Genomic DNA, 115,343 nt, shown 5'->3' with positions numbered 1-115,343 from the left:
CAATGGCTTTATTTTGTTTGAGTAGGCAAAAGGTATTTTTAAGATCGGAACCCAATGCCAAAATATTTTTTTCAGTTTGGGTATTTAGGACGATTTCATCGGGTACATATCCTCTTGCTCTACGTAAGGTTTCCACACCGTCAAAGGCTACACGAACTAAACTATCATCTGCGCGTTGCAAAATATCACGATTATGGCAAAGATAGAAATCAGCCAAATGACTTAATTTTTTTACCGCACTTTGGTTATCTAGTACGGGCGGTTCTCCACTCGGATTGGCAGACGTCATCACAAGTGGTTGATTTATCTCTCGTAAAAGTAAATGTTGTAATGGATTACTTGGTAACATAATGCCGATTTCATTTAGATTGGGTGCAATATTTTCTGCTAAATTCGGCACTTTATATTTATTTAATAAGACTATTGGTGCAGCTGTGCTAGTGAGTAATTTAATTTCAGCTGGCGTTAGGTTTTGTAGAAAATCTAAACTAGGAACCATTACAGCAAGTGGCTTGCTAGGTCGATGTTTGCGTTCACGTAATAATTGAACGGTATGAAAAGCTTGTGCATTACAGGCTAAATGGAAACCACCAATGCCTTTTATCGCAATAATTTTACCTTTTTTGAGTAAATCAGCAGTTTGTTTTAGCGCATTTTCATGTATTGAAAGTTGTTGATATTGATCTTGTAACCAAATGTGTGGCCCACAAACGTTACAAGCGTTAGGTTGGGCATGAAAACGACGATCTGCGGGATTTTTGTATTCATGTTCACAATCAGGGCAAAATGGAAAATCAGACATAGAAGTATTTTTACGATCGTAAGGGATTTTTTTTATGATCGTAAAACGTGGGCCACAGTGAGTACAATTTGTAAAAGGGTAGTGATAGCGGCGATTTTGAGTGTCAAACAAATCAGCGATACAAGCAGAACAGGTTGCCGCATCAGGTACAATTTGTGTATCCATGTCATTATTTTCACTTTCACGGATAACAAATTCTGAAAAGTGCGGTAAATCCTCCCAATATTTTTCTTGCTGTTGGATATCCGTAATTAATGCTAAAGGAGGAAGTTTTGTCTGTAAGTCCTGTAGAAACGCAGTAAGACTCTTTTCCTCTGGTTCGATAAAACGGATGAGTACGCCTTGGCCATCATTATTGACATCGCCTTTTAATCCATATTCATTGGCTATAAGCCATACAAACGGGCGAAATCCCACGCCTTGTACTTTTCCTTTTATACGTAATTCGATTCCTTTCATCATTTTTCCTGATGTGATATTGAGTGTATTTATAGTAACTTGAAATAGAAAAGTGAAATCTGATCTTTGTCAAAATTTGTTATTTTTAAATCCACCACACTGGCAATGCCACCAAATCTTCTGCAAGCCATAATTTTTGCGGATATTGATTAATAATCACGCCGTTCCCTATTTGGATTTCATCGGGCGGGAGATTATCTTTCAAAATACCAAAGGCTTTTGTCATTTTCTTGTTGGGGCTGGCAGTAGTCTTAATTTCGATGGGGTAGAGTGTGCGATTATGTTCAATCAAAAGATCGATTTCTTTTTGATTGGTATCGCGATAAAAATAAATAGGTGGCTCAATGCCGTTATTGTAGAAAGATTTAATGACTTCACTTACTACAAAAGTCTCAAAAAATTGACCGCTCTTTGCCCCTTGTTGAATAGTTTCCGGTGTCAACCATTTAGTTAACCAAGCCATTAAACCAGTATCCATCATATAAACTTTCGGAGTTTTGATTGCACGTTTTAGATGATTGTTGTGATACGGCTGAAGCAGATAAATGATGCCTGATGTTTCGAGAATCGTCGTCCAGCGTTTAATGGTATCAACGGAAACACCAACTTCTTGCGCAACATTGCTGTAATTTAGTAATTCACCACTTCGTGCGGCGATAGCAATCATAAATCGCGTGAAATCAGTGATGTTGGTGATATTGGTGAGTGTGCGTACGTCTCGTTCAATATAGGTAGAAACATAGGATGCATAATAAATATCCCAGCTGGTTTCTTGTTGATATAGGCGTGGCATATAGCCTTGGTGGATAATTTGCCAAATATTTTCTACAGGTTTAATAAGTCTTTCGCGCGTGTTGAGATAATCCATATTAGGCAGAAAAGGCGAATAAAACACTACTTCTTGAATTTCACGCAGAGAAAATCCTTGTAATTTTAATACTGCAATACGACCCGCTAAGGTTTCGGTAACATTTTGCATCAGTTGAAAAGCTTGTGAGCCGGAGAGCAAAAAGAGCCCATTGATTTTTTGTTTATCAATGGCAAGTTTTAAACTGGAAAATAATTCAGGCGCATATTGTACTTCATCAAGGATTAATTTTCCTTGATGATTGAGCATAAATAAGGTGGATTCGTTACGTGCTTGATCGAGCAAGATAGGATCATCAAAGGTAATATATTGATGTTCTTTGCTGATATGCTGTAACAACGTGGACTTTCCTACTTGGCGTGGGCCAGTAATGAGAATTGCTGGAAATTGTTTTATCAAAGTTTGCAATAAAGGTTGTATTTGACGTGAATAAAAGTCTGACATGATAAAAATTAAGTTTAATTTAAGATTACATAGTAAATTAAACTAAAAAATAGATAAGAAGTAAAGATAAAATGAGTTTAATTTAAGATTATGTCGCAAATTAAACTTAAAATTGCTGCACTTTCATATTTAAGTATCGACTTAAATGAAACATTATCAACAGCATTTTAACATTCCATTAATAATTATAACGCTAATTAATTCAATTGCTTACAATCATAACCTATGGAAATAAGAGTCAATCTCAATAATTATTTTACGCATTAAAAAATCGAAAAAATTTATGATCTCAGTCAATAAAACAATTGTTTTACTCTAGTCTGGGTAACTCCGAAGGAGTATCCTTATTTCCAGAGTGGTTATTGGACGTTTGGGTGTAATGCCCTCCACTTACTTTCTGTTTCTATCTATTATAATTTGGGGGAAAATATGAACCGTTTTGTTATAGGTGATCCGAAAGATTGCATTGGATGCAATACCTGTATGGCTGCTTGCAGCGAAGTACACAAAGCTTTTGGATTACAATCCTTTCCGCGGTTACAAGTAATGCGCAACGACGATATTACTGTGCCGATCTTATGTCGTCATTGTGATGATTCACCTTGTGCTACAGTATGTCCTGTGCACGCGATAAAGCATGATAATGACACCATTCAACTCAATGAAAGTTTATGCATTGGCTGTAAACTTTGTGCTATCGCTTGTCCATTTGGGGCGATTACACAGCATGGTAGCGCACCATTAGATGCACCAAACCATTATGACAGTTTTTCTTTCACTGATGCGGTAAAACGTGATATTCGCACTGCACCGAATAATACCGATGTTCACAATATGCTTGCATGGGAACCAGGTGTAAAAGCCATTGCGGTGAAATGCGACCTTTGCTATTTCCGTGAAGAAGGTCCTGCTTGTATGCAAACTTGCCCAACAAAAACTTTATTCTTAATTAGTGATGAGAGTATCGAACAAGCAAATCGCAAAAAACGCGAAATGGCAATGATGGGTTCTCCTGTCGTGCCAAGATAAAAATTTATTGTTTGTTTACTCGTTAATCAATGGAGTGAAATTATGAGTTCTTCAATCAGTTTACTCATCACGTCCTTGTTGATTTATGTCATTGGTGCGTTTATTTCTCTCGCTGTGCGAAAAAATGAACAACTTTCAATCAATATATCCGGCGTGACCGGTGTACTTGGTGGCTTGTTAGGCATTGTTGCCTGCATTCCCGTGCTTATCAGCAACGATACGGTCGTTGATGTGTTTTCAACCCCTTTCGACTTCGCCCAATTTTCAATCCGCATTGACGGATTAGCTGCGTTTATGGTGTGTGTAATTTCTTTAATGGTTATTATCACCGCACTTTATTCCTTTTCCTATGTGAAAGAATACATTGGCAAAGGCGCTGGCACGATGGGCTTCTTTATGAATTTGTTCATCGCCTCAATGGTTGCCTTAGTCACCAGCGATAACGCTTTCTACTTTTTAGTATTCTTTGAAATGATGTCTTTGGCATCTTACTTCTTAGTACTAACCGAACAAGATGACAACGCAACCAATGCAGGTTTATTGTATTTCTTCATTGCTCACGCTGGTTCTGTGTTGATTATGATCGCTTTCTTTATTTTCTATTGCTACGCAGGTAGCTTTGAATTTGAAGACTTCCGCCACACCGAGCTTTCAATGCCTTTAGCCTTTACGGTATTTATCTTGGCATTTCTTGGTTTTGGTGCAAAAGCAGGGATGATTCCATTACATAGCTGGTTACCAAAAGCTCACCCAGCTGCCCCTTCTCATGCTTCTGCAATGATGTCTGGTGTGATGGTTAAAATCGGTATCTTTGGGATTATCAAAGTTGGTATTGATCTACTTGGCGCACACAATATGTGGTTTGGTGTGATTGTACTTGCTTTTGGCGCAGTTTCTTCTGTGCTTGGCGTACTTTATGCCTTAGCAGAACATGACATCAAAAAACTTTTGGCGTATCACACCGTAGAAAACATCGGCATTATTATGATGGGTGTAGGTGTCGGTATGATTGGTATGGCAATCCATAATCCTATACTTGCTATTGTCGGTTTACTTGGTGGTTTATATCACTTACTTAACCATGCGGTATTCAAAGGCTTATTGTTCTTGGGTGCTGGTTCTGTGATGTACCGTTTACATTCAAAAGATATGGATTTAATGGGCGGACTTGGTAAATTAATGCCATTTACTGCTTTCTGTTTCTTGATTGGTACCATGGCAATTTCTGCATTACCACCGTTTAACGGTTTTGTGAGTGAATGGTTTACTTATCAATCTTTATTCAGCCTAAGCCAACACAATGATGTGGTATTACGTATTGCTGGCCCTGTTGCAATCATTATGCTTGCCTTAACAGGTGCGCTTGCCGCACTTTGTTTCGTGAAAGTGCATGGTATTAGCTTTGGTGGTGCACCACGCAGTGAAAAAGCAGCACATGCACGCGAAGTGCCAAAACCAATGGTGATTGCAATGGCAATTTTGGCATTATTCTGTGTACTTTTGGGTGTTGGCGCATCTGTCGTAACACCAATTATTGCCAATATTGCAACCGCACTTTCTCATAATGACATGCTTAATTTAGCTGAAAATGGCGTAGTGGTAGCAAGCAATACACCGAATACGGCGCTTTCTACACCAATGGTGAGCATTATGTTGATTGCATTCTTTGTGTTGCCGTTTATGTATTACGCTTATACCAAAGGCAATCGTATGGCAGATCGTGCAAAAGGCAATCCTTGGGCTTGTGGTTATGCTTACGAAATGGATATGGCAGCCTCTGCGGGTAGTTTTACTCGTCCGCTTCGTATTATCTTCAAACCACTTTATACCTTGCGTCAAGTGCTTGATCCTGCGCCTGCTGGTGCAAAAGGTATCAATGCATTAATTTCAGGTGCGACCAAAACAGAACCATTCTGGGAAGAAAAAGTAACAATGCCGATTGCGCATTTTATTCCATGGTTAGGTCGTAAAATTCAATGGCTACAACAAGGCGACTTCCGCGTTTATTGCGTGTACTTCGTGATTGCCTTGGTTGTGTTATTACTTTCCATTGCGTTGATGTAGGAGGAAATTATGATTTCATTACCTTCAGAAATTTCCACTTCCGCTGGAATGTTCCTTTTAGCCATTGTGCAAGCGTTAATTCTTCTCGCTTTAGCACCGCTCTTTTCAGGCATTTCACGGATGATTCGGGCTCGTATTCAATCTCGTCGTGGCCCGGGCTTGTTACAAGATTATCGCGACATTGCTAAATTAATGATGCGTCAAAATATTTGGCCAGATAATGCGGGTTGGGTATCTCGTGTTATGCCTTATGTGTTAATTAGTACAGTCATGGTGGTTGCAATGAGTTTACCCATGTTTACTCATCACTCACCGTTTGGGGCAGGCAGTGATTTAATCACCGTTATTTATTTGTTCGCGTTGTTCCGCTTTTTCTTCTCAATTGCGGGTTTGGATTCCAACAGTACTTTCTCAAGTTTAGGTGCAAGCCGTGAAGTGACATTAGGCGTACTTGTTGAACCAATCTTAATGTTGGCATTCATTGTGATTGCTTTAATTGCAGGTTCTACAAATTTTGCAGTGATTAGCACCGCACTTTCTAGCCAACCTTGGCAATATCCCGTTGCAACAGTAATTGCCTTAGTTGCCGCTGCTTTTGCGATCTTTATTGAAATGGGCAAAATTCCATTTGACTTGGCTGAAGCGGAACAAGAACTTCAAGAAGGCCCCCTTACTGAATATTCAGGCCCTTCTTTCGCCTTATTGAAAGTTGGTTTGAGTTTAAAATCAATGGTGGTTGCCTCTATCTTTGTGAGCGTGCTTTTCCCATTTGGTGCAGCACAAGAGTTCACTGTAAGTGCGGTCATTTTAGGCATCGTTTCTTTCTTTGTGAAATTACTCGTGGTATTTATCGCCGCATGTGTGTTTGAAAACACATTGGCACGTACCCGCTTTATGCTAACAGGACGTTTAACTGTGGTCGGTTTCGGCATTTCAGTGTTGGCGTTTGTGTTTTACTTCACAGGATTGTAAGGAGGAAATATGGAACGTTTAGCACTAATTACAATCATTTTGCCGTTTGTCGGTGCGTTTATTGTGGGGTTGAACAAACAATCTTTCCCAAAAATCGCCACAATTTTTGCCGCACTTGCTACCCTTGGCACACTTGCTGTGGCAGGGCAGTGGTATGCAAATGGCGCACAATCTGTCACATATGATTTAGTTAAATTTGGTGATACCGCAATCTTCGGCGTGACCTTAGATGCAGTAAGTACGTTAATTGCCTTTGCCGTTGTGGGTTTAGGTTTCTTAATTTGCTTATATTCTTGTGGTTATTTAACCGATAAAAACCGCGAACATCCGCATAACGGATTACCTCGTTTTTATGCTTTCTTATTGATTTTCATTGGTGCAATGGCAGGCTTGGTGTATTCATCAACTTTAGCTGGTCAGTTGCTTTTCTTTGAAATCACTGGGGGATGTTCTTGGGCATTAATCAGCTATTATCAAAGCCAAAAAGCAATGGCGGCTGCGATGAAAGCGTTGATTATCACTCACGTAGGTTCATTAGGTTTATATCTTGCTGCGGCTTATTTATTTAGCCAATCTGGCACATTTTCTATCACAGCGTTAGAACATCTTGCGCCAGAAGCGAAAACTATCGTGTTATTTGGCGTGATGTTTGCTGCATGGGGTAAATCAGCGCAACTTCCAATGCAAATTTGGTTACCAAATGCGATGGAAGCGCCAACACCAGTCAGTGCATATTTGCACGCAGCATCAATGGTCAAAGTGGGCGTCTATATTTTCGCTCGTTCCGTGATGTCAGCTGGTGAAATTCCGCACATTGTGGGTGAAGTGGGAATTGTGATGGCAATGATTACATTGATTTATGGTTTCTTAATGTACTTGCCACAAGCGGATTTAAAACGCTTACTTGCGTATTCAACTATTACTCAACTTTCTTATATTTTCATCGGGCTTTCTCTTGCTGCATTAGGATCTAAATTAGCCTTTGTTGCGGCGATTGCTTATATCTTTAACCACGCCTTTGCGAAAAGCTTATTCTTCTTGGTTGCAGGTTCATTGAGTTATGCCACTGGTACACGTTCAATGCCTCGCTTACAAGGGATTATGCGCACCATGCCTGTTGTTGGTACTGGATTTGGTATTGCCGCATTAGCTATTGCTGGTGTGCCACCGTTTAACGGTTTCTTCAGCAAATTCCCATTATTTGCCGCTGGTTTCGACCTTGGACAAGAATATTCATGGGTAACTTGGTTAATGGTGATTGCGTTGATTGAATCTACTGCAACATTTGTTTGGTTGCTTTATAAATTTGGTCAATGCGTTATCGGTAAACCATCTGAAGACGTGCAAAATGTACAACCATTGCCATTCTCTATGACATTTGTTTTAGTGATTTTAATGGTGATGTCTGTGTGTTCTAGCTTTATCGCTGCCTATTGGTTAGGCCTTGCGGGTTAAGGAGAGAATTATGTTAATGATCAATGTATTAGCGAGTTTGCTCATCATTACATCGCTTTGTGTCATTATGGCAAAAACCGCAAAAAAATCCGCGTTGTGCTATGGCTTACAATCGCTTGTATTGGTGGTGTTATTCGTTTATTTGGCATTTGAAATGCAAGCTCACGAACTTTATATGTGGTCCATTAGTGCATTCATCACGAAAGTATTATTAGTGCCAGGAATTTTAATCTTTTCTTTACGAAAAATTGACGAAAGTCAAACTCCTGCAGGAATGAATGTCGCTTGGTTGATCCCGATCACATCTATCATCGTTTGCTTATGTTACTTTGTTGTCATTCCAGTGAACTTACCGTTAGTTGAACATTTAAAACCAGCGTTGTCAGTATCACTTAGCCACTTCCTTTTAGGTTTAGTGTGTATTGTGAGCCAACGCAATATTGTGAAACAAGTTTTCGGTTATTGTTTAATGGAAAACGGTGCGCATTTAACGTTGGCTTTACTTGCCAACAATGCGCCAGAACTAGTTGAAATCGGCATTGCCACCGATGCGATTTTTGCGGTCATCATTATGGTGGTGTTGGTGAATAAAATTTACCGCACTTTCAACACTGTTGATGCTAAACAACTTATGAGTTTGAAGGGGTAACGCTATGTATGAACAATGGATAATTGCGTTATTAGTCGCACCTTTAGTCATCGCTTTTGAAAGCTTTGCACTACGCGGAACAAAAAATCGGACAGTTTGTACCGCATTTCATATTACCGGGTTAATTTTGATGTTGTTCTTTTCTGTACAGGTCATTTCTGGCGTGTTGGAAAAAGGCAGTATCAGTGCATTTAACAACTGGGTGTATGTTGATAGTCTTTCTGCCATTTTCTTAGGCTTAATTGCTGTCGTGGGTTCACTTGCTGGGGTGTATTCTATCGGTTATATGAACACAGAATTGGAAGAAGGGCATATTGATTTTAAAACCTATGCTCATTACCACGGTTTCTTACACTTGTTCTTCTTTACGATGATTGTGTCAGTTATCACCAATAACTTAATTTTAATGTGGGTTGCCATTGAAGCGACAACATTAAGTTCTGCGTTTTTGGTCGGTACTTACAAACAAAAAACATCCCTTGAAGCCGCGTGGAAATACATCATCATCTGTTCTGTGGGCGTTGCCTTCGGTTTATACGGCACACTTTTAACCTTTGCTAATGCAAATGGCGTGCTTGCTGATCCAAGCCAAGCGATTTTCTGGTCAGCCGTGAATCAACAAGCCACTGGTTTAAACCCAATGTTGATGTATATCGCATTCGCTTTCGTATTGATTGGTTTCGGCACGAAGTGCGGTCTATTTCCAATGCATACTTGGTTATCAGACGCACACAGTGAAGCACCAAGCCCAGTGAGTGCAATTTTATCAGCGGTGTTATTAAACTGTGCAATGCTTGTGGTGTTGCGTTACTACACATTGGTTTCAAAAGCAGTTGGCGCAGAATTTCCACAAACTTTAATGTTGATCTTTGGTTTACTTTCAGTGCTTGTGGCGGCGTTATTTATCATCGTGCAATTTGATATTAAACGTATGCTTGCTTACTCCAGTATCGAAAATATGGGCTTAATCAGCTTCGCTTTCGGTCTTGGTGGCCCAATTGGGGTATTTGCAGGTTTACTTCACACCATCAACCACAGTCTTGCGAAAACCTTATTATTCTGTGCATCGGGTAATATTCTATTGAAATATAAAACCCGTGATATGAATCAAGTGCGTGGATTATGGCGTGTTGCACCAGTAAGTGCGGTGCTTTTCGCTGGTGGTGCGTTGGCATTGGGCGGAATCCCTCCATTTAACGTATTTGTGAGTGAATTTAGTGTTGTGGTCGCAGGGATTACAGCGGGTAAAACTTGGTTAGTTATTTTATGCTTAATTTTACTCACTATCGTGCTTGCAGGACTTGCCTTAATGCTATTAAAAACAGTGCTTGGCAAACAACCTGATAATGTGGAAGCAGGCGAAGTCAGTAAAGTCTCTTTGGCGGCAATGGCCATACTATTGTTGTTAATGTTTGTAATGGGTATCCATATTGCAGAGCCAATCTTGCAGTTACTAAAAAGTGCGGTAGGAATTGTGCTTGGATCTGAACATGTGTCCTTTGGCGATATGCTAGTTTTACCTTGGCAAAGTTTAGCGAAATGATCGACAACTGGGGGAAAAAATGGAATTAACTAAAAATACATCGGTCGATCCGGTAAAAATGCTCGGCAAAAATTATATTGAAGCCGTTAATGCAAAATTTCCGAATACAATTTTAGATGAGGAGTGGTCTACACCGAATCAAGTAACTTTAACCGTGAAAACGAATATGTTACCTGATGTGGTGGAATATCTTTACTACCAACATGAAGGCTGGTTGCCATTAGTTTTTGGTAACGATGAACGTGCAATTCATGGTCATTATGCTGTTTATTACGTGCTTTCTATGGAAGGTGTCGTCAAAACTTTTGTGACGATTAAAGCACTCGTGGATCCTGTTACACTGGAATTTCCTTCCGTGACACCGAAAGTCAAAGCGGCGGTATGGGGCGAACGTGAATTATTTGATATGTACGGTTTAAAAGCCGTCGGTCTTCCCGATCAACGCCGTTTAGTGTTACCAGATGACTGGCCAGATGATCTTTACCCATTACGTAAAGATTCGATGGATTACCGTTTGCGTCCAGATCCGACTACGGCAACGGAAACCTATGAGTTTATTAATGAAAAAGGCGAAGCGCGTATTGTGCCTATCGGCCCTCTCCATATTACCTCAGATGAACCAGGACACTTCCGTTTATTTGTCGATGGGGAAGATATTATTGATGCGGACTACCGTTTATTCTATGTACACCGTGGTATGGAAAAATTGGCAGAAACCCGAATGGATTACGATCAAGTCAATTTCTTGGCTGACCGTGTGTGCGGTATTTGCGGTTTTACCCATAGTGTTGCTTATGCTAACTCTGTCGAAAATGCATTAGGTATTCAAATTCCTGAACGTGCACAATGGATTCGTGCAATTTTGTTGGAAGTTGAACGCTTGCACAGTCATTTATTGAACTTAGGTTTATCTAGCCACTTTACTGGTTTTGATACAGGCTTTATGCAATTCTTCCGTGTTCGTGAAAAATCGATGACACTTGCGGAAGTACTTACTGGTGCACGTAAAACCTATGGTATCAACTTAATCGGTGGTGTACGCCGTGATATGTTGAAACACCAACGTGAACAATGCATTAAGCTTATTGCAGAAATGCGTGAAGAGCTTAAAACTTTGGTAGATATTTTACTCAATACGCCAAATATGGAACAACGTACTGTGGGCGTAGGAGTGCTTGATCGTCAAGTTGCGCGTGATTTCAGCCCGGTCGGACCGATGATTCGAGGTTCCGGCTTCGCACGTGATGTGCGTAAAATTCACCCCTTCTCTGGCTATGGCGATGTGCCATTCAATATGTTCACTGAACAAGGTGGCGATGTCATTTCTCGTGTGAAAGTGCGGGTAAATGAAGTGTTTGAATCCATGAATATCATTGATTATATGGTGGATAACTTACCTACTGGTGCGATTATCACGGAAGGTTTCAATTACACTCCAGGACGTTTTGCCTTAGGTATCACGGAAGCACCGCGTGGTGAAGACATTCACTGGTCAATGCTTGGCGATAACCAAAAATTATATCGCTGGCGTTGTCGTGCAGCAACTTATGCAAACTGGCCAACTTTACGTTATATGTTGCGTGGCAATACAGTATCAGATGCGCCACTTATCATTGGTAGCCTTGACCCTTGCTATTCTTGTACTGACCGTGTGACTGTGGTGGATGTACGTAAACGCAAAGCACAAACGGTTTCTTACAAAGAAATCGAACGCTACGGCATTGAACGTAAAAATTCACCATTAAAATAGGGGGCGCACAATGTTTAAATTACTTAAAACCGTATTAAATGCGGGGGATGTTACCACTAAATATCCGTTTAAACCCTATGAAGTTGATCCTGATTTCCGTGGTAAACCAGAACTGAACTCTGATCAATGTATTGTTTGTGCAGCCTGTACAATGGCATGTCCAGCTAATGCGCTTACCATGCGTACCGATCCAGAAACAGGCGAACGTACTTGGTCATTATTTTTAGGCCGCTGCATTTTCTGTGGCCGTTGTGAAGAAGTTTGCCCAACAAAAGCCATTCGTTTAAGCCAAGATTTTGAATTATCAGTCAGCAATAAACAGGATCTTTATCAAGAAACAACCTTCACTACAACGATTTGTCATCAATGTGGTCAACCTTTTGTTTCTCATAAAGAACTCAATTATGCCGTGGATTTATTCAAACAAACGTTGGATAACGATGAACTGGTAAAACATAAATTAGCGGTGCTCAACACTTGCCCAACCTGTAAACGCCAAAACAGTTTGGAAAAAACCGCCGATATGGAATCCAATATGCGCGTGAAATTGGCGTTATTTGATCACGTTAGGGAGATTGCAAGATGAACACACAAATCCCAATGCCCGTGAATGGTATTTCAACGCCATTTAGTGTGGATGAAAACATTGCGAAAATGAAACAAACTTTGTTGAAAAAGATTCAACGTTCCGCTTATGTTTACCGTGTTGACTGTGGTGGTTGTAATGGTTGTGAAATTGAAATTTTTAGTACCATTACACCAACCTTTGACGCTGAACGTTTCGGGATTAAGGTTGTTGCATCACCTCGCCATGCGGATATTTTATTATTTACTGGCGCGGTAACTCGTGCAATGCGTACACCTGCAATGCGTGCTTATCAAGCTGCACCCGATCCAAAAATCTGTATTTCTTATGGAGCGTGCGGTTGTGGTGGCGGTATTTTCCATGACTTGTACTGCGTGTGGGGCGGTAGCGATCAAATTGTGCCAATTGATGTGTATATTCCTGGATGTCCTCCAACTCCAGCTGCGACTATTTATGGTTTTGCAATGGCACTAGGTTTACTTGATCAAAAACTCAAAGGTAAACAAGAAATTGCCGATCCTAATGCTGAGGCTAAATTACGTTTCCCAAATATTCCATTAGATTTACGTGTGGAATTAGAACGTGAAGCGCGTCGTTTGGCGGGCTATCGACAAGGTGGAGACATTGCTAATCAATTTATGAGTATGATGTCTGAAAAAGATCAGGTTCCATTTGGTGTTCGTCTTGGCGAATTTTTGGAACGTGAAGCGGATCCTCGTTTGAGTGAAATCGTAAACCGATTACATGCAATTAGTATGCCGTTTTCGGGATAGTCTAACGATTGCTAAATAAACTAATAGCTCCGTTTTGATTTCTGCCAAATCTCCCCTTCCCCCTCTTTGCTAAAGAGGGGAATAAGAGCGGTCAATTTCAATTTAGTTTTCTGCATTAACAACAGAAAATTAAAGTGAGAGAAAAGATATTTTCTTGCTAAAAAAGAAGAATCCCTGCTTTAGCAAAGAGAGGAATAAGAGCGGTCAATTTCAATCTAGTTTTCGGCACTAACAACAGAAAACTAAAATGAGAGAGACGATACTTTATCGCTAAAGAAGAATCCCTTCTTTAGTAAAGAGAGGAATAAGAGCGGTCAATTTCAATCTAGTTTTCTGCATTAACAACGGAAAATTAAAATGAGAGAGAAAATACTTTATTGCTAAAGAAGAATCTTCTCTTTAGCAAAGAGAGGAATAAGAGCCTCAACCTCAATCTAGTTTTCTGCATTAACATCAGAAAACTAAAATGAGAGAGAAGTACTTTATTGCTAAAGAGAAATTCCCCTCTTTAGCAAAGAGGGGGAAGGGGAGATTTGGCAGTATTGATTAGCGAAGAAATTACTTTACAAGTTTTATAGGACGTACCATGACAACCCAAGTTTTTTTCTATTTACTCAATGAGCGTTTTGTTGAAAACGATGAGCAAGTTCCAGAGCAAGCCAAGCAAGTAATGTATTATTCCCTTGCGATTGGTCACCATGTTGGTGTGATTGACTGCTTTAAAAAATTGCTAATTTGTGATTATGCAGATTACCAACGTTTTGTAGATACCTTCCCTGAAGGGGATGCAAAGCGTAAGTTTGCGGGCTTAATGAAATTTGGTGAAATAGTGATTGATTCAAGTCATGTGAATTTATTGGCTAAGGCACTTGATGAAAATAGAGCCAATTTTTCGCCTGAACATCAAAAATGGGTCGATATTTTAATGGACACGCTTGCTTCCATCCAGCGTGAACCTGTGATGTATATTATGGTGAAACGTCGTGATGAATGAAAATGTAATCCTAGCTGTTGGTAACACAATGATGGGCGATGACGGTGCTGGTCCTTATCTTGCTCAGCTTTGTAGTGAAAATCCGTTGCCAAATTGGACCGCACTTGATGGCGGTTCAGCACCAGAAAATCTTGTGCATCAGATCCGTGCCATGAAACCAAAGCGTTTAATTATCTTTGATGCAACAGAAATGGAACTGCCCGTTGGCAAAATTCGTATTATCGACAAAGAACTCATTGCAGAAATGTTCTTCGTCAGCACACATAATTTGCCACTTAATTTTTTAATTGAGCAATTAGAGGAAGATATTCCTGAGGTTATTTTTATTGGTATTCAACCCGATCTTGTTTCTTTTGGTTTTCCGATGAGTGAAGCTGTAAAAAGTGCGGTGGAGTTTTTCTATGGATTTCTAAAAGAGGATGGTTCGTTAAACGAAATTGCAAGATTATAAAGTACATCTCAACAAAAGTGGGAATTTCACAAATATTGTTAAAATTCCCACAATTCTTAAAGATCATTGTCTAGCATTTTAATTTAATTAAACATAGCTGAAATTGACTCTTCATTACTAATACGACGGATAGCTTCAGCAAGCATTGCTGATAGAGTAAGTACTCGTACGCGACCTAATGCTTTGATTTCATCAGAAAGTGGGATTGTATCTGTTACAACAATTTCATCAATAGCGCCACTAGCTAAATTTTTCGCTGCAGCACCAGAGAATACAGCATGAGTCGCATAAGCAAATACTCGTTTTGCACCACGTTCTTTTAATGCTTCAGCTGCTTTGCAAAGCGTACCGCCTGTATCGATCATATCATCGACAAGAATACAATCGCGACCTGCTACATCACCGATAATATGCATTACTTGTGCTACGTTTGCACGAGGGCGACGTTTGTCAATAATAGCCATATCAGTATCGTTTAATAATTTGGCTACTGCACGAGCGCGAACAACACCACCAATATCTGGAGAAACAACAATTGGATTTTCAAGATCAGATTTTTTCAAAATATCGTGAATTAAAACTGGAGAACCAAACACATTGTCTACTGGTACATCAAAGAAGCCTTGGATTTGTTCTGCGTGTAGGTCGCAGGTTAACACGCGGTCAATACCAACAGTTGAAAGTAAATCTGCCACAACTTTAGCGGTAATAGGTACACGTGCTGATCGTACGCGACGATCTTGACGAGCATAACCAAAGTAAGGAACAACAGCAGTGATACGACCTGCAGATGCACGACGTAATGCATCCACCATCACAATCAATTCCATTAGGTTATCATTGGTTGGCGCACAAGTTGATTGTATAATGAATACATCTGCACCACGCACATTTTCATTGATTTGAACTTGGATTTCACCATCACTGAAACGGCCAACAGTGGCATCGCCTAGTGAAATATATAAACGTTCAGAAATATGTTTTGCAAGTTCTGGTGTTGCATTACCCGCGAAGAGTTTAATGTCAGGCATTTTATAAAACCTCAGGTTTAGATTGTCGATGAGTATGAATTGGTGATAGCTGCTTCAACATTGCGAGCAAGGGAGAAACATTGAGTCCTTTAGAGATAAAGCCAAAAAATTCTTCTGGTTTTTGTCTAAATACCGCTTGTGCTTCTGCTTCATGATCAAATTCAGCAAAAACACATGCTCCCGTTCCTGTTAATCTTGCCGGCGCATATTGTAGCAACCAGTTTAGCGCTTTTTCAACGTTTGAATAATGATTTATCACAACTTTTTCGCAATCGTTTACATAAGGTTCGCTCAAAAGTTGTTCTAGGGATTTTTTAGGTGTATTACGTGGTAAATTTGGATCTTGAAATATGACAGCCGTCGATATTGAATCATCGGGTTTTAATACAACAAACCATTTTTCGGTTGGTTCACAATAAGTGATTTTTTCTCCGACACCTTCAGCAAAAGCAGCGTGTCCATGTACAAATATTGGGACATCCGCGCCTAGTGTTAATCCTAATTTTGCCAGTTCATCAATGGATAAATTGGCTTGCCATAAATAATTTAAAGCGACCAATGCGGTTGCTGCATTGGATGAACCACCACCAATACCGCCTCCCATTGGAAGAATTTTATCTAAATGAATATTTGCACCCAATTGAATATTGGCTTTTTCTTGTAAAAGTTTTGCAGCTCGATAAATTAGATTATCTTCCGTTCTTAGATTTGGAATTTCTGGCGTTAAAATAATTTGATTATCTTCTTCACGGACAATAATTTCTAACCAATCGCCGAAATCTAAAAATTGGAAAAGTGTTTGTAATTCATGATAGCCGTTCGGCAATTTTCCGTTGATATAAAGAAATAAATTCAGTTTGGCTGGGCTAGGGAAGCGCAATGGCTTCCCATTTGATTGTGTTGTATTTTGAGAAAGTGCGGTAGAAAATTGATGTGATTTCATTAATGTATTCATTAGTAAATCCACTCATCTACACGAATTTTTAGAGTTTGTTTCGTGCTGTCATTTTTTAGCAGAATGTTTTCAGGCATCGAATTATTTGAATGATAAGTGAGATAATCTGCTGTCCATTGAGAACCATCCACATGATAAGTAAATGCGCCAAGTAAATGGTTAGTACCGACTTGATAATCCGCATTCATTGCCGGTTGGCCTTTCAGCCAATAAGCTAAATGTTCTAATGGCACATCCATTCCAATGATCTCTTGTAATAATAATTTAGCATCGGCTGCAGATTGTTGATTGCCGTTGTTATCGGAAATTGTCATCCCACTTTGATGCATTTGAATCCAAAGAGTAGATTTACTGATTAAAGAATAGAGTTTAAGCGTATAAGATTTTGGATTTTGGTATTGCCATTCAAAGCGGCTAGAAAAACGTTCTGTAGGACTGATATAACCAATTTGTCCTTTAGCTTGATAGGATTGAATTTTTTGAATCTTTTGTAAATGTTGTTGCCATGTGGCGTCGGTTTTATCGATATATTGCACGTTAACTGGACGGTCAGCATCCATTGTACAGGCTGTAAGTATGCTGGTTACAAAAAGTGCGGTGAGAAATTTAAACGTTTTCATGTTATTCATCAAATTAATAAGCTCGCGTATTTTAAGGATTTAGTTTAATTGAGTAAAGTTACTTTTATTTGTTAGTTTTTTGGTAATTAGCTTTTGTTTGTTTAACCGCCAAGATTCTTCGTTTCGTCAATTCATTTCTGATTTCTTGTTTCTCAAATCCATCTGCAATAACTTGCTGTACATCTACTTCATTTGCCGAGTGTAATAATTGATTAATGTAATCTATTTGTGGATAGTCTTTATTTTCAAAACCGGTTCTACCTCGAGTATCAGCTAGACATACTTGTAGAAATTCTTGAAAGCGTTGTGGTTTTCTCCACACATCAAAACGATTAAACAGCGTTATGACGGTTTCAGCCCGAAGCTCAAAGGCCTTGTGAATATGCGTATGAAATTCACAAGTCAGTTCTGTAAGTTCTTGAAAATAACTTGGCACTTTCAAGCGTTTGCACAATGATCTAGTCGGTTTTATGCCAGCTTGTTCATGTCCATAATGATGAGGAAGAATATTTTGAGGTGTAAGAGCCTTGCCAAGATCATGACAAATTGCGGCAAAACGGACCGCACTTTTATTTAGGATTGGGTTATTTTCAGTCAAATTAACCGCTTGTTTTAATACCAACATGGTATGAATAAAACTATCCACTTCTGGATGATGTTTTACTGGATTTGGCACACCATAAAGGGCATCGATTTCAGGAAATAAAACTCTTAATGCACCTGTCTTATGTAAGGTTTCAAAATAAATTTCAGGATTTTTTTCGTTTAAGGCTTTTTCTGTTTCTAGCCAAATGCGTTCCGCAGTGAGATGTTGTAATTCTCCCGATTGGGCAAGTTCAGCCATTAGGGATAGCGTTTCTGATGCGATTTTAAAACCGAGAGAATAATAACGGGCTGCAAAGCGTGCCACGCGCAATACTCGTAAAGGATCTTCTGAAAAAGCAGGAGAAATATGGCGTAAAATTCGATTTTCTAAATCTTGTTTCCCGCCATAAGGATCGATAATTTCACCGTCTTCGCTTTGAGCCATGGCGTTAATAGTGAGATCTCGTCGAATTAAATCTTGTTCTAATGTAATTGTTGGGGAGAAATCACAAATAAAGCCTGTGTAACCTGCGCCAGCTTTGCGTTCTGTTCGGGCAAGCGCATATTCTTCTTTTGTTTTAGGATTGAGAAAAACCGGAAAATCTTTGCCTACTTGTTGATAACCGAGAGAGAGTAGCGTAGCGGGAGTTGCGCCTACCACAATCCAATCACGATCTTTTACCGGTAAACCCAATAATTGATCGCGAACAGCCCCACCAACCAAATAAACTTTCATTCGTGATTATGCCCAGCCATCACGACGGCGACGTTTTGGTAATACATAAGGAATAAGCAAGCCGAAGAGTAAGCCTACGCCCAACACTGAACCGCCATAAATAAACCATTGGATCGCAATTTCTCGTTTACCTGCATCAAGCATCGCTTCTAAATCACGATTTTTATTTTTGGTCATTTCAAGTTCACGTTTCAATTGTGAATTTTGTTCTAAAAGATCCGCACTTTGTTGCTCAGCTTGTTTGGTTCGACGTTGCATTTCGACGGTACGTTGTTGCCAATCACCATCTAAACGACTAAGTTTTAAGGTTAATTCTTGGACTTGAGCTTTTAATTTTGGATTTTCTTCTTTACTACTTGGTGTGCTGCTTAAGTCTGAATTTAAAATCCAAGCTTCACGATTTTTATTGTCGCGAATGAGTGTGTATTTGCCTTGGCGATCTAACACATTTACTGCTTCGCCCGCTTGAATTGAACCTGCAATTTTAAATTGTTCACCGGCACCGCGGCGTAAGAACGTACTGAGATTTTCAGTAACATATTGCGTTTCTGCATGAGCAGTTGCAATACCTGTACCAAGTAAGGCACAAGACAGAAGCGTATTGTAGATTTTTTTCATGCTTTCTCCTTAAAAAATAAAAACAATAAAAGTGCGGCTGAATAAACCGCACTTTTTATTGCAATAAATTAATGAAATACCGTACGCAGTAAATAGAAGATAATAATTGCGAAGAATGCGCCGGCTGGTAACGTGATTATCCAAGAACTAATGATATTTCGGATAACTGTTAAATTGAGTGCTGCGATACCGCGAGCAAAACCGATACCTAAAATTGCTCCAACAAGTGTTTGTGTTGTTGAGATCGGCAAGCCTGTACCAGATGCAACTACAACCGTCATCGCAGTGGCAAATTGAGCGGCAAAGCCACGGCTTGGAGTTAAATCGGTGATCCCAGATCCAACAGTCGCCATCACTTTTTGTCCCATAGTAATTAAGCCAACAGCAATACCTAATGCACCTAATGGTAAAATCCACCAAGTTAAGGTTCCACCTGAAACAATTTTACCGCCTTGTTCAACGATAGACACAACCGCTGAAAGTGGGCCAATTGCATTGGCTACATCATTCGATCCGTGAGCGAAAGCCATCGCACAGGCTGTTAATAACATTAAAATGCTGAAGACTTTTTCTACCGCACCAAAAGTCCCTTTGCTTGCAGATTGAGTGAATGTTTTGCTTTTAAAATAGAAGTGGAAAAACAGCATACCTACAAGGCTAATGACAAGTGAAATGACCAAAGTTTCTTTATTGGAAAGATTTAAACCAACATGTTTTAAACCTTTTGTCATGGTTACGATACACAACACAAATACGGTTATCCCCATGTAATAAGGACCATATTTTTGTGCATTTTTTAGAGGATGTTCGGTATCAAAAATAAGTTTTTGCGTACTTGCAAAGATTGCATAGGCGAGAATACCTGCAATAACAGGCGTGATGAACCAGCTACCAACAATGCTCCCAATATTTGACCAATCTACTGCGCCAGGGCCAATCGTAATGCACGCAAATCCAATAATTGCACCGATGATAGTGTGAGTACCAGAAACCGGCCACCCCATTTTCGTTGCGATAAATAACCAAGCACCAGAGGCAAATAAAGCAGAAAGCATACCCAGTGCTAAAATATCGGGCGTATCAACAAATTGCATTGGATCGATTACGCCACTTTTAATCGTTTCTGTTACTTCACCACCAGCTAGATATGCGCCAGCGGATTCAAAAATTAACGCGATAATAATTGCTTGTTTGGCTGTTACAGTACCAGATCCTACGGATGTACCCATTGAGTTTGAAACATCATTGGCTCCGATACCGAAAGCCATAAAAAAGCCGAAGGCTGCTGTAATCCACACCAGCCATGAACCATATTGACTAATAACTTCCATAGTTAATTTCCTATGTTTTGTTGATTATGAACGCGCCAGCATTAATTCGATGCGTGAGCCAACACGTTGTGCTTGGTCAGCTAGCACGCCAACCCATTCAATAATTTTATATAAGAACATCACATCAATTGGGTTATAACGGCTTTCGATGGTGTAAAGCATTTTACGCAATTTGATCTGCATTTGGTCGGTATCGTCTTCAATGGCATCGAGTTCTTGAATCATATCGTTAACCAATTTTAGTTCACGGCCTTTAAAACCGGTTTCTAAAAGTTGATCCATTTCTTCGATTACTCGATGTGCTTGGTGAATCGCATCTAAACTACGTTTTACGTAATGTAAGAATTCTTCCTGCATTTCTTCAGGAATACCAAATTGACGACCAATCATACGGCCTGCAATATCTTTAGCAAAATTTGCTAATTTATCTTGTTGCGTGACTAATTCTAAGAGATCAGTACGATCGATAGGTAAGAATAAACCACGTGGCAATTTCAAACGAATCTCACGTTTCAAGCTATCTGCTTCACGTTCACGCTGAGAGATTTCTAAGCGTTTTTCTTCCGCTTTTTCCCAATCCTTTGAGAAGGTGGTTTCAAAAAAAGGAATTAAAAGATCGCTACATTCAGTGACTTTTTCCGAATGCTTTTGCAATGGTTTTAAAGGCGAATGGGCAAATAATCCGAGAATATTATTCATTGCCATAAGTGATTTACTCCATAAGGGGTTAAAAATTCGTGCGCATATTACCCGATTTTTGTTGATATTTAAAATTTTTCAAAAAAATTTGTAAGAAAAAAGGTTTGTCTTCGACTAACTAAATAACTGGGTAATATTTCCCAGTGTGGTAGGATAAGTAACTCAATACACTTTTCGCTTTAAAAGCGAGAAAATTTGAAAGGTAAAAAATGAAGGATTGTAAGATGCAAGGTATCAGCAGCGGCGTGAGTTTATTGATTTTACGCATTTTTCTTGCGTGGGAATTTTTAGAGGCCGGGTTAGAAAAATGGAATGGTCAAAATTGGTTTACTGAAATACAAGATCGTTTTCCTTTTCCGTTTAATCTTATTCCTGCTGATATTAATTGGCACGTTGCAATGGGGGCGGAATTAATTCTCCCTTTCTTGCTAATATTCGGAGTACTAACTCGTTTTAGTGCATTAGGTTTAACGATTTTAATCTCTGTTGCATGGTATAGTATTCATGCTGATTCAGGTTATAACGTTTGTGATAATGGTTATAAATTACCATTAATTTATGTGGTAACTTTATTAATCTTAATTACGCAGGGAGCTGGGAAACTCTCTTTAGACACGCTTATTAAGAAGGTTTATCCAACTAAAAGCTGGTTGAAATTCCTCTAACTATATATTCAAGATCAAACTTTAGGAGACTTAAATGAAAAAATTATCCACTTTAGCCGCATTAGCTGGAGCATTAACGATGACAGTAGCTACTGCTACGCACGCTGAATCAAAATCAAGCAGTACGGATAAAGTTGCAACACCTTGTGTAGGTGATAAATGTGTGAAAACAAAAGCTGCAGAAGGTAAATGCGGAGAAGGCAAATGTGGTGCAAACGAAACAAAAGCCGCAGAAGGTAAATGTGGTGAAGGTAAATGCGGTGCGAGCAAACCAAAAGCTGCAGAAGGTAAATGTGGTGAAGGTAAATGCGGTTCTAAATAATCGTATTTAAATCTAGATGCCATACATAACACTGGTGTAAATTTACACCAGTGTTGTATTAAAAGGAGTAAATAATTATGTTACAAGGTGCAGGATTAGGGTATCGCCGAGATTTAGCAGATGATTTTTTGAATTTATCATCAAATAATGCGATTCAGTTTATGGAAGTTGCTCCAGAAAATTGGGTAAAAATGGGGGGGCTGCTCGTTATAAATTTGATCAAGCCGCTGAAAGATATCCACTTGCAGTACACGGACTATCACTTTCACTAGGCGGGCAAGCACCACTTGATCGCGAGTTATTAAAAAATACTAAAGCATTAATGACTCAATATAATTCGACATTTTTTCTGAACATTTGAGTTATTGTGAATGTGAAGGGCATTTATATGATTTATTACCTATGCCATTTACAGAAGAAGCTGTAAAACACGTAGCACAGAGAATCCGCTATGTGCAAGATTTTTTAGGATTACAAATTTCATTAGAAAACACCTCCTATTATTTACACTCTCCCACCAGCACAATGAATGAAGTAGAATTTTTAAATGCTATTGCACAAGAAGCGGATTGTGGTATTCATTTAGATGTGAATAATATTTATGTAAATGGCGTCAATCACGGTTTACTTGATCCTTATGTTTTTTTAGATCAAGTAGATATGAAACGTGTCAATTACATTCATATAGCAGGACACGACGAAGAACATTCTGCCGCACAAGTTGTAGAGGATTTAAAAGGAGAATCATTTAATAAAATAAAAGGGGCATATCGCTATTTACCAGAGTTATTAATTGATACACACGGTGAGGCAGTAAAAGGTACTGTGTGGGATTTATTAGAATATGCCTATCAACGACTACCTGTCATTCCGCCAACATTATTAGAGCGTGATTTCAATTTCCCTCCATTTGCAGAACTTTATGCTGAAGTTGAACATATTGCACAACTACAGCAAAAATATGCTCAAAAAGAGGTAATATCCTATGCAGCCTAAACCTTCGCTTATTGAAACACAAAAAGCACTTGCCACAGCAGTTCGATTGGCTAATGCTCAACCTCTAAATGGTTATGCTCCGAATCGCCTTGCTGTTTATGCTCGTTTAGTTCGAAATAACATCTTTGGTTTTATTGACCGTTGTTTTGTTGAAGCGCCTAAACACGTTTCTGCTGAGAGTTGGTCTCAGACAAAAGAAGCGTTTGTATTAACAGGAAAATCACATTCTCCTTATTTTCAAGATATTGCTGGAGAATTTCTCTTATTTTGTCAAGAAAAAGAGAGTTTTGATGCCAATATACTGGCATTGATGGATTTTGAAAATACACAATTACTTGCAGAAGTTTCTTTAGCAAAAGTACCTGAAAAATTTGAGTGGAATAAGTATAGCGTAATGCAGTTATCTGATGCAGCTTATTTAAAAAGCTATGAAGTCGATTTTTTATCAAGCGATTTTAAACAATTTGATGAAAACCCTATGCAAGCTGTTATATGGCGGAATAGCGATTTTAATATTCTACAACAACGCTTATCTGAACTTGACTTTTGGCTATTAAGTTATATACAAGAACAACCTTCGTCTTTAGAAGAGGTATTATCTGCCTTAAATACAGTTGTTGAAGATAGCACCCCCTTAATTCCATTATTGGAAAACACCTGGGTGAATTGGATTAATGCTGAAGTGCTTTATCCTAAAGAGGGATAAATTTTGTATAGAAAAACATCACAAAATGTTAGATAGGTGAAAAAGATGACTTTTTCACCTGATTTTTTCTTGGTTAGTATTTTCCATATATTATCTAAATCTTTTTAATATAGATTTGAGAACAATTCGAATCATATTCTCCGCTTAAATGAAACCTTTCAGTTATAAATCTAAATATTTGATTTCCAATTTATTCAATTTCATATAATGAAAATTTGTCACATAATTTTTGAATAACCTTTAATTTATAATTTCCTATATTTTAATTATAGAAAAATACTGCACAATAAATAAAAATTCATTTATAGCTGTTTAATATGTAAAGTAAAACACCATAAAAATCTTGATTTATTTTTATTGTATTGTATATTCAAACAGTTAATTTGAGTAAGGAATATTATGCTACAAGAAATTGAATTAAAATTGGCGATCTCGCCACAAATCAGTATTGAATTGCCACAATATCTTGCAAAATTTACGATTTTAGATCATCAAGATTTATTTTTGGGTAATACTTATTATGATTATCCGGATCATTTTCTTGCTAAACAAAAGATGGGATTACGTATTCGTCAAGAAGATCAAGAAGTTACATTAACGCTTAAAACTAACGGCGAAGTTGTTGGTGGATTGCATAGTCGCCCAGAATATAATTTACCATTAACCGAAAAAGAAACGCCAACCAATGCCCAATTAAGAGAACTTTATCCTTTTGAACAATTACCTCGTTCTACACTACAACCTATTTTCTCTACAGATTTTAACCGCACTTTTTGGTTAGTTGAATTTCAACAATCCAAAATTGAAGTGGCGTTCGATCAAGGCAAAATTATTGCAGGTGAATCTGAGCAACCTATTTGTGAAATTGAGTTTGAATTGAAATCTGGCAATGTGCAGGATCTTTTTGATTTTGTGGAAACTTTGCCTTTCGAAAGAGATATTTATTTTAGTAGCGCAAGTAAAGCAAAGCGTGGTTATTTGCTGGGATCGAAACAATTTTTAACAGATTGGTTAAATAAATGGCGTGATTTCTTAAAAGAAGAACGAGAAGAAAGTGCGGTAGATTTTGGTGCAAAATTTAATGCGGTGCTTAAAATGGAACAGAAACTTTTGGAAGAAACCTTATCATTTTCTCCTGCACTTTTTAGCCAAGATTTTATGAAAACAGTGGAGCGAGTTGGGGCATTTTTTAATCTTTATCATTATTATGATGAAAATGGAAAAATCCTAGAAGCGGTGGCAACAGAAAAACAAAAAGAAACGCTCTTACCAGCTTTGTTAGAAAGCAATCAGAAAATTTTTGCTGAAATTCGTGATTTGATTCGTTTTCATAGTGAAACGAAAGACAATGAAAAAACTATTGAAAAATTGACCGCACTTTTGAAAAGTCGAGTTTATTTTGAGCGAATGATCAGATTAATGAGATTCTCGGCATAATGCGAATCAACCGTGCAAATGGGTAAGCTATACTTCTAGACATTATGTCAGCTTGCCCTGAATAATATAATGATATTTAGCCGTAGGTATATGAATACTTGGTTAAAGAATGAGAAGGATGAAAAATGGCTAAAGCCCCGAAAACAGCTTATGTATGTAACGATTGTGGTGCGGAGTTTTCTCGTTGGCAAGGACAATGCTCTGCTTGTAAAGCGTGGAATACAATCACGGAAGTGCGGTTAATTTCCACGGCAAAATCAAAAAATGATCGTTTTAGTGGCTACGCGGGTGAAACTCAGGCAAAAATTCAAACGCTCTCTGAAATTAGTTTGCAAGAAACACCACGTTTTTCCAGTGGCTTTAATGAATTAGATCGCGTACTGGGTGGCGGGATCGTGCCGGGTAGTGCGATTTTAATTGGCGGGCATCCTGGTGCAGGGAAAAGTACCTTGTTATTACAAGTCATGTGTGGTTTAGCGAAAAATATGACCGCACTTTATGTGACGGGAGAGGAATCGTTACAACAGGTTGCGATGCGTGCTAGTCGATTGGGATTGCCAAACGATCAATTAAAAATGTTGTCAGAAACCTCTGTGGAACAGATTTGTAATTTGGCGGATCAGTTAAAACCGCAAATTATAGTGGTGGACTCGATCCAAGTAATGCATTTGGCAGATATTCAATCATCGCCAGGAAGTGTAGCGCAAGTGCGTGAATGTGCATCTTTCCTCACTCGTTATGCGAAAACCCGACAAGTCGCCATTATTATGGTGGGGCATGTAACGAAAGACGGAACCCTTGCAGGGCCGAAAGTGTTAGAGCACGCTATTGACTGTTCATTACTATTAGAAGGCGAAGCCGATTCTCGCTATCGTACTTTGCGTAGCCATAAAAACCGTTTTGGTGCGGTGAATGAATTAGGCGTATTTGGTATGACCGAGCAAGGTTTGCGAGAAGTAAAAAATCCATCTGCGATCTTTTTAAGTCGAGGTGATGAGATTACATCAGGCAGTTCCGTTATGGTACTTTGGGAGGGCACGCGTCCTCTTTTAGTTGAAATTCAAGCCTTAGTGGATCATTCAATGCTAGCGAATCCACGCCGTGTTGCAGTGGGATTAGAGCAAAATCGCTTAGCACTATTATTGGCGGTGTTACATCGGCATGGTGGCTTACAAATGGCTGATCAAGATGTCTTTGTAAATGTCGTTGGTGGTGTAAAAGTCAGTGAGACAAGTGCGGATTTGGCTTTGTTGTTGGCGTTAATTTCAAGTTTCCGTAATCGCCCCTTGCCACAAGATTTAGTGATTTTTGGTGAAGTTGGATTAGCGGGAGAAATTCGCCCTGTGCCAAGTGGGCAAGAGCGTATTAGTGAAGCGGCAAAGCATGGCTTTAAACGTGCGATTGTTCCTTTTGGTAACAAGCCGAAAAGTGCGGTCGAAAATATGCAAGTTTTTACTGTGAAGAAACTTTCCGATGCGTTAGCCCTGTTGGATAATTTCTAAATAATTCCATTAGAGACAATTAATCGCCTCAATGGAAATGAATTATCTAATTCCGTTGTACTGAAAACGTTAGCAAAATTTGTTAAAATAAACATACTTTTATTCAAAGAAAAATAAGAAAATGGAAAAAAAACTGAATAAAGCGCTGGATGCGATTGATATAAAAATTCTTAATGAATTACAACGCAACGGTAAAATTTCTAATATTGATTTGTCGAAAAAAGTAGGGCTTTCACCCACACCTTGTTTAGAACGTGTGAAACGTTTAGAAAAACAAGGTGTCATTATGGGATACCGAGCCCTACTCAATCCAGAATTATTAGATGCGCCGTTACTCGTCATTGTTGAAATCACTTTAGTACGTGGTAAGCCAGATGTATTTGAAGAATTTAATGCGGCAATTCAAGAGTTAGATGAAATTCAAGAATGCCACTTAGTATCGGGTGATTTTGATTATCTTCTAAAAACTCGTGTTGCAGACATGGCTGAATACCGAAAATTGCTAGGTACAACATTATTGCGTTTACCTGGTGTAAATGACACTCGAACTTATGTTGTGATGGAAGAAGTAAAACAAACCAATTTCCTTGTATTGAAATAATATGATTAAACAAATAACAGAACGGTTTACACCAAGACAGTATTTAGCTGAATTATTATTAGCATTAGCCGCACTTTTTGGACTTTATTTAATTATTGCTTGGTCTAGTTATACACCTTTAGATAATTCTTGGGCAACGGCTGCATCTCATGATGGAACAATTAACAAGGCTGGAGCATTCGGCGCTTGGGTAATCGATCTCCTTTTTGTCTTTTTCGGATATGTTGCACATATTTTTCCTTTTGCTACGTTTTTAGTACCAGTTTATCTATTAAAAACTAAAGCGGTTAAACAGCTTTCATGTACGAGAATTATTTTACGTAGTTTTGGTTTTTTTACTTTAATCATCGGTCTTTGTGTGATGAGTATGTTGCTTTTATCAAGTAATTCTTTTTATTTGAGTGGCGGTGTGCTTGGTGGTTCACTTGTAGTGAATTGGATTTATCCTGTACTCGGTAAATTAGGTGCAATATTAATTGGGCTGGTCTTTGCTGTCATTGGATTCATTTTTTGTTCTGGTGCCTCATTTATTCGATTGCTTGTGACGTTTTATCATTGGCTTACTATGAAAAATGAACAAACTGAAGATGTTAAACAAGATGAATCTGGAGAGGAATTAGAGCAAATTTTGATTCAGAAACCAGATTTTATTCAAAATATGATATTGCCAGAAGTTGCGGAACAAAATGAACATAATCCAAAATTTGTGGAAGATAAGAATGATAGTGAGCTTGGAGAAAACGAAAAGTTATCTAATGAGCAAATGATAAATATTAGTGGATTAACACAAAATATCGCTATTCAAACAGATTATAACGAACTTAATTCACAAAATATTGATGAACAATTTATTTCTGATTTAGGTATGGAAAAATTGCCTAGTGTTCATATTTCAAATGAATTAAATCATCAAATGCCGAATGAAAATGATTTTGTCCCAGTGTGGATTAATAATAAAAAAGAAAAGGGACAGTTGAATAAATCAGAAAATGAAATAAGTGCGGATAATTTTTCAGAAGTTTCTTTACTACAAGATGATGAAATCCCAACGGTTTCCTTGCGTGAAGGTTTAGCGCATCAGAATGATGAAGAAAATAATTTTTCACATCTTGCTAAAGAATTTGCAGCTCGTGAAGCAGCACGTTTTGCTCAAGCTGATGAACAAGTTCGTTTAGCAGATAATAATTCAGAAATGATGGTTTCTTTACAGAATGAAGTGACTGAAGAACAAGTTAAAACTACAGAGAATACACCTCATTATCAAGGTTATAGTGGTTCACTAATTCATCCAGCATTCCAACAGCAAACAACTAAACGTGAAAAGCCTAGCACGCCATTGCCAAGTTTAGAATTATTATCGAAGCATCCGGCGGTAGAACAAAATATTACGCAGGAAGAAGTTTTGGAAACATCTCAACGTATAGAGCAACAATTACGTAATTTTAATGTGAAAGCGACTGTAAAAGATGTGCTTGTTGGCCCTGTTGTTACGCGTTATGAATTAGAATTACAACCTGGGGTGAAAGCGTCAAAAGTAACGAGTATTGATACCGATTTGGCGCGTGCATTAATGTTCCGTTCGATTCGTGTGGCAGAGGCTATTCCTGGCAAGCCTTATATTGGTATTGAAACACCTAATCTTCATCGTCAAATGGTGCCATTACGTGACGTGTTAGATAGCAGCGAATTCCGTGATACTCATGCCACTTTGCCAATGGCTTTAGGTAAAGATATTAGCGGAAAGGCAGTGATTGTTGATTTAGCGAAAATGCCACATTTGTTGGTAGCAGGTTCAACAGGATCAGGTAAGTCTGTTGGCGTGAATACGATGATCTTAAGTTTACTTTATCGTGTTCAACCAGAAGATGTGAAATTCATCATGATCGATCCTAAAGTCGTTGAACTTTCAGTTTATAATGATATTCCGCACTTGCTAACGCCTGTTGTAACAGATATGAAAAAAGCCGCTAATGCGTTGCGTTGGTGTGTAGATGAAATGGAACGCCGTTATCAGCTTCTTTCAGCTCTACGTGTACGCAATATTGAAGGCTTTAACGAAAAAATTGATGAATACGAAGCAATGGGAATGCCGATTCCAAATCCAATTTGGCGACCGGGCGATACAATGGACGCAATGCCACCGGCATTGAAAAAATTGAGTTATATTGTGGTTATTGTCGATGAGTTTGCTGATTTAATGATGGTAGCGGGTAAGCAAATTGAAGAACTTATTGCGCGATTGGCACAAAAAGCGAGAGCTATCGGTATCCATTTAATTTTAGCGACGCAACGTCCTTCTGTAGATGTGATTACTGGTTTAATTAAAGCGAATATCCCAAGTCGTATTGCCTTTACGGTTGCAAGTAAAATTGACTCACGTACTATTCTTGATCAAGGTGGGGCGGAGGCGCTTTTAGGTCGTGGTGATATGCTTTATTCGGGGCAAGGCTCATCGGATTTGGTGCGTGTTCATGGTGCCTTTATGAGTGATGATGAAGTTATTCGTATTGCGGATGATTGGCGCGCACGTGGTAAACCTGATTATATTGATGGTATTTTAGAAAGTGCTGACGATGAGGAAGGTACAGAAAAAGGGATATCAAGTGGTGGGGAATTAGATCCACTCTTTGATGAAGTAATGGATTTTGTTATTAATACCGGTACAACTTCAGTATCTTCTATTCAACGTAAATTCAGCGTAGGTTTTAACCGAGCTGCTCGTATTATGGATCAAATGGAAGAACAAGGGATTGTTAGCCCAATGCAAAATGGTAAGCGTGAGATTTTATCGCGTCGTCCGGACTACTAATTTAAAAGGAAAGTAAAATGAAAAAAACAACGTTAAAATTTGCCGCACTTGCCTTACTTGGTTTGAGTAATTTGGCATTGGCTGATGCGGCAAGTGAATTGCAAATGCGTTTAGCTAAAGTCGATGTGTTAAGCGCTGAATTTGTGCAAACAGTGACATCTGGAAGTGGCAAAAATGTTCAACAAGGAAGTGGAAAACTTCAAATTAAACGCCCAAATTTATTCCGTATGGATATTAAAACCCCTCAAGAAACCAGGATTATTTCTGATGGTAAAACTTTGTGGTTCTATGATCCATTTGTGCAACAAGTTACCGCGCAATGGGTGAAAGATGCGGTGAATAACACACCATTCGTATTGCTCACAAGTAACGATAAAAGCCATTGGGAACAATATTCGGTTATGCAACAAGTGGATACCTTTGTATTGAAACCTAAATCTTCAAAAAGTAATATCAAACAATTTGATATTCGCGTCGATGCTAATGGCGTATTAAGAAATTTCAGTACGACCGAGAAAGATGGGCAAACCAATCTTTATGTTTTACGTAACATTACGAATCAAACCTTGTCTGATAGCTTGTTCCAATTCAAGCCAGAAAAAGGCGTTGAAGTGGATGACCAACGTAAAAAATAACAAATGATTATTTTAAATAAGGGCGTAGAAATACGCCCTTCAATTTTGTGAGAAATAAAAATGTCTAACCTCAATTTTGATTTTTCCGAAAATGATTTTCGTCCACTGGCAGCTAAGATGCGTCCAACGAGTCTAGAGCAGTATTTTGGGCAAACTCATCTTATTGGTGAGGGTAAGCCACTGCGTAAAGCGATTCAAGCTGGGCATATTCATTCCATGATTTTTTGGGGGCCACCAGGTACAGGAAAAACAACGCTCGCAGAAATTATTGCGCAGCGTATTAATGCAGAAGTTGAGCGAATTTCTGCGGTAACTAGTGGTATCAAAGAGATTCGTGAAGCGATTGATCGTGCAAAACAAAATCGTCTTGCAGATCGTAAAACTATCTTATTTGTGGATGAAGTCCATCGTTTTAATAAAAGCCAGCAAGATGCATTTTTACCGCACATTGAAGATGGAACCGTTATTTTCATTGGGGCGACAACAGAAAATCCATCTTTTGAGCTAAATAATGCGTTGCTTTCCCGCGCCCGAGTGTATGTACTGAAATCACTCACAACGGCTGAAATTGAAAAAGTTTTGCAGCAAGCTGTAGAAGATCCTGAACGTGGATTGGGTAAAGAGCGGTTAATTTTAGAAGAGAATTTACTGCAAGTACTTGCCGAATATGTTAATGGGGATGCGCGATTAGCTTTGAATTGCCTCGAATTAATGGTGGATATGGCAGATGAAACCGAAAATAGAAAGAAAATTGACTGCACTTTATTAAAAGAAGTCTTAGGTGAACGTCAAGCGAGATTTGATAAACAAGGCGATCGTTTCTATGATTTAATTTCTGCGCTACATAAATCTGTTCGCGGTTCTGCACCAGATGCTGCATTGTATTGGTATGCGCGAATTTTAACAGCTGGTGGAGACCCTTTATATGTCGCGCGCCGATTACTTGCCATTGCTTCAGAAGATGTGGGAAATGCAGATCCTCGCGCTATGCAAGTCGCATTGGCAGCATGGGATTGCTTTACTCGCGTGGGGGCTTATGAAGGGGAGCGAGCCATTGCCCAAGCCATTATCTATCTTGCGGTAGCCCCCAAAAGTAATGCCGTTTATACCGCATTTAATACAGCAAAACAGCAAGCGAAAGATTTACCCGATTATGATGTTCCACCACATTTACGCAATGCACCAACTAATTTAATGAAAGAGCTTGGCTATGGTGCTGAATATCGTTATGCCCACGATGAACCTAATGCTTATGCAGCAGGTGAAAATTATTTCCCACCTGAATTAAAAGATACTCAATATTATTTTCCGACGAATAGAGGTATGGAAATTCAGATTAAGGAAAAACTAGAACGATTACGTGAGCAAGATAAAAGTGCGGTGAAAAAACGGTATAAATAATCTTTATTTAGGGGATATAAATGCAAAAAACAAATTCAAAAGCCTTTTTAGTGATTTTACTTGGTGTACTTTCTGCCTTTGGACCATTTGTTGTCGATCTTTACTTGCCATCATTGCCACAGCTTGCACAATTTTTTGATACAACGGCTTCCATGACGCAATTAACGCTCACAACGGCAATGATCGGTTTAGCCGTTGGGCAGCTATTACTTGGCCCGATGAGTGATAAATTTGGACGCAAAATGCCGCTGATTATTTCACTTTTAATTTATATCATCAGTACGATTTTACTGATTTTCTCACCTAATATTGAAACGATGATTGTATTAAGACCGGTACAAGGGCTTTCTTCTGCTGGAAGTGTAGTAATTTCTCGTGCGGTAGCGACGGATTTATATCGTGGTCGTGAAATGACACGTTTTTTTGGGTTATTAATGACGATTAATGGTATCGCACCGATCATTTCACCTATTCTAGGCAGCTTATTATTAGAATATATTGGTTGGAAAGGCGTATTTTTCTTTTTAGCAATTATTGGTATTGTTGTATTACTATTTTGTCTTCGTTTAAAAGAAAGCCTAATTATTGAAAAACGTTTGAAAGGTTCTGTACTTTCCACATTCTTTACATTTGGCAAGATTATAAAAAATAGACTGTTTATGAGCTATGTTGGTATTGAAAGCTTTTTGCTTGCCGCCATGTTTGCATATATTGCCGCTTCACCTTTTATTTTGCAAAGTTTTTACGGATTAAGTGCGTTTACCTTTAGCTTATGTTTTGGAGCAAATGGTGCAGCATTAGTTATTGGAGCAAATATAGGTGGTAAGTTGTCAAATCGTAAAGCACTTTCTTTTGGGGTATTGGGCTTTGGGGTTGTCGTTCTTTACACCATTTCGACACTTATTATTCAACCTAACTGGTTTTTAGTTGAAATTGGCTTCTTTCTTATGTTATTGATGGTGGGGCTTACCTTTCCCGCAATTTCTTCATTGGCAATGGAAAGTGAACGTCAATATGCAGGAAGTGCTTCTGCATTACTTGGTTTTACTCCCTTTTTTCTAGGGGGCATTGTTTCACCGTTAGTTGGTATTGGTAATATTTTCTATGCAACAGCCGTGGTGATTTTAGTTTGTGCTTTCATCAGTTTGATAATTTATTTTTTAATTCGTACTAATATTAAGGCATACACAGAATAAAATTTAAATGCGATTAATTTCAAAAATTAATCGCATTTTCTTTATTTTTTTAATGTAGGAACAAGTTCAGATAAGTTTTTTATATCCTCTTCACTTAATTGGCTTTTTATCCTATTGCCCGCTCCTTCAATTTTTCCACTTTTTCGCTCAGAAAGTGCGGTATAAATTTCTTGAGGAGTCAGGTTATTGATAATTCTTGATTCTCCCATAGCAGATTTCTCACCAGATTTTCCATGGCAGGTAGTGCAGCTTCGTTTGTAGAGTTTTTCGCCTTGGGCAAGATTAGTATCAGCAAAGGCCACTTTAGTTAAGCTAAGGCCGAAAATCATAATCAGAATTATTGGGTTAGTTTTTTTCATTGTTTATCCTTTAAACAATTTATCTAAATCATTAGATGGAATTACGCCTTCATATTTAGCTTGAATTTTCCCTTCGGGATTAATTACAAAAGATGTAGGGGTTCCCATAAGCTGATAACGTTCTGCGGTAATTTTCATTTGATCTTTAATTACAGGCAAGTGGAGTTCACGTTTAGCCACTACGGCTTTGGTGTCCATTTTATCGCCATCCACATTAATTGCAATGAGCGAAACTTTGCCAGGATTGTCTTCTGCGAGTTTTTCAAATTCTTTTAACTCTGCGATGCAATGTCCACAGGTTTCTGACCAAAAAACTAATAATCGTGTGCCTTTCCAATTCTCAAGGTTTGCCGGATTGCCTTGAAGATCATAGGCGGCAATATCAGGTGCTTTTTGCCCTACTGAGGCAACTTCATCTTTACAAGAAACAGCACCCAAAATAACCGCACTTATGGCAACTAATTTCAATAGTTTATTTGTTCGCATGATTTTCTTCCTTTACAAATTTTCCGTGATGTAAATAAATAACACGATCGGTGAGTTCACCTAACTCTGGATTATGCGTCACCATTACAATGGTACGCCCTTGTTGATTAAGTTTTGTGAGCAAATCTAGCACCAACGATTCGTTTTGCTCATCTAAATTTCCCGTTGGTTCATCAGCAAAGATCACGGGCGGTTGATTTACTAACGCACGTGCAATGCAAACACGTTGTTGCTCACCCCCTGAAAGTTGGCTAGGACGATGATCAATACGATGGCCTAAGCCTACTTGTTCCAATACCGCTTTGGCGGATGCTTCATCAATCACGCTGTGATAATGTTGTGCCAGCATCACGTTTTCAAGTGCGGTCAAATAAGGGATTAAATGGAATTGTTGAAACACTAAGCCGATTTTTTCTGCGCGGAAACGTTGACGACCGACTTCATCTAATTGAGCAGCATCCACGCCATCTAAAATGACTTTGCCTTCGCTAGCGGTATCTAAGCCTGTTAAAATATTCATCAACGTGGTTTTACCAGAGCCTGAAGCCCCCATAATCGCAACAAATTCTCCTTGTTTGATTTGAATATTAATGTCTTCCAGGGCGGTAACTTGCCCGAAGCGTTTGTATAAATGTTGGGTTTCTATTACAAAATTGGTCATGGTTTTTCTCTTTTATTATCTAATTTATAAGCGTTTCAGTTTTACTCACCCTTCAACACATTCGCAACATTAATACTCAATGCTCGACGTGTTGGAATAATAACAGCCACAAATGCTACTAATAACGAAAGCACAACCGTAATTGGTAACACTGGTAATCTCATATCAATATAAGATTTGAATACGGTTATTCCCCATATCCCCCCCTCTTTAGCAAAGAGGGGTAGGGGAGATTTGGCAGAAGTAAAAACGAAGAACAGGATTTATAAGCGTTTCAGTTTTACTCACCCTTCAACACATTCGCCACATTAATACTCAATGCTCGACGTGTTGGAATAATAACAGCCACAAATGCCACTAATAACGAAAGTACAACCGTAATTGGCAATACAGGAAGTCGCATATCAATATAAGATTTGAATACAGTTATTCCCAATACTTGAGCTAATAAATAACCCAAGCCAAGCCCGATAATAATCGCACAAAACGCGATAATTAAAATTTCGGTGCTGATTTGGCGAATGATGTCAAATTTTTTCGCGCCCAGTGATTTTTGTAAGGCAAATTCTTTGGCTCGTTCACCGACAATTGCAATTAATGTAGTGTTCACACATAAGGTTGCAAGCACCAAAATTACAAGGGAAATTAAGCCCATTAAGCCTTTAATTTTTTCTAAAATTTGTCCTTCTGAGGCGGAAACTTTACGGATCGGGCGAGCGGTTAAATCGGAATATTGTTGCATGATTTTTTCGGCAAATTGATCCACAGTATTGGCGCCTTGCTCATTTTGCACATTGAGTAATGCGTTATTTACTACGCCTTCTTTATCCAACCAATTTTGTGCAAATTCAACATTCACAATAAGCATATTGTCAGTTGCATCACCGGCTTCTACAATTCCTTTAATATTGAAACTGTGTTTTTCTACGGCATTTTTAGAAAGTTGTAGACTGTCTCCCACTTTCACATGTAATCGTTCAGCAAGGGTTTTCCCAATCATTGCATTGCGGTCGTCAAAGTTTACGTTGATTTCAGATCCCGTAATTTGCCAGTAAGGGGCGAGGATTCGCATGGCATCAAAATTTACGCCCATTAAGACAATTTTTTCTAAATCACTGCGTGCGACACCATAAAGGTAAGGACTGGCTGCAGTGATAAAACCATCAGGTGATTTTTGTAAAATTGCGTTTAATTCTGCTTGATTCATCATTCCACCATCGGCTGAACCAATGTAGAAATTTGCTCCGAAAGTACGGAGTTCTTGGCTCATTTTGGTGTTGATGTCAAAGTAAACCGCTGCCATTGCAGTGACGATACTTGCGCCCACTGTAAGTGCGGTGAAAATAATGAATACTCGTTGGAGGCGTAATCGCAATGCGCGGAAAATTAATCGCCAGAACATGCTTTGAGTATTTGCGCTTTTATGCTCTGCCATAAAGCACCTCGACAGGGTAAAGTTTAGCGATTTTATGTGCTGGGAACCAAGTGCCAATCACAGCAATAAGAATGGAGAGTACGAGAACACAAGGTACGACGATCCAAGCAAAATCAAGAGGCGCACCGAATAATGCGGCACCGATAAATTTGGCTAATCCCCATCCAGCTAAACAGCCAAATATTCCGCCTATTAATGCACTTAATACCGCTTCACAGTAGAACAGTAAGGTAATTTGCCATTGATAAGCGCCTAGTGCTTTCATTAAGCCAATTTCTTTTGAACGTTCGATAATTCCTGCGCTCATTAAGGAAGCAATACCCATTGCCGCAGCGATTAATGCCGCGAAGGTAACCACCGCAAGTAAGAGTTGGATTTTGCCAATGACTACACCTTCAGAAGCGGCGACTTGCCAAATTGGGCGAACCATTGCGCCAGAAATTGCTTCTTCTAATTGATGGGAAATTGATGAAACATAAGCGGTGCAATACCAACGGTCGTAGGCTTCCGCATCTAAGGCATCCGTATTGGCGCGCGCTTTACGGGAAAGATCATTTTCAGGCACGGTGAGGGCAGATACACGAACGGATTGCACTTTGCCTTCTAAACCCAGCAAATTTTGTACCGCACTTAGGGGCATCACAAGCTGATTATCTTCTGTTCCACCCGTACTTAAAATGCCTTTAATTTCTACCGCGCTTTGTTGGCTTTCGCCGTTATCGTTTGTGTAACTTAAGCTAAGTTTATCGCCAATTTTCCAACCATTACTTTTGGCTAGTTGTTCGCCAGCAAGTACAGGGACGATTTCGCCAAAGTCATGGTTTAAATCATCAACCCATTCCCCTTCCACTTTCCAATAAGGGCTAATGATTCGTTGTCCTGTGTGGTAATCCTCTTCATCGGGTACGGCAATATTATGATCGAAGAAGGTACCAAGCACATTAATCGTTTTCGGCGCTGAAAGTGCGGTGGAATTTTGTGAAGATTTTGTCACCTGTACATTTGCTGAAAGCAATGGTGCAAAACCCACGATATTATTTCGCCAGAAAATATCTTTGATATTGGGAAGCTCTTTCTCATCTAAAAAATCTTGGCTAGATAATGAAGCACTATGACTGAGTTCATCAGGCAATGCCGCATTGCTGGCTGGCTCCACCAAAATATTGGCACCGTAAGATTTCAGCTCTTTTGCCATTTTGTCACCAATATCAATGGAAACAGCAAGCAGCGCAGAGACTAGGCCAGCGGCTAAGAAAATAGTGATAATGGCGAGCAATTTACGTTTGATCCCAAATCGCCAAGATTGAAATAACATTCTAGCAAGCATTGTTATTCCCCTTTTGGATTTTCGTTTTTGTTAATACCGAGATAGTTATCGGGATTATCGCGGAATAAATCGAGATTTTTTTCGTTCTCAAAGAAATAAGTATGCCCTTCGTGGCTATATTTATATTCAGTTTTGGTGTTTTTGAGTTTGGCGCCACTAATCGGATCTTGCACTTCAATTTCCACAATCGTACTGAATAGATTTAAGCCATCTTCAAGGCTTTTACGAGAAATCACGATTTCATTTTCAGTTTGTTGCCAATTTTCAATCGGTACAGGGTTGCAACCGCCCGGTTTACCGATAGATGGAATAAAGAGATGCACGCCACAACCAACACAGACCACTTGATTGCCTTGCATGACATAGCCTTGATCGCCGCAGAGTAGGCAAGCATCGAATACTGCCGCCATACTGACTTTATTTGGTTGGCGATTGATAATGAAAAAGCGTACGGCTTTGCCATCATCTGCAATCCAAACAAAACGGTGAAGTTTACCGTCTTTAAGTGGCTCTAGTGCTAAATGCACTTCATTTTTGTCATTCAGTTGTACAGGAACCGCTTCGGAAAGTTGTGGCGGTTGAGAAGCAACTTTTTCCCAATAAAGTTGGCTTGCGGCAACAAATAAAATCCCCAATATTCCCCAATAAATGGTGCGTTTTGATGTTTGTACGAAAGCTAATTTTTTGCGTTTTTCAATCAGATCTTTTTCGGCTTTAGCTTCTCTTAAACGTTTTGAATGTGTTTGAATGGTAAAAATACATAAAACAACTAACATTAACACAACACAAATGATATTGAGCCAAGCAGAGATTTCCCCTGATTTTGCCACAAAACTTAACCGCACTTTGGTGAGTTCAATGAGTTGTAATTTCATCAAGGTAAGCAACAGTTCTGCTGCAAGCGGAAGAATTAAAGCGATAAAAAGTAAAAAGCTGAGTGCAAAAAGTGCGGTGGATTTTCCTTGTGTTTTTTGTTGCTGTTTAAGTAAGAAATAGAGCCATGCACTTGAGGCTAAACTAAAAATTACGCCAAAAATGACCGCACTTATATTTAAAATAAAGTCTGTGTTAATCACATCTGTGTTGGTGAGTGCAGTGATGTTTGGATCTTTCGCCCAAGTTGCCCCTGCGATAAGCATTAATGCAAATTGCCAGAATGCGGCAAGGTTTGATGATTTGCTCCATTGGCTGATTGCAAAAAGTAAGAAGATAATTAAGAAACCGATGGTTAGAATAAGATTGCTGGTTTGTCCATTAGGAATATTTAGTCGTAGGACAACACCCAAAGCCAAGCCAATAAGGCTTAACCAAATAAGCGTTTTAGGCGAAATATTGCCTTTTTTAATTGCCCAAGATGCACCGAGTAAAAGCGAAATTGGCAAAAGAGATTGCAAAACAAAAATGAAAAAATAAGTCATAGAAAGCGGATTTTTAAATGGTAGGGTGGGCTTTAGCCCACCGTTTTTTATGTCTGATTGTTAATTGGTGGGCTGAAGCCCACCCTACAGCACTATTATTTTAAACCAGTAAATTTAAATTCATAATTTACATCAAATGGTTTCCACCAACGACCTACGCCAGTTTCTTCATCAGTGTGGCGGTGCATACCTGCTTTTGGTGGCGGATCGATATGATAAGTTAATTTGTAGTTACCCACGCCCATCATTTTGATGTTTGCGCCATAGTGAGGGCCATCGCCAGCAACCATTGGCATGAAGGTACCTTCTTGTTTAGCACCGGTATCGGTATTGACTAAAGTATAGTTGATGGTTAAATAAGGCATCCATTCACCTTCACCAAAACCGTTTTTGTTACCTTTCACAGCGTGAATGTCTGCTTCTAAGTGAATATCAGATTTTGCTGCTGGTAAGCCCATACCGCGAGGTTCCATATCTACTGGTTTTAAGTAAACCGCAGCAATTTCCATGTCATTCATGGTAACCGCTTCACCGATTGGATATTCTTGGAATGCGTAAGCAGAAGTTGCTGCAAACATTCCTGCTAATAAACTTGCGCTAAGAAGTGCTTTTTTCATAGTTTCTCTCCTGAGATGAGTTTTGAGTTAATTTGAAACCGCTCTTTTGCTTTGATATTTCATAACAAACAAAGCAAAAATAGCAGCAAGAATTAAGATTGCTTGTGGCACAAGGGTTTCCACATAAGGATAAACACCTAACCACGAGATTTCCGGTACACCGTTAATTAATGTCGGTTCAAACAGTTTACCTTCAATAAGTTCAAGTACCGATTTGCCAGCGAATACAAATGCCATTAAATACATAAATGAACCAGTAAACATAAAGAATGGTTTTAATGGCAATTTAACCACGGTGTAACGCATTATAAAGTAGCAAATCGCGAGTAAAATTACCCCGCAAATAAAGCCAGCAAAAAGATAGGCTAAACTGACCGCACTTTTCGCATCGCCAACTAGGGCATAATAGAACAATACGGTTTCTGCGCCTTCACGATATACTGCGAGGAAACTGGTCAGCCATAAGCCGAATAGCGAGCCTGCCGTTAATGCTGTTGAAAGTTTGCCCTCGAGATAGCGTTTCCAGTTTTGTGCTTCGACTTTAGAAAGCAACCAGTAACTCATACTAAACAGCATGAAGACCGCGATAATCATTGTGAAACCTTCAAGCAATTCACGGTTTTGCCCAGAGTTTTCAAAAATAAGTTGGAAGATGAATGCGGTAACTACGCTTGCCCCTAACGCCACATAAACGGATTGGCGAATAACAGGCAATTTATCATGATGATTATTTTTCACCATATAAGCCACAATAGCGGCAACGATTAATAACGCTTCTAAGCCTTCACGTAAAATAATAAGCAAGCTATATAAGAACATGGACCAATCACTTTGTTCGCCACCTTGCAATATTTGAACGGCTTTCGTTAAGTTTTGGCTTAAACCTGCGGCTTGTTCTTGTAATTTGTCGCCATTTCCCGCTTTCATCAGACTGACTAAACGAGTGAAATAACCTTCTAATTCTGCTTTAAAATTGCTATCGCGCGAGCCTACTTTGTTTTCCATGCCAGAACTTTCAAATACATCAAAGTAAGTGTCTTGCACCGCAAGCATGGCTTTTTTCGCATCACCTTGTTCATAAAGGGCAATAGCTTGTTGAATACGTTGGTTGATTTCAGTCGTAATTTTTGCCCAATCTTGATCTGCAACCTTATCTGAAGTTTGCGCTTGTGATTGTGTCGCTTGAGCGTTTTGTTCATCGCGAGTGGTTGGCAAATTAGGAAGTTGTTCTTCAATATCTTGCAAGAGTTGTGTGCTTTGGTAAGCAATTTCTGTCATTTGATCAGGTTGTTCGCTCAAACGAATCAAATTATAGAATTGTTGATTGATTGCTGCTGAAATTTCAGAAGAGCGGTTAGTTCTAACCGACATTTCCATTTCAGAGTTTTTGTAGCCGTCGTATTGAGCTTGTTGGAATGCTTTTTTAGCATTGGCAAAATCGCCGCTTTCATAAGCGGTAATGGCTTGAGCAATAAAATCATCAATAGTTTTGAAACTTTGTTGCCAATAAGGTTTGATGGCTTGATTATCATAAACGCCGTGCTGACTATCAGCATTGAGTTGATGCCCTTCAACAAGAGAAGGTAAAACTTCTTGTAATTCCTTTTTTAAACCGTTGATTTTGGCTTGAACCTCATTCATTGGTTTACCTTCGCCAATCATTTTGCGAATTTCACCAAAAGTGGCTTCCATTTGGTAGCTTTTTTGCGCTGAAAAATTAATGCGAATCGGCCCTTCTAAATTTTCAAATATTTCAAAATAGGCCATTTGTACTTCGGTTTTAGCATCATCAATTTTGTTTTCTTTAAGAAGTTGTTCGGTGTGATTCAAGCGTTGAGTGATGTCATCTACCCATTTTTGATAGTTGTCTGCAAGAACAGATTGAGACAAAAGAAAGAGGAAGGGAATCATTACGTAACGAAAAACGCGAAACATAACAGTTAATCCTTTAAATGAAATTTATTCTTGTTTAGAGGTTATATTAAATAATAAAAAACCGCAATAATGAAATCGTATTTTTGTGATGGAAATCAATTTATGCTGAAATATTTAGGATTTTTATACAGTGTTTTTGTATAATTTGACCGTTTTTTTATTGATGTACGGAGATTTTTATGACTGCACAAACGGGTATTTTACTTGAATCTTGTAAAGCAGGTGTATTTTTAGAAGCAAATATTACGGATTATTCTGTTGTCTCTAAAGCTATTCATCAATTCCTTGACAGTCTTGAACAGTTACAACAAGCGTATCCTGATGCTCGTCTAGGTGCTGTGCTCGCTTTTGGTGATAGCGCATGGAAAAAGTTAGGTGGTCAAAGTGCGGTAGAGCTTAAACCTTTCGTAACCTTAGGCAAAGGTGATCTATCTGCTCCTAGTACACAAACTGATCTTTTAGTGCATATTCAATCGTTGCGCCCTGATGTTAATTTTTCTGTGGCACAAGCTGCAGTGAATGCTTTTGCTCAAGCTATTGACGTTCAGCAAGAAATTCATGGTTTCCGTTGGGTGGAGGAACGAGATCTCACCGGTTTTATTGACGGAACTGAAAACCCAAAAGATGCAAAGCGAGCAGAAGTTGCCTTAATTTCAAATGGCAATGATAAAGATGGGAGTTATGTATTTACCCAACGTTATGAACATAATCTCGCTAAATGGGAAAAATTAAATACAGCAAAACAAGAAAATGTGTTCGGACGCACCAAAACGGATAGCGTAGAAATGGAAGATAAGGCAGATACTTCTCATGTTGGTCGTACAGATTTAAAAGAAAATGGCAAGGGATTAAAAATCTTACGTCAAAGCTTACCTTATGGTACAGCCAGCGGTACACACGGATTATTCTTTATTGCTTACTGTGCAACGCTTTATAACATTGAACAACAGTTGCTTAATATGTTTGGTGAAAAAGACGGAAAAACTGACCGCATTTTAGGTTTCACTAAGGCTGTAACGGGCGCTTATTATTACGCACCATCTATTGAGCAGTTGAATAAACTTTAATTTATGAAAAACCTAAATTAAAAAAATTTAGGTTTTTTTATGTTTCTTAACTTTTTCTTAAGATTTATTTGTTTTAATACACAAATCCAAGCAATGGTGCTTGAAATTAACTGACTTAAAAAGGAAACATTATGAAAAAATTTGCATTAGCAACAATCTTCGCATTAGCAACCACTTCTGCATTTGCAGGTTTTAACGGCGGAAATACTCAAGGCGGTTTTCAACAAGCAACTCCTTCAGCAATTAGCGTAAAACAAGCTTTATCTGCAGCAGATAATTCAATGATCACTTTAGTGGGGAATATCACACAACAAATTGATGACGATGAATTCTGGTTTACCGATGGTACAGGTCAAATCAAAGTGGAAATTGAACGCCACGTTTGGAATGGTTTAAATGTAGATCCAAGTGATAAAGTGAAAGTTTACGGTAAATTAGATAACGAAGCATTCGAGAAAGCGGATCTTGAAGTATTACGTATCGAAAAAGTAAAATAATCATTCTTTGAAAATGGCGAGCATTAGCTCGCTGTTTTTGTTTATAAAGAGCGGTCAATTTTTTATGAGAATTTTATTGATAGAAGACGATAATCTAATCGGCAACGGGCTACAAATCGGTTTAACTAAACTTGGTTTTTCGGTGGATTGGTTTACGGATGGAAAAACAGGAATGGATGCTTTAACGTCTGCGCCTTATGATGCGGTTGTGTTAGATTTAACTTTGCCGAAGCTTGATGGATTAGATGTATTGCAACAATGGCGCTCCAAGCATCAAGATGTCCCAGTATTAATTTTGACTGCCCGTGATACCTTAGATGAACGTGTCAAAGGATTGCAAAGTGGAGCGGATGATTATCTTTGCAAGCCTTTTGCTTTGGCTGAAGTTGCAGCGCGCTTGCAAGCACTGATTCGTCGTCGTTATGGCCATCATCATTCGGTGATTGAGCACGCTGGCGTTAAACTCGATCCCAATCAACGTTCTGTTTGGCTGAATAATCAACCTATTTCTTTAACAGGTCGTGAATACAAATTACTTGAATTATTTATGCTGAATAAAGATCGCGTACTGTCTCGCTTATCTATTGAAGAAAAATTATCAAGCTGGGATGAAGAAATTAGCAGCGGAGCGTTAGACGTGCATATTTATAATTTGCGTCAGAAATTAGGTAAGCAATTTATTCGAACAGTACACGGCGTTGGATATGCGTTGGGAGTAACCCAATAAATGAAAAACAAACGTTTAAGTTTTCGTCTTATTTCTGTTCTTTCTTTCACCGCACTTTTTGTGTGGGGCGTATCTACTGCTGTCGCATGGTGGCAGGTGCGCAGTGAAGTGAATGATGTTTTCGATGCTCAACAAATCCTTTTTGCTGAACGTCTTGCCAATTCAGATCTTAGTCATATTCTGTTAGAGCATGTGGAAGATATTAATAAAATCCAGCCACATTCGTTCAAGAAAAACTATGATGATGACGCATTAGCTTTTGCTATTTTTTCTAAGGATGGAAAACGTTTATTAACAGATGGGCGTAATGGCGATAATTTTGTGTTTGATAATGAAATTGGATTTGCGAAAGGTTATATGCTGAATGATGACGATGAATGGCGTATTTTCTGGCAGCCTGTAGCGAATGGAAATTTGATTATTGCCGTTGGACAAGAGCTTGACTACCGTGAAGATCTAATTGAGGAAATGATCTTTGGGCAAATGTGGATTTGGTTTGCGAGTTTGCCTATTTTGATCATCGTTTTAGGATGGTTGATTCATAAAGAACTTCGACCGATTAAACGTTTAAGCCAAGAAGTTCAAACGAGAAAATCTGGTGATGTGTCATTGCTGAATACAGAGGGCTTACCTGCTGAGATTTTACCCTTAGTAAAAAATTTAAATCAATTTTTTGACCGCACTTCGGCTATGCTACAACGTGAACGCCGTTTTACCTCTGATGCAGCCCATGAATTGCGTAGTCCATTGGCGGCATTGCGTATTCAAACTGAAGTTGCCCAACTGGCGGGTGATGATGGGGAATTGCGAGAACAAGCACTTTTGCATTTAACACAAGGGATTGATCGTGCATCGCAGTTAATTGAGCAACTTTTGACCCTTTCAAAACTGGATAATTTACAAGAATTGGAAGAATTACAGCCTATTGATTGGGAAGGCATCATTCAGTTGCTGATTGCTGAGCGTTATTTTGTGGCTGAAAAGCGTAAAATTACCTTGGCTTTTGAGAAAGAATCTGAACCAAAGCAGAAACAAGGGCAACCAATTTTAGTTTCATTGATGCTTAGAAATTTACTCGATAATGCCATTAAATATTGCCCAGAAGACACAATTGTTTCAGTGAAAATCGCATCTTCTCAGATTATTATTGAAGATAATGGTGGAGGTGTTGAACCTGAAGATTTGAAAAAACTTGGTCAGCGTTTTTATCGTCCAGCTGGGCAAAATGAAAAAGGCAGCGGTTTAGGGCTTTCTATTGTCATGCGAATTGCGGAATTACACGGATTCAAAGTGCGGTTAGAAAATGTTATAAAAGAAGGGCAGCGAATTGGCTTAAAGGCACAAATATTTTTATAGACATTTTCTTTAAAAAAAAAGAAAACCGAGTAAAGACTCGGTTTTTCTTTTTTAGAATAGGTTGCTGATAAAGATGACTAAAATAATCACTGGCACAACGAATTTCACATAGTTAAACCAGATTTTAGTGAATGTTGAGTCAGGTGTTGGAGAAAGTTCTTTTTTCGCTTCATCTTTTAACACGAAACCAACGAAAATAGCACAACCAAGTGCGGTCAGCATAAAGAGAATATTTCCACTGACATAATCATAGAAATCAAAAATGCTTTTGCCGAAAATGGTGACATCTTTCCATACATTATCCCCTAAAATTGCTGGAATATTACCTAATATAAAAATCCCACCAAGGGTTAAGACAATCGCTTTGCCACGGCGCATTCTGAGCTTTTCCTGTAATGCGGTAATGATCACTTCATAAATTGTGATAGAAGTAGTTAGCGCAGCAATTAATAATAAGCCGAAGAAAATAATTGCAAAGAATTTACCCGCCCATAAGTGAGAAAATACGATTGGTAAACTTTGGAATACTAAAGTTGGACCTGCGTTTGGTTCAATCCCAAAGGTGAAAAGTGATGGGAAGATCATAAAGCCAGCAAGTACAGCAATAATTGTGTTGGTGAAACCTGTAATAACTGCAGTATGGATTAAGTTTTCTTCTTTATTTAAGTAGCTGGAAAGCGTAATTAACACGCCAAAACCAAGGCTTAATGCGAAGAATACCTGACCTAAAACGAAGATAAATAATTGTGGCGTAATTTTGCTGAAATCAGGTTTTAAATAGAATGTAATTCCTTCCATTGCGCCAGGTAATGTTACGTTACGAATAACCATTCCAATGAGGAAGATGAATAGCAATGGCATTAAATATTTTACAGAACGCTCGATTCCACCAATGATCCCTTTAGCTAAAATAATGTAATTCACCACAACAAATAAGAAGGTGTATAGAATAATTTCATAAGGGCTATTGCCAATATGAAGTTCATAGAAATCTTTGGCAACATCTTTAGTAATGGGGGTTGAGATATCTAAGGTACCGCTAATTAGGCTGATGATATAAGAAATAACCCAGCCACCAAGCACCATATAATACGCCATAATACCGAATGAACCGAGTAATCCCATGTAGCCAAGGATTTTCCAATATTTGGAAATGCCTTTTCCTTTATCCAGAATTTTATCGCCAAAAGCATCAATGGAGTTTACACGTAAGCGGCGGCCGATCACGTTTTCAACGAGAATCATCGGAATACCGATTACGATCATTGCGATACAGAAAAGTAGAACGTAGGCTCCGCCACCATTTTCGCCTACAAGGTAAGGGAAGCGCCAAGTAGCGCCGAAACCGACAGTTGCGCCTGCGACGGTCATGACATAAGTGAGTCGGCTCGACCAAGTTTGTCGCTGTTTATTATTTGTTGTCATTTTTTATCCTATTTTTAATAAAAGTGCGGTAAATAATTAGGGTGTTTTACCGCAAAAATTAAAACTCAATTTTTTCTTTATATTCACACAGATCTTCAATAATGCATGAGCCACAACGAGGTTTACGTGCGATACAAGTGTAGCGCCCGTGTAAAATTAACCAATGGTGAACATCCACTTTAAATTCATCAGGTACGACTTTAAGCAGTTTTTCTTCCACTTTTACAACGTCTTTACCCGGTGCAAAATTAGTTCGATTGCATACACGGAAAATATGAGTATCCACCGCAATGGTTGGATGGCCAAATGCCGTATTTAGTACAACATTGGCTGTTTTTCTACCCACACCCGCTAATGCCTCTAAGGCTTCGCGATTTTCGGGCACTTCACCGTTGTGCTTTTCAATTAAATCACGGCAGGTTTTGATAATATTTTCTGCTTTACTATTAAAAAGCCCGATAGTTTTAATATAGCTTTTTAAACCATCTAATCCTAAATCTAAAATCGCTTGTGGCGTGTTTGCAACAGGGAATAGTTTTTCTGTCGCTTTATTCACGCCTTTATCGGTTGCTTGTGCCGATAGAATTACCGCAATTAATAATTCGAAGGGCGAATTATACTGTAATTCAGTGGTCGGATGGGGATTTTGATCTCTTAATCGGGTTAATATTTCGATTCTTTTTAATTTATTCATCTTATTTATCAATTCGATTTTTTATTGCAAGGAGCAAGCCTAATCCTATAAATGCGCCTGGTGGCAGAATAAAAAGTAAAAAGCTACTGTCCGTATGGTAAATATTGAGCGTTAAAAATTTCGCTTGTTCGCCAAATAGATTTTCGATGCCATCAAAAACCGTACCTTGTCCAATGATTTCACGCAATGCGCCAAGTACTGTCAAGCTAAGCGCCATCCCTAATCCCATTGAAAACCCATCCCAAACGGAATGGAGTAAGCTGTTTTTTGAGGCGAATGCTTCTGCTCGACCAATCACAATACAGTTGGTAACGATGAGTGGAATAAAAATCCCAAGTGATTGATAAAGCGTATAAGTATAAGCATTCATTAAAAGTTGAACGACAGTTACTGTTGTCGCAATAATCATCACGTAGATTGGAATGCGGATTTCATTCGGAATATATTTACGGAAAAGTGAAATAACAGTATTTGTACAAGTGAGCACAAGCATTGTCGCTAAACCTAAACCCAGTGCATTGGTGGCCGTGCTAGACACCGCTAAAAGCGGACAAAGCCCGAGAAGTTGAACAACTGCTGGATTATTTTTCCAAATTCCTTGAGTAAAGATTTCTTTCCACATGGGCTTTTGTTGATTTTCAACCGCACTTTCTATTTTTTCTTCTTCAAGTGCGGTATTTTTTTCAGTTAAATCTGTCATATTATTTCACTTGTGTTGAAAGCTGTTGTAACAAGGCTTGGTTATTTAGCATGATTAATGCTGAACGTTTAGTTTGATTCACCACTGCGCGAGGTGTAATGGTTGCTCCAGAAAATTGATCAAATTTTCCGCCATCTTTTTTTACTGCCCATTCGCTCAAATTATGCTCATTAATCGATTGATGAGTGAAATTTAGAATCCAGTTGGAAATACGGAGCTCAATTTTATCGCCTAAACCTGGGGTTTCATGGTGTTCGATTACTCGTACACCTAATACTTCACCTTTCGGATCTAATCCCACAAGCAAACGAATATCACCAGAGTAACCATCCGGTGCAGTGGTTTCATAGGCATAGGCAGAAACATTTCCATCTTTTTTTGCAAAATAAATTTTCTGAATGCCCTCTAAATTTTTATCTTGAGGGATAACCGCACTTTCTAGCAAATTATTATTGAAATAATCTTGTGGAATGACTTCTAAAAGCAATTCTCGTTGTTGTGCCGCCATCACCGCGTCAATTTTATCTTTTGTTAGGAAAAAAATACCTGCAGAAATGGCTGTGCAGAGTAGGGCGACAAAGCCTAACAATATCCCGTAACGCGATGTGATTTTTACTGTGCCCATTATTTTTTTCCTTTTGTTGGATAACCAGATACTCGAGGACGCGTGTAATGATCGATAAGTGGAACGCAAATATTACTTAATAAAATTGCGAATGCTACACCATCTGGAAAGTTTCCGTGATAGCGAATGAGATAGACAAATAACCCCACTAATGCGCCAAAAATAATTTTTCCTCGTGGTGTAATGGAAGCTGTGACAGGATCTGTCGCAATAAAAAATGCGCCAAACATCATTGCGCCACTAACGAGTTGGCTAATCGCACTTAAATGCGTGAAGCCAGTAAAAGCGGTTGCAGTGGCTAAACAGAAAAAGGTGACGAGCATCGCCACTGGAATTTGCCAATGAATGACACGTTTTAAAATAAGGAAAATTCCGCCCACTAAGAAAGCCACGTTGACTTGCCACCAGCCTTGAGCAAAGTCGGTTCCATTACCCATAAAAATCGGCAGTTTAATTAATTCATAAAAATCATTTAATTGAGTGTGACTTTTATAGAAAATTTTTGCGCTATCCAAAGGAGTTGCTTGGGTGATGCCATCAATATTATGTGTAAGTTGTGAAAGCGTAAATCCATCAGTGGTTAAACCCGAAAATATTAATGAAAATGCATCTGAAAAAGTCGGTGGTTCCTGTAATAAATTAATTGGTGGCATCCAAGTTGTCATTTGTAATGGGAATGAAATTAAAAGAATTACATAGCCAATCATCGCAGGATTGAATGGGTTTTGTCCTAAGCCACCATAAACCTGTTTACCTAATAAAACTGCACAGAGTGTTCCAATGATGATGATCCAATAAGGCGCATAAGGTGGAATAGCCATCGCCAAAATTAAAGCAGTCAGGGATACGCTGAAATCTGAAAGATAATTTAACGGCTTTTTGCCGCGTAATTTTATTGCAATAAATTCCGCAATGATTGCTGTACCAATGGCTAATACAGATTGAATCACCACGCCAAATCCAAAATAATAAATTTGTGTGAAAAAAGCTGGCATCATTGCCAAGATTACCCAAAGCATAATACGAGCTGTGAGTTTCCCCGAATGAGTATGAGGAGAGCTAACCATTTTAAACATTATTTTATTCCTGATTATTTTCTAATGTTGCTTGTGTTTTTGCCAATTTCTTTGCTTTTGCCCGAGCAATAGCCGCAGCTACAGCCGCTTTTTTCGGATCTAGTGCGGTTGAATTTTCGTCTGTTTTTTCTACCGCACTTTCTACGGTTTGAGTATTTGAGACTGATTCAGAGGTTTCATTTGCTTGAGCAAGTTTTTTTGCTTTTGCACGAGAAATCGCTGCAGCTACCGCCGCTTTTTTCGGATCAAGTGCGGTTGAATTTTCGTCTGTTTTTTCTACCGCACTTTCTACGGTTTGAGTATTTGAGACTGATTCAGCGGTTTCATTTGCTTGTGCAAGTTTTTTTGCTTTTGCACGGGCAATTGCTGCAGCTACCGCCGCTTTTTTCGGATCAAGTGCGGCTGAATTTTCGTCTGTTTTTTCTACCGCACTTTCTATGGTTTGAGTATTTGAGACTGATTCAGAGGTTTCATTTGCTTGTGCAAGTTTTTTCGCTTTTGCTCGAGCAAGTGCGGCTGCAACCGCTGCTTTTTTCGCATCGGTTGATTGAGTTTGTTGTTCTTGGTTTTCGACTTGAGATTCCGCTTGCTGACGAGCCAGACGACGAGCTTTACGTTGTGCCATTAAATCAGTATTATCAGGTAAAACTTCCCCTTTTTCTGAGGTAATCGTTTTAACTTGTATTGATTCTGTTTCATTGGCTTTTTTCGCTTTTAAGCGTTCTAGCGCGGCTTTAACAGGATCTTCACCTTTGGTTTGTGCTAATTCTTCTCGACGTGCTTCTGCTGCACGTTGTGAACGTGCTTTACGCTCTTGTTCTTCGCGTTCCATTCGCGCTTGTTTCGCTTCAAAGCGAATTTTGGCTTCATCTGATTTTTTCTGTTTTTCTTTGATTTGCCAAATTTTTGCTTTTTCTTGGCGGAAATATTGAATCAGTGGAATATGGCTTGGGCATACGTAGGCGCAAATCCCGCACTCAATACAATCTTTGAGGGCGTATTCCTCCGATTTTTTGTGATCTTCACTACGAGCAAACCAGTAGAGTTGCTGTGGCATCAAGTTGACTGGGCAGGCATCAGAACAGCTAGAACAGCGAATACAAGCTTGTTCAGGCTCTGGTTCTGCATATTCAAAATAGTCTGGTGCAAGCAAGCAGTTGACAATTTTTGTCACCGGTGCATTGAGGTTGGAAAGTTCCAATCCCATCATCGGGCCACCCGCAAACACTGGATAACGTTCATCAAATTGATAGCCCGCATGCGTCAATACTTGAGAAATTGGTGTACCAAGTCGGACCCAATAATTACCTTTTTCAGGAATTTTATCACCTGTAAGGGTGACGACACGTTCAATTAAAGGTTCGTCATTTATCACTGCTCTTTTAATTGCAAAGGCTGTACCAACATTATGCATCAGTACGCCAATACTAGAAGAACGTGCACCACTAGGTACTTCCATTCCTGTAAGCAGATAAATAAGCTGTTTTGCGGCACCCGAAGGATATTTTGTTGGAGTCACTCGAATGCTAATGTCATTTGCTCCCTGTAGCGCTTTGCGGATTGCCTCTATTGCTTCAGGTTTGTTATCTTCAATGGCAATGACTACGTTTTCAGGTCGTAGGATATAACGCAAAATACGAATGCCTTCTATGATTTCATCGGCGCGTTCACGCATAAGACGATCATCACAAGTAATATAAGGCTCACATTCTGCACCATTGATAATTAAGAGTTTAACTTTTTTCTCTGCTGATTGAATTTTAGCTGCAGTCGGAAATACTGCACCGCCCAAGCCAGCTATGCCAGCTTGATAGATTTTGTTAATAAGTTGTTCTGGCGTTAGTGTTAAAAAATCATCAATAGGATTACGCTCTAGCCATTGATCTAATCCATCCGCTTGCAAATAAATTGTAGGTTCATCAAGACCAGACGGATGTGCAGCGACATAAGATTTAATCGATTTAATTGTGCCAGAAGTTGGCGCATGAACGGGTAGCATACGCAAGCCATCGCCTTGCGTTAAAGGTTGACCTTTTAATACGTAATCGCCTTCCTTTACTAAAAGGTGACCTGTTGTTCCTGCGTGCTGTTTAAGAGGAATATAAAAATCTGTGACTAAAGGGTGATGACGTAATGGTTGTGAATTAGATTGTGATTTCATTTCAGGCGGATGAATGCCACCTTTGAAATCCCATAATTTACCGGAGTTGAAACGAGATAATACGTCCGCCATTTATTCCCCCACAACCAATTTTTTTTCAGTGCCATTTACATTCATTACTGGAATGACTAATTTTGCATCAAACTTCCAATCCCAATTATCGATATTTTTTTTCACGGGAATCATTGATATACAATCTGTTGGGCAGGGTGCTACGCAAAGTTCACAACCTGTACAGAGATCTGGAATAATCGTATGCATGAATTTATTTGTACCAATAATGGCATCAACAGGACAAGCTTGGATGCATTTTGTGCAGCCAATACACATATTTTCATCAATAAAAGCGACTTTCTCGATAGGTTCTTCTACGCCGTCCATTGCTGGTACATCAACACCTAAAATCTCTGCAATTTTTACGATGGTAGGTTGACCACCGGGAATACATTTTGTTATGTCATCTCCATTGCAAATCGCTTCAGCGTATGGTTTGCAGCCAGGATAACCACATTGTCCACATTGGCTTTGTGGCAAAATAGAGTCAATTTTTTCTACAATAGGATCTGCTTCAACTTTGAGTTTAAGTGAAGCAAAGCCCAAAATTGCACCGAAAATTAAAGCGAGTAAAGTGATTACGATGAATAGAAGGGTCATTATTTCTTTCTTTTTCCTGAAAAATACTGAGAGAACCCAATAAATAAAATCAAAATGGTAATAGCCATTAAAAGATAGATCATTTTATTACTTCACTAGTCCTGTGAATCCCATAAAAGCAAGAGACATCAACCCAGCTGTAATAAGTGCGATAGATGAACCTTTGAAAGTTAAAGGTACATCGGCCGCTACAAGACGTTCACGAAGCGCAGCAAAAAGTACTAATACAAGTGCAAATCCAAGAGATGCACCAAAACCATAAACGACAGATTCCGTTAAATTATGAGCAAGATTTACATTTAATAATGCGACACCGAGAACTGCACAGTTTGTGGTTATCAAAGGCAAGAAAATTCCAAGTAAACGATATAGTGTTGGGCTAGTTTTATTTATCACCATTTCGGTAAATTGTACAACTACGGCAATAACCAAAATAAATACTAATGTACGCAAAAAAGTAGCATTCAAGGGAACAAGAATATAATGATCAACTAAATATGCGCAAAGGGAGGCGACGGTTAATACAAACATTGTTGCTAGTCCCATACCTACTGCGGTTTCAATTTTCTTTGATACCCCCATAAACGGGCATAGTCCTAAGAACTTTACAAGTACAAAGTTGTTAATTAATGCAGTACCGATAATCAATAAAATATAATTTGTCATTTTTATTTGCCCTTTTATGTAGGGAAGTATTATCGCTATTTATGAATTGAAGAACAATAGGTATTTTTAAATGCGATAACCCTACTATTTATCAGTATTCTTTGTGAAAATAACTATAAAAAGCGGGCAATAATTGTGTGATTAAATTTAGTTGCTGATAAGGCAAGCTAAATGCTGTGCGATCTTGTTCTGTCATTTCCTGTTTCTCTAACTCCTTTAGGTGGGTTTCAATGTTTTTTTGGAGTTTAGCAAATATACTTGGCGGTATTTTTTCGATATTTTCAAGAGAATAAATAATTTTTTTGGCAACAGGATAGAAACCAGATAAAAATTGTGTAGTTTGTTGTAGAGTATTCATTTTTTCACGATAGGAACCTAGCGCAGAAATATAACTTAATAAGGAATAATTCAGTTTAAGTAAATCAAACCCTTGTTGTAAAAATGCTTTGTATTTTTCAGGTTCATTATTCATGTTTGAAAGCGTTGTACTAAGTGCTGCTGCATATTGATGTGCATTACGACGAGCAATGCGATACTTTAGATCATCACTTTTACCAAATTGTAGTTGACTAATAATATGTAAAAGATAAGTTGCATCACTTTGAACCGCTTTATGGCTAACTTTATCTAATTGTAAATATTTCCAATCAGGCCATAAATAAGAAACAGCAAACCATGAGATAGCCGAACCTAGTAATGTATCAAGTAAACGAGGCATGAGTGCAGCTGAAGTATTAAAACCCATAACATCAAAGCTTAACAAGACCTGTAATGTGATAAAAAAGGTAGAGAAGCTGTAATTATTACTGCGAAAGAAGAAAAATAGTGTACTAGTAAGGACTACAAGACCCAGCTTAAGTTCTAAGGTTGGATTAAAATAGGGTAAAAGCGATCCTATCACCACGCCAAGAAAAGTGCCGATAATCCGCTGGCGTAAACGTGTTTTGGTGGCAGAATAGTTTGGTTGGCAGACAAAGACAGCGGTGAGTAAAATCCAATAACCAAGATTAAATTGGAAAAACTCTACGATGACACAGCATAAAAAAACCACTATCGATAAACGTATTGCATGGCGAAAGAGTTGAGATTCAAAGGTAAAGTGGCTAAAAATTGCAGTAGAGATATTTTTTAAGCCAGTAATTTGATCCGTATGAATTCTTGCTAAATGATCAGCATCATCTGTTTCTTGAGTAAGTTGTCGAAGTTGCCAGTTAATACTTTGCAAGTTGTCTAGTAGGGTCTGAATCTCAATAAGCTGATCTTTATCGTGGATGTGTTGTTCTCGATATAGCTGGAATGAGTGCAATGTCCCCGATAGTGCGCGCTCAACCCGTTCATTGAATTGATAGTTTTTATTTTGGCGTAAACTCGTTGTTACTTCTCGGCAAGATTGTGCTTGTAATTCTAGTAAGCGCTGAATACGAAAAATTAAGTCTGTATTTTTTAGTTTTTCAGTAATTTGCTGATAATCAAAATGAGTAGAATTTACACGTTCATGGATATCTTGCGCAGCAAAATAATAGCGGAGCATTCGTTGTGTGCGAGGATGTCGATGTTGACCACGAATACGATAGAATAGTGCTGTACGAACAATATTAAATGCAGAAACTACATTTGCATTTTTCATAGCGAAATTAAGATGTTTTTTTTCTATTTCATTTATTTCATCGGGATCAAAAAAATAAGATTTGGCATCTAAGTAATCACCTAGCGCACAGAAAGCTTTAGCAACACTTTCTTGTACGGGACGATTTGGAAAGAATAAATAGACAATGAGTGTTATTACACTATAAAGTAGCGTACCGCATAGAATCATGACAGGGTTGATAAACCATTCATGTATTTCAGGTGTATAGGTTAGTGTAGTATAAAGTGCCACAACTAGTGTACCAAATGCAATGGTACTATAGCGTTGCCCAACAGCACCTATCATAGTAAAAATAAATGTAAGCGCAGTCATCAAGGCAATATATTGTATTGGCTTGCCGATATTTAATTGGACAATAAAGGATGAAATAGAGAAAGCTATCAATGTATAAAAGACATTTTTTAAACGCCCAGTTAAACGATTGTCTAAATCAACTAATCCTCCTGCAATAATACCTAGAATTAAAGGCATAGACTGTTGAGATATATTAAATGCCCATACGCTAATTGCGGCAATATTTACAGCAATAAAAATAGGAATGGCAGCAATCACTTTAGCATTTAACCAGTTGTTCATTATTCATCCTTATTACAATAGAAAAAGTGAGCAGCAAGGCTCACTTTTATTATCTATATAAGCGTACTCAAACATCAAAGCTTTTTGAACGAGATAATGCGTTACTTGTGGGATTTTGCCCAGTTTAAGAAACGTATTTGAGTTTCCTTATCTGCTTGTTGGAACCAGTATTGAAGTTGCTGTTCTGCAACATTCTCACCTTGAACAACAACTTTCCCTTTGTTTATTTTAGCATTGCTTGCAGAAGCAACTGGCATTGTGGTTGGTATTGCTGCAGTCGAAAATGCTGCAACAGATGCGGTTGCACCTGAGGCATTATATGTAGAAAGATCGTTTACCACGTTTGCACTAGGGAATAAACCCTCTTGTTTTAAAACATCCACTTTCGCTGCAATAGTATTACCTGATTTGCTAGTAATATTAATTGTTGGTGTACTATTAAATTTTTCACCTTCGGAGCGGCTACGGATTGAAGGTGCAGAGATAGTAATATCTTCTGGGGAACCTTTGAATGTAACAATGATAGGACTAGATTCAAATAAAGATTGATTAGAACCTGAACCAATAATATCACCTAAACGAACAACCACTTGATGTGTTTCAGTATCATTGATGTTAAACGATTTTGTTTCTTTTAATAATGCTTTTGATGCTTTTTGTCCATCAATGGCTAAAAACTCAAGATTAGATGACGTTGAAACCATTCCAGCAAAGCTCGTTGAGCTAGCACATAATACTGCTAGGCTTAATGCAATAGTGCGTAATTTCATAATTGCTCCTTTTAATAGATGAAAATGATAACAACGTCTATGCTATGCTAAATTCACTAAAATGAAAATAAAAAAGTGTGGTTGGTTTTAAAAAAGTTTTTTTATGCTAGAATTCTCTACCAAATTAACGATAGCGATTTTTTAATAGGAAAAAATATGAAAGTTTTAGAAGGCTCAGTCGCAGCACCTAATGCAAAAGTTGCAGTAGCAATTGCTCGTTTTAACAGTTTTATTAATGAAAGTTTATTAGAAGGCGCAATTGATGCATTAAAACGTATCGGCCAAGTGAAAGATGAAAATATCACTATCGTGCGTGCTCCAGGTGCGTATGAGTTGCCATTAGTTGCTCGTCGTTTAGCTGAAAGTAAAAAATTTGATGCGATTGTGGCATTAGGTACAGTTATCCGTGGTGGTACTGCGCACTTTGAATATGTAGCAGGCGAAGCAAGCAGCGGTTTAGGAAAAGTTGCAATGGATGCTGAAATCCCCGTCGCTTTTGGTGTATTAACCACAGAAAATATTGAACAAGCAATTGAACGTGCTGGTACTAAAGCAGGAAATAAAGGTGCAGAAGCAGCCTTAACCGCACTTGAAATGGTTAATCTTATTCAACAAATTGATGCGGCATAAATCATGACAGAACAAAAACAAGTGAAAAAGCCTTCTGCTCGTCGTCGTGCGCGTGAATGTACTGTTCAAGCCTTGTATTCTTGGGCGGTATCTGGCAATACTGCAGAGCAAGTTGAATTAGCCTTTGAGTTAGATCAAGATATGGATGGGGTCGATAAACCTTACTTCCGTAAATTATTTCGTCAAACAGTAGAAAATATTGAAACCGTTGATTTTTCAATTTCGCCTTATATTGACCGCGCTTTTGATGAGCTTGATCCTATTGAAACTGCAATTTTGCGTTTGGCCGTTTATGAATTACGCTTTGAATTAGATGTGCCATATAAAGTGGTTATCAATGAAGCGATTGAAGTGGCAAAAGTATTCGGTGCAGATGAAAGCCATAAATATATCAATGGCGTACTTGATAAAATCGCACCCGCATTAGGGCGTAAATAATCCTTTTAAACTGAAAATGGCGCGCGTTTCTAACGCGTGCCTTTTCTTTTATAAGATAGGGGAAAAATGGCAATGAGTGAATTTGGTTTAATTAAACGATATTTTCAGCAACAAATATTAGTTGATGATTCCGTTCAATTATCTATTGGCGACGATTGTGCGCTGGTTTCCGTGCCAGAGAATTATCAGCTTGCCATTACGACTGATACAATGGTGGAAAATACACATTTTTTACCAAGTATTTCACCTGAAGATTTAGCTTATAAGACCGTTGCAACAAATTTAAGTGATCTTGCTGCAATGGGGGCACTGCCCAAATGGGTTTCACTGGCATTAACTTTGCCAAATGTAGATGAAAATTGGATTTCAGCATTTAGTCAAAGTTTATTGCACACGTTAAAACAATACAACGTCACATTAATTGGTGGTGATACCACAAAAGGCAACTTATCTATTACGATTACGGCACAAGGTTTTGTCGAAAAATGCAAAGGAATTTGTCGGCATAAAGCGCAAGTTGGTGATTTAATTTATGTTTCAGGCACATTAGGCGATAGTGCGGCGGGTTTAACGCAAATTTTATCGAGCAAAAGTGCGGTTGATTCTGATGATGTTTTTCTGCAACAACGTCATCTTAGACCCACACCTAGAATAGAACTTGGACAGGCGTTAATTGATATTGCTCATGCTGCCATTGATCTTTCCGATGGGTTAATCTCTGATTTAGGGCATATTCTTGAACGAAGTCAATGTGGCGCAGAAGTTGAACTTTCTGCTTTACCTCTTTCATCCGCGATTTTGCATAAATATGATCGCACTCAAGCGGAACAATTTGCCTTAAGTGGTGGAGAAGATTATGAACTTTGTTTTACCATACCGCCCGAATCTAAAGATGAATTAGAATTACGCTTGAAAAAATTGAACATACCTTGCACTTGCATTGGTAAAATCATTGAAAAGTACGGTGACTTTTCGACCCGTTTTTTATGGGATGGAAAACCTGTGAATATAACTTTTTCAAGTGGTTTCGATCATTTTAAGGAATCAAAATGACAGAAAATAATCCTCTTAAAAAAATCTCTCTTTTAAATCCTATTCATTTGCTTGCCGTTGGTTTTGGATCGGGCTTAATTCATCCTGCTCCCGGTACTTGGGGGAGTTTGGCTGGAACAATTTTAGGCGTGATTTTACTTTCTTTACTAGACGTAAAAACCTTTTTAATTTTTACCGCACTTTGTTTTCTGCTCGGCTGCTACCTTTGTCAAAAAACTACTGCAGATATGGGGGTTCACGATCATGGTTCTATCGTTTGGGATGAATTTGTCGGTGTATTTATTGTATTAGCGTCGATACCGTCATTATCTTGGCAATGGATTTTGACTGCTTTTGCGTTATTCCGCTTTTTCGATATTTTAAAACCGTTCCCAATTCGTTATTTTGACGAAAGACTAGAAAGTGGTTTTGGCATTATGGTCGATGATGTTTTAGCGGCAATTTATGCGGTGATTGTCGTATTTGCTATTCAGTATTGGATGTTGTGATGCTAAATTTAATCATTGTGCATTTATTTGGATTAATGACACCAGGGCCAGATTTCTTCTATGTAAGCCGAATGGCGGCAAGTAACTCTCGTCGTAATACAGTTTGTGGCATTTTAGGCATAACGCTTGGCATCGCCTTTTGGGGAATGCTTTCTATGTTGGGATTGGCGGTGTTATTCGTTACTATTCCTGCATTACATGGCGTTATTATGTTGCTAGGCGGTAGTTACTTAGCATATCTCGGTTTTTTAATGGCTCGCAGTAAAAAACACGCTCAATTTGAATCGCACTCTGATACTGAATTTAATCAGCAAACCACGATTAAAAAAGAAATTGTGAAAGGGCTTTTAGTGAATTTATCCAATGCAAAAGTCGTGGTGTATTTTAGTAGCGTGATGTCGCTTGTCTTAGTAAATATCACTGAAATGTGGCAAATTATCTTGGCTTTTATGGTAATTGTGGTTGAAACATTTTGTTATTTTTATGTGATTTCATTGATTTTTTCACGTAATATTGCCAAGCGTTTATACAGTCAATACAGTCGTTATATTGATAATATGGCAGGTATTGTATTTTTATTTTTTGGTTGTGTGCTTGTTTATAATGGCATCAACGAAATAATTCATTAATAAAAAAGGAAGTAAAATGACATTAAAAATTGCAATCGCCGGCGCTGGCGGAAGAATGGGGCGTCAATTAATTCAAGCGGTTCATTCTGCGGAGGGTGTAGAACTAGGTGCGGCGTTTGAACGCAAAGGATCATCTTTAGTCGGGACGGATGCGGGAGAATTGGCGGGAATTGGTCAACTTGGTGTAACAGTTTCAGACGATCTTGAAAGCCAAAAAGATAAATTCGATTTATTAATCGATTTTACTCGACCAGAAGGCACCCTTGAACATATTGCATTTTGCGTAGCGAATAATAAAAAAATGGTGATCGGTACAACTGGTTTTGATGAAAATGGTAAAGCGGCGATTAAAACCGCTTCAGATAAAATTGCTATTGTGTTTGCATCAAATTTCAGTGTTGGTGTGAATTTAGTCTTCAAGCTTTTAGAAAAAGCAGCAAAAGTGATGGGCGATTATTGCGATATTGAAGTGATCGAAGCACATCACCGTCATAAAGTTGATGCGCCATCTGGCACCGCACTTTCTATGGGCGAACATATCGCAAAAACCTTAGGTCGCGATTTAAAAACTCACGGAGTCTTCTGCCGAGAAGGAATCACAGGCGAACGTAAACGCGATGAAATTGGTTTTTCAACTATTCGCGCTTCGGATGTGGTGGGGGAACACACGGTGTGGTTTGCTGATATCGGCGAGCGTGTAGAGATTTCCCATAAAGCATCAAGTCGTATGACTTTCGCTAATGGTGCAGTGCGTGCTGGTAAATGGTTAGAAAATAAAGCGAATGGCTTATTTGATATGACCGATGTATTAGATTTAAATAATTTATAAATCAATTTCAATGTCACTTTCTACGTGACAGCAGCATAATAAAATCTCATCAGGTTGAATAAAGGCAAGGGGCGTATCTTTATATGATACCTTGCCTTTTTTGATCTTCACACGACAAGAACCACAATAGCCACTACGGCATTGATATTCATGATGAATATTATTTTTCTCGAGATGATCGAGTAAACTTGTTTCATTATTGAATTCTAATGTGGTTTTACTGTAGATTAGATGAATTTTCATAATAACAATGCAGTGAAATTTGCTGGGCATTATATAAGGAAAATCCATATGTTAAAAATACTGTGTTTTATAACCGCACTTTTTATTACGGCTTGTAGTTCTATTAGCAAAGAACCAGTGAAGACGGTGGATGTTTATATTAAACCTTATTATTCTGCTGAAAATGGAAAAGCAGAAAATGTATTTGTACATAAAGAAATCGATCCTATGCTACGTGAAAATACGATAAAAGGTTATGAAAGTGCGGTGAAATTTGTAGAAGAAAATCCGGCTCGCATTTCACCAATGACGATGTTCACGTTAGCCGCGCGGGCGTACGATTTTGGATTAAGAGATGAAGCTGTTACTTGGTTTTATCGTGGACAAAACCGTTTGATTACCGCACTTTATGTGTTGGATTTACCAAAACAAACGGTGCAGGATAATACAGGGTTCAGCCATGTTGTAGGGCAGTTTATTAATGCTTATGCGTTTTGCAATTTTGATAAACAAAGTCGTGCCGCCGAAAATGCGGTGAAATGGACAATTACGCATCCTTATGAAGTTATTTTCTTACCAACATTGTCCGCAAAATTTGCAGATCGTAGAAAAGCGTTAAAAGAAGCAGAAGAAAAATTAGTTCAACGTTTACAGGAACAAGCACATTTTTTTGCCAATCCAAACAATAAAGAAAAATGGCAAAAAGAGCGGTCAGAAAATTTTGTGAATGAACGATTTTGTTGGTAATAAGAAAAAATGGAATAGCGATAACGTTATTCCATTTTTAGTATGATAAACCATATATGGTTAGAATGTACTTGTTAAACCAAATTTAATGGTTCTTCCTGGCGCTGGCATAGATGAACGAGTCATTGGATCAAGATAATAACGATCAGTTAAGTTTGTCGCAGACAATGACAGCGCAAGATTCTCATTCACTTTGTAGTTCATATACGCATCAACCAAGAACACTGGCTGCCAACGTGGGTTGTTATTGCTATTGGCAAACCAGCCTGCATCACGTAAAGATTTGTTACGAGTTTCTTTCACATTAGTGTGATATACCATACGGGTGCCAACTTCTAATCGCTCATCTAAGAAACGTACACCGAGATTTGAGGTAATGCTGTATTTCGGCAAAATGGCATTTTTTAAGTAGCCGTTTTCATTACCACCATTAACGCATTCAGGATAGGCTTCAAATGTATGTATATCACCTATACCACCAACATCTCGAATTGCTGAACTTTTATCGCAGAATTTATTTTTGATGTTGTAGCTAATACCGATATCACCGAAGATTCGACCTTGATCATAACGAGCGGATAATTCTACACCTTCTAAAATCCGTTTATCAAACTGCTTCATCTCATAATTAATATCACGGTCAAAAATATTTTTCGTGGTATTTTTGTACCAATTTAGTCGAATATCCGCACGGCGTAAACTTGGGAAGAAACCACGTAAATCATGCACATATCCCACTTCAATATTTTTGCTGTGTTCCGGTTTACGTTTATAGAGCGGCGTGAGAATATCAATGGAATAGCCAATGGTATCTTCAAAAATACTCGGCATACGTTTGGTTTCATCATAGCGCACATAAATTCTGGCGTTATCACTTAAAAATGCGGTAGCACTAAAGGAAGGTGCCCAAGCGTGATCTTTACGCTCCGCCTTTTTCATTTTTTCCCACTGTTCTTTGGTTACTGGTGTTTTTTCTGGCGAACCGGAAAAATCAGTACTAATGTCATATAAATAATCTTCTTTCCCAGTTTGTGGATGGATTACTTTTTTTTCTAACATTTCTTTTGTAATGCGTCCATCCGTAAGCGGAAAATGCTCAACAGAAAAATTACCATATTCGTCTCGTTCCCAATAAATGGTCTGCGTTGCAGATTGATCCCATTCACCTTTATCACCACTGAGCTGTGACCAACTATCATATTCCTCATCTGTGGTTGGAGTCCCGCCATGTGAAACAACATACTCATCACGATCATCAAGCCATTTTTGTAATTCTGGTGAATCATCAGCAGGTATTGGATATAATTCTTTAAATTTTTCCTGAAGTGAAATTATTAAATCATTTTTCCTTTCAAAATTTATATAGTCTTGTGTTATTTTAGGGGCGACTTGCTTCAATTTTCTTACTGTAAATGGAATACGTGATTCGGTTAATACCTCTTCCTGTTTTAAGTGTGCAATTTTTTCCTGCAAACCGCGATCTTTAGATTTGTAATGGGTATATTTCATCCCAGCAGTCAGTAATAACCAATCGGTTGGTGAATATTCAAATTTGAAGCCTGCATTAAATTCATTTCGGTTGCCTTTTCGATTTCCTGAACGAGCAGTGTTTGATACTCGGCAAATACCATGTATATCGCCTTCCACACAGGTATAATTTTCCCCTTCTATTTTAGCATCAGTCTCGTATTGATTAAATGCAGTAAGTTGATATTTATCCCAAAGTTCATAAACATTGGTACTGTCTAAAGTTTCACGACGATAATTTGTCATGACACTTAAACGAAGTTTTGGACTTAGTTCCGTGACATTGCTAAAGGTTATTCCCATATGATTATCACGGGCAAATTGCACTTGCGCGGGTTGAGTATTAAAAATCCCATCAATATTTTTAAATTTAGGATTTTTCATATATTCCTTTATTTTGCTATTAAAAATTTCGTAAAAACGATCTTTTATACGTTTATATTCAACGGGATCTTTCACTTGATCTAATTCATAGGCTTTATCACCAAACTCATTTGCGAGATCAAATTGAGATAAAGTACCAATCAGTTGAGTATTATAATCACTAAAAAGTACATCACCCGGTGAGCCGCCCGATGTATTAGTTGCCGTATCATTTTTTACTGCCCATACACCTATTTTTAAATCAAGCCATTTGTTATCCGGCGGGTTATAGGAAAACTCAACATTACCTGTTTTTTGTTTTACATCTGCTAGTGGCCATTGTGTGACGGTATTACGCGCAGCATAGTTATAGCCAAGTCGGGAAGGCATAATGTCGCCGTAATTTATTTGCGTGTCTCGGAAGTTCGCAGAAAGTGAAGCATATTTATTAAAGTGGAGTTTCCCCTTTAATAACCAAGATCGGCTTTCATAAGATGTATTTGGTACTTCTTCACCCGGTTTATAAATTCGAGCAATGAGTGGAATATAAGGGTCATCGGAGTTTTTATCTAAATCAAGCGGGCCAGTTGTTCCTTCACCGTATTTTTTCCCTCCCCGTTTACCAGCAAAATAATTGCCTTTGTTGCGATAAGCATACGCCCCTAAGACTTCATAACCATCATCTTTTGCGGCTAACGCCAAACGTACGGCATTATCGTGTAAAGGTTTGTTTCTGCCTTTTTTTCTTGGGCTAATCCGATCATCATCTTTAAAATACAACGCCCATTCAGCTAATTCTGCACGCCCGTCTGGTGAAACAAGTCGATAATCCTGACCAATAGGTACACCTTCATAAGGATGAGCCTTAATGGAATTGTTGGCTGTCTCCGTTTTAAGTTCAATACCCCATTTTTTGCCAGGCTTAATGATCTCATTAGGATTTAGCGTCGACATACGAATCGTGCCTGCCGCCCCAGAGCGCAAAGTGCGGTCTAAATTTGGGCCTTTTTCCACATTCACTTCACTCACTAAAAATGGATCAAGATAGTTACGATTGCTTACTCCAGAATAACCACGCCAAACGGTAATCGCTTGTTCAGTATCATCAACTAATACAGGAATTCGCCCTTGCCCCCAAGAACTTCGAATGATTGGATCAATCGCACCGCCATTACGCGCATCGCCACTATAGACGCCTGTAATACCACTTAATAAATCAGATACAGATTGAGAATGATAAGTTTCAATTTCTTTTTTGCTTTTATATTCTGTTACGTTGTTTTTGCTATAAATGGAATCTTTTCCTTTTAATGCTATATCATCTGATGAAGCATTAACATTAATTGTGTCTAATTGACGTATCGACTCAGCTTGGCTAAGAGATGGGAGGATTCCGATTAAAGATAAAAATAATAAAGTAGCAGTGTTATATCGTTTTTGTGGATCATTCATATAAACCCCTTAATTTTGAGAATGATAACGCTTATCATACGCTTAAGTTAATGAAAATCCTACTATATAACTTGGTTTTACATTAAAAATGAGAAGATGATCACAATTTTTGTTTTTAGAGTTTGAGTCAACATTTAAATACTTTAAATATTATCATCTGATAAACCAATGATTTTTCGTATTATTCTTTTACTTTTTAAGTACTTGGTATTATCATTACTCGGTTTTTTATTTTATAGAGAAAAGAGAAGCAGGGGAAACTATGCAACATCTGAACGAGCTTGTTGAGAAAGCGAAATTAGCGATTGAATCCATTCAGGATAAAAGTTTAACGGCTTTGGATGAAATCCGTGTCGAATATTTTGGTAAGAAAGGGCATTTTACTCAATTAATGCAAGAATTGCGTAATGTGTCAGCAGAAGAACGTCCGGCTATGGGTGCAAAAATTAACGAAGCAAAACAAGCTGCGTTAGAATTTTTAAATGCAAAAAAAACGGAGTGGGAACAGGCTGAACTTAACGCAAAATTAGAAAAAGAACGTGTTGATGTCAGTTTACCTGGTCGCAAAGTTGAAACAGGTGGCTTACACCCAGTCACTATGACGATTAATCGCGTAACAAAATTTTTCTCAGAACTTGGCTTTTCAGTTGAAAATGGCCCTGAAATTGAAAGTGATTATTACAACTTTGATGCTTTAAATATTCCTAAACATCACCCAGCACGTGCCGATCACGATACTTTCTGGTTTAATCCAGAATTATTACTCCGCACTCAAACTTCTGGCGTGCAAATTCGTACTATGGAAAAAATGCAGCCACCAATTCGCATTATGGCTCCAGGACGTGTATATCGTAATGACTACGATCAAACGCATACGCCAATGTTCCATCAAATTGAACTACTTTATGTGGATAAAAAAGCAAATTTCACAGAATTGAAAGGTTTATTGCACGATTTCTTACGCGCTTTCTTTGAAGAAGATTTACAAGTACGTTTCCGTCCATCTTATTTCCCGTTTACAGAACCTTCAGCCGAAGTGGATGTGATGGGGAAAAACGGTAAATGGTTAGAGGTGTTGGGCTGCGGTATGGTGCACCCAAATGTGTTGCGTAACGTTGGTATTGATCCGAATGAATATTCTGGTTTTGCCGTGGGAATGGGCGTTGAGCGTTTAACAATGTTACGTTATAACGTAACAGATTTACGTTCGTTCTTTGAAAACGACTTACGTTTCTTAAAACAATTTAAGTAATTTCTCGGATTTGAATTAAAAGGATAACAACAAATGAAATTTAGTGAACAGTGGGTAAGAGAATGGGTGAACCCTGCGGTGTCCACCGAGCAATTATGCGAGCAAATTACCATGCTTGGCTTAGAAGTAGATGGCGTGGAAACCGTTGCGGGTAAATTTAATGGTGTCGTTGTTGGTGAAGTAGTGGAATGTGCACAACATCCAGATGCAGATAAATTACGTGTAACTAAAGTGAACGTAGGTGGTGATCGTTTATTGGATATCGTGTGTGGCGCACCAAATTGTCGTCAAGGCTTAAAAGTCGCTTGTGCAACAGAAGGTGCGGTATTACCGGGCGATTTCAAAATTAAGAAAACGAAATTACGCGGTCAACCATCAGAAGGAATGCTTTGTTCATTTTCTGAATTAGGTATTGATGTTGAAGCAGACGGTATTATTGAGCTGCCAGTTGATGCACCAATCGGTACAGATTTACGTGAATATTTAGGTTTAAACGATAATGCCATCGAAATTAGCTTAACGCCAAATCGTGCGGATTGTTTGAGCATTGCGGGTATTGCGCGTGAAATTGGTGTGGTAAATAAACAGCCAGTAAATCAACCGCACTTTGAAGCGGTTCCCGCAACAATTTCTGATAAAGTTCAAATTGATTTACAAGCACCAGAAGCCTGCCCGCGTTATTTATTGCGTGCGGTGAAAAACGTTAATGTGAAGGCTGAATCGCCAATGTGGATGCAAGAAAAATTGCGCCGTTGTGGTATTCGTTCTATTGATCCGATTGTTGATATTACTAACTATATTTTGCTTGAGCTTGGTCAGCCAATGCATGCGTTTGATGCGGCTAAAGTTGCGCAACCTGTTCAAGTTCGATTCGCAAAAGAAGGTGAAGAATTAGTATTATTAGATGGCTCAACAGCAAAACTTCAATCAAATACTTTATTAATTGCCGACCAAAATGGTCCTTTAGCAATGGCAGGAATCTTTGGTGGTGCAGCCAGTGGCGTGAATAGCGAAACGAAAGATGTGATTTTAGAATCCGCATTTTTCGCTCCATTAGCGATTGCTGGCCGTGCAAGACAATATGGTTTACATACGGATGCATCACACCGTTTTGAACGTGGTGTGGATTTTGAATTAGCACGTAAAGCAATGGAACGCGCAACCGCATTATTGCTTGAAATCTGTGGTGGTGAAGCGGGTGAGATTTGTGAAGCAAGCAGTGAAGCTCATCTTCCTAAAGTCAATACCGTTCAACTTCGCCGTAGTAAATTAGATGCACTTTTAGGTCATCATATTGAAACAGAAAGCGTAACAGAAATTTTCCATCGTCTTGGTTTCGATGTTACTTATGCAAATGATATTTGGACGGTAACTTCTGCAAGCTGGCGTTTTGATATTGAAATCGAAGAAGATTTAATTGAGGAAGTGGCGCGTATTTATGGTTATAACAGCATTCCAAACAATGCGCCATTAGCGCATCTCCGCATGCGTGAGCATAAAGAATCTGATTTAGATTTAGCTCGAATTAAGACTGCACTTGTGGATGCTGATTACCAAGAAGCCATTACTTATAGCTTTGTAGATCCAAAAATTCAAAGTTTATTACATCCACATCAAGAAGCACTTGTATTGCCAAACCCAATTTCTGTGGAAATGTCAGCAATGCGCGTGTCTTTAATGAGTGGTTTATTAGGTGCGGTGCTTTATAACCAAAATCGCCAACAATCTCGTGTTCGTTTATTTGAAACAGGATTACGTTTTGTACCAGATGCCAATGCTGAATTTGGCGTGCGTCAAGAATTTGTTTTAAGTGCGGTGATTACTGGAACGGCAAAATCTGAACATTGGGCAGGCAAAGCAGAGTCTGTTGATTTCTTTGATCTTAAAGGTGATTTAGAATCAGTACTTTCTTTAACAGAAGGTGGTAATAGAGTTCGTTTTGTTGCAAAACAATTTGATGCATTACACCCTGGCCAATCAGCTGTTATTGAATTAGATGGTCAAGAAATTGGTTTTATTGGTGCAATTCATCCATCTATTAGTCAAAAACTTGGCTTAAATGGCAAAACTTTTGTATTTGAAATTCTTTGGAATGCAATTGCGGCACGTAATGTGGTGCAAGCAAAAGAAATTTCTAAATTCCCAGCAAACCGTCGTGATTTAGCTTTAGTCGTCGCGGATAGCGTACCAGCAGGGGAATTAATCGCAGCATGTAAACAAGCAGGCGGCGAAAAATTGGTGCAAGTGAACTTGTTCGATGTATATCAAGGTGTGGGCGTCGCTGAAGGCTATAAGAGTTTAGCCATTAGCTTGACTGTCCAAGATAATGAAAAAACACTTGAAGATGAAGAAATTAATGCAGTGATTTCAGCAGTATTAGCGGAGGTAAAACAACGCTTTAATGCTGAATTAAGGGATTAATATGGCTACGATAACTAAAATTGATATTACTGAGAATTTAATTGAAAAATATCAGTTACCTAAAAATGAAGCAAAAAAAGTTGTAGAAAACTTTTTTGAGGAAGTCCGGGTATCACTTGAATCTGGTCATGATGTAAAATTATCAGGGTTTGGTAACTTTGAATTACGTAATAAAGCTTCACGTCCAGGACGTAATCCTAAAACTGGAGATGTAGTGGCAGTTTCTGCTCGCCGAGTGGTAACATTTAAACCAGGGCAAAAGTTACGTGCTCGTGTAGAAAAAACTAAATAGTAAGCAACAAAAAGTGCGGTGAATTTCTACCGCACTTTTCATATGAAAAGGTATGAAAGTATATAAATCATTTTTAATCGCTACTGCCTCGCTGTTTTTATTCGCTTGTTCCAGCTTTCAAAACGATGATTATGCGATGAACTATAAAGGTCAAATCGGTGATCCTATTATGGCCATAGCCATGTTGAGCGAACAACAACATGAATGGGCGGGTACACCTTATGTGCTCGGTGGTGTTTCACGTCGTGGCGTAGATTGTTCCGGTTTTGTGCAGAAAACTTTCTTTGATCGTTTTAATCTTCGTTTGCCAAGAAGTACAACTGAACAAGCTAATTATGGTAAACATGTACGCAAAGAAGATATTCAAACGGGTGATTTAATTTTCTTTAAAACCGGTAGAGGTCCTAATGGCTATCATGTGGGAATTTATGTAAAAGAAGATAAATTCCTTCATGCTTCCACCAGAGGGGGCGTCGTCTATTCTTCAATGAATAACCCTTATTGGTCGAAAGCCTTCTGGCAAGTCAGACGGATTTAAAAAGTATAATGCTGGAATTTTCCAGCATTTTTTATAATGATTTTTTTCAAATTTGGGAGATAAAATGTCCTCAAACTTAACCGCACTTCAAATTCAACTTGAAATTTTACGTCTTATTCCAAAAACACGTTTTATTACCGCAGAAGAAATCTTACAAAAACTTGCTGATATTGGTGTTCAACGTGATATTCGTTCAATTCAACGCCAGCTAGAAAATTTGTCTCAACAGTTTGAAATTGAGCGTGATATGCGTGATAAACCTTATGGCTACCGATGGAAATCAAATGCTAAAGGCTTGGATTTACCAATTTTAAATGAACAGCAATCACTTGTGCTTATGCTTGCTAAACAATATCTCAATGGCATTTTGCCTTCTAGCATTATGAGCTCAATGGAAGCGTTCTTTCAACAGGCCGAATATAATTTAGTTTATGACAGCCATAAAAAATCAGGGGCAGAATGGCTTAATAAAGTTGCTATTGCGCCAACTAGTCAGCCGTTATTACCTGCCAAAATCAATCCAGAAATTTTTTCTCAAATTAGTACCGCACTTTATCAAAATCGATTTTTACAGGTGCATTATCGAAGTATCCACGGTAAAGAACATAAGGCTCAGGTCAAGCCATTGGCTTTGGTACAACAAGGGCCAAGTAGCTATTTAGTCGCACAATATGAGAATGGCGATATTTTACACTTGGCTTTGCATCGTTTGATTAAGGTAACAGTGAGTACAATGATATTTGAACGCCCTGATTTTAATTTGAAATCTTATGTAGGAAGCCAAAAGTTTGGTTTTACCTATGGTCGAAAAATTCGATTAACTTTCTGCATTAATAAAGATATTGGTGGCTTTTTAACAGAAACACCATTATCAACCGATCAAACAGTAAAAGATTTTGGGGATGATTATGAAATTTCAGCAACAGTGATCGAAAGCCAAATGCTGGAGTGGTGGATAGCTCACTTTGGTGAAAATTATCAAGAAATTGAGCGTATATATTTAGAAGAAACAGTATAACGACATAAATTGTCGCTTTGTGCTTTATGATAAATCTATCTGAAGAGAGGACATTCAAATGAAACAGATTGTGTACATTGATATGGATAATGTGATGGTAAATTTTCCATCAGGTATTGCAAAGAGAGATAGACAGGTTGATGAAATCTTGAGAGTTAGAGCATAAATTAATTCAAGGTAAACATATGGGAGATTTTCAGTTAATTAGCCGTGGAGATGGATTTTATATAAATTATGAACGTCCATGCTTTTCTAATATTGGTCAACCAATAACTCAAGTTGCGCCAATTTATCATCATTATATAGATATAGAAGAAGTAAAGACGTTTATTGAATATAAAATGTTTTCAAATTTTTTTGATTATATAAAAAATATTTTATTTGGAAGTAGTTTTCCAAAAAATAAATCTTCTTCTTTAGAAAAAATCTTAGAAGATATTATAGATTATAAAGATGAGGAAGTTATAGGCGATCTAGTTAATGTATTATTTACATTAGTATGTTACGGCGATATTTATATTTTATTTGATTATGAGATATATGCTGAAAAAATTAGCAAAAGTAAAATAGATGTTAGAATAAATGATTTATATGATTTTGTTAGTAATGCAGTTGATCTTATCAACCTAAATAATTATTATGCAACTAATTCAATGAATTACATAATGAATTCTGTTTATAAAGAAACAGAATTAACCCAGAAAACTTTAAACTATTTAGATAAAAAAATAAATAAATTAATAAGAGATACTAATTTTTGTCAATCAGATATTTTTTCTATTGTATTAGTGAAAAAAGAAACTGGTTATACTAAGATTTTTACTAATAGTCATAGCATTGAATTTAATTCTTATTTTAAAAACCTTCCAGTAATAATAAACAAGAAAATAGAAGATGAAAAAACATCAATAAAATTTAATGACAAGATATATTGTTATGAATTTAATTTAAAGCAAGGTGAAGAGGTTTATGTTACTGGTAAATATAAAGATTTATTAGATAAAAATCCTATGTCTATATCTTGTGTAATTTATATTTATTAGTATAATTCTAATCGAAAAAAATCCATTAACCAAACAAATACGGAGAACATAGTATGCATCCTGCATTAAAAATAAAACTTAAAGAAAAGTTACTTCCCTTATATGATGAACTGTACATGGAATTTGGGAATGAGGCATTTAAAGAGCATCTATCACCTTTTTATGTACAAATTGGTAGTGAATGGAAAGAAAATCACGGATTGCTTTTTGTTGGAAAAGCAACAAATGGCTGGGGGATTTCTTCTAGTGCAGAAGAATTATTTGCTGATTTTACTAATGAATCAGAAGATCCCTTAAAATGGGTTGAAGATCAAAAGGGAAATGATAGCGAGTACAACACTTCAAAATCTGCTTTTTGGAGAGTTACTGAAAATATTGCTCACAGTTATTTTCCTCAAAATTGGTATAAATATATAGCATGGTCCAATTTATGTAAAGTAGCGCCAGCAGATAAAGGAAATCCAAATAATGCTGAATTTTATAAACAGAAAGATATTTGTAAAAAAATATTATTAACAGAAATCGATATTTTAAAACCTAAAGTTGTAATCCTTTTTACATCTGATTGGGATATTTTAGATCTACCTAGTGGAAAATATATTTCAGAAGAAAAATGGGGTAATACATCTTCAATTCTGTATGAATTAAATGGTGTTTATTATATTCATAGTGCTCACCCTCAAGGAAAAATAGAAGAAGATCATAAGAATGCAATAGAATCATTAATTAAAAAAATAGATAATAATTAATGTTATATGTGATAATAAATGCGTAGTTTGAAATCCCTTTCATAAAAATGAAAGGGATTTTTTATTACTTATATTTTATAGCGACATAAAATGTCGTATGTTTAATTATTATTCTTGTAAAGAAAAAATAAAAAAAGAGGTTTTACATGAATAAAAAAGAACAAGAATTACGTGATGTTTGGGAAAAATCAGATAAATTTTTGAAAAAGATTTTATATGCAAATATTGTGGGAAACTACGATATTCTTAGTTATAGCCGAACACATCAGGATTTTATTGAGAAATTTGACTACATAGAAAAATTGAAGAATCTGAAATCATTGATAATACAAGATATTGATTTCTATAAATTTAATTCAATTCCTGAAAATTGGTTACCACTTCTAGAGCAAATAGAAGAGTTATATATAGAATCACATAGCTTTAAATTATTTCCTTTTGAACGATTAAAAAATATAAAGAAATTAACTTTAGGTTATTGTAAAATTAGTAATATAAGAGAAATTGAAAGTTTAACTAGATTAGAGGAATTAAATGCTTATGAAATAAATTTCAAAATAGATAAGCTAATTAATTTAAAGAAAATAAAAATAAAATCACCAAAGATTGATGATTTAAAAAATCTGAAATATATTACTAATTTGAAATCTCTATCTATATCTGGCAGTAGAGTAGATCGTAGCTTTAATAAAGTTATTAGTAATTTAAATCAGATAAATGAACTGGATGTCAGTTTCTGTTATAATTTTGATTTTAATTGTTTATATAAATTAAAAAATCTAAAACATCTAAATATAGGACATATCTGGGAGCCAAGTATAAAACCTATTATACCTATTGCATCTAATTTAGAAAGTCTTAATCTTGAAGGTAATATATTTAAAGATCTTCATTTATTAAAGAAATTTAACAATTTAAAAAGTTTAGATGTTAGCCAATGTAATGTTGATGGCTATTTAGATTTTGATTTTCTTAAGTCATTAACTAAATTAGAATTTCTTAGATTTGATGATAATACTAATAAAATAAAAAATTTTTACTCAGTAAGATTTTGTAAAAATTTAAAAAAAATTTCATTTGAATACTCTAATTTAGACAGTATTAAGGGTTTGGAGTATTGTAAGCATTTGGAATGGATTAATGCAACTTGTTGTAATATAAAGTCTTTATCATCTTTAAGAAAATTAAATAGTTTGAAATATGTTTATCTTCAAAATTGTGGAATAACCAATATAGAACCATTAAGAAATCAAGTTAATTTAATTGAACTTGATTTATATGATAATCCAATTGATGATATATCACCATTAATAAATGTTCTAAGAATAGAGTATCTGAGTCTAGGCGGTTATAGAAACTCTAAAACAATTAATGATTTGTCAGTATTAATAGATAAAGTTTATTTAAAAGATTTAGATTTAGTAAATCAAAATATTCAAAATATCTCATTTTTAGAAAAAATGAAAGAATTACAAGCACTAAATTTATCTGGTAATGCACTTGATGAAATTGAAATAAAAAAACTTAAAAAGTTAACAAAATTAAAAGATCTTAATGTTTCAGATTGTAATATCAATAATATAAGTTATATATCTAGATTAACTAATTTGGTCTGTCTCAACTTAGATGGAAATTCAATAAAAAATTATCATCCATTACTTTCATTGAATAATTTAAAATATTTAGAGTTAGGTTTGAATATAGAGGATTATTCAATATTTACTCATAAAAACTTTCCACATGGGTATAATTGGAGATTTTTACAAAAAAATAATGATTAATAAATTAAGTTAGCTACCATAAAAACTTAACTAAGTTTAATAGATAAATGAGCTAAAATAAGTTTAGTTTTACTCCTTGAATTAGGATAGTAAAGACAATTTATATTGTTACGAATTGATAATGGAGAAAATATGACAAAACCAATTTGCGTAGTATTAACCGGTGCTGGCATTAGTGCCGAAAGTGGTATTCCAACTTTTAGAGCAGAAGATGGTTTGTGGGCAGGGCATAAAGTAGAAGAAGTTTGTACGCCCGAAGCCTTAAAGATAAACCGCGCAAAAGTATTAGAGTTTTATAATGAACGACGTCGTAATGCTCAAGCTGCAGAGCCTAATGCAGCACACTTAGCTTTGGTTGAATTGGAAGAATTTTATGAAGTTCATATAATCACTCAAAATGTGGATGATTTACATGAGCGAGCGGGAAGTACTAACGTACTCCATTTACATGGTGAATTGAATAAAGCGCGCAGTAGTTTTAATACTGATTACATTGTTCCATGTTTGGGTGATCAACTGTTAGAGGATAAGGATAATCACGGTCATCCAATGCGTCCACATATAGTCTTTTTTGGGGAAAATGTACCAATGTTTCCTAAAGCAGAAAAGTTAGTGAAAAAGGCAGATATTGTGATTGTTATTGGCACTTCATTACAAGTTTATCCAGCTAATGGATTAGTAAATCTAGCTCCATACGGTTCACTTATCTATTTGATCGATCCTAATCCCAATACAGGATTTGTTCGTAAGAAAGTGATTGCAATAAAAGAAAAAGCGGGTGAGGGCGTTCCTAAAGTGGTCGCCGAGTTATTGGAGAAAATTAAAAAATCATAGAAAACTGACCGCACTTTTTAAACAAATAGCGATTTTTATGTTGTTATTTTTTAACGACACGAATTGTCGCTATGCTGTGCTATTTTATTGTTTATTAATTAACGAGAAATGTATGCACCCCGTAATTGAATTTTATTTAGAGCAAAGAAAAAACCAATATAATTTATCTTTGCAAGATGTTTGGGCGATGCCCAAAAGAATTATTGGCGATGCTTATTTTTATATTCCTTGGCTTTTACCTGTTACTGAAAGTTCCAAATGGAATCGTTCAGTACCGGTTTTTAACGAAGAAGATCTAGCTATTTTTATTGGAGATGAAGTAATTCAAAATAAATATTTACATTCTATTGATATTATTCTGGATTACTTCTGTTTATATCGTGAAGATAATAAAATATTCCCAAAAACAGAATTGAGTGAACGTAAAGTTTGGCTACGTAATATCGGGCATGAAAGTAAGAAGATTTCCCGCATCATTCGTAGTTTAAATTATTGCGGTCATCCTGAGTTGGCTAAAAGTTTACAGCAACTGGCAATAAAATTAGGTCAAGAAAAAGGCGTAATTCAAGAAGAAACAATGGAAATTTGGGCAAATCTACTTCAACAATAAGGATAAAATGATGGTAACAGAAGATTTTAAAAAAGTGGCAGTATCCTTCGCTGGAGGAGATGGCGGAAATCCTAACTCAGATGTTTGGTTTTGTGGGTTAGAATGGGGGATTGGTGATGAAGCTTCTCCTGATGATTTTTATAAGAAATTTAGTTTAATCCCTAAATTAATACCGCACTCTTGGTTAGAGGACGATTTTGATGGTAGTTGGACTACGCAATATAATCAAAAATTATGTTGGTTTTTGTGGTATTACTATAATTTAGATTGGAAAAGTGGTGAAAGCTATGAGTATTTTGTTAGTACTTATAATGTGCTTTATCCACAGGGTATTGGTTTTAAACTAAATATGTTACCAATCAATTTCAAAAATAGAGCATCAATTCAATGGAATGAACAATTCATTAAGATGACAGGATTTGAAACATTCGATGAATATAGAGAATGGTGTGTTGAAAATCGTGGTGCTTTTTATCGTCAACTTATAGATGAATGTAATCCTAAAGTGATTATTTGTACGGGAGTCACTGAAAAAGATAACTTCTTTAAATTTTTTACTGGAGAAGCCGTATATGAAACTAAGGCGTTGAAAGAATTTAATATCTTCTATCGCAAGTACAATGATACTTTAATTTGTGTTTGCCCATTTTTTGGTGGCCCAAATGGCATTAATTCTTACGAAAAAATGGAAGCATTAGTAGAGTCAGTAAAAGAATTATGTAAATAATTTTTTTATTAAGTTTAACGTTGATAGATAAATAGCGACTTCGGTCGCTATTTATCATTATTTATCTTGCTTATGTTTAAGCATATGCATAATAAGTCTAATAAGTGTTTCTTTTTGTTTCGGATCAGATTCTGCCACTAATAAAGTGAGTGCTGCAAGCCCAGTATCATTGATAATTGGGTATCCATTATGCTCCAACAAACGCCCATTTCTATGTAAGAAATCTACAAATAAAAATGCGCCACTACGTTTGTTACCATCTGAAAAAGGATGATTCTTGACGACAAAATAAAGTAAATGCGCTGCTTTTGCTTCAATGCTTGGATAAGCGGGTTCACCAAATACACTTTGATCTAAATTGCCTAGAATCGCAGATAAGCCATTATCTCGTTCACGTCCAAACAGATCACTTGCTTCACCTTTTGCCATCAGCTGTAATTTTAACTCTGCTAGTGCAGAACAAGCCTCAGCATAAGTCGGTAATGTACCGCCTTGCTGTGTTTGTGGTTCGGCAAGTAAACCTTCATCATATTGTTGTAGCCATAAAAACGTATGCGTATAACGGCTGACTATATCCACTAATCCGCGACCACTTTCTAGCGTTAATTCCGATGAATTTGCCGTTTTTTGAATAAGCGCAAGTGCTTGTTCTAATTCGTGAGCATTTTGCTGTAAACGTTTTTGGTTAATGGTATAGCCTTGAGTCAGATATTCTTTTAAACGTGCAGTTGCCCAAATTCTAAAATTTGTTGCAGACTTAGACTTCACTCGATAGCCTACAGAAATAATAGCATCCAGATTATAATGTTTAACCTTACGAGTAACTTGCCTTTTTCCTTCTTGTCGAACTACCGAGAAATCCTCGGTAGTTAAATTTTCATCAAGTTCTGCTTCATTAAAAATATTTTTTAAGTGTAGGCTTATGTTATCTGAGCTAGTATCAAAAATATTTGCCATTTGTGCCTGGGAAAGCCAAACGGTGTCATTTTCAAATCTCACTTCCACTTGCGTTGTGCCATCTTGAGCTTGGTAAATTTCAATCGGGTTTTGGTTATTCATATTATTTTCCTTAATAACTTACATGTATATATAACTAGATAAATATGCATATTGCAATACAGATCATCTTATTTGCAAAAAATCTTCTAAAAATAACCGCTTTCAACATTCGCAAACGACACAAGTTGTCGCTTCCTTTCATATAATTTCTCCATAAAGAGAAATTCTTTACTTCTTACATATTTATAAAGCCTTTAATTAAGAAAAAGGAGCAAATAATGGCAATGAAAGTAATTATGGCAAGAGATCCACTTTTTGAGGATGTAAAAAAATTTGTTCAACAACAAAAAGTTGCATCTTGCTCAATGATTCAACGCAGATTTATGTTAGGTTTTAATCGAGCTGGACAAATTTTAGAACAGTTGGAACAAGCGGGTATTATTTCATCAATGAAAAATGGACAGAGAAAAGTATTATGAAAAATGATTTGAATTATGCAGTGGAGCTTATTCGCAAAGCGGATGGCATTTTAATTACAGCTGGTGCGGGTATGAGCGTGGATTCTGGGCTGCCCGATTTCCGCAGCGTTGGTGGATTTTGGAATGCTTATCCTATGTTTAAAGAACATAATATATCTTTTGAAGAGATCGCGACGCCACTAGCTTATAAGCATAATCAGGAACTTGCCTATTGGTTTTATGGACATCGATTAGTTCAATACCGAAATACTCTTCCTCACGAAGGGTATCAGATTTTAAAACGCTGGGCTGAAGATAAATCTCACGGATATTTCGTTTTTACGAGTAATGTTGATGGGCATTTTCAAAAGGCTGGTTTTGATGATAGCTATGTTTATGAAGTACACGGTACTTTGGAGCGTCTTCAGTGTGTCAATAATTGTCGAGGATTAAGTTGGTCTGCATCAAGTTTTCAACCTGTCGTGGATAATGAAAACTTATGTTTAACCAGTGAAAAACCACATTGTCCTTATTGTGGGGGCTTTGCTCGTCAAAATGTACTAATGTTTAATGATTGGAGTTATGCAAGTCAATATCAGGATTTTAAAAAAGTGCGGTTAGAATCGTGGTTAAAAGAAGTGCAAAATCTCGTCGTTATCGAACTGGGAGCAGGGAAAGCCATTCCAACTGTGCGTCGCTTTTCTGAACGTACGGCGAAAGCAAAAAAGGGTGGGTTTATCCGTATTAACCCACAAGATGCAGGCGTGCCGAAAATGCATTTTTTAAGTCTCGAAATGAAGGCGTTAGATGCCTTAAAAGCGATTGATAGTCTTCTAAATCCTTCTCAACAAGCGGTTGAATAATGGAAAATTTTTGCGAAATTACCTTCTGTCAACAAATTGGAAGTAACAAGCGACACAACCAAGATGCCCTTTTTAATGGCGAGTCGGTGTTTCAATATAAACTCAAAACAGCTGAAAAACGCCTTGAAAACCGACCGCACTTTATTGTGGGCGTGGCAGATGGTATTTCCAATAGCAATCATTCTGAAAAAGTGAGCAAATTGGCAATGCAATTATTAAGCCAAATGAAAAGCATAAACCGTCAAACGATCTATGATTTGCAATCTTGTTTATCAGCAGAATTGGCTGAGGATTATTTTGGCTCAGCAACCACGTTTGTGGCTGCAGAAATTGATCAAATCACTCGTAAAGCCAAAATTCTCAGCGTAGGAGATAGTCGTGCTTACATAATTGATGCACAAGGTAAATGGCAACAAATTACGCAAGATCATTCTATTCTGTCTGAATTATTGGCCGATTTCCCTGATAAAAAAGAAGAAGACTTTGCCACAATTTATGGCGATGTTTCTTCTTGTTTAGTCGCCGATTATTCCGAATTTCAAGATAAAATTTTTTATCAAGAGATTGAAATTCAGCAAGGAGAAAGTTTATTACTTTGTTCCGATGGATTAACAGATGGACTTTCAGAAGAAATGAGAGAAAAGATTTGGAAACAATATGATAATGATAAATCTAGATTGACGGTGTGTCATAAATTAATTGCGAAACAAGGGTTTTATGATGATTTTTCAGCGATTTGTTGCCATTTTATTTTTGACTAAAAACACACTAAAATTATTTTTCTAGATTGAATATGATTCAGTGAAATTTAACTAAAAATAAGGAAAAACTATGTTTGAAAAAATTGAACCTACTAATATTCGTTTTATTAAGCTGGGAAAAAACGGGTGTTGGGAAGAAAAAAGCATAACGAAAGAAAATGTGATTCGTTTAGGTTATGAATTTGAGCCAGGAACTAATATGCATGAAGAATGCCTTAATGATAAATGGGATAAATGTTGAAAATATTGTATGGAACATTGGAGCAAAGATAGTGGTGCGGTTACAAGACATGTTAATCAAATCAGAGATTTCTATACGTTGGATGAAAATACGCTTTGGATTACATTTTATGGTAGAAAGCTTTACTGGGCGTTCTGTGATAGTACTGTGCATTTAGATGAGGATCAAACTAGATGGCGCAAAGTGAAGAGTAATGGGGGAACATGGTCTTGTCTAGACAGAAATGGTGATGAACTAACAATCGATAACCTTGATGGCCGTATAACTCAAGTTGGGGCATTTAGAGGAACGATTTGTGATGTTAAATTCAAAGATTATTTGATCCGTAGAATAAATGGGGAGGTTATTAAGGAGGTCAAAAATGCGGATAAACGTTTTAAGATATTAGAATCCTCTGTTGAAAAATTGATTAAAGGTTTATGGTGGGGAGATTTTGAGCTTTTAGTCGATCTTGTTTTTTCTAGATTAGGGTGGCAACGATATTCTGTTTTAGGTAAAGAACAGAAAGAAATTGATCTTGATTTATATTCGCCTTCGACGGATAAAAGAATTTTTGTACAAATTAAATCAAATACAGACATTAAACAGTTACATGAATATATTTCAAAATTTAAAAATAAATACAATTCTGAATATTCGGAAATGTATTATATTTATCATTCAGGTTTAGAAAATATTAATAAAGAGCAAGTTGAAGCTTATCAAGATGAAGGAATTAAGCTAATAAATTGCCATAAAATGGCTAAACTTGTCATTAGAGCAGGCTTGGTTGAATGGTTGATTAATAAACGCTCTTAAATAATTTCGCCTAACGACACAATCCGTCGCTATCCTTTTTAAACTATGCTCAAACCTATTAGGTTTGAGCATTTTTTATTGGAGTGATGATTATGTCTAAATTCAAACTTAACCCACCATCAGTTTCCCCTTATACCGAAAAATTAATGCTGCAACTTTTATTAGAGCATCGAGGATTTTTAGAGGTTTTTCATGAAAATGTTTGGCACTATGACGATATTGCAGCGGCTTTAGGTTTACCGAGTGAAATGGAGCGTTGCGATGATTTTCGTTCGAAAGTAAAAAAATTATTACAAGCACGAAATAAAACGTTGCCAAAATTGACCGCTCTTTGCGTAAACGAGAATTCAATTATTCAACAAAATATTGATACGCTGACCCAATTATTATCATTGAATACTACTGAGCAGACGCTTTTCCATTTATCGGTTCAGCTACGCTTAGATGAACCATTGAAAAAATTGAGCGAGGCATTACCAAAATCTAATTTGGTAGGGGTAAGTGAGTTATTATCAAATTTATTTGGTTTGCCAAAGTCGGACATTATTTCTGCCTTAAAAGATAAGGGAAAACTATTAGGTTATGGCTTGCTTGAACGAAACTATAATCCAGATAGGTTCCATGACTATTTGGATTGGGGAAAAATGTTAGATTTTGATGAATTCATCTCAGAACCATTAAATGAACAGGTGTTATTAAAAGTTTGTACAAAACCAGCTATTGAGCCTAGTTTGAGTTTAGAAGATTTTGCTTATTTAAACGAGATGAAAACAATGATGCTGGATTATCTTCAGTCCTCATTTGCTACTCATAGAAAGGGGGCGAATATTTTAATTTATGGTGCACCTGGTACAGGAAAAACAGAGTTTGCAACGTTATTAGCAAAAGCAGTGAGTGTTTCGGCGCATAATATTACTTATATGGATGAAAATGAAGAAGTGATCCGAGCGGAGGAGCGTTTGAATAAATGCCGTTTTGCGCAAAAGGTGTTAGAAGGGCAATCTTCGTTATTGATTTTTGATGAAATAGAAGATGTTTTTCGTGCCGGTTTTTTTGAGCGTTCAGTAGCGCAGAAAAATAAAGCTTGGATGAATCAATTATTGGAAAACAATAATGTGCCGATGATTTGGTTATCAAATTCGGTTTTTGGCATAGATCCTGCTTTTTTACGTCGCTTTGATCTTATTTTAGAAATGCCAGATTTGCCATTGAAAAATAAGTCAGCACTGATTACGCAACTGACTGAGGGAAAATTAAGCCCGGCCTATGTGCAGCATTTTGCTAAAGTGCGGTCATTAACGCCTGCGATTTTAAGTCGCACAATTCGGGTGGCAAAGGAACTCAATACGTCAAATTTTGCGGAGACGTTGCTTATGATGTTTAATCAAACGTTAAAATCGCAAAATAAACCGAAAATCGAACCGCTTGTTTTAGGCAAAGCCGACTATAACTTAGATTATGTGGCTTGTAATGACAATATTCATTGTATTAGTGAAGGATTAAAGCAGTCGAAAAAAGGGCGAATTTGTTGCTATGGTCCGCCGGGAACAGGGAAAACTGCTTGGGCAGCGTGGCTTGCGGAACAGTTGGATATGCCTCTATTGTTAAAACAAGGCTCAGATTTACTTAATCCTTATGTGGGAGGGACAGAACAAAATATTGCTCAAGCCTTTGAACAAGCGAAAGCGGATAACGCATTATTAGTGTTAGATGAAGTAGATACCTTCTTATTTTCTCGAGAAGGGGTAAATCGAAGCTGGGAACGTTCTCAAGTGAATGAAATGTTGACTCAAATTGAACGCTTTGAGGGGTTGATGGTGGTATCAACAAATTTAATTGAAGTACTTGATCCGGCAGCCTTACGCCGTTTTGATTTAAAATTGAAGTTTGATTATTTAACGCTCAAACAACGTTTAGATTTTGCTAAACAACAAGCAGAAATTTTAGGGTTGCCGTTGTTATCAGAAGAGAATTTAAATCAGATTGAATCGCTTAATCTGCTGACGCCTGGGGATTTTGCTGCAGTGGCTCGTCGTCACCAATTTTTCCCTTTTCAAAAGGTGCAAGATTGGCTGATGGCACTACAAGGAGAATGTGAAGTAAAACCAGCATTTTCTGCAACGACACGACGGATAGGGTTCTAATCATTTTTTATTATAGCCAGACGAAAGTCTGGCTATAAAAACCATACGCTATGCGTATGGAGCCAAATAGCTTAACCGATGAACAGAAAAAATCCTCACTATATAATGAACAAGGCTGACAACCAAAATTCAACATATAGGAGGATTATCATGGTAAGTAAAACCAATGACGATTCAAGTCTATCACACACAAAATGGAACTGTAAGTATCACATTGTATTTATCCTGAAGTACAGAAGAAAAGCAATTTATAGAAAGTTAAGAGCAGATATAGGTCAAATATTGAGGCAGTTATGTGACTATAAAAATGTGGAGATAATAGATGCCAGCCCCTATCCATATGCTCTTAAAAATCCCACCTAAAATATCAGTATCAGGTTTTATGGGCTATCTGAAGGGGAAGTCAGCACTGATGATTTTTGAAAGACACGCGAACTTAAAATATAGATATGGAAATAGGCATTTCTGGGCGAAAGGATTTTTTGTAAGCACAGTAGGGTTAAATATAAAAGTGGTAGAGGATTATATAAGAAACCAAGAAAAAGAAGATATGGTTCAAGATAATTTATCAACGAAAGAACATGTTGATCCCTTTAAGGGGTAACCAAGGAAATAATTAGACGCGGTTGTGAGTTCTCACAACAAGCCCCTTGAGGGGCTTGTGAAGTATAGGCCCTTATAGGGGAGCCTAAAAACCGCACGTTTTACGTGCGGATTGTTATTTACTAGAATTATTTAGCTGCTTTTAATTCTTGATAATATTGTTCATAGAATTGAATTGCATCGCCAACGTCATCTTGCCAGTGACTATTTTTTAATACATCAGCTGGTGGATAAATCGCTGGATCTTCAGTGATTTCTTTTGGTAATGCTTTTTTCGCTTCTAAGTTAGCTGTTGGATAGCCAATTGCTAAGGTTAATTTTTCTGCAGCTTTAGCACCTAACATATAGTTAATAAGTTTATGTGCGCCATCTGGGTTTTTAGCGGTTTTAGGAATTGCTAAAGTATCAACCCAAAGTACAGGGCCTTCTTTCGGGAATACCATGTCTAAAGGTGCTTTTTCTTTTTTAGCAATACGTACAGAACCATTCCATAATTGACCCACTTCAACTTCACCTGAGATGAAAGAATTCGCTGGGTTATCAGAATTGAAAGAAAGCACGTTTGGACGTAGTTTCAATAATTCTTCATAGGCTTGTTTGATAATTGCTGGATCTTGAGTATTTGGATCTTGACCAATTTTCAATAAAGCGATGTTGAATACTTCGCGTGCATCGTCTAATAACTGAACTTTGTTTGCAAATTCAGGTTTCCACAAGTCAGCCCAAGAAGTGAATTGAGCGCCTTTATAAGTGTTGGTATTGAATGCAATACCTGGTGCACCTAATAATTGTGGAAGAGAGTATTTGTTACCTTTATCATAAGGTTTATCAAGCCAATCAGGGTCTAATTCTTTAATAACAGGTAATTTGCTGTGATCGAGCTCCATTAACATGCCTTCTCTAGCCATCTTAGAAACAAAGTAGTTAGATGGTGCAATCACATCATAGCCACCAGCAGCACCTTGAGTTTTGAGTTTTGCATACATCGTTTCGTTTGATTCTAGGCTTGAAACGATAACTTTGATGCCAGTTTCTTTAGTAAACTCATCTAAAAGACCATCTGGTACGTATTCAGTCCATGTGTAGAGGTACACGGTGTCATTGGCAGTAGCCGGAGATTTTGCAGCTTCAGCTTTGCTATCTTTATCATTACAAGCAGTTAAAGTTGCAGCTACTAAGCCTGCAGTAATTAAACCTGCGAATTTTTTCATTTTTGTTTGTTCTCCGTAAAGAGTCGTAAAAAAACCACCTGTCGAATGACAGGCATAAAAAAACGCCTTGATTGTGCGTCAAGGCGTATTCTATTTTAAATTCAAAGGTTTGTGAAACCTTTTGTTTATTAATGGTTATTTTTTCGTGTAATTAGCTGGCTTAAAACGACAAGAGCCAGTGAAAGCACAATCATAATAGTTGCTAAAGCATTAACTTCAGGTGTTACACCAGTTTTCACTAGAGAGAATATTCTCAATGGTAAGATTTCATAACTTACACCACTGACGAATGATGAAACTACAACATCATCTAATGAAATAGTGAAACTTAATAACCAACCAGATACAACTGCAGGTAATGCTAAAGGAAGGATAATTTTACGTAAAATAGTCACTTCGCTTGCGCCTAAGTCTTTCGCTGCTTCTAACATTCTAGAATCAAAGCCATTTAAGCGAGAGAAGATAGTTACGGTCACATATGGTAAACAGAATGTCACATGAGCTAGTAATAAAGACCAGAAACCTAATGAAATACCGACAACCATAAATAACGCGAGTAAAGATACTGCCATTACAATATCTGGTGACATCATGACGATAAATAACATGCCGCTTACCGCTTGTTTACCGCGGAATCGATAGCGATAAAGTGCGATTGCAGTTAATCCACCTACAATTGTAGCTAGTGTAGCCGCAAAAAATGCAATAGTTACAGAATGAATCGCGGCTTGTATTAAGGTGTCGTTATTAAATAAACGCTCGTACCAGTTCCAGCTAAAGCCTTTCCAACTTAAACCATAACGATCTTCGTTAAAGGAATTGGTGACCAAAATAATAATTGGGATATACAAATAAGCGTATACCACAAACATAAATACATTACGTAGTAAACGACTCATTATTCTAACTCCACCTTCTTATTCAATAGTTTGTTTGCGCGGTAGTACACGAAAATCAACAATGCCATTAGAACAGTTAAACCAATACTGATTGCAGAACCAAATGGCCAGTTACGAGAAATTAAGAATTCGCTCTTAATTACGTTACCAACAAGCAATACTTTTGCTCCGCCAAGTAAGTCTGCTACGTAGAACATTCCCATTGCTGGTAATAACACTAATAAACATCCTGCGATAATGCCTGGCATTGTTAGTGGTAAAATAACACGGAAGAAACGTTGGAATGCATTTGCGCCTAAATCTCTTGCAGCCTCTAATAAGCGACCGTCTAATTTTTCAATCGCAGAGTAGAGTGGCAAAATCATAAATGGCAATAGTAAATAAACTAACCCAATGATTACCGCAATTTCTGTATTCAAAATGCGAATTGGTTCACTCAAAATTCCCATGTCCATCAACATAGTGTTAAGTACACCTTTCACACCGAGAAACACTTTCATTCCATAAATACGGATTAATGAGTTTGTCCAGAATGGTAAAACCACAAGGAACAATAAGAGCGGTCGATATTTAGGATTAATTTTGCTCATCATGAAAGCAAATGGATAGCCAACTAATAAGCAAATAATGGTAGCTATGCCCGACATATACAATGAATTCCACACAACTTGTGCATAAAGCGGATTAAACAAGTTTGTGTAGTTTTCAATTGTGATTGGGAAAGCATAAAAGTCGCTACCGTCTCTAGTCAGAAAACTTACGGCGAATACCAATAAGTTTGGAATCAACACAAAGAAGATGAGCCAACTGAAGATAATCGCAACAGTAATTTTCTGGAATTTATTATTGATTATCTTCATCGTTGAGAACAACCTCCCAGCCTTCATGCCATGTGATGCCTACGCGTTGACCTACGCTATGATCCATATGTGGATCGTCTTCGTTAAAGAATTCACTTACAAGTACACGCATGCCATTATGATCAAATTCTACTGTTGATTCTAATGTCATTCCTTTGTAAGTGCGGTCAACAATGTGGCCGATAATTGCTTTAGAATGTTCATTTTCATCTAATTCTTCAATCACAATATCTTCAGGACGAAGTAGTACTTGAAGTTTTTGATCTTTCTCAACAGGCATGTCTGTGTAAATATCACAAACTCGACCTTCAACATTAGCGAGTACAACTTGTTCTGATTTACGTTCAATCACAGTCGCTTCAAATACGTTAATTTCGCCAATGAAACGAGCAACGAATAAGTTCGCTGGATCTTCATAGATTTCACGTGGAGAACCATCTTGTGCGATTTTACCTTTACGTAATAACACGATACGATCAGACATTGTAATTGCTTCTTCTTGATCGTGGGTGACGAAAATAAAGGTAATGCCAAGCTGACGTTGTAACATTTTGAGTTCATTTTGCATTTGTTTACGCAATTTGTAATCCAATGCAGATAAAGACTCATCAAGTAACAACACTTTTGGTTTATTTACTACGGCGCGAGCGATGGCAATACGTTGTTGTTGTCCGCCAGAAAGTTGGGTTGGCTTACGATCTGCCATCTCTTCTAGCTGTACCATACGCAAGGCTTCTAAAACACGCGGTTTAATTTCATCGTTTGGTACTTTTTGCATACGCAAACCAAAAGCCACGTTCTCAAAAATTGTCATATGTGGAAATAGTGCATAGCTTTGGAATACCGTATTAATATGACGTTTTTCCGCTGGCACATTGGTGATATCTTCACCGTCTAAAATAATGCTACCTGAATCCAATTCTTCTAAGCCTGCAAGTAAGCGCAAAACTGTGGTCTTACCACAGCCTGAAGGGCCGAGAATAGTGACAAATTCACCGTTATTAATTGTAAGATTGAAATCGTTAATAATGGTGTTAGAACCATAGGATTTTTTGATTGAACGAAGCTCAATAATAGGCTTGTTTTGAAGCTGATTTTCCACTAGCTTTGGTTTTCTCCCTAATTTCACCAATGATTTGGTACTGAGTAGAAATAAAACCTGCAAGACTGCAGGGGCGACATATAAAAATAGACGCCTATGATATAGTGAATTATTAATAATTAAAAGGACTTAATGCCTTAGAAAGTAAAAAAACTGCCGTTCATAAAAATAACGAGAAATTTAACCGCACTTTCGATGAATTTTACTTCGTTAATTTTATAAATATTGTTATATATCAAGATGTTTTCTATTTTTCTCGTTAAACTAAAAAAGATATTTTTAAAAGGAGCGAGAATATGATTTCTCAAATAGATAAAACAGAACTTTTAGAACGATTTTTACATTATGTGTCTTTTGATACCCAATCAAAAACCAATGCTAAGCATTCCCCCAGTTCTGTCGGGCAAATGAAGTTAGCCATGCAGTTGCAAAAAGAACTCATCCAACTTGGTTTAGAGAATGTTGAAGTAAGTAAATATGCAGTTGTGACAGCATTTTTACCCGCTAATGATCCTAACTTAACGAAAACCATTGGTTTAATTGCGCATCTTGATACATCTCCGCAATGTAGTGGTAAAAATGTACGCCCTGAAGTGATAGAGCAATATCGTGGCGGAGATATTGCATTAGGTATTGGCGAGGAATTTATTAGTCCTGTTTACTATTCTTTTATGCAAAAATTGGTAGGGCAGACTCTGATTGTTGCCGATGGAACCACTTTGCTTGGGGCGGATAATAAAGCGGGAATTGCAGAAATTATGACCGCACTTTCCATTCTTCAAAAAGAGAATATTCCTCATTGCAATATTCGCGTTGCTTTTACGCCTGATGAAGAAATTGGTTTGGGTATCCATTATTTCCCAATGGAAAAGTTTTACTGTGATTGGGCATATACCATTGATGGGGGAGAAGTAGGGGAATTAGAATACGAAAACTTTAATGCTGCCACGGCAAAAGTGCGGTTTTTCGGGCGGAGTATTCATCCTGGTTACGCAAAAGGAAAAATGGTGAATGCACTGACTTTAGCTTGCGAGTTCCATCAAGTTTTTCCAGTTGATGCAGTACCAGAAAAAACAGATGGGAAAGCGGGCTTTTATCATTTAGAAGATTTTTCTGGCGATATTGAGCAAGTAGAGCTCACTTATTTAATTCGTGATTTTGATGAGCATAATTTCGCACAAAGAAAAGCTTTTATTAAAAGTCAGGTGGAAAAATTTAATGCTAAGAAAGGTTTGAAAAAACCTATTGAGTTAGACATTCAAGATAGCTACCAAAATATGTATGATGTGGTAAAAAATGTTCCTCAATCAATTGAACTTGCTGATCGCGCAATGAAAGCGGTAGGGGTTAAACCAAGTCATAAGCCGATTCGAGGCGGTACAGATGGGGCATTTTTAGCATCTAAAGGTTTAGCATGCCCGAATATTTTTACTGGTGGCTATAATTTCCATAGTAAACATGAGTTGGTTTCTTTACAAGGCATGGAAAAGACGGTCCAAGTAATTATCGAAATGTTGAAATGTAAAGATCTGTAAAGATCTGTAAAGAAGCGTAAAGATTTGTAAAGAAATGTAAAGATTTTTCTTGCTATTCTTTAGATTAGTCAATATAATGACCTCGTTTTATCGAGATTCCTTTGATAAAGCTAAACTTTAGAGATTTTATTCATAAATTCCTTTTTGATGCCCCTAATGATTTAGGGGCTTTTTTTTACCTATTGTAAATGCATTGTGTCATTTAGTTTTTCAAGGCTAAAGCCTTTTTCACTGTCATAATGCATGATGCTAATAGCAGTATTTAATAAAGATACTGATTTGTCTTTATCTCGGTGATTTTGCCAAGTTGCGCCATTGAGTAAAGCAATCAATAGACGCAAGGTATGGCCATGCGATACCACTAAAATATTCCCTTCTTGATGAACTTTAATAATGTCTTGTAAAGCTGCAATGGCTCGTTTGGCTAGTTGTTCATAAGTTTCTCCACCATTAGATTCAGCTTTATAGTTTGCAGGATCATTAATCATTTGTTGGAATTCGGGTAAAGGTCGGATTAGTTCTAGATTTGTTCCTTCCCAACTACCAAAATAATGTTCATTTAATCCACAATGTTGGAATAAGGGAATGTCTCGATCGCTAATAATATAATTGGCTGTGTCAATGGTTCGTTGTAAACAACTCGAATAGGCCGCAATAAAATCGACATTTTGTAAAGCTTGCCCAGTTTTTACCGCACTTTTAATGCCTTCTTCTGTTAATGGAGAATCTCCACTGCCTTGCATCAATCCTTGTTCGTTCCAAACAGTGCGGCCGTGACGAATAAAGTAAAAAGTAAGTTGTTTTTTCATTTTTAGGAATATTTATTGGTAAGGTTTATACCTTAAGTGAGAAATGTAATATTAAAAAGGGCGCTTAAAAACGCCCTATGTTTAGTTTTATTAACGAGAGTAATATCCCGCCATTGAGCTATATATCGCATTTTCACTTTGCAACACTTGATATTTCGCGTTCAAAATCGCAAGTTGTGATGATTTTTCAGTATTGGCTGCAACTAACCATTCGCGCAATTCGGACACGCCTGCATTATAGCGATTTCGATAATATTGTGTGATACGCTGATTGTAACTATGGGTTTGCTGTAAATTACTTAATGTGCTTTGCGCTTGGGTAAATGCAAAGTAGTTGGTATCCACATTATTGAGAGCGGTGGTAATACGTTGTTCGTAATTTAAACGCGCGGTTTCATAGTCAGCTTCAGAAATTTTAACGTTCCATTTTACGGTGTTCCAATTTAAGAATGGCAAGCTAATTCCGACCGTGCCTGCAGCCACAGGATTGTGTAACGCCGTGCCAACAGTACTTGCTGTTGAAGATAGACTTCCACCTAAATTAATTTCAGGGAACCAACTTTTTTGAGTTGCTTTGGCATTTTTGAATGCACTACTTAAACGGAATTGTGCTGCTTTTACATCAGGACGATTTGCAATCACAGATACAGGAACATTCAAATTCACGCCAGCAGTTTTCACATTCATAATGTGTGGGAAAGTGATATTTAACGCATCATTTGGTTTTAAGTTCAGCAGATTGCGTAACGTTTGTTCTGCCGTTTTGCGTTGGGTTTCAAAATTTAATTTGTTATTACGTGCTGTTAATACTGCTTGTTGTGCTTGATCAACACTGACCGCATCAGCCACACCCTGTGCTAAACGCGTTTGCATAATATTACCAATATCAGTGTAATATTTGATCGTTTCGTTGGTTGTGCTAATTGCATCATTTAAATAAGCAATTTGATAATAAGTCGTGACCACAGAATTGATTAATGATAAACGAGCAGATTCCATGTCTTCTGCAGTTGCTTTGTGCGACCATTCTGCAGCATCAGCGGCATTGGCTAAACGTTGCCAAAGATCTAATGTATAGCTCACATTTAAAGAACCTTTGTGTGAAATGGCAGAGTTTACACTTGTGTCAACTCGGCGTTTTGCCTCAGATGAAGTTGAACCATTAAATGCAGGCACTAAATTTGCGCCCACTAAATTTGCACTATAAAGTGCACGGTTTACGGCCACAGCTGCTTTAGCTAAATCTTTGTTGTTTATTAACGCTTGTTCTACGACGCGATTTAATTGCGCATCGTTATACAATGACCACCAATTTTCTTTTACATTATATTGCTTGGTAATTTCTTCATATTGCTTGTAATCTTCAAGGCTAGCTTGATAAGAATCGCCAATATTGGCACATCCCACCAATGCACCAGACATCAACAAAGCAAGCGTGATATTTTTCATTTTAGACATTGAGTTTTCCTTCTTACGAAAATGAGTGGAAAGTGCGGATGATTTTAACCGCACTTTTGTGTTTTACAAAATTATTCCCTTGCGAACCCAATTATAAAACAAACCACTGAACGATTGTTCATAAAAGGCGGCATTGTAATGATTTATTCTATTTTTTGCACGAAAAATCTTGCTGTTAAACACAAAATGCTGAAAAAGTCATAAGCTATTAAGTATAAAGTGCGGTTAGTTTAGCGATCAAATTCACAAAGCCTTGCTTTTCGTATAGAATGGCAAATTATTTTTTCTATTTATGAGAAAGTTATGAGCAATACAGAAATTCTAGAAAGTGCAGAAAATACTCGCACTCACAATTTTATTACCCAAATTATTGATGAAGATTTAGCTTCGGGTAAACATAAAAGCGTTCATACCCGTTTTCCGCCTGAGCCGAACGGCTATTTACATATAGGTCATGCGAAATCTATTTGTTTAAACTTTGGTTTAGCCAAAGAATATCAAGGTTTATGTAACTTACGTTTTGATGACACCAATCCAGTGAAAGAAGACGTGGAATATGTGGATTCCATCAAAGCTGACGTGGAATGGTTAGGTTTCAAATGGGAAGGCGAACCGCGTTATGCATCTGATTATTTTGATGCGCTTTATGGTTATGCTATTGAATTAATCAAAAAAGGCTTAGCCTATGTGGATGAGCTTTCTCCAGAAGAAATGCGTGAATATCGCGGTACCTTAACCGAGCCTGGTAAAAATAGCCCATATCGTGACCGCACTATTGAAGAAAACTTAGCTTTATTTGAAAAAATGAAGAACGGTGAGTTTGCAGAGGGTAAAGCAAGTTTACGTGCAAAAATTGATATGGCATCGCCATTTATGGTCATGCGTGATCCAGTAATTTATCGTATTAAATTTGCGAGCCATCACCAAACAGGTGATAAATGGTGCATTTATCCAATGTACGATTTCACCCACTGTATTTCTGATGCAATCGAACGTATCACACATTCAATCTGTACATTAGAATTCCAAGATAACCGTCGTTTATATGACTGGGTATTGGAAAATATCAGTATTGAGCGTCCATTACCGCATCAATATGAATTCTCTCGTTTGAATTTAGAAGGCACGTTAACGTCTAAACGTAAATTATTGAAATTAGTGAATGATGGCATTGTTGATGGGTGGAACGATCCGCGTATGCCGACGATTTCTGGTTTACGCCGTCGCGGTTATACGCCGGCTTCGTTACGTGAATTCTGTCGTCGTATCGGTGTGACGAAACAAGATAACGTCGTAGAGTATTCTGCACTTGAAGCCTGCATTCGTGAAGATTTAAACGAAAATGCACCACGCGCAATGGCGGTGATTGATCCTGTTCGTGTTGTGATTGAAAACTTTGAAGGGGAAGAAACCTTAACGGCACCAAATCACCCTAATCGTCCTGAATTAGGGGAGCGTCAATTACCGTTTACGAAAGAGCTTTATATTGATCGCGCAGACTTCCGTGAAGAAGCGAACAAGCAATATAAACGTTTAGTATTAGGTAAAGAAGTACGTTTGCGTAACGCCTATGTGATTAAAGCTGAACGTGTCGAAAAAGATGCAAATGATGAAATTACTACGATCTTTTGTACTTACGATCCTGAAACTTTAGGTAAAAATCCTGCTGATGGTCGTAAAGTCAAAGGTGTCATTCACTGGGTTTCTGCAGCACATAATCACCCAGCTGAATTCCGTTTGTATGATCGCTTATTTACCGTACCAAATCCAGGTGCTGAAGATGATATTGAAAGCGTGTTAAATCCGCATTCTCTCGTGGTAAAACATGGTTTTGTAGAACAAAGCTTGGCGGCTGCGGAAGCAGAGAAAGGTTATCAATTTGAACGTGAAGGTTATTTCTGTGCGGATAGTAAAGATAGCCGACCTGAACATTTGGTGTTTAACTTAACAGTAAGTTTAAAAGAAGGCTTCTAATTTTAATCAACCAAGTGCGGTCAAAATAAATGCGATTTTGACCGCACTTTTTATTTGTATCTACTATGCAATCCAGTATGCAACTTGAACCTAATTTTTGGCAAACAAAATCCCTGCTTGAAATGACCGAATCTGAATGGGAATCCTTATGTGATGGCTGCGGTAAATGCTGTTATCGCAAATATATTCAAGGGCGAGGAAAACGCCAAAAACTTTATTACACCCGAATTGCTTGCAACCTTTTAGATGTAGAAACTGGAAAGTGCGGTAATTATTCAGAGCGTTTTAAAATTGAAACCGACTGCACCAAACTCACCAAAAAGAATTTACCTGATTTTCATTGGTTGCCTGACACTTGTGCCTATCGCTTGCTTTATGAAGGAAAAACACTCCCTGAATGGCATCCACTCATTTCTGGTCATGCGGATTCCTTGAAAAATGCTGATGTTTTAATCAAAAATGGGGTGCATGAACGCGATGTGATTGATTGGTTTGAATTTATTATTGACGAAGATCACACTTTTAAATAAAGCTGGTTGTCATCACTTTCAGCTTGGTTATAATCCCTAACAAGAGTTATACAGTTGTCATGTGGTGTCTATGCAAATCTCGGATTCTCTCAAACAAAAAGCAGAAAAATGCGGTATCGCGCTTTCTCATTATGATATTGATGGACATCTTATTTTCGCAGATGAAAAGACGGTTTCAACTTTTGTTGAGCTTTTGCAGCCTCCGCCAAAAGCGAAAGGACAGTTTGACGATGTACTGGCTGCATTTGAAAATGAACCGATTGATTATCGACTCAATCGTCTAGATTTGCCGCCTGCCAGTGAATATCGTTATCAGCTGATTGATGAATCTAATGCTATTCTGTTAGAAAAAACACTTTCAAATTTATCCGCACTTTCTTTGCCTCCACTTCCTTTTGGCTATTATCAATTATCTATTTTTTCCGATACTGAACATTACATCATTCGTTTACTTATTTCTCCTAAAACAGCGTTTCAACCACCCGTATTAAAAAATAAAAAAGTGTGGGGCGTTAATGTGCAACTTTACAGTTTACGCTCAGAACAAAACTGGGGCATTGGCGATTTTGGTGATTTAGGTTATTTGATCGAACAAAGTGCAAAATTAGGCGCAGATTATGTGGGAATTAATCCATTACATTTGCCGTATCCTGCCGTGCCAAAATGGGCTAGTCCTTATAGTTCATCCTCTCGTCGTTGGTTGAATTTTTTATATTTGGCGATTCCAAAGTTACCAGAATTTAAGCGTTGCCGTTCAGTGCAAAATTGGTTTAAGCGTGAGGATATTCAAGCAAAAATTGGTGCTTTGCGTGAAAGTGATTGCGTCGATTATTCTTCAATATTGGCTTTAAAATTAACCGCACTTGAATCCCTGTTTGATTTCTTTCAACGTAGTCAATCCGCTGAAATTGTGACACGTCGAAAAATCTTTGCTGATTATTTAAAAAACAAAGGTGAACCTTTGTTGTTACAGGGACTATTTAATGTATTAGATTTACAAGAACACGCTAACCATCAAGCAGAAGAAAATAGCATCGGTTGGCTTGGCTGGCGTAAGGAATGGCAACATTTAAGTGCGGCAAAAAGAAAAGCCCTATTAAAAACACACCATGAGCAAATCCAATTTTTTGCTTGGTTACAATGGCTTACGGAAGAACAACTTTCCGCATTACAAAATCTTTGTAAACAGTCTGGTATGAAATTGGGTATTTATGGCGATTTAGCTGTGAATAGTTCTCGTGGCAGTGCTGATGTATGGAGTGATCCAGATTTATATTGTGTAAATGCCTCTATTGGCGCGCCACCTGATCCATTAGGCCCTATTGGACAAAATTGGAATTTGCCACCTTATAATCCAACCGTGCTAAAAGCACGTGGCTTTGCACCATTTATTGATATGCTACGTGCCAATATGCAATATTTCGGTGTGCTACGCATCGATCATGTTATGGGCTTATTCCGTTTGTGGTGGATTCCAGAAGGAAAAAACGCAGCTGATGGCGCTTATGTTCATTATCCTTTTGATGAATTAATGGCGATTCTTGCCATTGAAAGTGTACGTAATGAATGTTTAATTATTGGTGAAGATCTCGGCACCGTGCCTGATGAAGTGCGGTGGAAATTAAACGAGTTTCAAATTTTCTCTTATTTTGTATTGTATTTTGCCCAACGAAATGGCGAATTTCCTCTTATATCTGATTATCCTCGAAATGCTTATGCCACCATTGGCACGCATGATGTTCCCTCATTACAAAGTTTTTGGCATTGCCGTGATTTAGAATTATTTAATCAACTCGGTATTCTGAATGGGGAAGTGCTCAAGCAAAAATATGATCAACGCGTCATGGATAAACAAGCCTTATTAAATAGTTTACATCGTGATAATTATTTACCACCGCATTATGAAGGTGATGCGCTTTCTATGGCGATGCATGATCATTTAAACCGAATGATTCATCATTATTTAGCGGAAAGTAACAGCCGATTGATTGGTGTGCAATTAGAAAATTTACTTAGCCAAGAAATCAGTTTTAATTTGCCGGGCACCTCAAATGAATACCCAAATTGGTGTAAGAAACTTGCTCAACTGTTAGAGTTTATTTTTAGCAATGAAGCTTTAAAAACGTTCTTTGTGCAAATTAACCAAGGGCGAAATGTATAAGGAGTAAATATGACAACCGCAGTAACACAAGCAATTATTGATGGTTTTTTTGATGCGAGCAATGGCGATCCTTTTGCTACGCTTGGTATGCACGAAACTGAGCGAGGAATTGAAATCCGTACGTTATTGCCAGATGCCAATCGAGTGGTGGTGATTGAGCGTGAAAGTGGTAAAGAAATAACGGAACTGGATTGTGTCGATGAGCGTGGCTTTTTTGTTGGTGTTATTCCAAATTGTCGTCATTTTTTTGCTTATCAATTACAGGTTTTTTGGGGCAATGAATCGCAAATAGTCGAAGATCCTTATCGTTTTCATCCTATGATTGATGATTTAGAACAATGGCTGCTTTCTGAAGGCTCGATGCTCCGCCCGTATGAAGTGCTGGGTGCGCATTTTATGGAATGTGATGGTGTGAGCGGGGTGAATTTCCGTTTGTGGGCGCCGAATGCGAAACGGGTTTCCATCGTGGGCGATTTTAACTATTGGGACGGTCGCCGCCACCCAATGCGTTTCCACCCGAAAAGCGGTGTGTGGGAACTATTCCTACCGAAAGTTTGTCTTGGTCAGCTTTATAAATTTGAATTGATTGATTGCTTTGGAAACTTGCGTTTGAAAGCCGATCCATTTGCCTTTAGTTCGCAACTTCGCCCTGATACAGCATCGCAAGTCAGTGCATTACCAAATGTGGTGGAAATGACGGAACAACGTCGTCAAGCAAATCAAGCGAATCAACCGATTTCCATTTATGAAGTGCATTTAGGATCCTGGCGTCGTAATTTAGAAAATAATTTTTGGCTAGATTACGATCAAATTGCTGATGAATTAATTCCTTATGTAAAAGATATGGGATTCACCCATATAGAATTTTTACCGCTCTCTGAATTTCCATTTGATGGTTCTTGGGGCTATCAACCACTTGGACTTTATTCTCCAACCAGTCGCTTTGGTTCACCTGAGGCATTCCGCTGTTTAGTAAAACGTGCTCACGAAGCAGGCATCAACGTGATTTTAGATTGGGTGCCAGGGCATTTCCCAAGTGATACCCATGGTTTAGTCGCGTTTGATGGCACGGCTTTATATGAGCATGAAGATCCTCGCGAAGGCTATCATCAAGATTGGAATACCTTGATTTATAACTATGGGCGTAATGAGGTCAAAAATTTCTTATCCAGTAATGCACTGTATTGGCTTGAACGTTTTGGTGTAGATGGTATTCGCGTGGATGCCGTGGCTTCGATGATTTACCGCGATTACAGCCGTGCGGAAGGTGAGTGGATTCCAAACCAATATGGCGGACGTGAAAATTTAGAAGCCATCGAGTTTTTAAAACATACCAACTGGAAAATTCACAGTGAAATGGCGGGAGCAATTTCTATTGCGGAAGAATCTACCTCTTTTGCTGGCGTAACCCACCCAAGCGAAAACGGCGGATTAGGTTTCAATTTCAAATGGAATATGGGCTGGATGAACGATACGCTCGCCTATATGCAGCTTGACCCAATTTACCGCCAATATCATCACAATAAAATGACTTTTGGGATGATGTATCAATACAGCGAAAATTTTGTGCTACCGCTTTCCCATGATGAAGTGGTGCATGGCAAATATTCACTTCTCGATAAAATGCCAGGAGACGCATGGCAAAAATTTGCGAACTTACGTGCTTACTACGGCTATATGTGGGGCCATCCGGGTAAAAAATTGCTCTTTATGGGTAATGAATTTGCTCAAGGTCGTGAGTGGAATTACGAAGAAAGTTTGGACTGGTTCTTACTTGATGAAAATATCGGTGGTGGCTGGCATAAAGGCATATTGAAATTAGTAAAAGACTTGAATCATATTTACCGAGAAAACTTACCGCTCTTTGAACTGGATTATTCACCTGAAGGCTTTGATTGGCTTGTCGTTGATGATGCGGCAAATTCTGTATTTGCTTTTGAACGTCGCAGCTCAAATGGTGAGCGTATTATCGTCATCAGCAACTTCACTCCTGTGCTTCGCCATAATTACCGTATTGGGGTAAATGTTGCAGGCACTTATGAAGAAATTCTGAATACTGATTCTATGTATTATCAAGGCTCTAACGTGGGCAATTTCGGCTATGTAACAAGTGAAGAAATTGAAAGCCATGGACGAGAAAATTCTATTTCGATTTCTATTCCACCATTGGCGACAGTTTATTTGAAATACAATTTGTAAGATATGTTTACGATTTATAACAACGGCAAACCAGCGCCAATGGGCTATTCAATATTTACCGAGAATGGCGTGAAGGTGACTAATTTTGCACTGTTCTCTGCTGCAGCGAGTGGTGTGGAACTTTGCCTGTTTGATGGGGATAAGGAAACGCGCTTTCCTATGGTTCGCACAAATAATGTATGGCATTTAGCTGTAGCAGGCGTTGAGGTTGGGACAGAATATGGATTCCGCATTAATGGTGAATATGCCAATCCGAATAAGTTAATGCTCGATCCCTATGCGAAAGCCGTGAATGGTAAACCTGATTTAAGTAGCGAAGAAAGTCGTTCTTGGTTTTTAATGAATGATCATCGCGATAATGCTCATATTGCGCCAAGAGCGGTGATTATTTCTGAAGATTTTGATTGGGAAAATGATACTGCACCCAATACGCCTTGGGCGGAAACCATTGTATATGAATTGCACGTTAAAGGTTTTAGTCAACTTAACGACAAGATTCCCGCTGAATTACGGGGCACCTATGCGGGCTTAAGTCATCCTATCAATTTAGCTTATTTAAAAGAATTAGGCGTGACAGCAGTGGAATTGCTGCCTGTAAATTTTTATATAAATGAACCGCACTTACAGGCACGAGGCTTACAAAATTATTGGGGATACAATCCCTTAGCCATGTTTGCGGTGGAACCTAAATATGCGGCAACAAATAATCCATTAGCTGAATTTAAAGCGATGGTGAAGGCGTTTCATAAAGAGGGCATTGAAGTTATTTTAGATGTGGTATTTAACCATTCCGCAGAATCAGAGCAAACTTACCCAACATTCTGCCAGCGTGGCATTGATGATCAAACTTACTATTGGCGCAACGATCAAGGGCGTTATATCAATTGGACAGGCTGCGGCAATATGCTCAATTTATCCTCTGATGTTGGGCGAAAATGGGTCGTAGATTGTTTACGTTATTGGGTTGAACACTGTCATGTTGATGGTTTTCGATTTGATTTAGCCTCCGTGCTCGGGCGTGATACACCCGATTTTAATCCACAAGCTCAACTTTTTACTGACATAAGAAATGAGCCAAGTTTACAAAATATTAAATTGATTGTAGAGCCTTGGGATATAGGACATTACGGTTATCAAGTCGGAAATTTCCCAAATTATTTTGCAGAATGGAATGATCGTTTTCGTGATGATCTTTGCCGTTTTTGGTTATGGAAAAGTGGTGAAATTGGCGCATTTGCAGAACGCTTTGCGGGTTCTAGCGATTTATTTAAGAAAAATGATCGCTTGCCACACACAACGCTTAATTTTATTACTGCTCATGATGGTTTCGTCATGCAAGATTTGGTGAGTTATAACCAAAAACATAACGAAGCGAATGGCGAAGAAAATCGTGATGGTCGCAACGAAAATTACAGTTATAACCATGGGGTAGAAGGTTCTACTGAATCCCTTTCTGAGCCGCAAAAAAGTGCGGTGGAAAATAACCGCACTTTTGCACAAAGCGGATTATTAATGAGTTTATTGCTGGCGAATGGCACACCTATGCTTTTGGCGGGTGATGAGTTCGGCAACACTCAATATGGTAACAATAATGCCTATTGCCAAGATAACGAAATTACTTGGCTGAAATGGGCAAATTTTAACAAGGAATTATTTGAACTTACCAAGCAAACGATTGCAGCGCGTAAGCAAATTGGTAGTTTAAACCGGAATCAATGGTGGTCAGGTGACAATGTGCAATGGCTTAACATTCACGGTAACCAGATGACAGTTGACAATTGGCAAAATCAACAAACCAAAGCATTACAAGTAGTTTTAGATAAGCATTGTCTTTTATTGATTAATGCCAAAGCCGAAGGGCAGGTTTTTCATTTATCCGATGGAAAATGGAAACCTCAAATCGGCACACATAATTTAACCCTCGATGCACAACAAGCAGAGCTTAGCTCAATGGGCTTTTGTATGCTGAGTGACGAATAACTATAAGACTATGGAGATCCTTATGAAAGCTGGCGACCTTAACAAATATGATTTAGTTAAAAATACTTTGGTGCTTATTCTTGCGGGTGGACGTGGTTCACGCTTGCATGAACTTACGGATAAACGCGCAAAACCCGCTCTTTATTTTGGTGGTAACCGCCGTATTATTGACTTTGCACTTTCTAATTGTATTAACTCTGGTTTGAACCGAATTGGGGTAGTGACTCAATACGCAGCACATTCTTTACTTCGTCATTTGCAAACAGGTTGGTCTTTCTTACCACAAGAAAAAGGGGAGTTTGTTGATATGCTTCCCGCACGCCAACAAATTGATGATTCAACTTGGTATCGTGGTACTGCGGATGCTGTTTATCAAAATATGGCGATTATTCGTGATCACTATCGCCCTAAATATGTTTTGATCTTGGCGGGTGACCATATTTACAAACAAGACTATAGCGTCATGTTGATGGACCATGTGAATAGCGGTGCAAAATGTACGGTGGGCTGTATTGAAGTACCACGCTCTGAAGCACATGAATTTGGTGTCATGGCAGTAAACGAAAATTTAAAAGTCAAAGCCTTTGTTGAAAAACCAAAAGATCCGCCTTCAATGGTAGGTAAACCCGATATTTCACTAGCATCAATGGGGATTTATGTATTTGATGCGGATTATCTTTATAAAATGTTGGAGAGAGAGGTCAATACACCACAAACTAGCCACGATTTTGGTAAAGATGTATTACCAAAATGTTTAGCAGAAGAAACCCTTTATGCGCATCCTTTCAGCCGTTCTTGCATGGGACGTAATACTGAAGGTGAAATTTATTGGCGTGATGTGGGTACATTAGATAGCTTTTGGCAATCTAATATTGACTTAGTCTCTGAAAATCCACAGCTTGATATTTATGATCAAAGTTGGCCAATTCGCGGTAATCCAATTCAAGCTTATCCGTCAAAATTCTTCTACAAAAATTCAAATGTTCATCCAGTCGATAATTCTTTAATTGGCGGTGGTTGTGTGATTACTGATGCCTCTATCAGTAATTCCGTGCTATTCGATCGCGTGAAAATTGATGCTTTTTCAAAAGTGGATCATTGTGTGGTATTGCCACAAGTTCAAATCGGTAAGAATTGTATATTGAAAAACTGTATTCTTGACCGTGAATGCATCATTCCAGATGGCATGGAAATTGGTGTGAATATGGAAGAAGATAAAAAACGTTTCCGTATCAGTTCAACCGGTAAAGTGATTTTAGTTACCCCGAAAATGCTGAAAAAATTAGAAGGGGAAGAAGTCGTATCTGAAGAGCATTTAGATTGATGATGAAAAGTGCGGTTAATTTTGACCGCACTTTATAACCCCCTCTTTTCTAAAGAGGGAAATTGATCGAGCATTATTTATGTTTTATAGGGAAAATAAAAATTAAATGAAAGTTTTACACGTTTGCTCTGAATTTTATCCGCTCCTTAAAACAGGCGGTTTAGCCGATGTTTTAGGAGCTTTGCCACAAGCCCAAAATCAAATAGGACTTGATGCACGCATTTTATTGCCTGCTTATCCAGCGATTTCTGCAGGTATTTCTAATACACAAGTTGTTGCTGAATTTGATAATTTTGCGGGACACGTTGTGTTGCGTTATGGCGAATATAATGGTGTAGGTGTTTATTTAATCGATGCACCACATTTATATGCGCGTGAGGGGAATCCATATCACGATTGTTACTATAATGATTATGGTGATAACTATAAACGTTTTGCCTTACTTGGTTGGGTTGGCGCTGAATTATCTACTGGTTTAGATAGCTGGTGGCGTGCAGATGTGGTTCATGCTCATGATTGGCATGCAGGTTTATGTGCCGCTTACTTATTTAATAAAGGTCGCCCAGCAAAATCCGTATTTACGATCCACAATTTAGCGTATCAAGGACAATTTCATTATCAGCATTTATTTGAAATTGGCTTGCCTGCAGGCATGTTTAATGTTGATGGTTTAGAGCTATTTGGACAGATTTCCTATTTAAAAGCAGGCTTATTTTACTCCGATGCCAGCACTGCAGTGAGCCCGACGTATGCCAAAGAGATTACAACACCTGAATTTGCCTATGGATTGGAAGGTTTACTTTCTGGCTTAAAATCTCAAGGGCGTTTAGTAGGGATTCTTAATGGTGTAGATGAAAATATTTGGCATCCAAATGCCGATCAATATATTAAGCATCGTTACAAATTGAAACATATGGCAGGTAAAAAACAGAATAAAGCTGAACTGCAAGCTTATTTTAATTTACCGCAAGATGAAAATGCATTGGCATTTGTGATGGTAACCCGCTTAACCGAACAAAAAGGCGTGGATTTATTGATTGAAAGTGCGGATGAAATTGTAAAACAAGGTGGCCAGTTGATGATTTTAGGGTCTGGCGCACCGCACTTTGAACAAGGTATTCGTGAGCTTGCTGAACGTTATCCACAACATGTTGCAGTCAAAATTGGTTATGATGAAACACTGTCACATTTATTAGTGGCCGGTGGTGATGTGATTTTAGTGCCAAGCCGTTTTGAGCCTTGTGGCTTAACACAACTTTATGGTTTGCAATATGGCACCCTGCCTCTTGTTCGTAAAACGGGTGGTTTAGCCGATACGGTGGTGGATAGCACTCCTGAAAATATTAAAGATCGCACGGCAACTGGTTTTGTTTTTGAGCAAGCTACCGCTGAAGATTTACGCAGAAGCATTCAGCAAGCGTTTGATATTTGGCAAAAAACGAGAGTGTGGTCAGCATTACGAGCGAATGCGATGGCGCAAGATTTCAGCTGGCGTAAAGCAGCAGAACAATATCGTGCACTTTATGAACGTTTGTAGTTTTATTTATAAACGTTAAGAGCAATAGTCTGTTTGTAGATTATTGTTGCAAGCTCTGTGATTGTGCTTGTTTTTCGACAAGATAAGCATAAAATTTGAACGAATTTATTAGAGGTATAAAGGTTCTCGGATACAAAGAGCGGTCTATTTCGATTGATTTTTTGAAATGTGCGTGAATTTTTAAATCAACATCTCTTTTATTATAGATAATTTTTTAACATTCAAACCGAGGTTTTACTTATGATAATGGATAATTTTGATTCTCCATTCCTATACAATCGCCCACAAATGACTGTTGAGGCAATCAAAAAATCAATTGTTTATAAGCTTATTTTTTTAATTGGTCGATCACCGCGTGAAGCGAGCCAACGCGATTGGCTTAACGCAACACTCCACGCTGTGCGTGACTTAGTAACAGAGGGTTGGATCACCACTGCGCGTCAAACTCGAGCGGAAGATTCCCGCCGTGTTTACTACCTTTCAATGGAATTCTTAATTGGACGTACCCTTTCTAATGCCATGATTGCAGAAGGTATTTATGGATTAGCACAAGAAGCCTTGTCTGAATTAAATGTGGATTTAGAAGAAGTGTTGGAAAAAGAAGTTGATCCTGGCTTGGGTAATGGCGGTTTAGGTCGTTTGGCTGCTTGCTTTATGGACTCTATCGCCACTTTAGGCTTACCCGGTATGGGCTACGGGATTCGTTATGAATATGGTATGTTCCGCCAAAAAATCGAAAATGGTCAGCAAGTTGAGTGCCCAGATGCATGGCTTGAAAAAGGAGCACCTTGGGAGTTCATTCGTCCATCTAAACGCTTTACCGTAGAATTTGGTGGAAACATTCATTTCGAAGGCAAAAAATGTATTTGGCAAGATACCGAAAAAGTGACTGCGCTTGCTTACGACCAAATGATTCCGGGTTATCAAAACAATTCTGCAGCAACATTACGCTTATGGTCTGCTCATGCAGGTGAAGTATTTAATCTTGCAGACTTCAACCGTGGTGAACACCTAGCAGCATTAGAAGAACACTCCGCAAATAAAAACTTATCTCGCGTACTTTATCCTGATGATTCTACTTGGAATGGTCGCGAATTACGTTTACGTCAAGAGTATTTCTTAGTATCTGCATCACTTCAAGATATTTTACGCCGTCACAAACGCACCCATGATAGCCTTGAAAACTTGGCTGATAAAGTGGCAATTCATTTAAATGACACACATCCAGCTTTAGCAATTCCTGAGTTAATGCGAATTTTAGTGGACGACGAAGGTTTCGAATGGAAAAAAGCTTGGGAGATGACGCGTAATATTTTCTCTTACACCTGCCATACTTTAATGTCAGAAGCATTAGAAACTTGGCCAGTGGAAATGATGGCAAAAATCTTGCCACGTCATTTACAGATGATTTTTGAAATCAATGATCATTTCTTAGAGTATGTTCGTTCTTACGTCACCACGGATAACGATTTTATTCGTCGTGTTTCATTGATTGAAGAAGGTTATCAACGTAAAGTGCGTATGGGATGGCTATCCGTGGTAGGTTCACACAAAATTAACGGAGTTGCCGAAATTCATTCCGATTTAATGGTGACTTCAACCTTTGCAGACTTTGCTCGTATTTTCCCAGAACGCTTTACCAATGTGACAAACGGTATTACTCCTCGTCGTTGGTTAGCCGTTGCGAATCCACAATTGGCAGACTTATTCGATAAATACATTGGTTCAGAATGGCGTTGTGATTTAAGTCAAATCGAAAAACTTAAACCATTTACGCAAGAAAAAGCATTTAAAGAAGCGATTGCAGATATTAAATTTGCGAACAAAGTGAAATTGGCGGGATACGTGAAATCTGAATTAGGTGTTGAACTTGATCCACATGCGTTATTTGATGTTCAAGTCAAACGTATTCATGAATATAAACGTCAAATGTTGAACGTATTGCATATTATTGCTCGCTACAATGAAATGCTTGCTCATCCTGAACAAGATTGGCAACCGCGCGTATTTATTTTAGCAGGTAAAGCAGCTTCGGCTTATTATGCTGCGAAACAAACGATCCATTTAATTAATGATGTTGCTAATGTCATCAATAATGATGAACGTTTGAAAGGCCGTTTAAAAGTTGTATTTATTCCAAATTACAGCGTAAGCCTTGCTCAGTTAATTATTCCAGCAGCGGATATTTCAGAGCAAATTTCACTTGCAGGTACAGAGGCTTCTGGTACTAGTAATATGAAGTTTGCCTTAAATGGTGCATTGACACTCGGTACACTTGACGGTGCGAACGTGGAGATTTTGGAAAACGTGGGTGAAGATAACATCTTTATTTTCGGTAACACTGTGGAACAAGTTGAGCAACTTCGTCGAGAAGGGTATCGATCATTTGAATACTATCAAAACGATGCTCAATTACGCACAGTTGTGGATCAAATTATTGAGGGTAAATTCTCACCAGAAGAGCCTCAACGTTATCATCAACTATTACAAGGCTTGCAATATCACGATTATTATCAAGCTTTCGCTGATTTCCGTAGTTATGTAGAAACTCAAAAAGCTGTAGATGAAAAATACAAACAACGCGACCAATGGATTGAAAGCACTATTCAAAATATCGTGAATATGGGCTTCTTCTCATCTGACCGCACGATTAAAGAGTACGCAGAGAGAATTTGGAAAGTTGGGCCTGTTCAATTAGGTGATTAATTTTATATTCATAGCCAATAAGTAAATTATCTGCATCAAGCACAAGTTTGATGCAGATTTTTTTATATTTAAACTAATGAAAAATAACAGAAATTACCGATGTAAACTTTATAGTCTTTTTAAATAGATTTTGATATCTTATCAACCATAATTTATTAATAACTTTATCTTTAGGGTAACAATGAAAAAATCCTCACACTTTTTTCTTTCTAGTTTATTATTTATTTCTCCTTTTGGTTTTTCGGCGCCAAGCTCACCAAATGCCAATTTAGAAAAACAAATCGATGCCAAACAACAGAGGCAACAAGCGGAACAGGATGCGGCTATTTTAGCCCAGCAAACGCAATCAGCGAATGTGCGTTTAGAAGCAGAAAAAGAATCGTCTCCTAGCTTTCCACAAAATGAAGCACAATGTTTTCCCATCAATCAATTAGCACTCACAGACTATCAAGCTGAAGAATCCACTTCATCCACAACTCCTCTTAAACTTGCTGAACCTAGCCAATTTTCTTGGGCGTTAAAATCAGTGTATGCTGAACGTGATTTTGCGCTACCGGCTTGTATTGGTTCAGAAGGGATTAACGTATTACTTCGTCGTATTCAAAATCGCTTGATTGATGCAGGTTATGTGACAACACGTGTTGTAGTTGAACCGCAAGATTTACGTTCAGGCGTGTTAGTTTTAACGGTGATACCCGGTAAAGTGGGTCGTATTCAATTACAAGACCAAAGTGCTATTCCATTTGCGACACGCGGTACACTGTGGTTTGCTATGCCAATGTCACAAGGGGACATGTTAAATGTACGCAATATTGAGCAAGGATTAGAAAACTTAAAACGTGTACCAAGTGCTGATGCCAATATGGAGCTTGTACCAAGTGAAAATGTAGGGGAAACCGATATTGTGATTTCCTATAAACAGACATTGCCTTTTCATTTAACTTTAGGTGTAGATGATTCAGGTAGCAAAGCAACAGGTCGCTTACAGGGCTCAGCAACATTTTCTTGGGATAATGTGTTAACACTGAACGACATGTTCTATATCAGTGGTACGCGTAGCTTTAAGCGTAATAGTGACGATGCAGAAGGCGATTATGGTAGTAAAAATGTAACACTCTATTATTCTATTCCTTGGAGAAACTACCTTTTAACTCTTTCAGGCTCTAAATATTCTTATCATCAAACAGTGGCAGGGGCTTTTGAGTCTTATGTCTATTCTGGCGAAAGTCAACAAATGAAAGTGAATTTAAGTCGCTTACTCTCTCGTGGTAGTCAACATAAAACATATATCAATGGTGCATTATGGACGAAAAAATCTCATAACTATATTGATGATACAGAAGTTGAAGTACAACGTCGTCGAACAGCAGGTTGGGAAGTGGGGATTAATCATACTCACTACATCAGCGACCTTGTTTTGCAGATTTTTGCTGGTTACAAGCGTGGTACAGGCGGTAATAAAGCGCTACCTGCACCAGAAGAAGCGTTTGGTGAAGGGACTTCACGCATGCAAATTATTACAGCGGGACTTGATTTAACGTATCCATTTACGATGGGTAATCAACCATTTCGTTTCAATACTAGTTGGAATGGTCAATGGAATCGCACACCTTTAACTCAACAAGATAAATTTAGTATTGGTGGGCGTTATACCGTACGAGGATTTGATGGTGAGCTTTCGCTTTCGGGTGAAAAAGGTTGGTTATGGCGTAATGAATTTGGGTGGGATATTGCTAATAAAGGGCATGAGCTTTATTTAGGTATAGACCAAGGTAAAGTACATTCTAGTCAAGATGAGCTTCAAGTAGGAAGTAGCCTAATTGGTGGGGTGATTGGTCTTAGAGGCAAATTATGGGGAATTAACTATGATTATTTCGTAGGTAAACCGATTAAAAAGCCAGAAGGATTTAGAACCAGTAATGTGACTACCGGATTTAATGTAAGTTACCGTTTTTAATACGTATTTATCAGATTAATTGAAATTAGACAGAATTTAAAATTTAAAGGAAATTGAGAACATGAATAAACGTCATTACAAAGTTATTTTTAGTCGTGTATTAAATCAACTTGTTGTGGTATCTGAACTTGCCAAATCACAAGGTAAGGCACAAAGTGAGAATATGAGTTCAGAGCCAGCAAAAACAGGATTATTTTCAACCGCACTTTCACTCAACCCTATTCATTTTAGCTTGATGTTGGCATTAGGCTTTGTGTTCCTTTCACCTTCAGTTCAAGCTGAAGATATGGCTATTCGTGCAGATAAATCAGCCCCAGGTAATCAACAGCCGACAGTATTACAAACGGGTAATGGCATCCCACAAGTTAATATTCAAGCACCAAGTCAGGCTGGAGTATCGCGTAACCAATATTCACAATTTGATGTGGCGGAGAAAGGGGCTGTATTAAACAATGCTCGTAAAGCCTCTCAAACTCAGATGGCAGGCTGGGTGCAGGGTAACCCGAATCTTGCTCGTGGTGAAGCGAAAGTGATTTTGAATGAAGTTAACTCAGCGAATCCAAGCCGTTTAAAAGGTTATGTAGAAGTAGCGGGTAAAAAAGCAGATGTGGTGATTGCGAACCCAAGTGGTATCCAATGCGATGGCTGTGGTGTGATAAATGCAGGGCGTGCAACGTTTACTACGGGTAAGGCAGAAGTTGAAAATGGTGAATTAAAAGGCTATCGCGTACAAGGAGGAAAGGTCTCAGTAGGTCAAAAGGGGATGGATACCTCTAAAGCAGATTACACTGATATTATTGCAGATAAGGCTGAAATCAAAGGTGGTGTGTGGGGTAATAAAGTTAAGGTTACCACAGGTAAAAATAAAGTAGACCGCACCAATGATTCAGTGGTTTATGTCGGTGATAAAAATACAAACGAAACTGACCGCACTTCAGAGAGCCAAAATGACCAAGCTCAAGCTTACAGTGTAGATGTGGGCCAATTAGGCGGGATGTATGCTGAGAAAATCCATTTAGTGGATAACGGTCAAGGCCTCGGTGTACGTAATGCGGGGCATATTGGTGCTGCTGCAGGTGAGGTGAAGATTGATAGCCAAGGGAAAATTGTCAATAGTGGTACTATCAGTTCGACACAACAAGCTGAGCTCAGTGCAAAGAAAACAATTGAGAATACTGGGAAAATTGAAACTAAGCAAGGTAATGTATCATTGCGCTCTCAAGCTAATGTAGCACAACATGGTTCGATTGTTTCGCGTCAGGGCGGGATCTCAGTTCAAGCTAAGGATAAAGTTACTCAAACAGGTGAAACTGTAGTGAAGGGTAATGTTGCTTACCAAGCGAAGAATATTGAGGCTAGTAAAGGTGCGTTAATTGCCGCAGGTGTAACTGCTCAAGAAACTACACAAGGTGAGACTCGTTCATTAGATAGTCAAAGTGCCCAAGGTGCTAGCATTACGCTCTCAGCTGAAAATTTTGTTTCATCTAAAGCTCAGCATCTAGCGAGTGGTCAAATTAATGCTAAAGCAGGTACCCTTGATTTATCTGAAAGTCAATCAACAGCTGATAGTATTGCTTTCCAATCTACTTACTCACCTTTAAATTTGAAGCAAGCAACATTATACAGTGAGGAGAATACCACATTAATCAGTCCAGACGCTATTCTAGCGGAGAATACTAACCTAAATGCAGGGCATTTTTCGATAGATACCGCACAACTTAATAATAAGAAGAGTAGCTGGATTCAACGTGGTAAAGAAGCCTTTTCACTGAATTTAAAAAAAGGGCTAGATAATACTCAAGGGAAAATCGCTGCTGAAGGGTTGATCTCTATTCAAAGTCCGTTAATTCAAAATAATCAAGGTGTGATTTGGTCAAATCAAGGTGTGAAACTTAACACAAATGCAGGACATATAGAGTCTCAATCTGGTTATTTATTTGGAAAAAATAGTCTTGATATTAGTACCTCAACATTAAATAACCAGAAAGGTGAAATGTTAGGTGGTCAAGTTTTATTGACTGCGCAGCAAGTTAATAATGAAGATGGAAAATTGATTGCCGGAAATCGCGCAGATTTATCAGTTAATCAATTTAATAATCAACATGGTATTGTTTATAGCCAAGGTGAACTATCATTAAAAACAGAAAATTTACACAACCAAGATGGCATTATTTCATCGGTTTCTCGTGCGATATTGCTTGCAAATGATTTAAATAACCTTAAAGGAGTGATTCAGGGAGAGTCTGATTTAACGATTCAAACCCAAAATTTAAATAATACACAAGGTGATATTTCAGCGAAAACAGCAGCGATTTCTTCAGCTGCAATAAATAATGCACAAGGTGTCATTTCATCTCAGGATTTAACATTATCTGGTACAAATTTAAATAACAAAGGTGGCATTGTTCAAAGTGTGAATTCAACATTAAATTTGACCGCACTTGATAACCAAGCTGAAGGTGATAAAGGCTCTTTGGTTAGTGCAACAAATCGTTTAGTGTTAAATGTTACAAATGTAAATAATAAAAATACAAAAGCTAAGCAAGATACTCCTACTCAAGGTATTCAAACAGCTAATTTAGTAATGGATGCAGAGCATATTGAAAACCAATCTGGTGGTATTTATGCAGGAAAATCAGCAAATATTACAGTTAATCAATCTCTTGATAATCAAAAAGGTGAGATTTTATCAACTGGTCGAGTTGATATTGTAAATCCAGATTTGACCTTAGTTGTAAATAATGCACTAGGGACAATTGAATCAGTGATTGGAACGACATTGCAAGCTAAAACATTAGTTGATGAGGGGTCAATTAGTACAAAAGGAGATTTGGGTATTGAGTTAAATGATAGCTTTACCCTAAATAAAGCCTTTGGTGTAGGTAATAATCTTACTTTTAAAACAAAAGGTGATTTTGTTAATAACTCCAACCTTGTGGTAGGTAATTCAGCATCAGTTGAAGGATCTACTATTCAAAATAGTGCTAATGCAGAAATTTCTTCAATAAATACACGTATTCAAACTAATAAGCTAAATAACTTTGGCTTAATTGATGGCGATACCACAGTGATTAAAGCCAATGATGTAAATAACATTGGTACGGCACGTATTTATGGAGGACACCTTGCAATTCAAGCAAACAATTTAAATAACCTTGAGAATGCTGACGGAACAGCGGCGACAATTGCTGCTCGTGAGAGACTTGATTTAGGTGTCGGTAATTTAGTAAACCGTAACCATTCACTTATTATGAGTTTAGGTAATATCTATATTGGTGGACAGTTAAATGAAAATAATCAAGCAACTGGTTACGCAAATAGTATTGATAACGGTAGTGCAACCATTGAAGCTTTAGGAAGTGGTTGGATTAAAACCCATCGTCTGCTAAACCACGATTTACATTTAAGGTTAGGACATAAATATACTAAAAATCATTTTGTTACGTATTCCCCGTTTGATAGCAGTGCGACTTATTATAGTAATGAAGGAGAAAAAGGTGAGGGCTATTTAGATCATGTTAATAATAGTCGTCATAATAGCAATCAATATTTTCGTTTCAATGATGGACGTAAAGCTGTGGCAGCTCAAAATTGGCTGAAACAAGATTACATTCGAACCACAGATACAAATACCATTGAACACCAAGATCCAGGTAAATTGCTTATTGGGCAGTCTTTACATTTGGAAGGGGGGGAGTATACGAATAAACACTCCCGAATTGTGATTGGTGACACCTTATATTTAGCGGATAAAGCGATTAAGGAATCCGTCAGTACAGTAAGCCAAGGATCACTAAAACTTGATAATATTGATGTTGATGGTGAAATTCATCGTCGAGATATCGGTTTGAAAACAGATATTAAAAAAGAACATCGTTATCATGGTGTGAGAGGTAAAAAAGTTTGGGCTGTGTATGGACGAAATAAACAAAAAATCGACCGCCTATTACCTGTCGAACCGTTTAAATTTGGGCTGGAACTTTTAAAAATAGGTGAGCCGGTGGAGTCTACTGGCACAACTGTTGGGGATAAATCAGATTTCCAAGGCATTTCATTAGCGGAGAAAACACCTTTAAATACAGATTTAAATGTTCACCGCGTTAACCTGGAAGCAATCACGTCTGGAGTGATGAAAAATAAAGATAACCTTGATATCAAAACGCATTTACCAGATATTTCATTGCCACAGGCAAGCCTTTACAAAATTAACCCAGTGCTATCTAGTCAATACCTAGTGGAAACTGATCCACGTTTTATTCAGAAATCTAAATGGCTAAGTTCTGATTATATGTTTAAACAGATTCATAGCGATCCGAAAAATATTCTGAAGCGTTTGGGTGACGGTTTTTATGAACAGCGTTTAGTAAATGAGCAAATCAATCAACTCACGGGCAGACGTTTCCTTCAAGGTTACTTATCTGATTATGAACAGTATAAAGCCTTGATGGATAATGGTGCGCAATATGCGAAGAAACTTAATTTGATCCCTGGCGTGGCATTAACGGCTGAGCAGATGAAACAACTCACCTCAGATATGGTATGGATGGTAAAACGTGAAGTAACGTTAAAAGATGGTTCGAAAAAAGAAGTACTTGCACCACAGGTTTATGTAGTGAGCCGTAATGCAGATATTGATAGTCGAGGCGCAGTGATTTCAGCCAACGATGTAATTGTCAATATTCAAGGCGACATTCAAAACAGTGGAGTTATTTCGGGGCGTAATTTGACCCATTTGGCGGCAAATAATATAGAAAACCTAGGCGGAAAATTGCAAGGGCGTGAGCTTTACTTAAAAGCGAAAGAAACTCTTAATAATCTCGGTGGAGAACTCAATGCAGAAGAGCGTTTAGTGGCTCAAGCTAAAAACATTAATATAGAAAGCCGCACGAGTGAAACCGAGGATACTGGCAATTTTTACCGCAAATCCCTTGTTCAGCAAGCCTCAATTAATGTGGGTAGAAAAGATGCAGCTGATAAGGGGCAAAAAGGCACTGCTCTTTTAATGGCAACGGAAAATATCACAGTAAAAGGCGCTAACTTTAATATTAAAGGTGATGCGGCATTGCAAGCGGGTGATAAATTAAATCTTGACACGATTGAAACCCAAAACAAAGAACATTATGTCTCTAACGCTGATAATTATTACAAGCTTGATCAAAAACAAGAAGTTGGCAGTCAGTTAAATGTCACTGGAAATCTTGATGCTGTGGGTAAAAGTGCGGTTGAAATGCGAGGCGTTTCTGTAACCAGTAATGGCACTATGAATGTGATGTCTGAGGGGAATATTAATATCCAAGAAGCCCGTTATAAAGAGCAGCTTTCTAGTGGTTCAAAAAGTAAATCTAGAGGTTTAACAAGCTCAACGACAGAAGTTTATCGACATAAACACGATTATGACGTTGCGGAAGCCTCAAATTTAGATGCAGATAAGATTTATCTTCATTCAAGCAAAGGTAATGTCACTATTCAGGGCTCAAATGTAGCAGCTGGTAATGGTTTGACGGTGAAGGCTAAAAACATTGATATTCGCGAAGCTGAGAACCGAGTCTACTCTGATGATTATTACAGCAAGAAAAAATCAGGCATGTTGGGAGGTGGTATTGGAGTAACCTTTGGTTCTCAAAAACAAACCACAGAAAGTGATCAGACTAAGCTTTATGCGAAAGGTAGCCAAGTAGGTAGCTTGAACGGTAATACTACGATGATTGCGGAAAACACTTATACTCAAACTGCGAGTAAGGTAAGTGCAATCAAAGACGGCGATGTGAATATTCTGGCGAAAAAAGTCGATATTAAAGCTGCAGATGACAAATATGAAACCAATACCAAACAAAAATTTGAGCAAAAAGGTTTAACTATTGCTATTACCTCTCCTGTTATTTCTGCTATTCAAGCAGTACAAGGGGCTATCGAATCCACTAAACAAGTTGGCGATAGTAAACATGACCGAGTGAATACTATGTCGGCAGCTAATGCTGGCTTTGAGGCTTATCGTGCCTACCAATCTGGAAAAAAAGCTGTAACCGATGTCAAAGATTTTATGAATGGTGAAGGGGATGTCGACTCCTTGATCGGTGTACAAATCACTTATGGTCAACAGAAGAGCGAATCTCACTCTCATACTGAAGGAAAAACAGCCTATAAATCCCAAGTTAATGCTGGCGGCAAAGTAAATATTATGGCGACAGGTGCCGGAAAGGATTCTAATATTAATATTGAAGGTTCGGATATTTCTGGTAAACAAGGCACGACTTTGATGGCAGATAATCAAGTAAACATCAAAGCAGCAGAACAAAACCATCAAGAACGCAGCACTAATAAATCGAGTGGTTTTAATGCTGGGGTAGCCATTAAAGTGAGTAATGGTGCGGCTATAGGATTTACTGCAGGCGGTAATTACGGAAAAGGTTACGGTAATGGTGACGAAACCTCTTATGTTGCTAGTCATGTGGGAGATAGCCAAAGTAAAACTGTGGTTAAAGCAGGTGGAGATGTAACCCTTGCGGGCAGTCAAGTTAAAGGTAAAGGTGTCGAATTAGATGCAGAAAATCTGAAAATTGAAAGCTTGCAAGATAAATCTAGCTATCGCGGTAAGCAAATGAATGCAAGTGCTAGTGTGACAGTAGGCTACGGTTTTGCTGCGGGTGGTAGTTTCAATAAGTCGAAAGTTAATACAGACTATGCGAGTGTAAATGAACAGGCAGGAATTTTTGCAGGTAATGATGGTTATGATATCAATGTAAAAAATAAAGTTTCTTCTGTTGGTGGCGCTATTCTTTCAAGTGCACCAAAAGAGAAAAATCAAATGACAGCACAAGATTTTGAATATTCAAATATTCAAAATTATTCTAATGCGAAATCATCTGCGATGGGATTGATGGGAGGTTTTTCTGTAGATCGTGATCAAACTTCTGATGAGGATAAAGCTTTAAATAAAATTTATCGTGGTGAGGATAGAAAGGGCGAAACCTTTGAACAGGCAAATCCAAATAAAGCAAATCAATCGCTGGTAAAATTTGGTTTAGGTACAAATGATGTTCATAGCACAGATTTATACGCTGCAGCAAAAATTGGTCTAGCTAATTTAGCCAGCAATAGCAGTCAAAGTGAAAATAATCAGAGTACAACCAATGCTGTGATTAGTGATGGTAACTTTAATATTGCGAGTATGCAGGGTAAACAGAATATTGAGACTATCAAAAAATCAACAGAGCAAGACGCAAATAAACTTGAAAAAGTAGATCATGCGAAAATGCAAAAAGAAGTTGAACAGGATGTTGCAACAATTCAGAGTTTTGCGAAGAATGTTGGTGGCGCAACGGATGAAGCTTATCGAACAATGTTTATAGCTGAGCATCGGATGTTTACTCATAAAGTGGATGAAAAAGGAGAGCCTATAAAGGATCCAGAAATTCTGAAGAAAATAGATGAAGAAGCTGATGCTAAAGGTGTAAATCGAAAAGAATACTATGATCAACAAGTAAGTAAAGGACGCAATATTTATCAATTGCATGAGTTGTCAGATCAAGAGCGTAATCAATTACAAAAAGTTACTTATACTGATCCCAAAACAGGGAAAACAGAGAGTAAATATGTCGTTGCATTTAATGGCATCTTTAATGATCGTAATTCTGCCGCAAAATTTGCGGTACAAAACTACATTGCTGGCAGGGATGATAAAACAGGCAATATAAATCAAAAGATATATAAAGATGTTTATTTTGTTCACCATCCTAAAGCGAAAAATGGTTTGTCAGAGCTCTTAGTGGCGGGTTATGAGAAAATGTTTGAAACTTCTTTTGGAAACCTATTAGGGATGGATAATTCAAGTTTACAAGCGATGAATATGATGAAGCAGTATGGTAAAGATGATTTATACCTAGGTTCCCATAGTCGTGGCACATTAACATTAAGTAATGCATTAAAAGCGCTAAATACAGAAGATAACCAAGCTAAAAAGCTACTTTCAGGTACGACAATTAAAATGGTGGGTCCTGCAGCTGATGTTACAAGAGCGGATGGCTATT

At 37.7% G+C, this 115,343-nt stretch carries 96 protein-coding genes and 4 pseudogenes (1 of these 100 running past the window's edge); 63 read left to right on the top strand and 37 right to left on the bottom strand.

The window, feature by feature from the left end; all coding sequences use genetic code 11:
- Both hypF and A9501_RS04165 read right to left on the bottom strand, forming a co-directional pair.
- Window positions 1-1,261: the 5' portion of a carbamoyltransferase HypF gene (hypF, locus tag A9501_RS04170; protein ID WP_065265003.1), read on the bottom strand. 1,010 nt of this gene lie to the left of the window's left edge; only the first 1,261 of its 2,271 coding nucleotides appear in the window; its start codon is at window positions 1,259-1,261; its stop codon lies beyond the left edge, outside the window.
- 85 nt (window positions 1,262-1,346) lie between these two features.
- On the bottom strand, window positions 1,347-2,573 hold the full coding sequence (locus A9501_RS04165; protein WP_065265002.1) for an ATP-binding protein: 1,227 nt from the start codon (window positions 2,571-2,573) through the stop codon (window positions 1,347-1,349).
- 429 nt (window positions 2,574-3,002) lie between these two features.
- Here A9501_RS04165 and A9501_RS04160 point away from each other — a divergent pair, with 429 nt between their 5' ends.
- The 11 genes from A9501_RS04160 (at window position 3,003) to hycI (ending at window position 14,839) form a co-directional block, all read left to right on the top strand.
- The gene (locus tag A9501_RS04160; protein ID WP_046938549.1) at window positions 3,003-3,602 is read left to right on the top strand and encodes a 4Fe-4S dicluster domain-containing protein; all 600 of its coding nucleotides are present in this window, start codon (window positions 3,003-3,005) and stop codon (window positions 3,600-3,602) included.
- A 42-nt stretch (window positions 3,603-3,644) separates the two neighbouring features.
- The gene (gene hyfB / locus A9501_RS04155) at window positions 3,645-5,666 is read left to right on the top strand and encodes a hydrogenase 4 subunit B (protein ID WP_065265001.1); all 2,022 of its coding nucleotides are present in this window, start codon (window positions 3,645-3,647) and stop codon (window positions 5,664-5,666) included.
- A 9-nt stretch (window positions 5,667-5,675) separates the two neighbouring features.
- Window positions 5,676-6,638 (top strand): respiratory chain complex I subunit 1 family protein, encoded by a 963-nt coding sequence (locus A9501_RS04150; protein ID WP_065265000.1) that lies wholly within the window; start codon window positions 5,676-5,678, stop codon window positions 6,636-6,638.
- Between the two features lie 9 nt (window positions 6,639-6,647).
- Window positions 6,648-8,093: a hydrogenase 4 subunit D gene (locus A9501_RS04145; protein WP_065264999.1), complete on the top strand. Its 1,446-nt coding sequence runs from the start codon at window positions 6,648-6,650 to the stop codon at window positions 8,091-8,093.
- 10 nt (window positions 8,094-8,103) lie between these two features.
- Complete coding sequence (hyfE, locus tag A9501_RS04140) at window positions 8,104-8,742, top strand: hydrogenase 4 membrane subunit (protein WP_005626080.1); 639 nt, start codon at window positions 8,104-8,106, stop codon at window positions 8,740-8,742.
- A gap of 4 nt (window positions 8,743-8,746) precedes the next feature.
- Window positions 8,747-10,285 (top strand): hydrogenase 4 subunit F, encoded by a 1,539-nt coding sequence (locus tag A9501_RS04135; protein WP_005634691.1) that lies wholly within the window; start codon window positions 8,747-8,749, stop codon window positions 10,283-10,285.
- Between the two features lie 19 nt (window positions 10,286-10,304).
- Window positions 10,305-12,035 carry a hydrogenase large subunit gene (locus tag A9501_RS04130; RefSeq protein ID WP_065264998.1) on the top strand — a complete coding sequence of 577 codons (1,731 nt, stop codon included), beginning with the start codon at window positions 10,305-10,307 and terminating at the stop codon, window positions 12,033-12,035.
- 10 nt (window positions 12,036-12,045) lie between these two features.
- Window positions 12,046-12,621, top strand: coding sequence for a formate hydrogenlyase complex iron-sulfur subunit (locus tag A9501_RS04125; protein ID WP_005626087.1), 576 nt, complete (start codon window positions 12,046-12,048; stop codon window positions 12,619-12,621).
- Window positions 12,618-13,394 carry an NADH-quinone oxidoreductase subunit B family protein gene (locus A9501_RS04120; protein WP_065246297.1) on the top strand — a complete coding sequence of 259 codons (777 nt, stop codon included), beginning with the start codon at window positions 12,618-12,620 and terminating at the stop codon, window positions 13,392-13,394. The genes A9501_RS04125 and A9501_RS04120 overlap by 4 nt, the downstream gene beginning before the upstream one ends.
- A gap of 586 nt (window positions 13,395-13,980) precedes the next feature.
- The gene (locus A9501_RS04115; RefSeq protein WP_005631954.1) at window positions 13,981-14,388 is read left to right on the top strand and encodes a formate hydrogenlyase maturation HycH family protein; all 408 of its coding nucleotides are present in this window, start codon (window positions 13,981-13,983) and stop codon (window positions 14,386-14,388) included.
- Window positions 14,381-14,839, top strand: a complete 459-nt coding sequence (gene hycI / locus A9501_RS04110; RefSeq protein WP_065264997.1) for a hydrogenase maturation peptidase HycI — start codon at window positions 14,381-14,383, stop codon at window positions 14,837-14,839. Before A9501_RS04115 ends, hycI begins: the two co-directional genes overlap by 8 nt.
- Window positions 14,840-14,922: 83 nt before the next feature.
- Here hycI and A9501_RS04105 read toward each other — a convergent pair whose 3' ends face one another.
- The 7 genes from A9501_RS04105 to A9501_RS04075 all read right to left on the bottom strand — a co-directional run bounded on the left by A9501_RS04105 (window position 14,923) and on the right by A9501_RS04075 (window position 21,420).
- Window positions 14,923-15,870 carry a ribose-phosphate pyrophosphokinase gene (locus tag A9501_RS04105; RefSeq protein ID WP_065264996.1) on the bottom strand — a complete coding sequence of 316 codons (948 nt, stop codon included), beginning with the start codon at window positions 15,868-15,870 and terminating at the stop codon, window positions 14,923-14,925.
- 1 nt (window position 15,871) lies between these two features.
- On the bottom strand, window positions 15,872-16,813 hold the full coding sequence (gene ispE / locus A9501_RS04100) for a 4-(cytidine 5'-diphospho)-2-C-methyl-D-erythritol kinase (protein ID WP_065265173.1): 942 nt from the start codon (window positions 16,811-16,813) through the stop codon (window positions 15,872-15,874).
- Window positions 16,814-16,824: 11 nt separating this feature from the next.
- Window positions 16,825-17,445 (bottom strand): lipoprotein insertase outer membrane protein LolB, encoded by a 621-nt coding sequence (lolB, locus tag A9501_RS04095; RefSeq protein ID WP_065264995.1) that lies wholly within the window; start codon window positions 17,443-17,445, stop codon window positions 16,825-16,827.
- A 64-nt stretch (window positions 17,446-17,509) separates the two neighbouring features.
- Window positions 17,510-18,766, bottom strand: coding sequence for a multifunctional CCA addition/repair protein (locus A9501_RS04090; RefSeq protein WP_065264994.1), 1,257 nt, complete (start codon window positions 18,764-18,766; stop codon window positions 17,510-17,512).
- 6 nt (window positions 18,767-18,772) lie between these two features.
- Window positions 18,773-19,384 (bottom strand): TIGR04211 family SH3 domain-containing protein, encoded by a 612-nt coding sequence (locus A9501_RS04085; protein WP_065249654.1) that lies wholly within the window; start codon window positions 19,382-19,384, stop codon window positions 18,773-18,775.
- Between the two features lie 68 nt (window positions 19,385-19,452).
- Entirely contained in the window at window positions 19,453-20,715 is a 1,263-nt protein-coding gene (locus A9501_RS04080; protein WP_065264993.1) for an inorganic phosphate transporter, read from the bottom strand.
- A 24-nt stretch (window positions 20,716-20,739) separates the two neighbouring features.
- Window positions 20,740-21,420: a TIGR00153 family protein gene (locus A9501_RS04075; protein ID WP_005638079.1), complete on the bottom strand. Its 681-nt coding sequence runs from the start codon at window positions 21,418-21,420 to the stop codon at window positions 20,740-20,742.
- Between the two features lie 218 nt (window positions 21,421-21,638).
- On the opposite strand from A9501_RS04075, the gene A9501_RS04070 reads away from it, so the two are divergent.
- From A9501_RS04070 to A9501_RS04020, 11 genes and pseudogenes are all read left to right on the top strand, one after another.
- Window positions 21,639-22,079: an HvfX family Cu-binding RiPP maturation protein gene (locus A9501_RS04070; RefSeq protein WP_080950713.1), complete on the top strand. Its 441-nt coding sequence runs from the start codon at window positions 21,639-21,641 to the stop codon at window positions 22,077-22,079.
- Between the two features lie 34 nt (window positions 22,080-22,113).
- Window positions 22,114-22,401 (top strand): oxazolone/thioamide-modified RiPP metallophore HvfA, encoded by a 288-nt coding sequence (gene hvfA, locus A9501_RS04065; protein WP_009501043.1) that lies wholly within the window; start codon window positions 22,114-22,116, stop codon window positions 22,399-22,401.
- 77 nt (window positions 22,402-22,478) lie between these two features.
- Window positions 22,479-23,397 (top strand): annotated as a pseudogene (locus A9501_RS04060) (HvfB family MNIO-type RiPP peptide maturase).
- On the top strand, window positions 23,387-24,103 hold the full coding sequence (locus A9501_RS04055) for an HvfC family RiPP maturation protein (RefSeq protein ID WP_065264992.1): 717 nt from the start codon (window positions 23,387-23,389) through the stop codon (window positions 24,101-24,103). Before A9501_RS04060 ends, A9501_RS04055 begins: the two are co-directional and overlap by 11 nt.
- Before the next feature lie 399 nt (window positions 24,104-24,502).
- Window positions 24,503-25,540, top strand: a complete 1,038-nt coding sequence (locus A9501_RS04050; protein WP_065264991.1) for a CYTH domain-containing protein — start codon at window positions 24,503-24,505, stop codon at window positions 25,538-25,540.
- Between the two features lie 125 nt (window positions 25,541-25,665).
- Window positions 25,666-27,042, top strand: a complete 1,377-nt coding sequence (gene radA, locus A9501_RS04045; protein ID WP_065264990.1) for a DNA repair protein RadA — start codon at window positions 25,666-25,668, stop codon at window positions 27,040-27,042.
- 121 nt (window positions 27,043-27,163) lie between these two features.
- The gene (gene lrp, locus A9501_RS04040) at window positions 27,164-27,643 is read left to right on the top strand and encodes a leucine-responsive transcriptional regulator Lrp (RefSeq protein ID WP_065264989.1); all 480 of its coding nucleotides are present in this window, start codon (window positions 27,164-27,166) and stop codon (window positions 27,641-27,643) included.
- A 1-nt stretch (window position 27,644) separates the two neighbouring features.
- Window positions 27,645-30,452 carry a DNA translocase FtsK gene (locus A9501_RS04035; protein ID WP_065264988.1) on the top strand — a complete coding sequence of 936 codons (2,808 nt, stop codon included), beginning with the start codon at window positions 27,645-27,647 and terminating at the stop codon, window positions 30,450-30,452.
- A gap of 17 nt (window positions 30,453-30,469) precedes the next feature.
- Entirely contained in the window at window positions 30,470-31,087 is a 618-nt protein-coding gene (gene lolA / locus A9501_RS04030; RefSeq protein ID WP_065264987.1) for an outer membrane lipoprotein chaperone LolA, read from the top strand.
- 60 nt (window positions 31,088-31,147) lie between these two features.
- Window positions 31,148-32,488 (top strand): replication-associated recombination protein A, encoded by a 1,341-nt coding sequence (locus tag A9501_RS04025; RefSeq protein ID WP_065264986.1) that lies wholly within the window; start codon window positions 31,148-31,150, stop codon window positions 32,486-32,488.
- A gap of 20 nt (window positions 32,489-32,508) precedes the next feature.
- A complete protein-coding gene (locus tag A9501_RS04020; RefSeq protein ID WP_065264985.1) occupies window positions 32,509-33,684 on the top strand; it encodes a multidrug effflux MFS transporter in 1,176 nt (391 codons plus the stop codon).
- 41 nt (window positions 33,685-33,725) lie between these two features.
- Here the strand turns inward: A9501_RS04020 and A9501_RS04015 are convergent, their stop codons facing one another.
- The 9 genes and pseudogenes from A9501_RS04015 to A9501_RS03980 all read right to left on the bottom strand — a co-directional run bounded on the left by A9501_RS04015 (window position 33,726) and on the right by A9501_RS03980 (window position 41,898).
- Entirely contained in the window at window positions 33,726-34,013 is a 288-nt protein-coding gene (locus tag A9501_RS04015) for a c-type cytochrome (RefSeq protein ID WP_373454881.1), read from the bottom strand.
- A gap of 33 nt (window positions 34,014-34,046) precedes the next feature.
- The gene (locus tag A9501_RS04010; protein WP_065264984.1) at window positions 34,047-34,529 is read right to left on the bottom strand and encodes a TlpA family protein disulfide reductase; all 483 of its coding nucleotides are present in this window, start codon (window positions 34,527-34,529) and stop codon (window positions 34,047-34,049) included.
- Window positions 34,516-35,190 (bottom strand): ABC transporter ATP-binding protein, encoded by a 675-nt coding sequence (locus A9501_RS04005; protein ID WP_005636775.1) that lies wholly within the window; start codon window positions 35,188-35,190, stop codon window positions 34,516-34,518. Before A9501_RS04005 ends, A9501_RS04010 begins: the two co-directional genes overlap by 14 nt.
- A 41-nt stretch (window positions 35,191-35,231) precedes the next feature.
- Window positions 35,232-35,390: pseudogene (locus A9501_RS09605) on the bottom strand (ABC transporter permease); the annotation flags it as partial.
- Between the two features lie 80 nt (window positions 35,391-35,470).
- Window positions 35,471-36,625: an ABC transporter permease gene (locus tag A9501_RS04000; protein ID WP_065264983.1), complete on the bottom strand. Its 1,155-nt coding sequence runs from the start codon at window positions 36,623-36,625 to the stop codon at window positions 35,471-35,473.
- Window positions 36,612-37,952 (bottom strand): ABC transporter permease, encoded by a 1,341-nt coding sequence (locus A9501_RS03995; protein WP_065264982.1) that lies wholly within the window; start codon window positions 37,950-37,952, stop codon window positions 36,612-36,614. Before A9501_RS03995 ends, A9501_RS04000 begins: the two co-directional genes overlap by 14 nt.
- A gap of 2 nt (window positions 37,953-37,954) precedes the next feature.
- A complete protein-coding gene (locus tag A9501_RS03990) occupies window positions 37,955-39,370 on the bottom strand; it encodes a Fe-S-containing protein (protein ID WP_065264981.1) in 1,416 nt (471 codons plus the stop codon).
- Window positions 39,371-39,465: 95 nt separating this feature from the next.
- Window positions 39,466-39,987 carry an iron transporter gene (locus tag A9501_RS03985; RefSeq protein WP_005626197.1) on the bottom strand — a complete coding sequence of 174 codons (522 nt, stop codon included), beginning with the start codon at window positions 39,985-39,987 and terminating at the stop codon, window positions 39,466-39,468.
- A 27-nt stretch (window positions 39,988-40,014) separates the two neighbouring features.
- Window positions 40,015-41,898 carry an FTR1 family iron permease gene (locus A9501_RS03980; protein WP_065265172.1) on the bottom strand — a complete coding sequence of 628 codons (1,884 nt, stop codon included), beginning with the start codon at window positions 41,896-41,898 and terminating at the stop codon, window positions 40,015-40,017.
- Window positions 41,899-42,101: 203 nt separating this feature from the next.
- On the opposite strand from A9501_RS03980, the gene A9501_RS03975 reads away from it, so the two are divergent.
- The 4 genes from A9501_RS03975 (at window position 42,102) to qseC (ending at window position 45,569) form a co-directional block, all read left to right on the top strand.
- Window positions 42,102-42,989, top strand: coding sequence for a Dyp-type peroxidase (locus A9501_RS03975; protein ID WP_065264980.1), 888 nt, complete (start codon window positions 42,102-42,104; stop codon window positions 42,987-42,989).
- Between the two features lie 131 nt (window positions 42,990-43,120).
- The gene (locus A9501_RS03970; protein ID WP_065264979.1) at window positions 43,121-43,486 is read left to right on the top strand and encodes a YgiW/YdeI family stress tolerance OB fold protein; all 366 of its coding nucleotides are present in this window, start codon (window positions 43,121-43,123) and stop codon (window positions 43,484-43,486) included.
- Between the two features lie 64 nt (window positions 43,487-43,550).
- Window positions 43,551-44,213 (top strand): response regulator, encoded by a 663-nt coding sequence (locus A9501_RS03965; protein WP_065264978.1) that lies wholly within the window; start codon window positions 43,551-43,553, stop codon window positions 44,211-44,213.
- A complete protein-coding gene (gene qseC, locus A9501_RS03960) occupies window positions 44,214-45,569 on the top strand; it encodes a quorum sensing histidine kinase QseC (protein WP_065264977.1) in 1,356 nt (451 codons plus the stop codon). It begins immediately after the preceding gene.
- Between the two features lie 51 nt (window positions 45,570-45,620).
- On the opposite strand, the gene A9501_RS03955 is transcribed toward qseC, so the two are convergent.
- From A9501_RS03955 to A9501_RS03910, 10 genes are all read right to left on the bottom strand, one after another.
- Entirely contained in the window at window positions 45,621-46,994 is a 1,374-nt protein-coding gene (locus tag A9501_RS03955; RefSeq protein WP_065264976.1) for a sodium-dependent transporter, read from the bottom strand.
- Window positions 46,995-47,052: 58 nt separating this feature from the next.
- A complete protein-coding gene (gene nth, locus A9501_RS03950; RefSeq protein ID WP_005626177.1) occupies window positions 47,053-47,688 on the bottom strand; it encodes an endonuclease III in 636 nt (211 codons plus the stop codon).
- Window position 47,689: 1 nt separating this feature from the next.
- The gene (locus A9501_RS03945; RefSeq protein ID WP_065264975.1) at window positions 47,690-48,388 is read right to left on the bottom strand and encodes an electron transport complex subunit E; all 699 of its coding nucleotides are present in this window, start codon (window positions 48,386-48,388) and stop codon (window positions 47,690-47,692) included.
- A gap of 1 nt (window position 48,389) precedes the next feature.
- Complete coding sequence (gene rsxG / locus A9501_RS03940; RefSeq protein ID WP_065264974.1) at window positions 48,390-49,013, bottom strand: electron transport complex subunit RsxG; 624 nt, start codon at window positions 49,011-49,013, stop codon at window positions 48,390-48,392.
- Window positions 49,013-50,089: an electron transport complex subunit RsxD gene (gene rsxD / locus A9501_RS03935; RefSeq protein ID WP_065264973.1), complete on the bottom strand. Its 1,077-nt coding sequence runs from the start codon at window positions 50,087-50,089 to the stop codon at window positions 49,013-49,015. Before rsxD ends, rsxG begins: the two co-directional genes overlap by 1 nt.
- Before the next feature lie 4 nt (window positions 50,090-50,093).
- The gene (gene rsxC / locus A9501_RS03930; RefSeq protein WP_065264972.1) at window positions 50,094-52,322 is read right to left on the bottom strand and encodes an electron transport complex subunit RsxC; all 2,229 of its coding nucleotides are present in this window, start codon (window positions 52,320-52,322) and stop codon (window positions 50,094-50,096) included.
- The gene (gene rsxB / locus A9501_RS03925) at window positions 52,323-52,904 is read right to left on the bottom strand and encodes an electron transport complex subunit RsxB (RefSeq protein WP_046943227.1); all 582 of its coding nucleotides are present in this window, start codon (window positions 52,902-52,904) and stop codon (window positions 52,323-52,325) included.
- Window positions 52,905-52,991: 87 nt separating this feature from the next.
- A complete protein-coding gene (gene rsxA, locus A9501_RS03920; RefSeq protein WP_048953635.1) occupies window positions 52,992-53,570 on the bottom strand; it encodes an electron transport complex subunit RsxA in 579 nt (192 codons plus the stop codon).
- Window positions 53,571-53,661: 91 nt separating this feature from the next.
- Window positions 53,662-55,794: a YccS family putative transporter gene (gene yccS / locus A9501_RS03915; protein WP_065264971.1), complete on the bottom strand. Its 2,133-nt coding sequence runs from the start codon at window positions 55,792-55,794 to the stop codon at window positions 53,662-53,664.
- Between the two features lie 101 nt (window positions 55,795-55,895).
- Window positions 55,896-56,564, bottom strand: coding sequence for a curli polymerization inhibitor CsgI-related protein (locus A9501_RS03910; protein WP_065264970.1), 669 nt, complete (start codon window positions 56,562-56,564; stop codon window positions 55,896-55,898).
- 156 nt (window positions 56,565-56,720) lie between these two features.
- Here A9501_RS03910 and ribH point away from each other — a divergent pair, with 156 nt between their 5' ends.
- The 6 genes from ribH (at window position 56,721) to dapB (ending at window position 60,631) form a co-directional block, all read left to right on the top strand.
- Window positions 56,721-57,194 carry a 6,7-dimethyl-8-ribityllumazine synthase gene (ribH, locus tag A9501_RS03905; protein WP_005628657.1) on the top strand — a complete coding sequence of 158 codons (474 nt, stop codon included), beginning with the start codon at window positions 56,721-56,723 and terminating at the stop codon, window positions 57,192-57,194.
- Between the two features lie 3 nt (window positions 57,195-57,197).
- Entirely contained in the window at window positions 57,198-57,632 is a 435-nt protein-coding gene (gene nusB, locus A9501_RS03900) for a transcription antitermination factor NusB (protein WP_065264969.1), read from the top strand.
- A 66-nt stretch (window positions 57,633-57,698) separates the two neighbouring features.
- The gene (gene thiL / locus A9501_RS03895) at window positions 57,699-58,685 is read left to right on the top strand and encodes a thiamine-phosphate kinase (protein ID WP_065264968.1); all 987 of its coding nucleotides are present in this window, start codon (window positions 57,699-57,701) and stop codon (window positions 58,683-58,685) included.
- Window positions 58,682-59,173, top strand: a complete 492-nt coding sequence (locus A9501_RS03890) for a phosphatidylglycerophosphatase A family protein (protein WP_048953642.1) — start codon at window positions 58,682-58,684, stop codon at window positions 59,171-59,173. The genes thiL and A9501_RS03890 overlap by 4 nt, the downstream gene beginning before the upstream one ends.
- Complete coding sequence (locus A9501_RS03885; RefSeq protein WP_048953643.1) at window positions 59,173-59,802, top strand: LysE family transporter; 630 nt, start codon at window positions 59,173-59,175, stop codon at window positions 59,800-59,802. The genes A9501_RS03890 and A9501_RS03885 overlap by 1 nt, the downstream gene beginning before the upstream one ends.
- 16 nt (window positions 59,803-59,818) lie before the next feature.
- Window positions 59,819-60,631, top strand: a complete 813-nt coding sequence (gene dapB / locus A9501_RS03880) for a 4-hydroxy-tetrahydrodipicolinate reductase (protein ID WP_065264967.1) — start codon at window positions 59,819-59,821, stop codon at window positions 60,629-60,631.
- Here dapB and yfaE read toward each other — a convergent pair.
- A complete protein-coding gene (gene yfaE / locus A9501_RS03875; protein ID WP_044232385.1) occupies window positions 60,626-60,874 on the bottom strand; it encodes a class I ribonucleotide reductase maintenance protein YfaE in 249 nt (82 codons plus the stop codon). The genes dapB and yfaE overlap by 6 nt on opposite strands.
- Window positions 60,875-60,922: 48 nt before the next feature.
- Between yfaE and A9501_RS03870 the strand changes: the two genes are divergently transcribed.
- Window positions 60,923-61,600 (top strand): hypothetical protein, encoded by a 678-nt coding sequence (locus tag A9501_RS03870; RefSeq protein ID WP_226385877.1) that lies wholly within the window; start codon window positions 60,923-60,925, stop codon window positions 61,598-61,600.
- A 60-nt stretch (window positions 61,601-61,660) separates the two neighbouring features.
- On the opposite strand, the gene A9501_RS03865 is transcribed toward A9501_RS03870, so the two are convergent.
- Window positions 61,661-64,942 carry a TonB-dependent receptor domain-containing protein gene (locus tag A9501_RS03865; RefSeq protein ID WP_065264965.1) on the bottom strand — a complete coding sequence of 1,094 codons (3,282 nt, stop codon included), beginning with the start codon at window positions 64,940-64,942 and terminating at the stop codon, window positions 61,661-61,663.
- Window positions 64,943-65,204: 262 nt separating this feature from the next.
- Here A9501_RS03865 and pheS point away from each other — a divergent pair, with 262 nt between their 5' ends.
- From pheS to A9501_RS03810, 12 genes and pseudogenes are all read left to right on the top strand, one after another.
- Complete coding sequence (pheS, locus tag A9501_RS03860) at window positions 65,205-66,194, top strand: phenylalanine--tRNA ligase subunit alpha (RefSeq protein ID WP_021035163.1); 990 nt, start codon at window positions 65,205-65,207, stop codon at window positions 66,192-66,194.
- Between the two features lie 33 nt (window positions 66,195-66,227).
- Window positions 66,228-68,615: a phenylalanine--tRNA ligase subunit beta gene (gene pheT / locus A9501_RS03855; RefSeq protein ID WP_065264964.1), complete on the top strand. Its 2,388-nt coding sequence runs from the start codon at window positions 66,228-66,230 to the stop codon at window positions 68,613-68,615.
- Window position 68,616: 1 nt separating this feature from the next.
- Window positions 68,617-68,907, top strand: a complete 291-nt coding sequence (locus A9501_RS03850; protein ID WP_048953654.1) for an integration host factor subunit alpha — start codon at window positions 68,617-68,619, stop codon at window positions 68,905-68,907.
- Between the two features lie 52 nt (window positions 68,908-68,959).
- Entirely contained in the window at window positions 68,960-69,445 is a 486-nt protein-coding gene (locus tag A9501_RS03845; protein ID WP_046950270.1) for an NlpC/P60 family protein, read from the top strand.
- A 64-nt stretch (window positions 69,446-69,509) separates the two neighbouring features.
- Window positions 69,510-70,463: a helix-turn-helix transcriptional regulator gene (locus A9501_RS03840; RefSeq protein WP_065264963.1), complete on the top strand. Its 954-nt coding sequence runs from the start codon at window positions 69,510-69,512 to the stop codon at window positions 70,461-70,463.
- A 58-nt stretch (window positions 70,464-70,521) separates the two neighbouring features.
- A pseudogene (locus tag A9501_RS09905) lies at window positions 70,522-70,593 on the top strand (5' nucleotidase, NT5C type); the annotation flags it as partial.
- A gap of 55 nt (window positions 70,594-70,648) precedes the next feature.
- Window positions 70,649-71,506, top strand: coding sequence for a hypothetical protein (locus A9501_RS03835; RefSeq protein WP_065264962.1), 858 nt, complete (start codon window positions 70,649-70,651; stop codon window positions 71,504-71,506).
- A gap of 53 nt (window positions 71,507-71,559) precedes the next feature.
- Window positions 71,560-72,255, top strand: coding sequence for a hypothetical protein (locus A9501_RS03830; protein WP_065264961.1), 696 nt, complete (start codon window positions 71,560-71,562; stop codon window positions 72,253-72,255).
- Between the two features lie 146 nt (window positions 72,256-72,401).
- Window positions 72,402-74,036, top strand: coding sequence for a leucine-rich repeat domain-containing protein (locus A9501_RS03825; RefSeq protein WP_065264960.1), 1,635 nt, complete (start codon window positions 72,402-72,404; stop codon window positions 74,034-74,036).
- A 132-nt stretch (window positions 74,037-74,168) separates the two neighbouring features.
- Window positions 74,169-74,870: an SIR2 family NAD-dependent protein deacylase gene (locus A9501_RS03820; RefSeq protein ID WP_065264959.1), complete on the top strand. Its 702-nt coding sequence runs from the start codon at window positions 74,169-74,171 to the stop codon at window positions 74,868-74,870.
- Between the two features lie 112 nt (window positions 74,871-74,982).
- Window positions 74,983-75,480: an opioid growth factor receptor-related protein gene (locus A9501_RS03815; RefSeq protein ID WP_065264958.1), complete on the top strand. Its 498-nt coding sequence runs from the start codon at window positions 74,983-74,985 to the stop codon at window positions 75,478-75,480.
- Between the two features lie 10 nt (window positions 75,481-75,490).
- A complete protein-coding gene (locus A9501_RS03810) occupies window positions 75,491-76,207 on the top strand; it encodes a hypothetical protein (protein WP_065264957.1) in 717 nt (238 codons plus the stop codon).
- 57 nt (window positions 76,208-76,264) lie between these two features.
- On the opposite strand, the gene rhuM is transcribed toward A9501_RS03810, so the two are convergent.
- On the bottom strand, window positions 76,265-77,266 hold the full coding sequence (gene rhuM / locus A9501_RS03805) for a RhuM family protein (protein WP_065264956.1): 1,002 nt from the start codon (window positions 77,264-77,266) through the stop codon (window positions 76,265-76,267).
- Window positions 77,267-77,484: 218 nt separating this feature from the next.
- Between rhuM and A9501_RS03800 the strand changes: the two genes are divergently transcribed.
- The 7 genes and pseudogenes from A9501_RS03800 (at window position 77,485) to tnpA (ending at window position 83,075) form a co-directional block, all read left to right on the top strand.
- Window positions 77,485-77,685 (top strand): DNA translocase FtsK, encoded by a 201-nt coding sequence (locus A9501_RS03800; protein ID WP_005637831.1) that lies wholly within the window; start codon window positions 77,485-77,487, stop codon window positions 77,683-77,685.
- The gene (locus A9501_RS03795) at window positions 77,682-78,527 is read left to right on the top strand and encodes an SIR2 family NAD-dependent protein deacylase (protein WP_065264955.1); all 846 of its coding nucleotides are present in this window, start codon (window positions 77,682-77,684) and stop codon (window positions 78,525-78,527) included. The genes A9501_RS03800 and A9501_RS03795 overlap by 4 nt, the downstream gene beginning before the upstream one ends.
- On the top strand, window positions 78,527-79,288 hold the full coding sequence (locus A9501_RS03790) for a PP2C family protein-serine/threonine phosphatase (protein ID WP_065264954.1): 762 nt from the start codon (window positions 78,527-78,529) through the stop codon (window positions 79,286-79,288). Before A9501_RS03795 ends, A9501_RS03790 begins: the two co-directional genes overlap by 1 nt.
- 70 nt (window positions 79,289-79,358) lie before the next feature.
- The gene (locus A9501_RS09815; protein ID WP_252346345.1) at window positions 79,359-79,529 is read left to right on the top strand and encodes a hypothetical protein; all 171 of its coding nucleotides are present in this window, start codon (window positions 79,359-79,361) and stop codon (window positions 79,527-79,529) included.
- 9 nt (window positions 79,530-79,538) lie between these two features.
- On the top strand, window positions 79,539-80,327 hold the full coding sequence (locus A9501_RS03785) for a restriction endonuclease (protein ID WP_252346346.1): 789 nt from the start codon (window positions 79,539-79,541) through the stop codon (window positions 80,325-80,327).
- A 92-nt stretch (window positions 80,328-80,419) separates the two neighbouring features.
- Window positions 80,420-82,471, top strand: coding sequence for an AAA family ATPase (locus A9501_RS03780; RefSeq protein WP_065264953.1), 2,052 nt, complete (start codon window positions 80,420-80,422; stop codon window positions 82,469-82,471).
- A gap of 150 nt (window positions 82,472-82,621) precedes the next feature.
- Window positions 82,622-83,075: pseudogene (gene tnpA / locus A9501_RS03775) on the top strand (IS200/IS605 family transposase).
- Between the two features lie 127 nt (window positions 83,076-83,202).
- Here tnpA and A9501_RS03770 read toward each other — a convergent pair.
- The 4 genes from A9501_RS03770 to potA form a co-directional block, all read right to left on the bottom strand.
- Window positions 83,203-84,285, bottom strand: coding sequence for an extracellular solute-binding protein (locus A9501_RS03770; RefSeq protein WP_065264952.1), 1,083 nt, complete (start codon window positions 84,283-84,285; stop codon window positions 83,203-83,205).
- Between the two features lie 128 nt (window positions 84,286-84,413).
- Complete coding sequence (gene potC, locus A9501_RS03765) at window positions 84,414-85,184, bottom strand: spermidine/putrescine ABC transporter permease PotC (protein WP_048953659.1); 771 nt, start codon at window positions 85,182-85,184, stop codon at window positions 84,414-84,416.
- The gene (potB, locus tag A9501_RS03760; RefSeq protein ID WP_005638601.1) at window positions 85,184-86,044 is read right to left on the bottom strand and encodes a spermidine/putrescine ABC transporter permease PotB; all 861 of its coding nucleotides are present in this window, start codon (window positions 86,042-86,044) and stop codon (window positions 85,184-85,186) included. The genes potC and potB overlap by 1 nt, the downstream gene beginning before the upstream one ends.
- The gene (gene potA, locus A9501_RS03755; protein WP_005645368.1) at window positions 86,028-87,146 is read right to left on the bottom strand and encodes a spermidine/putrescine ABC transporter ATP-binding protein PotA; all 1,119 of its coding nucleotides are present in this window, start codon (window positions 87,144-87,146) and stop codon (window positions 86,028-86,030) included. The genes potB and potA overlap by 17 nt, the downstream gene beginning before the upstream one ends.
- Window positions 87,147-87,442: 296 nt before the next feature.
- Here potA and pepT point away from each other — a divergent pair, with 296 nt between their 5' ends.
- Window positions 87,443-88,681, top strand: coding sequence for a peptidase T (pepT, locus tag A9501_RS03750; protein ID WP_065264951.1), 1,239 nt, complete (start codon window positions 87,443-87,445; stop codon window positions 88,679-88,681).
- A gap of 179 nt (window positions 88,682-88,860) precedes the next feature.
- Here pepT and A9501_RS03745 read toward each other — a convergent pair whose 3' ends face one another.
- Both A9501_RS03745 and tdeA read right to left on the bottom strand, forming a co-directional pair.
- Window positions 88,861-89,490 (bottom strand): histidine phosphatase family protein, encoded by a 630-nt coding sequence (locus tag A9501_RS03745; protein ID WP_065264950.1) that lies wholly within the window; start codon window positions 89,488-89,490, stop codon window positions 88,861-88,863.
- Window positions 89,491-89,580: 90 nt separating this feature from the next.
- The gene (gene tdeA, locus A9501_RS03740; protein WP_065264949.1) at window positions 89,581-90,948 is read right to left on the bottom strand and encodes a toxin/drug exporter TdeA; all 1,368 of its coding nucleotides are present in this window, start codon (window positions 90,946-90,948) and stop codon (window positions 89,581-89,583) included.
- 303 nt (window positions 90,949-91,251) lie between these two features.
- On the opposite strand from tdeA, the gene glnS reads away from it, so the two are divergent.
- The 10 genes from glnS to A9501_RS03690 all read left to right on the top strand — a co-directional run.
- Complete coding sequence (gene glnS, locus A9501_RS03735; RefSeq protein ID WP_065264948.1) at window positions 91,252-92,922, top strand: glutamine--tRNA ligase; 1,671 nt, start codon at window positions 91,252-91,254, stop codon at window positions 92,920-92,922.
- Window positions 92,923-92,999: 77 nt separating this feature from the next.
- The gene (locus tag A9501_RS03730) at window positions 93,000-93,452 is read left to right on the top strand and encodes a YcgN family cysteine cluster protein (RefSeq protein WP_032803351.1); all 453 of its coding nucleotides are present in this window, start codon (window positions 93,000-93,002) and stop codon (window positions 93,450-93,452) included.
- Between the two features lie 70 nt (window positions 93,453-93,522).
- Window positions 93,523-95,613, top strand: a complete 2,091-nt coding sequence (gene malQ / locus A9501_RS03725; RefSeq protein ID WP_065264947.1) for a 4-alpha-glucanotransferase — start codon at window positions 93,523-93,525, stop codon at window positions 95,611-95,613.
- Between the two features lie 9 nt (window positions 95,614-95,622).
- Window positions 95,623-97,812, top strand: coding sequence for a 1,4-alpha-glucan branching protein GlgB (gene glgB / locus A9501_RS03720; RefSeq protein WP_065264946.1), 2,190 nt, complete (start codon window positions 95,623-95,625; stop codon window positions 97,810-97,812).
- 3 nt (window positions 97,813-97,815) lie between these two features.
- Window positions 97,816-99,792: a glycogen debranching protein GlgX gene (gene glgX, locus A9501_RS03715; RefSeq protein ID WP_048953674.1), complete on the top strand. Its 1,977-nt coding sequence runs from the start codon at window positions 97,816-97,818 to the stop codon at window positions 99,790-99,792.
- Between the two features lie 22 nt (window positions 99,793-99,814).
- Window positions 99,815-101,116: a glucose-1-phosphate adenylyltransferase gene (gene glgC, locus A9501_RS03710; protein ID WP_065264945.1), complete on the top strand. Its 1,302-nt coding sequence runs from the start codon at window positions 99,815-99,817 to the stop codon at window positions 101,114-101,116.
- Window positions 101,117-101,222: 106 nt separating this feature from the next.
- Complete coding sequence (glgA, locus tag A9501_RS03705; RefSeq protein WP_048953678.1) at window positions 101,223-102,653, top strand: glycogen synthase GlgA; 1,431 nt, start codon at window positions 101,223-101,225, stop codon at window positions 102,651-102,653.
- A 240-nt stretch (window positions 102,654-102,893) separates the two neighbouring features.
- Window positions 102,894-105,359, top strand: a complete 2,466-nt coding sequence (locus A9501_RS03700) for a glycogen/starch/alpha-glucan phosphorylase (protein WP_065264944.1) — start codon at window positions 102,894-102,896, stop codon at window positions 105,357-105,359.
- Window positions 105,360-105,540: 181 nt separating this feature from the next.
- Window positions 105,541-107,316, top strand: a complete 1,776-nt coding sequence (locus A9501_RS03695) for a ShlB/FhaC/HecB family hemolysin secretion/activation protein (RefSeq protein WP_065264943.1) — start codon at window positions 105,541-105,543, stop codon at window positions 107,314-107,316.
- Between the two features lie 61 nt (window positions 107,317-107,377).
- Window positions 107,378-115,343, top strand: a 7,966-nt coding sequence (locus A9501_RS03690; RefSeq protein ID WP_065264942.1) for a two-partner secretion domain-containing protein, incomplete at its 3' end; no start/stop codon positions are given.

It is taken from the genome of Haemophilus sp. CCUG 66565 (genome assembly GCF_001679495.1).
GTDB lineage: Bacteria > Pseudomonadota > Gammaproteobacteria > Enterobacterales > Pasteurellaceae > Haemophilus > Haemophilus haemolyticus_K.
Note: the sequence above shows the minus strand (reverse complement) of the source record. Positions and strands in the feature narration are given on the sequence as shown.

Excerpts from the sequence above, each read along its gene's own strand:
- yfaE (WP_044232385.1), bottom strand. The coding sequence starts at position 60,874 with ATGAAAATTCATCTAATCTACAGTAAAACCACATTAGAATTCAATAAT.
- A9501_RS04120 (WP_065246297.1), top strand. The coding sequence starts at position 12,618 with ATGAACACACAAATCCCAATGCCCGTGAATGGTATTTCAACGCCATTT.
- A9501_RS04165 (WP_065265002.1), bottom strand. The coding sequence starts at position 2,573 with ATGTCAGACTTTTATTCACGTCAAATACAACCTTTATTGCAAACTTTG.
- A9501_RS04130 (WP_065264998.1), top strand. The coding sequence starts at position 10,305 with ATGGAATTAACTAAAAATACATCGGTCGATCCGGTAAAAATGCTCGGC.
- A9501_RS03810 (WP_065264957.1), top strand. The coding sequence starts at position 75,491 with ATGGTAACAGAAGATTTTAAAAAAGTGGCAGTATCCTTCGCTGGAGGA.
- lolA (WP_065264987.1), top strand. The coding sequence starts at position 30,470 with ATGAAAAAAACAACGTTAAAATTTGCCGCACTTGCCTTACTTGGTTTG.
- A9501_RS03955 (WP_065264976.1), bottom strand. The coding sequence starts at position 46,994 with ATGACAACAAATAATAAACAGCGACAAACTTGGTCGAGCCGACTCACT.
- A9501_RS03990 (WP_065264981.1), bottom strand. The coding sequence starts at position 39,370 with ATGACTTATTTTTTCATTTTTGTTTTGCAATCTCTTTTGCCAATTTCG.
- nusB (WP_065264969.1), top strand. The coding sequence starts at position 57,198 with ATGACAGAACAAAAACAAGTGAAAAAGCCTTCTGCTCGTCGTCGTGCG.
- A9501_RS04005 (WP_005636775.1), bottom strand. The coding sequence starts at position 35,190 with ATGACCAATTTTGTAATAGAAACCCAACATTTATACAAACGCTTCGGG.
- A9501_RS03975 (WP_065264980.1), top strand. The coding sequence starts at position 42,102 with ATGACTGCACAAACGGGTATTTTACTTGAATCTTGTAAAGCAGGTGTA.
- pheT (WP_065264964.1), top strand. The coding sequence starts at position 66,228 with ATGAAATTTAGTGAACAGTGGGTAAGAGAATGGGTGAACCCTGCGGTG.
- A9501_RS09815 (WP_252346345.1), top strand. The coding sequence starts at position 79,359 with ATGTTTGAAAAAATTGAACCTACTAATATTCGTTTTATTAAGCTGGGA.
- A9501_RS03790 (WP_065264954.1), top strand. The coding sequence starts at position 78,527 with ATGGAAAATTTTTGCGAAATTACCTTCTGTCAACAAATTGGAAGTAAC.
- yccS (WP_065264971.1), bottom strand. The coding sequence starts at position 55,794 with ATGAACAACTGGTTAAATGCTAAAGTGATTGCTGCCATTCCTATTTTT.
- A9501_RS04105 (WP_065264996.1), bottom strand. The coding sequence starts at position 15,870 with ATGCCTGACATTAAACTCTTCGCGGGTAATGCAACACCAGAACTTGCA.
- glnS (WP_065264948.1), top strand. The coding sequence starts at position 91,252 with ATGAGCAATACAGAAATTCTAGAAAGTGCAGAAAATACTCGCACTCAC.
- A9501_RS04115 (WP_005631954.1), top strand. The coding sequence starts at position 13,981 with ATGACAACCCAAGTTTTTTTCTATTTACTCAATGAGCGTTTTGTTGAA.
- rsxB (WP_046943227.1), bottom strand. The coding sequence starts at position 52,904 with ATGACCCTTCTATTCATCGTAATCACTTTACTCGCTTTAATTTTCGGT.
- qseC (WP_065264977.1), top strand. The coding sequence starts at position 44,214 with ATGAAAAACAAACGTTTAAGTTTTCGTCTTATTTCTGTTCTTTCTTTC.
- tdeA (WP_065264949.1), bottom strand. The coding sequence starts at position 90,948 with ATGTCTAAAATGAAAAATATCACGCTTGCTTTGTTGATGTCTGGTGCA.
- lolB (WP_065264995.1), bottom strand. The coding sequence starts at position 17,445 with ATGAAAACGTTTAAATTTCTCACCGCACTTTTTGTAACCAGCATACTT.
- A9501_RS03980 (WP_065265172.1), bottom strand. The coding sequence starts at position 41,898 with ATGATTCCCTTCCTCTTTCTTTTGTCTCAATCTGTTCTTGCAGACAAC.
- rhuM (WP_065264956.1), bottom strand. The coding sequence starts at position 77,266 with ATGAATAACCAAAACCCGATTGAAATTTACCAAGCTCAAGATGGCACA.
- A9501_RS03970 (WP_065264979.1), top strand. The coding sequence starts at position 43,121 with ATGAAAAAATTTGCATTAGCAACAATCTTCGCATTAGCAACCACTTCT.
- A9501_RS03695 (WP_065264943.1), top strand. The coding sequence starts at position 105,541 with ATGAAAAAATCCTCACACTTTTTTCTTTCTAGTTTATTATTTATTTCT.
- A9501_RS04025 (WP_065264986.1), top strand. The coding sequence starts at position 31,148 with ATGTCTAACCTCAATTTTGATTTTTCCGAAAATGATTTTCGTCCACTG.
- rsxG (WP_065264974.1), bottom strand. The coding sequence starts at position 49,013 with ATGGGCACAGTAAAAATCACATCGCGTTACGGGATATTGTTAGGCTTT.
- pepT (WP_065264951.1), top strand. The coding sequence starts at position 87,443 with ATGATTTCTCAAATAGATAAAACAGAACTTTTAGAACGATTTTTACAT.
- ispE (WP_065265173.1), bottom strand. The coding sequence starts at position 16,813 with ATGAAATCACATCAATTTTCTACCGCACTTTCTCAAAATACAACACAA.
- glgB (WP_065264946.1), top strand. The coding sequence starts at position 95,623 with ATGACAACCGCAGTAACACAAGCAATTATTGATGGTTTTTTTGATGCG.
- A9501_RS03910 (WP_065264970.1), bottom strand. The coding sequence starts at position 56,564 with ATGAAATTACGCACTATTGCATTAAGCCTAGCAGTATTATGTGCTAGC.
- A9501_RS03780 (WP_065264953.1), top strand. The coding sequence starts at position 80,420 with ATGTCTAAATTCAAACTTAACCCACCATCAGTTTCCCCTTATACCGAA.
- A9501_RS03825 (WP_065264960.1), top strand. The coding sequence starts at position 72,402 with ATGAATAAAAAAGAACAAGAATTACGTGATGTTTGGGAAAAATCAGAT.
- A9501_RS04160 (WP_046938549.1), top strand. The coding sequence starts at position 3,003 with ATGAACCGTTTTGTTATAGGTGATCCGAAAGATTGCATTGGATGCAAT.
- hyfB (WP_065265001.1), top strand. The coding sequence starts at position 3,645 with ATGAGTTCTTCAATCAGTTTACTCATCACGTCCTTGTTGATTTATGTC.
- A9501_RS03870 (WP_226385877.1), top strand. The coding sequence starts at position 60,923 with ATGTTAAAAATACTGTGTTTTATAACCGCACTTTTTATTACGGCTTGT.
- dapB (WP_065264967.1), top strand. The coding sequence starts at position 59,819 with ATGACATTAAAAATTGCAATCGCCGGCGCTGGCGGAAGAATGGGGCGT.
- A9501_RS03830 (WP_065264961.1), top strand. The coding sequence starts at position 71,560 with ATGCATCCTGCATTAAAAATAAAACTTAAAGAAAAGTTACTTCCCTTA.
- thiL (WP_065264968.1), top strand. The coding sequence starts at position 57,699 with ATGGCAATGAGTGAATTTGGTTTAATTAAACGATATTTTCAGCAACAA.
- hycI (WP_065264997.1), top strand. The coding sequence starts at position 14,381 with ATGAATGAAAATGTAATCCTAGCTGTTGGTAACACAATGATGGGCGAT.
- A9501_RS03835 (WP_065264962.1), top strand. The coding sequence starts at position 70,649 with ATGGGAGATTTTCAGTTAATTAGCCGTGGAGATGGATTTTATATAAAT.
- A9501_RS03700 (WP_065264944.1), top strand. The coding sequence starts at position 102,894 with ATGATAATGGATAATTTTGATTCTCCATTCCTATACAATCGCCCACAA.
- A9501_RS04035 (WP_065264988.1), top strand. The coding sequence starts at position 27,645 with ATGATTAAACAAATAACAGAACGGTTTACACCAAGACAGTATTTAGCT.
- rsxD (WP_065264973.1), bottom strand. The coding sequence starts at position 50,089 with ATGTTTAAAATGGTTAGCTCTCCTCATACTCATTCGGGGAAACTCACA.
- pheS (WP_021035163.1), top strand. The coding sequence starts at position 65,205 with ATGCAACATCTGAACGAGCTTGTTGAGAAAGCGAAATTAGCGATTGAA.
- A9501_RS03800 (WP_005637831.1), top strand. The coding sequence starts at position 77,485 with ATGGCAATGAAAGTAATTATGGCAAGAGATCCACTTTTTGAGGATGTA.
- A9501_RS03945 (WP_065264975.1), bottom strand. The coding sequence starts at position 48,388 with ATGACAGATTTAACTGAAAAAAATACCGCACTTGAAGAAGAAAAAATA.
- A9501_RS04145 (WP_065264999.1), top strand. The coding sequence starts at position 6,648 with ATGGAACGTTTAGCACTAATTACAATCATTTTGCCGTTTGTCGGTGCG.
- A9501_RS03850 (WP_048953654.1), top strand. The coding sequence starts at position 68,617 with ATGGCTACGATAACTAAAATTGATATTACTGAGAATTTAATTGAAAAA.
- A9501_RS03890 (WP_048953642.1), top strand. The coding sequence starts at position 58,682 with ATGACAGAAAATAATCCTCTTAAAAAAATCTCTCTTTTAAATCCTATT.
- A9501_RS04050 (WP_065264991.1), top strand. The coding sequence starts at position 24,503 with ATGCTACAAGAAATTGAATTAAAATTGGCGATCTCGCCACAAATCAGT.
- A9501_RS03995 (WP_065264982.1), bottom strand. The coding sequence starts at position 37,952 with ATGCTTGCTAGAATGTTATTTCAATCTTGGCGATTTGGGATCAAACGT.
- A9501_RS04055 (WP_065264992.1), top strand. The coding sequence starts at position 23,387 with ATGCAGCCTAAACCTTCGCTTATTGAAACACAAAAAGCACTTGCCACA.
- A9501_RS03840 (WP_065264963.1), top strand. The coding sequence starts at position 69,510 with ATGTCCTCAAACTTAACCGCACTTCAAATTCAACTTGAAATTTTACGT.
- A9501_RS04075 (WP_005638079.1), bottom strand. The coding sequence starts at position 21,420 with ATGGCAATGAATAATATTCTCGGATTATTTGCCCATTCGCCTTTAAAA.
- A9501_RS03770 (WP_065264952.1), bottom strand. The coding sequence starts at position 84,285 with ATGAAAAAATTCGCAGGTTTAATTACTGCAGGCTTAGTAGCTGCAACT.
- A9501_RS03885 (WP_048953643.1), top strand. The coding sequence starts at position 59,173 with ATGCTAAATTTAATCATTGTGCATTTATTTGGATTAATGACACCAGGG.
- A9501_RS03965 (WP_065264978.1), top strand. The coding sequence starts at position 43,551 with ATGAGAATTTTATTGATAGAAGACGATAATCTAATCGGCAACGGGCTA.
- hvfA (WP_009501043.1), top strand. The coding sequence starts at position 22,114 with ATGAAAAAATTATCCACTTTAGCCGCATTAGCTGGAGCATTAACGATG.
- ribH (WP_005628657.1), top strand. The coding sequence starts at position 56,721 with ATGAAAGTTTTAGAAGGCTCAGTCGCAGCACCTAATGCAAAAGTTGCA.
- A9501_RS04070 (WP_080950713.1), top strand. The coding sequence starts at position 21,639 with ATGCAAGGTATCAGCAGCGGCGTGAGTTTATTGATTTTACGCATTTTT.
- hyfE (WP_005626080.1), top strand. The coding sequence starts at position 8,104 with ATGTTAATGATCAATGTATTAGCGAGTTTGCTCATCATTACATCGCTT.
- rsxC (WP_065264972.1), bottom strand. The coding sequence starts at position 52,322 with ATGGCGGACGTATTATCTCGTTTCAACTCCGGTAAATTATGGGATTTC.
- A9501_RS03730 (WP_032803351.1), top strand. The coding sequence starts at position 93,000 with ATGCAACTTGAACCTAATTTTTGGCAAACAAAATCCCTGCTTGAAATG.
- A9501_RS04020 (WP_065264985.1), top strand. The coding sequence starts at position 32,509 with ATGCAAAAAACAAATTCAAAAGCCTTTTTAGTGATTTTACTTGGTGTA.
- A9501_RS04085 (WP_065249654.1), bottom strand. The coding sequence starts at position 19,384 with ATGAAAAAAATCTACAATACGCTTCTGTCTTGTGCCTTACTTGGTACA.
- potC (WP_048953659.1), bottom strand. The coding sequence starts at position 85,184 with ATGAGTCGTTTACTACGTAATGTATTTATGTTTGTGGTATACGCTTAT.
- A9501_RS04080 (WP_065264993.1), bottom strand. The coding sequence starts at position 20,715 with ATGGAAGTTATTAGTCAATATGGTTCATGGCTGGTGTGGATTACAGCA.
- A9501_RS03845 (WP_046950270.1), top strand. The coding sequence starts at position 68,960 with ATGAAAGTATATAAATCATTTTTAATCGCTACTGCCTCGCTGTTTTTA.
- A9501_RS03785 (WP_252346346.1), top strand. The coding sequence starts at position 79,539 with ATGGAACATTGGAGCAAAGATAGTGGTGCGGTTACAAGACATGTTAAT.
- A9501_RS04000 (WP_065264983.1), bottom strand. The coding sequence starts at position 36,625 with ATGGCAGAGCATAAAAGCGCAAATACTCAAAGCATGTTCTGGCGATTA.
- glgX (WP_048953674.1), top strand. The coding sequence starts at position 97,816 with ATGTTTACGATTTATAACAACGGCAAACCAGCGCCAATGGGCTATTCA.
- A9501_RS03815 (WP_065264958.1), top strand. The coding sequence starts at position 74,983 with ATGCACCCCGTAATTGAATTTTATTTAGAGCAAAGAAAAAACCAATAT.
- potB (WP_005638601.1), bottom strand. The coding sequence starts at position 86,044 with ATGAAGATAATCAATAATAAATTCCAGAAAATTACTGTTGCGATTATC.
- rsxA (WP_048953635.1), bottom strand. The coding sequence starts at position 53,570 with ATGACAAATTATATTTTATTGATTATCGGTACTGCATTAATTAACAAC.
- lrp (WP_065264989.1), top strand. The coding sequence starts at position 27,164 with ATGGAAAAAAAACTGAATAAAGCGCTGGATGCGATTGATATAAAAATT.
- A9501_RS04090 (WP_065264994.1), bottom strand. The coding sequence starts at position 18,766 with ATGAAAGTTTATTTGGTTGGTGGGGCTGTTCGCGATCAATTATTGGGT.
- A9501_RS03985 (WP_005626197.1), bottom strand. The coding sequence starts at position 39,987 with ATGAAAAAAGCACTTCTTAGCGCAAGTTTATTAGCAGGAATGTTTGCA.
- A9501_RS04015 (WP_373454881.1), bottom strand. The coding sequence starts at position 34,013 with ATGATTTTCGGCCTTAGCTTAACTAAAGTGGCCTTTGCTGATACTAAT.
- glgA (WP_048953678.1), top strand. The coding sequence starts at position 101,223 with ATGAAAGTTTTACACGTTTGCTCTGAATTTTATCCGCTCCTTAAAACA.
- A9501_RS03865 (WP_065264965.1), bottom strand. The coding sequence starts at position 64,942 with ATGAATGATCCACAAAAACGATATAACACTGCTACTTTATTATTTTTA.
- A9501_RS04010 (WP_065264984.1), bottom strand. The coding sequence starts at position 34,529 with ATGCGAACAAATAAACTATTGAAATTAGTTGCCATAAGTGCGGTTATT.
- A9501_RS03745 (WP_065264950.1), bottom strand. The coding sequence starts at position 89,490 with ATGAAAAAACAACTTACTTTTTACTTTATTCGTCACGGCCGCACTGTT.
- A9501_RS03795 (WP_065264955.1), top strand. The coding sequence starts at position 77,682 with ATGAAAAATGATTTGAATTATGCAGTGGAGCTTATTCGCAAAGCGGAT.
- malQ (WP_065264947.1), top strand. The coding sequence starts at position 93,523 with ATGCAAATCTCGGATTCTCTCAAACAAAAAGCAGAAAAATGCGGTATC.
- glgC (WP_065264945.1), top strand. The coding sequence starts at position 99,815 with ATGAAAGCTGGCGACCTTAACAAATATGATTTAGTTAAAAATACTTTG.
- A9501_RS04125 (WP_005626087.1), top strand. The coding sequence starts at position 12,046 with ATGTTTAAATTACTTAAAACCGTATTAAATGCGGGGGATGTTACCACT.
- A9501_RS04135 (WP_005634691.1), top strand. The coding sequence starts at position 8,747 with ATGTATGAACAATGGATAATTGCGTTATTAGTCGCACCTTTAGTCATC.
- A9501_RS03820 (WP_065264959.1), top strand. The coding sequence starts at position 74,169 with ATGACAAAACCAATTTGCGTAGTATTAACCGGTGCTGGCATTAGTGCC.
- A9501_RS04150 (WP_065265000.1), top strand. The coding sequence starts at position 5,676 with ATGATTTCATTACCTTCAGAAATTTCCACTTCCGCTGGAATGTTCCTT.
- radA (WP_065264990.1), top strand. The coding sequence starts at position 25,666 with ATGGCTAAAGCCCCGAAAACAGCTTATGTATGTAACGATTGTGGTGCG.
- nth (WP_005626177.1), bottom strand. The coding sequence starts at position 47,688 with ATGAATAAATTAAAAAGAATCGAAATATTAACCCGATTAAGAGATCAA.